Here is a 115343-nt window from a genome sequence, read left to right as displayed (position 1 = left end):
ACGGTGTTTGGCTATGTCGTGACCTTTGACGATGTCACCGAACTTCAGACCGCACAGCGCATGGCGGCCTGGGCTGATGTCGCGCGCCGTATCGCCCATGAAATCAAAAACCCGCTGACACCGATCCAGCTTTCAGCCGAACGACTTAAACGCCGGTATCTTAAGCAAATCACCGATGATCAGGAAGTCTTTACGACCTGTACGGACACCATCATCCGACAGGTGTCCGATATCGGGCGGATGGTCGACGAGTTTTCCAGCTTTGCCCGCATGCCATCCCCAACCATGCGATTGGAAAATATTGGTGAGCTGGTGAAAAGTGCGGTCTTCCTGCAAAAACAGGCACACAGCAATATCACTTATGATTTTGATCGCAGTGGCATTGAAGATCTGCAAATTTCATGTGATGCGCATCAGGTCAATCAATGCCTGACCAATACGCTCAAGAACGCGGCAGAGGCGATTGAAGGCCGTGAAAAACCCGAAGAAGGTGAACTGCCACCTGGCAAGATCGAGATCTCAGTCGCGGTGTCGCCCGACAATCAACGCGTTTTTGTGGCGGTGTCGGATAACGGCAAAGGTCTTCCAGCAGAGCATCGCGAACGCCTGACCGAGCCCTATGTCACCACCCGATCAAAGGGAACCGGGCTTGGATTGGCGATCGTAAAGAAAATCATGGAAGACCATGGTGGAGAGCTTATACTCTCCGACGGCGTTGAAAGCGGAGCTACGATTACGCTATCTTTCCCAAAGGTTGTAGAAGCCGAAATTGATAGTGTGGCTTCGGACGCACATTCCTCAGGCAATTGATTTAGTTGTCAAAATCGAAACAAGAAAAAGATTGATTTGGTCACGACATGGCGCACGACATTCTTATTGTCGATGATGAAGAAGATATCCGGGCTCTGATATCAGGCATCCTCGAGGACGAGGGGTATACAACCCGTCAGGCAGGATCAAGCCAGGGCGCGCTGTCAGAGGTTGCAGCCCGCCGGCCGAGCCTTGTGGTGCTTGATATCTGGATGGATGAAAGCGATCACGATGGCATCGAGACGCTTAAGCTGATCAAGCGCGAGCACAGCGAAGTTCCGGTCGTGATGATTTCCGGTCACGGCAATATTGAAACCGCGCTCGAGGCATCGCGCATTGGTGCCTATGACTTCATCGAAAAACCGTTCAATACTGACCGCCTTTTGATGGTGGTCGAACGCGCCATTGACGATGCACGCCTGCGTCGCGAAAACCGTGAACTGACCTTGCGGGCCGGTGGCGATACCGAACTTGTTGGCAAATCATCAGTTTTGAACAACTTGCGCCAGTCGGCCGAACGGGTTGCGCGTACCGGTAGCCGCATTCTGATCCATGGTCCGGCCGGATCGGGCAAGGAAGTCGTAGCACGCCTGATCCATCAGAAATCCGCCCGCGCCGAGGCGCCGTTTGTTGTGCTGAACTGTGCCAATATTTCCCCCGACACCATGGAAGAATCACTGTTTGGGGCGGTTGCGACGTCGGATCGTGAGGCGCGCACAGGCGTGCTTGAACTTGCCCATGGCGGGACTTTGTTGCTTGATGAAGTGGCCGATATGCCGCTTGAAACCCAGGGCAAGATTGTCAGGGTTTTGCAGGATCAGACGTTTGAACGCGTTGGCGGATCGGTTCCGGTCAATGTTGATGTGCGTGTTATCGCAACGACCGCACGCGACCTTGAACAACGCATCGCCGAGCAGAAATTCCGCCAGGACCTTTATTACCGCCTCAATGTTGTTCCGCTTGAAGTGCCATCCTTGCAGCAGCGCCGGGAAGATATTCCGATGTTGGCGGAAATGTTCCTTGATCGTTATGCCGATGCGACCGGTCTTCCGAAACGGAAACTCTCGCCCGAGGCGATGGCGACCCTGCATGCCTATGATTGGCCGGGCAATGTGCGCCAGTTGCGCAATGTCATCGAAAGATTGATGATCATGGCGCCCGATGATGACGACAAGGTGGATCTGATCAGTGGTAAAATGCTGCCATCAGAGCTGTTTTCTGACGTGCCGACGTCGCTAAGTTTTGACAAGACCAGTGAAATCATGGCATTGCCGCTCCGCGAAGCGCGGGAGATGTTTGAAAAAGAATATCTCCAGACACAGATCGACCGTTTTGGCGGGAATATCTCCAAAACGGCAAGCTTTGTCGGAATGGAACGCTCAGCCTTGCATCGCAAGCTGAAAAGCCTTGGTGTGAACGGGCAATAAGCCCAAACTCATCATGGACTGTTGTGAACGGGAGAATTCAAAATGAAGGTCATCATTTGCGGCGCCGGGCAGGTGGGGTTCCACATTGCCAAATATTTGGCTGCGGAAAACAATGATGTAACCGTGATCGACCAGTCCGAAGAACTGGTGCGCAAGATTTCCGACACGTTAGAGGTCAAGGGCATCATTGGTTTTGGCTCGCACCCGGATGTGTTGCAGCAGGCCGGTGCCGAAGAGGCTGACATGCTGATCGCGGTGACCTTTGCTGATGAAGTCAATATGACAGCCTGTCAGGTGGCGCATTCACTGTTTAACGTGCCAACCAAAATTGCCCGTATCCGCAGCCAGACTTATCTGCAGCCGGAATGGGCCAGCCTGTTTGGCCGTGAAAAGCTTCCGATTGATGTCGTGATTTCGCCCGAGATGGAAGTCGCCCGCGCGGTTGCACGCCGCCTTCAGGCACCCGGTGCGTTCGACATGATCCCGTTTGCCGATGACAAGGTCAAAATCCTTGGCATCCGGTGTAGCGACGATTGCCCGGTGATCAATACACCGTTGCGTCAGCTTCATCAGCTTTTCCCGGATCTTAATATCTCGATTCTTGGCATGATCCGCGGTGACAAGGCGGTCTATCCCAAGGGCGACGACCAGATGCTGGCGGGCGACCTTGTGTATCTTGCCGTATCAAGCGATCAGGTGGATCGCGCAATGTCGGCCTTTGGTCATGAAGACCCCGAAGCACGCCGTATCGTGATTTTTGGCGGCGGGAACATCGCATTGTTCCTGGCCGAGGAAATCAACAAGAACTTCCCGGGCGTTACCACCCGATTGGTCGAAGCCGATCCGGAACGTGCGCGCTATGTCGCGCAGAAACTGCCGAAGAAAAGCGTTGTTCTGCGGGGTGACGTTCTTGATCCTGAACTGCTTGAAGAAGCCAATGTCGGTAATGCCGAGGCAGTTGTTGCACTGACCAATGATGATGAAACCAACATTCTGGCATCACTTTTGGCAAAGCGGTATGGCTGCCCGCGTGCGCTGACGCTGATTAACAAAAGTACCTACAACTCGCTGGTTTCCGAACTTGGCGTGGATGTGGTGATCAGTCCGCGTATGACGACGGTGTCGACCATCCTGCATCATGTCCGCCGCGGTCGTATTCGTGCTGTGCACAGCCTGTCAGAGGGCTTTGGCGAGGTTCTTGAGGCAGAAGCCCTTGAAACTGCACCAATCGTTGGCAAGGCGATCAAGGATATCGCGATGCCGGCAAGCGTGGTGTTTGGGGCCATTTTGCGCGATGGCGAAGTTGTGATGCCACGCGCCGCCACCGTGATCGAAGCCAACGACCGGATTGTCGTATTTGCCGGGTCGGAACAGATCAAGAAGGTCGAAAAGATGTTCGCTGTTCGTCTGGAATACTTCTGATAAATCAGAGCGTTGCTGTAATCCTCATACAATATATTCCCGATCTTGCCACCGGAAGTTCAAATGTCTGATCAATTGCCCAATCCGCCAAAGGCCGTCATTTTTGACTGGGATAACACCCTTGTCGATAGCTGGGGGACGATCCAGGCAGCGCTCAACATGACATTTGATGACTTCGGGCTTGAGACATGGACGCTTGAACAAACCAAGCAGCGTGTCGCGCGCTCGATGCGTGACAGTTTCCCGATCTTGTTTGGTGAAGATCGCTGGGAGCAGGCCAAAGACAGCTTTTATGGTCATTTCCAGTCTATTCACCTTGAAACCCTGATGCCGCTGGCCGGGGCGCATGATCTGTTATGTGCACTGCGTGATAACGGCACCTATATCGGGGTGGTCAGTAACAAGAACGGCGATTTCTTGCGCAAGGAAGCCGATCACCTTGGGTGGACACCATTTTTTGGCAGGATTGTCGGTGCAACCGATGCCGCCAAGGACAAACCGGCACCCGATCCGGTGCATCTGGCAATGGGCGACTCTTCGGCGCCGCAATATGAGAATCTGTGGTTTGTTGGCGACAGCGTGGTCGATATTCAGTGCGCGCGCAACGTCGGGGCGACTGCGATTCTGATTGGCGATGAAATTACCGGTCACAATGACACGCAGAATTCCGCGACTCTTAGCCCTGATTGGCATTTCGCTGATTGCGGGGCGCTTGTAGGGGTTGTAAAAGGCTTCTCGAAAGTCTTATAGTTCATAGAGGTCATTAAAAATGGGGCCGGAATCGTGACAGACCTTTAAGTCGACGGTTCCACATTTTCCTTGACCGCCCGAAACCAAAAAAACGCTCATAAAAGAAGGCTAGGTCTAACCGATGGCGGAAAAATCACAGAATGTTCAGGACGTCTTCCTGAATTATTGCCGTAAAAACAAAACGCCGGTTACCGTGTTTCTGGTCAACGGAGTCAAATTGCAGGGCATTATCACCTGGTTTGACAATTTCTCTGTTTTGCTGCGGCGCGATGCTCATACCCAGCTCGTATACAAACATGCGATTTCGACGGTAATGCCGACGACGCCGATCAAACTGTTTGATCCGAGCCAGCCTGCGACGGAAGAAGAAAATAGCTGAAGAATCTCTGACTTCGGGGGGCGGCGATACGCCAGAAGCTCCCCGGGTCCTAGTTTTCCACCCGGAACTAAAACGCGCAGACCAGACCGGTGCTTGGCGCGACGCATCGTCGCGTCTCGAAGAAGCGGTCAGTCTTACGGGTGCACTTGATTTTGAAGTGGTGGGCGCAGAAATTGTGCCCATCGCGAAATTGCGGCCTTCAACCCTGTTTGGCAAAGGCGTTACCGAACGTCTTGGTCTGCAGATCAAGGCCATTGAGGCCGACATTGTGATGATCAACGGCCAGCTTTCCCCGATTCAGCAACGTAATCTGGAACGCGAGTGGAAATGCAAGGTCATTGACCGGACCGGCCTGATCCTTGAAATCTTTGCTGATCGCGCGCGGACACGTGAAGGTCGTTTGCAGGTTCAACTGGCATTGCTGAGCTATCAGCGGTCGCGCCTTGTCCGGACGTGGACGCACCTTGAACGTCAGCGTGGTGGGCGTGGCTTCCTTGCCGGTCCTGGTGAACGTCAGATCGAGATCGACCGTCGTTTGATCGGTGACAAGCTTGCCAAGCTCCGTCGTGAGCTTGAGGAAGTCAAACGGACGCGTGAACTTCATCGTGAAGCACGCCGTCGTGTGCCATATCCGATTGTGGCCCTTGTCGGGTACACCAACGCCGGTAAATCGACGCTGTTTAACCAACTGACCGTGTCCGAGGTCTTTGCCGAGGACATGCTGTTTGCGACGCTTGATCCGACCATGCGTGGTTTGATCCTGCCAAGTGGTCGGAAGGTTATTCTGTCCGATACCGTGGGCTTTGTGTCCGATCTGCCGCACGATCTTGTCGCGGCGTTCCGTGCAACGCTTGAAGAAGTTCTTGAAGCCGACCTGATTGTTCATGTCCGCGATGCAGCTTCACCGGAAACCGAAGAGCAAAAGCTTGATGTGCTTGAAGTTCTTAAGGAGCTTGGGCTTCAGAAGGCGATTGACGGTGAGGAACTTGTCGAAGCGCTGAACAAGATTGATCAGCTCAAAGGCGAAGAACTGCAAGCCGTTTCAGAATATTCTGCGCGCCATGACAACACGATCGCGATTTCAGCCATCAAAGGCACCAATTGCGACGCATTGCTGGGCCTGATTGAAGACCGGCTGACCGAAGATATGCCGGTATTTGAGCTTTGCGTGCCGTATTCGGACGGTAAATCATTGGCGCGGCTTTATGAGCAGGGCGAGGTTTTGAAACGCAACGAAGGTGCCGACGGCATTTCGGTTCAGGTGCGCGTCGATACGACCCGCGTTGGCCGTTTCGAAGACTGGTGTGCCAAGGCCGGGCTCGATATTCATCTGGTTTGATAGGGAGAGAACGCGTGGCGATTAAAGTCGATATGGACAAAGTGACCGAAATCATTCGGGAAGTATCGGCTGCTGAAATTGCCCCGCGTTTTGGCCAGTTGGACGATGCAGATATCGAAACCAAGACGCATGCAATGGATCTGGTGACGATTGCAGATACCGAAGCCGAACGCGTTCTGACCCGCCGTTTGACCGATCTTTTGCCGGGCAGCCGTGCACTTGGCGAAGAAGCTGCCCATGAAGACCCGACTTTACAGCAACGGATCTTTGCTGGCGATGATCCGTTCTGGATCATTGATCCGGTAGATGGCACCAAGAACTTTGCCCATCACAAGCAGCCGTTTCGCTGCATGGTCGGCCTTTATTCTGGTGGTGAAACCGTTGCCGCCTGGATTGTCGATCCGATTGAAGGGGCGGCAACCGTTGCAGAATTGGGGTCGGGCACGCGTTACAAGGATCAGCCGGTTTCGGTGCGTTCCGACATCACCAAGGCGTCTGATGCCAAAGGTTTTCTGATTTCATACGCCCGTGACCGCATCCGCAAGCATTACGGACATCTCGATTTCTTTGCCGATGTTGCGCATTATTCCTGCTGTGGTGCCGAGTATGAGGAAACGGCGCGTGGCGCGTTTGATTTCTGTGCCTATCGGACACTCAAACCCTGGGATCATGCGCCGGGAACGTTGCTTGTGCGTGAGGCCGGTGGCTATGCGCGCTATATCACCGCCGACAAGAACAATGAATACAACGCCAATGCCACGGCGGCCGGACTTTTGTGCGCCAGTTCCGAGGAGCTGTGGGCAGAAATCAATGAAATTCTGATACCGCTCTTTACCTGAGTGTGATCAGACCTGACCGCGTTCGGTCTTCTTCGCCAAATCCCAGAGACTATCCATTTCAGCCAGATCTGAGTCCGCGGCCGTGCGGCCGTCGCGTGCCAGTTCGTCTTCGATGAAGTGGAAGCGTTTGGTGAACTTGTGGTTTGCGCCGCGGAGCGCCACTTCGGGATCAACACCGATCTTGCGCGCCAGATTGGCCATCACAAACAACATATCGCCAAGTTCATCCTGCAGGCGGGCCGGATCCGGGTTTTCGGTCATTTCGGCTTTGAGTTCGTCGATTTCTTCGTGAAGCTTGTCAAAGACTTCATCGGTGCTGGGCCAGTCGAACCCGACACGCGCGGCGCGTTTGGTCAGTTTTTCCGCACGCATTAACGCGGGCAGGGCGCTTGCGACCCCATCAAGGGCGCTGTGGCGTTCGTGGCCTTTGTCTTCGGCCTTCCGGGCGCGTTCGGCGGCCTTGATCTTTTCCCAAGTCTGATTGACGCCATCGGTCGTCGTGGCATCACCGTCGCCAAATACATGTGGATGGCGGCTAATCATTTTTGAAACGATGCTGTTGGCGACGTCTTCGAACTCGAAATGACCGGCTTCCTTCGCCATCTGGGCATGGAACACCACCTGCAACAGCAAATCTCCCAACTCGTTGCAAAGCTCGGGCATGTCATTGTCTGCAATCGCATCAGCCACTTCGTAGGCTTCTTCGATGGTATAGGGGGCAATGGTGGAGAAATCCTGTTCGAGATCCCACGGGCAGCCACCATCGGGATTGCGCAGCTTTGCCATGACGTCGAGGAGTTCGTTGATGGCTTTGCTGTTATGCGTGGTCATGGTCGATGTCCCGTCTGTTTTGCTGGTGTGCCCCGTTTATCCTTTAAGTCCTATCGCGCTGCATCAAAACTGACAAGCATATGATCAAGGCAAAACAAAACCCGCAAGGCCAATGGGGCGCTTGCGGGTTTTGCTGTGATGTTCGGATGCCCTTTTGGCTTATGCAGCCTTGAGCTTTTCCTGTTTTTCGTTGCTGTCATCCTTGGTTTGCTTGGATGATGCACTTTCTTCTTTTTTGCCTTCGACGAGGCCGCGATGCAGGGCGACGATTGCCTTGTTGAAGTCGCCTTCGGCAACAACAAACTGCAGATCAACGCGGCGGCTCGGATAGTGGGATGCCACCAATTCGACACCGGCATCATCAAGGATCGATACCGCGCGGGCGAACAGACCCGGCTGTTCGATGTTGGCACCAATCACCGAGACAATCGCGACCTTACGGGTCTGAACGGTTGCCTCTGGCTGATTTGCCTCGATCTCGTCAACGCAGCGGCGGATCTGTTTGAGCGGTGCCGAGACGTAATGCGTAATCGTATTGGCGTTCAGGTTCTTGGTGACGGTCGGGACCTTGTAACGTTTCAGAACGTTCAGGATCGCTTCCTCGCCACCTGGAACACCAACCATATCCTGATTGAAGACTTCAATCTCGAACGCGGTCGGAACGCCAGTCACGATTTCAACACGGCTGTTTTCCGGCTCCCAATGATCGTCAATAACCGTGCCCGGATGTTCCGGTTCAAAGGTATTGGCAATCCGCAGCGGAATATCGTTCTGACGAAGGCCTTTGGCCGCACGCGGGTGGATGGCTTCCATGCCCATATTCGACAGCTGGTCAGCCACGTCATAACTGGTGCGGCCAATCGGGCGCACAGCGTCTTCGCCGACGATGCGCGGATCGGCGCTCGACAGGTGGAATTCCTTGTGAATGATCGCTTCGCGCGCCTGGGTCAGGCAGGCAATGCGCGAGAAGGTCACTTCACTATAGCCACGGCCATAGATGCTCATCAGGCCTTCGCTGCACTGGGCATAGCCGGTTGCAATGGCAAGCTGCTTGGAAAGGTCGATGTCATCAAACACCTTTCCAATGCGACCATCAAGGGTAGAGGCCTCTGGCTCACGCCAGCCCGAAAGATCGGCAAAGACCGCATTTACACCCTTGGCACGCAGGAGAAGCATGGTGTTATGCGCGCTATGCGCTTCACCAATGGCTGACAGCATCTCACGAACGGTCAGAAGATGCTTTTCAAGCTTGAAGTGACCGAAGCTGCACAGGCGATGAAGATCCATCAGGCAGCTGCGGGTACCTTCAATGCGTTCCTGTACAAAGGCATTGGCAAGCTTCAGTTCCGGCGCGTCGCCAAAAATTTCTTCGTTAATGGCGCACATCTTTTCGGAGACCTTGGTCAAGGCATCGCCCCAGGCCCAATCGGTTTCCGAACCGGCGTAAAGCTGATAGACGCCCGGTTCACCGGTCTTTTTGTTTTCCAGCAAAAGGTCGGTAAAACCGCCATATGCCGAAACAACAAAGACACGGTTGTAAAGTTCGTCTTCCTTGCGATTGCCGACAAGAATGTTGTCCATGACCGCATCAACCTGGGTCATCGACGTACCGCCGATCTTGTGAACGCTATGCCCTGCGTCCTTGTTTTTCTGGGCTGAAAGCATGTTGCCTCCTTTAGGGGCGTTTCCTTTAAAGAATATGCTTTAAATGGTCGGGCAGTCGTTAGGTGCCGCCCGACCAGAAATTGTTAGCTTGCGAGTGCTTCGCCATCGAGCGGATAAACACCGTTCTCGTCATGCACTTCACGGCCATTCAGCGGCGGGTTGAAGGCGCAGGCAACAACCATGTCCTCGGTGCCGCCGCGCAGATAGTGGCGGTCATGCTTGTCGAGGATGTAAACCGTGCCCGGCTCGATCTTGTATTTCTTGCCGTCAGCAATGGTTTCGACTTCGCCATTGCCCGAGATGCAGTAAACCGTCTCGAAATGGTTGGCGTAGCAAATCTCGGTTTCAGTGCCGGCATAAATGGTGGTGATGTGGAACGAGAAACCCATGCCATCTTCGGCAAGCGACAGACGGGTGCTTTCCCAGTTGTCCGAAACCACGCGGCGACCGGATGCTTCACATTCTTTCAGAGTACGAACAATCATTTTTAACTCTTTGATATAATTAAGTTGTGGGGCCGGGCGACGCAGTTAAGCGTCGCCCAAACTTTGTTACTCAGCGGCTGCTTTGGACGGGGAAACGTCCTTGCCCATGGCTTTGGCAGTTGCCAGTTCAAGGATTTCCAGTCCATGTGCCAGATCCTGCTTGGAGATGATCAGCGGCACAAGGCATTTGACCACTTCATCTTCCGGACCACTGGTTTCGATCACGAGGTTATGCTTGAAGCATTCCTTGGTGACCTTCGATGCCAGTTCGCCACTTTCAAAGCAGATACCTTGCATCAGGCCGCGGCCCTTGCGATAGAGTTTGCCATCGCCATAGCGATCAATGATTTCATCGAGGCGCGTTTCGAGGAACGCAGCCTTGTCGCGTACATCAGCAGCAAACTTGTCATCTGACCAGAAATGGTCAAGCGCAGCAGCGGCAGTCACAAATGCGTGGTTGTTACCACGGAAGGTGCCGTTGTGTTCGCCCGGATGCCAGACATCGAGTTCCGGCTTCATCAGAACCACGGCAAGCGGAAGACCATACGCCGAAAGCGATTTCGACAGCGTGATGATGTCCGGCTTGATGCCAGCAGGTTCGAAGCTAAAGAACGTACCGGTACGGCCACAGCCCGCCTGAATGTCATCGACAATCAGAAGGATGTCATGCTTGCGGCAAACCTTTTCCAGGTTCTTGAGCCAGCCGAAGTCAGCGGCATTCAGGCCACCTTCACCCTGAAGGGTTTCGACGATCACGGCTGCGGGCAGGGCGATACCGCTGGAGTTGTCCGAAAGGACACGGTCCAGATACTCGGTGGTATCAGCACCGTCACCCATGTAACCGTCAAACGGTACGGCAACAGCATTATCAAGCGAGACGCCAGCAGCGCCACGATGATGTTCGTTACCCGTGATGGCAAGCGAACCAAGCGTGCAACCGTGGAAGCCGTTGGTAAACGAAATCACGGTTTCGCGGCCCTTGACGCGACGGGCCAGTTTAAGAGCAGCTTCGACGGCATTGGTGCCGGTCGGGCCAGTAAACTGGACCTTGTATTCCATGTCACGTGGCTTGAAGATTTTCTCTTCGAGCGCTTCAAGAAACGCTGCCTTGGCCTTGGTGTGCATGTCCAGACCATGGGTTACGCCGTTTGATTTGATATAATCAATCAGCTTTTCCTGCAGGACAGGATGGTTATGGCCATAGTTCAGCGTGCCGGCACCGGCAAGGAAATCAAGATAGCGGTTGCCATCGACATCGGTCAGCCAAGCGCCTTCAGCACTTTCAAAGGTTACGGGGAAGGAGCGTGCATAGCTCTGAACTTCCGATTCAAGGCGATCAAATACAGTCATAGTTCCCTCTTTCAGATTGGGAAAATCAAGTCCACCTGTCATACCGAACGTTCCGGCGTGCCGGATGTTCCAGAAATGGTCGATGCCATTTCGCATATGACAAGTGGGGAAATTAGGTCAGCCGGATTAGGCGGCGACGCGTTCAACGTCTTCGCGCTCGAACGGACCGATCTGCCAAAGAATTTCGCTGGCAGCGGCGCCTTCGAAGTGTGTTTCGCGTTCAAACTGGACCTTGCGCTTAACATCAGCACCCAGTTCGCGCGCAACGGAACGGAAGACACCCTGCGACGGTGCGTTCGTCGAGGTGATCGTTGTGTTCAGCTGCGAGACGTTGTGGCAGGACGGACGATCCAGAATATCAAGGATCAGACGCTTCGCTAGACGCAGGCCACGGGCCTTGGGCGAAACTGCCACCTGCCAGATGAAAAGCTGTTCAGGTTGGTCGGGGACGATGTAGCCCGAAACGAAACCGACGGCTTCGCCGTTCAGTTCGGCAATCGCGCACGTGCCTGAGAAGTGCGAGCACTGCAGCAGATTGCAATACATCGAGTTTTCATCCAGCGGCTTGCAGTCGGCAATGAGGTTATTCACCGCAGCGCCGTCTGTGGCCTTGGGTTTACGGATAATCAGGTTGGCTTTCTGGCCGGTATTGCCGTTTGTGTTGGCAATTTTCATCGGTCTGCCTGCTCTGTTATTTCGATACACGATCATTTATGTCGCGAGAGATGTATAGAACAACGATACAAATTGATCAACCCCTTCTCTGTGACTTTCCTGTGAAACTCCGTAAGTTACTGATAATAAGCCAAACATTGATGTATCGCCCTTCGATAAGGATAATATTCTTTCGATGAAATATTGTTTCCTGAATAGAGCGATAATCGATGGAATAAATGATCGAAATTCGATATAAAAGTGTCTTAAAGCGTTGCGCAGCCGCGGGTCCGGGGCTAAAACAGCGCTTGCTATAGAAACGAAAAACGTCCGGAAAATAACTATGGATAAATTGCATGAAGCGTTGATCTCCATCCGCCGCATTTTGCGGGCGAGTGATATCCACGCCAAAAAGCTTGGTAAGGTGACCGGGCTTAAAACATCCCAGCTTCTTGTTTTGCAATCGCTTGAGGAATTCGGTGAGATGACGGTTGGCCAGATCGCGGCCAAGGTTAATCTGGCCCAGGCATCGACCACGGCGCTTGTCGACAAGTTGCAGGCGATGCGGCTTGTGACACGCGAGCGCGGAGACACCGACAAACGCAAGGTGTTCGTCAGGCTTACCGATCAGGGCAGGGCAATTCTGGACCGTGCGCCGATGGCGCTTCATGACCGTTTTTCGGACAAGTTCAACAATCTTGAAGAGTGGGAACAGACGTTTCTCATCGCCGCCCTGCAACGTGTTTCAGGGATGATGGATGCCAGTGACATCGACGTCGCACCCGTTCTGGACCACGACGAGATTGTCGAAAGGGCAGCAGATCGTCACTGAATGCAGTGAGATCAATGTTTCCTTTAGTCCCTTGCAAATAAAGAAAAGTTACACGGCGTTACCTAGGCGTCTTACCCGGGGTTTGGTGCGGCATCCGGGGCTATTGGCGCGTTGAAAACTCCGCTTGGTATGTTTTTAGGTTGACCAAATCAACCATGAGTGCATTCATTCAAAAAAACATATATGTGGAGGATGCAATGTCTGGAAGCAATTCCTGGTCTCGTCGTGATGTTCTGAAATCTTCGTTGGCACTGGCGGGTATGGGGGCAACCGGGTTGTTTCCCGCCGCTGCGTCAGCGCTTGGTTCCCTGAAACTTGGTGTGTCAGACATCACGGTCATATCGGATGGTAATCTGATGTTGCCGTTATCTTTTGCCTTTCCCGACGTTTCACAGGATGAACTGGTAGCGTTGCTTAAGGCCGAAGGGCAGCCAACGGATGCGTTGCTGCCCGATTGCAACATCACCGTTTTGCACCGTGGTGATCGGGTGGTGATGTTTGATGTCGGCGCCGGACCGAATTTCATGCCGTCAGCCGGCAAGCTTATGGACAACCTTGATGCGGCCGGTGTCAGCCCGGATGAAGTGACCGATATTGTTTTTACGCACGCACATCCCGACCATCTGTGGGGGCTGATTGATGATTTCGACGAATTGATCTTTGCCGACGCGCGCTATCACATGAACCGGATCGAGTGGGAATACTGGCAGGCCGAGGATACGCTTGAAAAAACGCCCGACGCGCGCAAAAGCTTTGTGGTCGGGGCGCGCAACCGCATGGCCTTCCTTGAGGATCGTATCGAGTTGTTCGATTATGACGCAGAGGTGGTACCCGGTGTCGAGGCAGTCGATACTGCCGGTCACACACCCGGGCATACATCTTTCATGATCCATGACGGATCAAACGGCGCACTTGTGGTGGGCGATGCCATTACCAATGTTGCCGTCTCCTTGATCCATCCAGAATGGCCAAGCGGATCTGATCAGGATGCCGAAAAGGGCATTGCCACGCGCAAGATGCTGCTCGATCGGCTTGCCGCCGATGGATCGCGGATTATCGGCTTTCACATGCCGCATCCAGGCCTTGGCGTGATCGAGCGGGCAGGTCCGGCATATCGGTTTGTTGTGGCGGGATAATTGCTGCGTGGGTTTTGGTTTAACCGTGCTTGCGCAGCGATATTGCGCGCAGGAACCCAAACGGTGATCCTTCAAGAAGGACGCCAAGGCCGACCCGCGCGCCGATGGCAATCGAGATCATTACAATCGGCGAAGAAATTGCCAGAGTGGAGAACGCGCTGACACCTTGGCCGATGGTGCAGCCAAGGGCAAAAACGCCGCCAGTTCCCATCAAGAATGCACCCAGCAGGTGGCGGCCAAGTTCGCGAGCGTCATCGCAGGCTTCCCAGCGCATGTCGTTGCTTTTCCAGGCCGCCAGTGCAGCACCCAGAAACACACCGATCACCAATCCGACCCCGTAATCGGGCAGGGCCCCGGTAACGGTGATGATCTGCATGATCGTGTCGCCAACCGGGGTGACAAAGGATCCTGCCTCGATCTGGGTTTCAACAAAGCGATATTTTGCGAAGCTTGTTGTCCAGACCCAACCAAGCGATATGCAGGCACCAATTGTAATGGCGCCAAGCGCCTTGGCGCGTTCCGCACGGAAATCAGAACTGCGAAAGACCCACCAAAGCCCGATGGCACTGATCAGCAGGGCGATTGGATAGTGCAGATCAAGTCCACTGGCGTGTGATGCGATCGCGCCAATCGATTGCGATCCGGCTGAGGTGAACTCAATCGACAGCGGATCAAGAAACCAGACACGAAAATGGCCCGTTACGCCGCGAAGGGCAGCAATGGCTGCCAGTCCGACACCGGTCAGGACGACCAGCGCACGCAGATTGCCACCGCCCAAGCGAATGATGGCGCCAAATCCGCATGTGCCGACAAAAGCCATGCCAAAGCCAAACATCAGCCCGCCCAGAATGCTGCCTGCAATCGGCAGGGTCGGGGTGATGTAGAAACTGTTTGAAAGATCGATAACGCCAAGGGCGATAAACGTTTGGGTACAAATCAGTGCGGTGATGGCCGCCAACACCCATGCGCGCAGACCGATGCTGTTGGCGGCAAACCAATAGCGTTCAAGGGCTGCCATCGTGCAGAAATGTTGTCGACGGGCGACAAATCCCACCACAATGCCGGTCAAAACACCGACAAGCGGCAGGGCCCAGGGATTATCCAAACCCAGCATGACGTTTTCCTCCCGCCTTGTTGATTGTAATTTTTTGCCAAGGCGTCGGCGGAATCGTGACGTTTTTTCTGTTCTAATTCAAGGAAGCTTTTTCGATCAGCAGTTGTCGCCTATTCGGCAGCGGCTTTTTCTTCGTCGCGGACCGGGGCACAGAACAGGTCATAAAGCGTGCCAATGATGGTCGCCATTTCCGTATCGACAATGCGGTAATAGATCATGCGGCCTTCGCGGCGGGCCGAGACCAGACCATCAATGCGAAGCCGTGCCAGTTGTTGGGATACAACAGCCTGGGGCATGGACAGAATTTCTTCGAGATCGGATACCGACTTTTCGCCTTCCTGCAGGATGCAAAGGATCAGCAAGCGTGTCTCATGAGACAGCGCCTTGAGCATCTCGCTGGCCTTGCGCGCCTGCTTGAGGAGAGCTTCGGCTTCGGTCGAGTCCATGTTTTGCTTGAAACGTGGTAGGGCCATCGTTTGCTGTGCTCGTCGGTTAAAGGGCCAAAGCCATTAGATGTCCGATTATACCAGACATCCAGGTCAATACACGATTGGATACTGTGCTTCAAACCGAATATACAGTTTTCCTAATCGTTCGGCAATTGCGAGAGCATCTCGTCAAGCATCGGCCAGAAAAAATGATCGCCGGGATAACCACGCAGACGGGCGATTTCCCGGTTGTTGCTGATTAACACGAATGTCGGTGTAACACGTTCACGCGCGATGTGATCAAGGTCGTCGGGCCATTCATGAATATCAACACGGCGAAGAGGGGCCAGTTTACCCTGATCGGTGTTGGGGTAGGCTTCGCCGATTTCCTGATGCCAACGCACACACCATGCGCATCCCTTTTGTTCAAGCATCAGCAACTCGGTCGCCAATGAAGAGCCAATCCACATCTGTGATGCGAAAATCATGGCCAGAATGAACCGAGATGTCCCGGAAATGTGCGGTTTTTCCATATGTCTGAATTCTACATAAAGTTATGATTGAATTATATATATGAAAAATACTATTCTTTGAACAGGCGCTGATAAACAAATTCCAAAATCAGATACCCACAGCGCCGGGAGGAACATGAATTGCTCGATATTGGTTTCGGCGCAGCCTTCCTTGCGGGGGTGTTGTCGTTCTTTACGCCCTGTGTTTTGCCGATTGTGCCACCATACCTTGCCTATCTGGCAGGGGTCAGTGTAGCGGATCTTGATGATCGTGCGGTCGCAAGTGCGAAGTCACGCCAGGTGTTCTTTACGGCATTGGCCTTTGTCGCGGGTTTCAGCACGATTTTCATCGCACTCGGTGCGACGGCAAGCGTCATTGGTCAGTCACTGGCCAGCTATTTTGACATTTTATCGATCATTGCCGGGATCATGATTGCGGTCATGGGCCTCCATTTCATGGGGGTGTTCCGGATATCGCTTTTGTATCGCGATGCGCGGGTCAATGTGGCGAAAAAGCCGGCGGGGCTTGTCGGGGCCTATGTGATGGGGCTTGCCTTCGCCTTTGGCTGGACACCGTGCGTGGGGCCAGCATTGGCCGCAATCCTGTTTGTTGCCGGGGCGGAAAGCACGGCATTGCGCGGGGCAGGGTTGCTTGCGGTTTATTCGCTGGGAATCGGTTTGCCCTTTGCGCTGGCGGGGCTTTTCGCTGGGCAATTCGTTGGCTGGTCCCGAAAATTCAAACGATACATGCACACTGTTGAGCGGGCGATGGGGATCTTGTTGGTGTTGACCGGTATCTTGTTCATGACCGGGCAGATGTCGGCCATCGCCCAATGGTTGCTTGAGACTTTCCCTTCGCTTTCGACCCTCGGATAGGAGTTGCGTCATGAATATGCGTCATCTGTTGCGTGGAGTGCCTTTGGCAAAATATCTGGTCGCCGGTTTGCTGGTAATGAGTTGGTCACAAGGATCGCACGCGGAAACCGTGGGCGAAGATGGTCTGCACAAGCAAGACTGGTTTTCCATCACATTTCGTGACATTGCCGACGATATCGCGGCCGCCCGGGATGAAAACAAGCGTCTGGTGATGATCTTTGAACAGCGCGGTTGCATCTATTGCGCCAAGATGCATACCGAACTGCTGAGCGATCCAGAGGTATCCGACTACATCAAGGAGAACTTCAAGGTCGTCCAGTACAACATGTTTGGCGACGAAGAAGTGATTGATCTTGATGGTGACGTACTGAGCGAGAAAACCGCCGCCCGCAAGTGGGGGTACGTCTTTACACCGACCATCGTTTTTCTGCCTGAAGAAGCACCGGAAGACGGCAAAAATGCCGCCGAGGCCGCGGTTGCGACCATGCCCGGTGCGTTTGGCAAATGGACGTTCCTGAATATGTTTCGCTGGGTAAACGAGAAGGGCTACGAAACCGACGAGCACTTCCAGAAATATCATGCCCGCATCATACAGAAGCTTCAGGAAGAGGGGCGATTGGGGCAGTAACAACCCCTTGGAATGCATGCATAATTAATAGTTCAGCACATGAAACATTAAAAATATCATATTTATGTGTTGAATTAAAAGTTGAGTTTGAATAACTTGAACTAAAGGCGCCGTCAGAGCCGCCAGATGTCAGACCGGGGATGTTCATATGCCACACAGAGGGCAGGGGCATCGTCACAGGAGGAACCACAACGCCATGTCTTGGAAACCAAGAACCTTTCTTGCGTGCCTGATCGTTGGCCTTCCGGCCCTTGCCGCAGCTGATGCACTTGCACCTGCCGATGTCAAATTCGATGACATGTCCGTATCCCAGTCATTGACCAGCCAGCCGGGGGACCCGGAAAACGGGCGTAAGGTCTTTGCCAATCGTAGCCTTGGCAACTGTCTGGCATGTCACGCCGTCAAAGATCAAAGCGACCAGCTGTTCCACGGCGAAGTCGGGCCGCCGCTTGATGGTGCTGCCGACCGCTGGAGCGAGGGCGAACTTCGCGCCATCGTGGCTGATGCCAAAGAAGTTTTTTCCGAAGAGACGGTTATGCCGGGTTTCTATTCGCTGAATGTCGGCATCAATGTCCGCGAAGATCTGGTCGGCAAAACAATCCTGACCGCGCAGGAAGTTGAAGATGTCGTGGCCTATTTGGCGACGCTCAAAGAATAACAACCACCGAGGAACCAAGATGAATCTCACACGACGCCAAATGCTTTGTGCATCGGTCGGTGCAGCTGCAGCCGGAGTGTTCGGCTTCTCGCTGTCCGCCTCTGCCACGCCGGAAGCCACAGCCGAAAGCATCAAAAACTTTGCCGGTGGTAAAGAACCCGCGATGGGTGGTGACCTGACCCTGACGACGCCGGAAATTGCCGAAAACGGCAACACCGTACCGATCGAGGTGTCTGTGGCAAGCCCGATGACGGATGACGATTACGTTGAGTCGGTTGTCATCTATGCCGAAGGCAACCCCAACCCGGATGTCGCTGTATTCCACTTCACGCCGATGAGCGGTGCAGCCGAAGCGAAAACCCGCATGCGTCTTGCGAAAACCCAGAATGTGGTTGCGGTCGCAAAGACCAGCAAGGGGCAGGTTTTCATGGATAAAAAAGAAGTCAAAGTGACCATCGGTGGTTGCGGCGGCTGATCGGATCGGGAGAAAGTCAAATGGACAATATCAAGCCGCGTGTAAAAGTGCCGAAATCCGCATCGGCTGGTGAGATCATCACCATCAAGACCCTGATCAACCATCCGATGGAATCAGGGTTGCGCAAGGGCAAGGATGGCAATCTCATCCCGCGCCAGATCATCAACAAGTTCACCTGTGAATTCAACGGCAAGCCTGTGTTTTCCTGTGAACTCGAGCCGGCAATTTCCGCCAACCCCTATATCGAGTTTTCCGCCAAGGTTAACGAGGCTGGAACATTCAAGTTCAGCTGGTTGGATGATGACGGTTCTGTCTACGAGACTGAAAACAAGATCGCCATAAAATGATTCGGGACGGGTCCTTGATCCAGGTGATCACGGGCCCGCCACTGTATCGGGAGGGAATGTCTTGAGAAACCAAATCATAGCCAAAGCTGCTGCGGTTGCCATGACCGCACTTGTCCCGGGGATTGCGTTTGCCGGTGGGCCGGTTGACGAAGAACTCGTCATTGACGGCGAAATCCAGATGATCACCCGGGCGGCACCGCCAGAGGGGCACCCGCTTGACGAGGTGCTGTCAGGTTGGCTGTACCGAACCGAAGAAACGCGTCTTTTGGAAACCGATACCTTTGAAAACCCCGGAATGCTTGAAGTGCAGGATGGTGCGGATCTTTGGAATACGGTTGACGGAAGTGCTGGTAAATCCTGTGCATCCTGTCACGGGGATGCCGAGGAAAGCATGGCTGGTGTCGGGGCAAGCTTCCCGAAATGGGATGAAGCATCCAACCGCCCGATCAATGTGGAACTTCAGATCAACAAGTGCCGCACTGAAGAGATGGGGGCAGAGGCCTATAAGTTTGACGCCCCTGAACAGAAGGCGTTGACCGCCTATGTCAAACATCAGTCGTTGGGCACGCCGGTTGCCATCGATCTTGCCGAAGGGCACATGCAGAGCTGGTGGGAGAAGGGCAACGAGCTTTATTACACCCGGACCGGGCAGCTCAATCTGTCCTGTGCATCCTGTCATGAACAGAACAATGGCAACTACATTCGCGCCGACCATCTCAGTCAGGGCAATGTCAACGGGTTCCCGACCTATCGCCTGAAGCAGGCCAGCTTGGTGTCACTGCATAACCGTTTCCGCGGTTGCATCCGCGATACCCGTGCGGAATTCCCCGCAGCATTTTCTGACGAACTGATGGCGCTTGAGGTTTATGTGACCTGGCGTGGGACCGGCTTGTCCGTCGAGACACCGGCAGTTCGTCAATAAGACTCAAAAGTTACTACAGGGGTGATTGGATTATCCTCCCGGTTGCCCCGCCTTTCTTCCTTTAAATGCCTCGGCCGCGTTGCCGAACAGGTGAATATTGCCCGGAGGCCACCAATAAATGTTTTCGCGCCGTGAATTTTTACAATGGGCAGCTGTGACCACCGCAGCGACCGGCTATATGGGTAGTTTGACCCGTGTGGCTGCCCAACAGCGTCTGACCCAGGACGACATTTTGAAGTTTGACAGCAAAGGCAGCATTACGCTTTTGCACTTCACCGATGTTCATGCCCAGCTAAAGCCTGTCTATTTCCGCCCGCCATCAGAAAATTACGGTGTCGGGGCGTTTGAAGGCATTCCGCCGCATCTTGTTGGCGAGGAATTCCTGTCCCACTTCGGGATTAAGCGCGGCAGTCCTCTCGCCTATGCGCACACCATGGTCGATTATGTCGATATGGCGCGGACTTATGGACGGCTTGGCGGTCTTGATCGCACCGCGACGCTGGTCAAGGCGATCCGTGCGGAACGCGGGGATAACAACGTTCTGTTCCTTGATGGTGGCGATACCTGGCAGGGGTCCTATACGTCACTCAAGACCAATGGGCAGGACATGGTTGATTGCATGAAGCTGCTCAAGCCTGATGCGATGGTCGGGCACTGGGAATTCACCTTTGGCGAAGACCGGGTCAAGGAGATCGTTGATGATCTCGGTTATCCATTTTTGGCTAGCAACGTTTTTGACACAGAATGGGATGAACCGGTTTTCGAGCATACCGCGTTCTATGAAACCGGCGGACATAAGGTCGCGGTGATCGGGCAGGCCATGCCATATACCCCGATTGCCAATCCGCGCTGGATGATCCCGAACTGGTCGTTTGGTATTCGCCCGGAAGTCATTCAGGCCAATGTCGACGCCGCGCGCGAGGCCGGGGCCGCTGTGGTCGTCCTGTTGTCGCATAACGGATTTGACGTGGACCAGAAGCTGGCAACTGTTGTGAACGGCATTGATGTCATCCTGACAGGCCACACCCATGATGCCGTGCCAGAGGCGATCAAGATCGGCAATACATTGCTTTTGTCATCGGGTTCACACGGCAAATATCTGGGGCGCGTTGATCTGGAAGTTAAAGATGGGCGCGTAACCAATTATAATTCTGCACTTATTCCGGTGTTCTCGGATGTGATTGATCCCGATCCGGAAATGGCCGCCAAGATTGACGAGGTCCGTGCACCTTATGAGGTGGAGTGCAATCGCGTCATCGGTAAGACATCTGGTTTGCTGTACCGCCGCGGTAATTTCAACGGCACCTGGGATGACCTGATTTGTCAGGGGATCATGGAAGAACGAGATGCGGAACTGGCATTCAGCCCGGGCTTCCGTTGGGGCACGACATTGCTTCCGGGTGACGATATCACCATCGATGATCTTTATAACCAGACCAGCATGAATTACCCGTCGGTTTATCGTCTGGAATTCACAGGTACGCAGATCAAAGAAATCCTCGAGGATGTTTGTGACAACCTGTTTAACAAGGATCCGTTCTTCCAACAGGGGGGTGACATGGTCCGTGTCGGTGGCATGGCCTATAGCTGCGCACCCAAGGAAAGCATCGGCAACCGTATCTCGAACATGACCATGATCAAGACTGGCGAGCCGATTGAAGCGGATCGCAGTTATGTCGTCGCCGGTTGGGCATCCGTCAACGAAGGCGTTGAAGGACCCGCGGTCTACGATCTGATGGAAAACTACATCACCCGTCACAAGGTCATTGATATTCCACGCAATGACACCGTGAAAGTGATTGGAATGAACTAGGCGAAATCACCTGGCCGGTTCCAATCACCGGGCAGGGCATTTTTCGCCTCAATATATATAAAATTTCGAATGTGTAGGGAGGGCACCAAGAGCCATGTCCAAACAACCTCAAAAAGATAAGAATTTTGTGCCAAGTCGGCGCAGCTTTCTTCAGGGTGGTTTAACAGCCGCTGGTGGGGCGGCGGTTGCCGCAATTGGTGGCGGTGCTGCGTTGGCGGCCGGAACCCCGGATCCGGCGATCACGGAACTCAAGGACTGGAACCAGTATTCCGGTCCGGGCGTGGATGCCGCACCCTATGGTGTGCCATCACCGTTTGAAGCCCATGTCGTGCGTCGCGATGTGCCATGGCTGACCGCCGATCCGATATCGTCGATCAACTTCACGCCGTTGCATGAACTTGACGGCATCATTACGCCAAATGGTCTTTGCTTTGAGCGTCATCACAGCGGGGTCGCCGAAGTGGACCCGGCTGAGCATCGCCTGATGATCAATGGTCTGGTCGACAAGCCGCTTGTCTTTACCATGCAGGATCTGATGCGCTTCCCGCGTGAAAACCGGGTCTACTTCCTTGAATGTGCGGCGAACTCTGGCATGGAGTGGCGTGGCGCGCAGCTTAACGGCTGCCAGTTTACCCACGGTATGCTGCATAACGTGATGTATACCGGCGTTCGCCTGCGGACACTTTTGGAAGAAGCCGGTGTTAAACCAGCCGGAAAATGGATCTTGGCCGAAGGTGCCGATGCATCGGGTATGGGTCGTTCGATCCCGATTGAAAAGGCGCTTGATGACTGCCTGGTTGCTTTCAAAATGAATGGCGAGGCCTTGCGTCCCGAACAAGGATATCCGGTGCGTCTGTGCGTCCCGGGTTGGGAAGGCAATATGTGGGTGAAATGGCTGCGCCGGATCGAGGTCGGCGATAAGCCATGGCAGCTCCGCGAAGAGACGTCGAAATACACCGATCTTATGCCTGATGGCCGAGCACGGCGCTTTACCTGGGCAATGGATGTCAAATCGGTCATCACCAATCCAAGCCCGCAGGCCCCCATCACCCATGGCCGCGGCCATACCATCATTACCGGTGTTGCATGGTCTGGCCATGGCAAGATCAAGCGCGTTGATGTGTCGATTGACGGTGGCCGCAACTGGCAGCATGCCCGAATTGATGGACCAAGCCTTAGCCGGTCGCTGCATCGTTTCTATTACGAATTCAACTGGGACGGATCGCCGCTTTATCTGCAATCGCGTGCCATTGACGAACAGGGTTACGTCCAGCCGACCAAGGACGCCCTGCGGGCGGCGCGTGGCGATAACTCCATCTATCACAATAATGGCATCCAGACCTGGTATCTGAAGTCGAACGGAGAGGCGGAAAATGTCGAAGTTTCTTAAGTTTACCGCAAGCATCGTTCTGCTTGGCGCAGCATGGGCAACCAGTGCCAACGCGCAAGATGCAGATGCAGGAGAGAAGGTTTTCCGCAAATGTGCTGCCTGTCACGCCGTGGGTGAAGGAGCCAAAAACAAGGTCGGACCAGAGCTCAATGAAATCTTTGGGCGTGTCGCAGGATCGCTTGAGGATTTCAAATATTCCAAGGCGATGACCAAGGCCGGCGAAGAAGGTTTGGTCTGGGACCACGACAGCCTGACTGAATATCTGGCGAAACCGCGCGACTATGTCAAAGGTACGAAGATGGCCTTTGCCGGCCTGAAAAAAGACGACGAGATCGCCAATGTGATCGCCTATCTGGCAACCTTCTCGGAAAGTGCAGAGCAAGCCGCAGCTGAACCTGATTCTGCGCCGGCAGCAGCACCTGTGGAAACCGCATCTACGGCGGAACCTGCTGTGAATGCGGCAGATGCAGTGATCCCTGAGCATGGTGTTTATCATCTTGGCCGCGAAGCACTGCCCGAAGAAGTTGCTGCGTGGGATATTGATGTGCGTCCGGACGGTGTCGGGCTACCTTTTGGCAGCGGTACGGTTGCAGATGGAGGCGTGCTCTATGATGAAAACTGCGCGGTGTGCCACGGTGTGTTTGGTGAAGGCGAGGGACGCTGGCCGGTATTGTCGGGGGGCTTTGATACCCTGACGGCGGATCGCCCGGTTAAGACCATCGGGTCCTATTGGCCGTTCGCTTCGACGATTTTTGACTATGTCCATCGGGCAATGCCGTTTGGCAATGCCCGGTCGCTGAGTGCGGATCAGACTTACGCAATTACAGCTTACCTGTTGTATTTGAACGACATTGTCACAGAAGAAGACTTTGAGTTATCCAATGAAACCTTTAGCGAGATTTCGTTGCCTAACGAAGAGAACTTCTATCCCGATGATCGTTTGGAAGAGGCAAATTTCGCGACCAATGTTGAACCCTGCATGGAAAACTGTGGCGATGGTCCGGCTGAGATCGTGATGCGCGCGCGTGTTCTCGATGTTACGCCGGACGGCGATGAAGAAAACGGTGCCGGGGGGATCGATTAATGCGTGACTGTCACCGGAAACATCATGAAACGGATGGTGGCAGGGCTTTGACGGCGCGCGTGTTTCGGGTGCTGGGCATTGATAAGATCTGGCTGTGTGTTGCGTTCGGGATCTTCTTGATCCCGAACTTTTCGTTTGCGGAGTCCGGTGCGGAGAAAACGACACCGGACATGCCATTGGGTGAGGCCATCGGACAGGTGTTGGCAATGCCAGGTGATGCAGATTATGGCGCTTATCTGGCGACAGAATGTTTGACGTGTCATCAGCGACAAGCTGCCAATCATGCGATCCCGGTGATCGACGGATTGCCGCGCGAGTATTTTGTCGAGGCGATGCTGGAATACAAATACCGCCTGCGCGACAATTCGGTGATGCAGGCAATCATGGCAAGCCTTGGTATGGAAGAATTGGCAGCGCTTGCGACCTATTTTTCGACCAAGGAGTAGAGGTTGGAGTTTATGAAACGTCGTTAATTAACGGATCAGGAACAAGAAAATGAGCATTGTCACAAGGCGAACGTTCAACAAGTTTCTCGGCGCCGGTGCAGGTGCCATGGCAATGCCGGGCATTTTGCGTGCCCAAGGCCGCAAGAATGTCGTGATTGTTGGCGGCGGTGCAGGTGGGGCGACGGTGGCCCGTCATTTGGCGGAAAAGGCCGGTGGGGCAATCAACATCACCCTGATTGAGGATTCCGAGAAATACACGACCTGCTTCTTTTCCAACCTGTATCTGGGTGGCTATCGCGATTTTGCGTCGATCACGCATGGCTATGATCGTCTGATCAATGATTATGGCATTCGCAAAGTGACAGCCCGGGCAGAAGAAATTGATCGCACAGCCCAGCAGGTGCGCACATCAACCGGGGAAACCATCCCCTATGACCGGCTGGTCCTGTCACCGGGTATTGATCTGGTATTTGATAGTGTTCCGGGATATTCGGCGGAGCTGGCGGAAATTGCCCCCCATGCCTGGGAGGCGGGGCCACAGACACAATTACTTAAATCAAAAATCGATGGCCTTAAAAACGGTGATCAGGTGGTGATGGTAGCGCCACCCAATCCGTATCGCTGTCCGCCGGGCCCGTATGAACGTGTTTCCATGATCGCCCATACGCTTAAGGCACGCGGGCTCACTGACTACACGATCGTTGTTCTTGATCCGAAAGAGAAATTCTCCAAACAGGGTCTGTTTGCAGAAGGGTGGGAGAAATACTATCCGGGCATGGTGGAATGGTATGGGCCCAATATCCATGGGGGGATCAAGAGTGTCGATGTCGAAGCCGGAACGGTAGAGACCGATTTTGATACCTTTAGCGGTGCGTTGCTCAACATCATTCCGGCACAGCAGGCCGGGAGCATTGCCATCAGTGCGGGGCTTTCGGATGACAGCGGTTTCTGCCCGGTGGATGCCGAAAGCATGCGGTCCAAACGCGATCAGAAAATCTTTGTCATCGGTGATGCGTCTATTGCAGGCGCCATGCCGAAGTCAGGATCTGCTGCCAACAGTCAGGCGAAAGTGGTGGTGATGCATCTGATGGCGGATCTGATGGATACGCGGGTCTTTCCAGCGCGTTATCTCAATACGTGCTGGAGCCTTGTCGAAACCAATGACGGAATCAAGGTCGGGGCGCAATATGGCAATGTTGACGGCGCGATCGCGAGCACATCATCCTTTATCAGCCAACCCGATGAAGGTGCCGATGTCCGCCGGCATACATTTGAGGAATCTGTTGCCTGGTATGACGGGATCACCAAGGACATGTTTGGCTAATCAGACGAGAGAAGCGTCCGAAACAGATTAATTTTGCCGTGCGGCTTTCTTTTGCATGTGGCGCTGAAACCACTTGGCAAGGAGTGGCGCCAGCAACACGATTTCGAAAATGCGCACGATATGGTGAAAGGCGACAAAACTCGGTTCGACATTGAGGGCCAGCGCAATCAATGACATTTCAGCAACGCCACCCGGCGCAAAGGCCAGCAATACGGCAATGAAATCAAGATCCAGCCATTGCGATACGAACCATGCAACCCCGCCCGTGAAGGCCAGGACAACAAAGGTTGCCAGCACCGAATAGCCCGCAAGACGGACAAGGACAGCGATCTTGACGCCCGAAAACCGACTGCCGATGGCAGAACCAAGGATCAACAGGCTTCCGGCTAGAAGCCAGTCGGGCAGGTTACCCTCGACGATGCCCGATACATGCAACACCATGCTAGCCGCCATCGCACCGGTCATATAGGCCGCCGGGATGCGCAGCTTGCGAAAGACCAGAACTGTGATGATCGCGCAACCGGCGGTCAAAAGACCTTCGTTCAGTGTCATTTGAACCGATTGGCTATCGCCATGGCCGTTTGCTACAACGCCGGTGATCATCAAAACAATCAGGGGTGCCGACATCACCAGCAGCAAAACACGCAAACCCTGCGTCAGGGCGATTTCCTGTTCATTGCCGCCAGCAGCCGCCCCAAGAACGACCATCGGTGTCAGGCCACCCGGTGTTGCGGAAAACAACGCTGTGGCCGGGTCAAGGCGGGCAATGCGGGAATAGAACCACGTGATCACGAATGTGATGATCGGAACATACAACAGAACCGCGATCATGCTGATCGGCCACTTTGCGGCCTGATCAAGGGTATCGGGGGTAAAGGATGCGCCTAGGAAAATACCAATAACGCCAAGGATGCCAGAGCGAAATTGCATCGGGACACCCATCGGCACGCGCAGCAGGCTTGCGACAAACGTGGCCAGCATCGGGCCCATCATCCAGGCCAGAGGCATATTGATGAAATGGGCGATCAAGCCGCCAATCAGGCCGATCCCCAAAGCAATCGACAGTTTTTTGAAAAACTGGGGTGTCAAAACACCGGAAAGTCGGTTGATCCAATGGGCGCCTGAGCGACCATCCGGTGTTTTCCTCATTATGCTTCGGCCTTGTTCTTCTCGATTTGTTCAAGGAAGCCATCGATTGCGTTACGCAGTTTGGTGGCCTCGTCATTCAATGTGCTGGTGGCGCGCGTTACGTTTGCCGAACCGTTATGGACGCGGGCTGTTTCGTTATCCAGCGCACCAACCGCCTCGGCCACGGTCCGCATACCACCATTAGCATCCTGAATGCTGTCAGAAATACCGGCTGTGGAGGCCTGTTGTTCTTCAACGGCAGCAGCGATGGCAGCGGCCGACTGGTCCACCTCGCCGATAACATCGGCAACACCGTGCAAGGCATTGACCACGTTATCGGTAAGGCCACGAATTTCTTCGACCTGACTTGCGATATCTTCGGTTGCGCGTGCAGTCTGGGAGGCAAGGTTTTTGACTTCGCCCGCGACCACGGCAAATCCCTTGCCGGCGTCACCGGCGCGTGCGGCCTCAATGGTGGCGTTCAGGGCAAGCAGGTTGGTCTGGTTGGCGATGTCTTCGATCAGGCTGACGATATCACCGATCCGTTGGGTGGCGTTGGTCAGCTGTTCAAACAGGGCACGTGACTGTTCGCTTTCGGAACGTGCACGTCCGGCAACCTCAGCCGAGTTCTGGGCCTGTTGGCCGATTTCAGCAATGGCTTCGGACAAACTTGCCGTCGTTTGGGAAACAGCTTCGATGTGATGAAGAACCTGCTCGGAATGCTGGTTTGCGTCGGCGGACCGTGCGCTGGCAAGGGTTGCGATCTGTTCCATGTCGCTGGCAGATCCGTTGAGCGAACTGAATTCCTGATCAAAGCCGGAAAGGGCTTCCTGAACGACGCGCTGGAAATGGTTGGTGGCGTCGATAAGGTTTTGCTGGCGCTGTCTTTCAAGGCCACGCACGCGTTCGCGTTCCTGACGCAGGACTTCTGCCTCCTTGGACTGATCCCGCAGTACCATGACAGAGCGCGCGACCTTGCCGATCTCATCAGCGCGTTGTCCGCCGCGAACACTCACATCAAGATCACCATTGGAAATTTGTTCGATCAATTCGGCAAGGTCGGTCATGGGTCGTGAAATGCGCCGGGAGACAAAGACCGACACAACAACCGCAACAACCACAACAATCAGTGCAACGATGACAAAGACACGCTGCAGGGCTTCGGCCTGCGCATAGGCATCGGCAAACGATGTGGTGGCAATTTCATGTGATTGGGCAAGGATATCGTTAAGCGGTGCCTGAAGGGCCTGGAAGGTTTCATCAGCCTGGGCAATGACTTCCAGCGCGCCATAGATGTTCATTTCGCTTTCAACAAGGAACTGGTTCACCTGTTCCATGTATTTCGCATAGTTCTCGGTAAAGGCATCACCACCCACAGCGGCAAGACGCTGGGCAAGGGGGGCTAGTTCTTCTTCGAGTTTGGCGACCTGTTCGCGAAGATCGGGCACAACAGCAGCATTAATGCCGTTGGAGTCCCAGGTCAGAATACGAAACAGCGATCCGTGCGCCTCGTTCAGGGCGTTGCTGAGTGTTAGTGCATCGGATCGCCGTTCATAGGCTTCAACGCGAAGGCTGGTAAGGGTGTCTTTTTCGCTTTCAAGGGTTGCCACAGTGGCAATCCCCATGGCGACAATAACGATCATCAGGAAGACCGGAACCAAAAGGGTTTTGGGACCAATCGACAGATTATCAAGAAACCGCATTACCAATATCCTTCACGTCGCTCAGAGGCAGATCTTAGAGTTCACCATCATTGGGAAGCGCTGATTTGCGGTTTGCCAACCAGCTGCGCAGATTGCCGATCAACGGGGCTGCAAGGAACAGAATGCTGATCAACAGGATCACAAGCGTGATCGGGCGTTCCCAAAGGAACGAAATGGAACCGTCGCTAATGGCTAGTGCACGACGGAGGTTTTCCTCCATCATCTTGCCAAGAATGAAGCCAAGCAGCATCGGCGCCATCGGATAGTTCAAAAGACGCAGGCCGATCGCGATTGCAGCTGCAATCACCATCATGTGGATGTCCATGGTGTTAAAGGTCACCAGATAGACACCAACCAGCGAGAAGAACAGAACGAACGGAACAAGAAGCTGCTGGGGCAGGGCCAAAAGACGCGAGATATACGGGATCAGCGGCAGGTTCAGAACCAGCAGGACAATATTGCCGATATACATCGAAATGATCACGGACCAGAACACGTCAGGCTGTTCAACAAACAGACGCGGACCCGGCTGAACGCCATAGGAAATCAGCGCGCCCATCATCACAGCCGTGGTGCCCGAACCCGGAATACCAAGGGTCAGAAGTGGTACGAAGGAACCAGAACACGCAGCGTTGTTTGCGGTTTCCGGCGCCGCCAGACCACGAATGGAGCCCTTGCCAAAGCCGAGCTTTTCCTTGGCCGAGGCAATATTGCGTTCCATGCCGTATGCAAGGAAGGATGCAATCGTTGCACCGGCACCCGGCAGAACGCCGGTGAAGAAGCCAAGAACCGAGGAACGGCCAATGACCGGGATCATGATCTTGACTTCTTCCTTCGACAGCTTCATCGAGCCCAGGCTTTTAAGGGCCTTTTCTTCCTCGGACCGGGTGTCTTTGGTCGGACGCAGGATCGAGAGCAGGGCCTCGGAAAGGGCAAAGGTCGACATGGCGAGCAAAAGGAAGCTGATGCCGTCGACAAGATCCATGCTGCCAAAGGTAAAGCGGGCAACGCCAGCCGCCGGGTCGGTCCCGATGGTCGAAAGCATGATCCCGAACAGGGTCATGGTAATCGCCTTAAGAACCTGTCCCTTGCCAGCAAAGGCAGACACAGCCGTCAGGCCAAGCACCATCAATGCGAAATAGTCACCCGACTGGAACGACAACGAAACTGATGCCAGTGCCGGTGCGGCGACCAGCAGGAAGATTGCAGCAATCGTACCGCCAGAGAAGGACGAGTAGGCGGCAATGGCCAATGCCTTGCCAGCCTGGCCCTTTTGGGCCATCGGGTAACCGTCAAAGGCGGTCGCAACCGTTCCGGCAACACCCGGCGCGTTGATCAGAATAGAAGATGTCGAGCCACCAAAGATTGCCCCGTAATACACGCCCGCCATCAGAATAAGGCCGGTGGACGGATCAAACCCGTAGGTGATCGGGATCATCAGGGCAATGGCAGTGATTGGGCCAAGACCGGGAAGCATCCCGATAAAGGTGCCTGCGAAACAGCCGACCGCAACCATCAGAAGGTTGATCGGCATGACAGCGGTCGAAAGACCGGAGAAAATTCCCTCAAGCATCGTTTGACATCCAACCGAGATAATAGAAGAAATCGCCCGGGGTCAGGTAGATGCCCATGGCATAGAGCAAGCCCCAGAAAGCAAGCGTGACACCGACAGCCGTCAGGATCAGAACCAGCGGACGGCGTTCGCCAAGCGTATAGAAACCGCCCATAAGGAAGAGCGATGTTGAAATCGGGAAGCCCAGCTGGCGGATGGTCAGGCCATAAAACACCATCAGTGCCGCCAGGATAACAACGCGTTTCCACTTAAGACCGCGGAAAGCGTGTTCGAGACTGCCGGCCTCTCTGTTGGTCGGCAGTATCAGTTGGATGAAGGAAACCACACCAAGCAACCATGCAAGGGCGTTAGGGAGGGTTCTGGCATTGAACGGGGCATCCTCGTCGCCAAACAGCAGCGGGATGTCATCGACATAGAAGCCATATATCAGCGCAAGGCAAAGAAATAGCAGCGCGCCGAATTTGTCGCGATTGATGGACATGGCGTGGTTTCCTTCGGAGGTCTTTTTACTTGTGTATTAACGGCTTATTTCAGGAAGCCAAGGTCGCGCATCAGGTCGCCAACGACCTTTTCCTGATTTTCCATGAAGGCAGAAAACTCAGCACGCGGCTTATAGATTTTTTCCCAGCCATTGCGGGTACGAACGGTTTCCCATTCCGGGGTTGCCTGAACGTCCTTGAGGATCGCAGCATAGGCATCCGCTTTGTCAGCTGACAGAGAAGGCGAACCGAAGTAACCGCGCCAGTTGACGAATTCAGCATCAATGCCGAGTTCACCGAGCGACGGAACGTCCGGAGCAGCTTCAACGCGTTCTTTCGAGGTTACAGCCAGAATGCGAACCTGACCTGCCTTGGCAAGTTCAAGCAGCTCACCCAGACCGGTCGACAGAACTTCGGTTTCACCCGACAGAAGGCCAGCGATTGCTTTGCCGCCTGCGTCATACGGAATGTATTTTACCTGTTTGGCATCGCCGCCGCCCTGCTGAACAGCATAGGCTGCAACGATGTGGTCCATACCGCCACGGACCGAACCGCCACCGAACTTGACCGAAGACGGATCAGCTTTGACCGCGTCAACAACGTCGGTGAAGGACTGATACGGGCTGTCGGCCGGAACAGCGAATGCTGCGTATTCAGCAACAACGGCTGCAATCGGGGTCAGGTCGCGGAACGACTGCGGGAAGACACCGGTCAGCGAACGCACGATGATCGGGGTGGAGTTGACCATCAGGGTGTTGTCAAGACGATCAGCAGCTTCGATCATGTAGGCGATCGCTTTACCGCCGCCGCCGCCAGACATGTTTTCGTAAGATGCGGTGCCAACCAGACCCGATTTGGTCAGGGCTTCACCGGTACCACGTGCCGTGCCATCCCAGCCGCCGCCTGCGCCGCCTGGAATGACGAAGTGAATTTCGTCGATTTCTGCAGCTTTGGCATCCATTGCACCAAATGCAGCAGTCGAAACAGCAACAGCCGTGGCTGCTGCGATAAATCCGCGACGCGAGAACATCGACAGTTTGTTCATCAGGGTCTCCTCCAGACACTAAAGCAATTTCCCAGCCACCCGAATAGTGGCAAGCCGATCAATGGAACAAAACGCCAGCAAGGGGAGTCCGAACACCGCTTTCAGAGGCATGAATGCCCACCTGACCCCGGAAATTGACCTGACCTCCCTTGCCGAATTTTCTTCTTGTTTGTTCCGGGGCCAATTTATGACTCACGGATCGGCAGTGGCGGGACGGTAACAGCCAAACCTGTCACCAACCTGTCATTGGCAAAAAATGGGTGAAAAAAGTTCACATGATTTATGCGTTAACGGCAAAGATAGGCGGCCGTTTGTGATCATGAAGACATGCGTTTACCGCAATCCGCAGCACGTGATTGCAGCGAAGCCAGGCATTTGAGTCGCTTTTCCGGGGTGAACCGACTGATCGGACCGGAAAGGGCGAGAGCACCAAGCAGGTGTTTCTGGCGATCCAGTACTGGTACGGCAATCGCCGAAACATCCGGATCACGTTCACCTTCGCTCAGGGCAAACTTGTCTTCGAGGACCTGTAACGAACGGTCATCGACGCCATCGCCCCAGGCGCGGATGACGTGGCCTGCCGCCCCGAATTCACAAGGAAGAATAGCGCCTTCTTCAAGGTGATGTCGCAGGCTGCTTGGGGAGTTTTCGCGAAACAGGCACAGGCGATTGGCGCCTTCAGGAACGTAAAAGGACGCGGTTTCCCCGCTTTCCGAAACAAGGATCGAAAGGTGTGGGCGCACGATATCGTCCATGCCGTATGATCGCCGGTAAATGGAGCCAAGACGCCAAAGTGCAGGGCCAAGGCGATAGCGACCACGACCGGAAATCATCAAAAAACCACAAGACTCCAACGTTCCCGCCAGCCTTGAGATGGTGCTTTTATACATTCCGGTACGCTCGGACAGGTCCTTGAGCGACAAGTCATGGTCCTGATCGGTGAAGGCATCAAGAATTCCCAAGGCGCGCTCAACCGCTGTAACGTTTTGTTCTGACATGGATTTACCTGCTCCGGTTCGCTGGGTGATGCCTTGGCGGGGCGAACATCATTTTCCCTAAGTACAAAATTCTATATAATAGAACATAATTCTACCAGACAGAATTTAGGAAATATCCATGAGCGGACCAAAATCTCTTTCCGGAATCACGGTTCTTGACCTGACGAATGTGTTGGCCGGACCGTTTTGCTGTCACCAGCTGGCCCATATGGGGGCGGATGTCATCAAGGTTGAAGCGCCGGGGCGTGGTGATCTTGCCCGCCAGCTTGGCGCTGACATGGAGCTCAATGAAAAGCTGATGGGCGTTTCATTCATGGCACAAAACGCCGGTAAACGTTCGATCACGCTGAACCTTAAGGATCCGCGCGGGAAGGAAATCCTCAAAAAGCTCGTGGCCAAGGCCGATGTTCTGGTCGAGAACTTTCGTCCGGGTGTCATGGATCGCCTTGAGCTTGGCTATGATGTGCTTTCAAAGGTTAATCCGGGGCTTGTTTATTGCGCGATTTCCGGCTTTGGTCAGAGCGGCCCGATGAAGAAGCTTCCCGCCTATGATCAGATTGTTCAGGGCCTGTCGGGGATCATGACGATCACCGGCGAGCAGGATAAAGGGACCTATCGCGTCGGGTATCCAATGGCCGATACCATTGGCGGCATGACAGCGGCCTTTGCGATCAGTTCAGCGTTGGCGGGGCGGGCCATGGGCAACAAGGATGCCAAGGGCAGTTTCATTGATATTTCGATGCTGGAATCGGTGATTGCCACGATGGGTTGGGTGGTCTCGAACTATCTGATTGCCGGCAAGGAGCCGACCGCCAATGGCAATGACAACTTCACGTCTTCACCATCTGGTGCCTTTGCCACGGCAGATGGCCAGATCAACATTGCCGCAAACAAGCAGGAACAGTTCGAAGCTCTGTGTGGTGTTCTCGGTCTTGAAACGCTTATCAAGGATCCGCGGTTTGTGTCGCGCACGGAACGGCTCGAAAACAGATCGGCTTTGACCGATCTGCTTGAAGAAGTGCTGGTCACACAAGAAACCGATTACTGGGTTGAAAAGCTTAACGCCGTTGGCGTTCCGGCCGGTGCGGTTCTGACCGTGCCACAGGCGCTTTCGCTGCCACAGATTGCTGATCGCGGGATGTTGGCGTCGTTTGAAAATGTGCCGGGTGCTGATCGGGATATCCGCATCCTTCGAACCGGAATCAAAATGGATGGTGATGCGCCGTCGGTGAGTGCACCGCCGCCTGAACTTGGCCAGAACAATAACGACATTCTGTCGTCGCTGGGCTTTTCCAATGACGAGATCGATAACCTTGCCAAGGAGGGCGTGCTGTGAGTTCGAAGACTGTTGAAGACGTTGAAAACGAAGTGCGCGACTGGTGGCAGACCGGCATCATCGATATGGAGCCGGGCAAAATCCATTATGGCGGTTACGCGATCGAGGATTTGATTGGCAATATCAGCTTTCCGACCATGATCTGGTTGATGACACGCGGCGAATTGCCATCGGCACCGCAGGCCAAGCTGCTTGAAGCAGCCCTTGTTTCCGCCGTCGACCACGGGCCACAAGCCCCCGGCATCGCCATCGCCCGCATGGCGGCAACGTGCGGCGTTGGTCTGAACAATGCCATGGCCAGTGCGGTTAATGTGCTGGGTGATGTGCATGGCGGGGCGGGCGAGCAGGCAGTTGCCCTATATCATGATATTGCGCAACGCATGGATGCCGGACAGCACATGACCGCGGCAGTTTCAGACGGCCTTGATCATCAGATTGCCGAGCATGGCAAACATGTGCCTGGCTTTGGCCATCGCTTCCATCCGGTTGACCCGCGTGCACCACGGCTTTTGGCACTCGTAAGCGATGCAGCACAGGAAGGTCATGTGTCGGGGCGGTATGGCGAAATTGCCAGCGCGATTGAGGCAGAGCTTTTGGCGCGTAAAGGCAAACGGATCCCGATGAATATCGATGGTGCAACGGCAGTTATCTATGCCGAACTGGGATTTGCGCCGGAACTGGCGCGTGGGCTGTTTTGTCTTTCGCGGTCGGTGGGCATTCTTGCCCATGCATGGGAACAAACCCAACAGGGTGGCCGCAACAAGGGACCGATCCCGCGCCGGATGATCTGGAACTATACGGGTCCCGATCGTCGTCCAGTACCTGACAGTGCCAAGTCTTAACAAGACACGTGGTTGGGCAGGGTGCGTTATCTGCGGTTCAGTAGCGCATCCTGCCAGCGGCGCAGGAAGCGCTGACGCTTGGCCTGATCAAGGTAAACCAGCAATCCCGGCCCGACCGGGAAGGAACGCACGCGTTCGCCATACCTGTCAAAGATCAGTGACGAGAATGTGCTGGGCGGGACGTCGGCGCGCACCGGGTTGAAGTTGCCTTCATTTTGCAAAACGCTTTGGCCCTTGATCGACAACATGAAATCAAGGAACCGTCCGCCAAGGTCGGGGTTGCGGGCGCCACGCGGGATGATGGCAATCCTTGAATAAACGACGATAAAGTCGTCGGGCAGGATGACGCCAAGGTTCGGGTTTCGTTGGGTAAAGGTTTCCGCATACGATCCCAGCAGGTTGTAGCCTAGCACCACCTGACCGGATGCGATTTTTTCAAGCATCGGAGAGGTATTGGAATAAAGCTTTACCTTCGCCTGACCCAGAATGCGGACAAAATCCCAGATGCCGGGGAAAAATCGTTCATCGCGCGCCAGAAACAGGAAGCCAACACCGCTGCGTTCAATGTCATAGGTCGTGACTTTTTCACTCAGCAACTCGTCGTGGTTGACAAGCAGCCGGATAAAGTCTTCGCGGGTTCTGGGCGGTTCAAGTTCGTTTTCGCGGAAAAACTCGCGGTTATAGGCGATGACGGCGGGTTCTTGCGTTACGGCAAAGGCTTCGTTGCGCCAGCGTGCCCAATGGGGCAAAGCGTCTGTTTCACTGCTTTGATAGGACGTGGCATATCCATCATTGGCCAGCTTCATCTGCAGATCCATCGAGGAGCTGATGATCAGGTCAGCGGTTGGTTCACCGTTGGCGCGCTGGCTTTGGGTAATGTCATACATCTCAAGTGTTTGCAGCTGATGGTATTCGACGCCAATGAACGGGTTATCTTGCTGAAACGCCTCGATCACCGGGACAAAGGCACCGATATCGGCGGAGCCATAGATAACGGCCATCGGCTGTGTGCTGGTCAGCAGTGACTGTTCTGGATCGGACGCCTGGGACGAACGCAATGCCGGATAGGTGAAAACTTCGGCCATCGCAGAAGAAACTTGCATCGCGAGGGCGATGAAACATAAACCAATACAGATACGGCCCGAAATCATGCTGCAATACTCTGTGTCGCGGATGGTCATTGGCATATGGTGCCGGGGCGAGGATATCGCTTGTTCTTGAATGCCTTTGCCGGGAAAATGGCAGAATAGAAATTACCTCTGTCGAGGTTTATCAGGGAAAAGTCACGCAAACAATGAGAGTCCTTGTTGTCGAAGATCATGCCGCACTGGCAGATGGAATTGCAGGATCCCTGCGACAGTCTGGCTATGCGGTCGATGTGATTGCCGATGGCGAGGAGGCTGACGACGTGCTGCGCACCCAGGAATATGGCCTGGTGGTACTTGATCTGAACCTTCCGAAACTTGACGGACTTGAGATCCTCAAACGTTTGCGTCATCGCGGAGCGGAAAGTGCCGTTCTGATCCTGACCGCGCGCGGTGATATCGAAGACAGGGTCAAGGGACTTGATCTTGGTGCGGATGATTATCTGGCCAAACCGTTCGAGCTGGTCGAGCTCGAAGCCCGGGTGAGGGCGCTTATGCGGCGCAATGCCGGGACGCATAACACCCAGCTTAAATGCGGGAAACTCAGTTTCGATACTGTGGCGCGACGGGTAACGGTTGATGGCACGGATGTCGATATTCCAAAGCGTGAGCTTAATATCCTTGAAATCCTGTTGATGCGGGTTGGCCATGTTCTGAGCAAAGAGCAAATCGTTGATCAGTTGGCCGGGTTTGAAGACGATATCAGTGCCAACGCGGTCGAGCTTTATATCAGTCGATTGCGCAAACGGGTCGAGGCGGCCGATGTAAAAATCCAGACCGTTCGCGGTCTTGGCTATCTGTTGAAAAAAACATGAAATGGCGTAATCGATCGCTTCGGCGCAGGCTTGTCATATCGCTGCTGATCCCGCTTTTGGTGGTCAGTTCCCTGATGCTGCTTGAAGTCCGCAGTAACGCAGTTAATTCGACAAACCAAGCATTTGACCGTGCACTTTTAAGTTCTGCACTAGCCATTGCTGACCGTGTTGTCCTGATCGGTGGCAAGATCGAGGTGGACGTGCCCTATGTCGCGCTTGAGATGTTGACAAGTGCGGCAGAAGACCGGGTTTTCTATCAGGTCAGTACCGCACAGGGCGAATTCATTACGGGCTACGAAGACCTGCCGCCGGTGCCTGAGAAGTTCCTGCCATTGCGTGAAGAACCGGTTTTCTATGATGCGGTTTATAACGGCGAAACGGTGCGGATTGGCGCGCTTTCACGCTATGTGGCCAGTGTTCGCAAAGCGACCCGTTTTCATGTGCTGGTTGCCGAAACCATGGGAACCCGCACAAGGCTTAGCGAGGATATTCTTGCCAGTGCCGCGGCACGCCAGATCTTGCTGATTGTCATTGCCGCCATGATCGTCTGGTTCGGGATCGGTCAGGGCCTCAAACCGCTGGCCCGCCTTGAGGAGGCGCTCAATCGCCGTTCACCAAGTGACCTCAGGCCAATTTTGCACGATGTGCCAATCGAGGTGCGCCATCTGGTGGGCGCCATTAACCAGCTTTTCGGCCGGTTGGAAAACAGCCTGAAGACCATGCAACGCTTTACTGCAGATGCTGCGCATCAGCTCAGAACACCGTTGGCTGCACTTCGAACCCAGGCCGAACTTGGTCAGCGTGAAAAGGATCCCGAGAAAATCCACCAGATCATGGATACCATCGCGGCTTCGACCCGGCAGACATCGCATCTGGCCAATCAGTTGTTGGCATCTGCGCGTGCCGCACCTGAAGGCCTTGCTGGCCGACCATTTGACAAGATTGATCTGTGTGAGATTACCCGTGCGGTAACCGGATCAAAAGTGCCGGTCGCGATCGAGCGCGGCATTGATCTTGGATATGAGGGGATCACCGATCCTGCGTGGATTATGGGTGATGCGACCTTGATTGAAGAGTTGCTGAAAAACCTTGTCCATAACGCACTGACATACTGCCCAAGTGGCAGTGCTGTGACCGTTCGGCTTGAACAGAACACTTCCAAAAACAAGGTGATATTGACCGTCGAAGATAATGGACCGGGTATTCCGGTCGAACATCGCAAGGATGTCTTCAAGCGGTTCTATCGGATCAATGATGCCGGATATGACGAGGGATGCGGACTGGGACTTTCCATCGTCAAGGAAATCGCCGCCCGGCACGAGACCAAGGTAAAACTGACGCAACCCAAAGAGCATAGCGGGTGCATCTTCAGTATCAGTTTCGATATGGCACCTTTGGACGAGCGCAAAGAAAACTGATTGCCCAGTCCTGTTGACTGGTGGTGCCCAACAAGAACCTAGTCCAGCGGTACTGGTTGACCTGCAAGCCAGGCGGACAGTTCCTTGTTGGCACTTATCAATCCCTCGCGATTAATGACCTTTCGGGCAATGGCACTGGAAACAGCGCGTGTGCGTTTGTTAAGCACAATGCCCATTTCGTTCTGGTCTTGTGACTCAACTTCCAGCTTGTCATAAAGCGACAGCAACCTGTTTTGGACAGTGCGGAGCGACAGTTTTCGGCGCATGGCAATTGCCTTGTCAGGAAGTCCCAGCGCCAGATCAAGCAAGATCAGATATTCGAATTCTGTCAACGCACTGCGCGAGCGCATCTGCTGTGCCTGGATCTGGTGGACTTCGCGATCAACAACAATTTGTGCTTCGATAAGGACGGCGCGCAAAGCCAGTCGCATCTTGTCCGGTGTTGCGGTTTTAAGGACATATCCATAGGCCGCTTGATCAGGAACGATCCGGGTAATTCCCCGCAGATATGCCTCATCCGAATAGTTCGACCAGAAAAGTATCCTTGTGTGGGGGCGTTCTGCCCAGATCGTTCGCGCGGCTTCAATGCCGTTATGTTCCTTCATGCGAAGGTCCATTACGACGGCTGAAATCTGATGTAGATTGGCAAGTTTCTCGGCCTCCTTGCCGTTATGGGCAACAAGGATTTCGTCAAATTCCGGCAACGCGTTTTCGACGATTTCCATCAGGAAATCCGCGTGCATGTTGTCATCTTCAACCAGCAATATTTTCATTGATCGTTTCTCCTTCTTGTCTGGTCGCTTGATGCAACTCAATTGTTATTTGTGTGCCGTCCGACGTTGAAAGGTCATATTTTGCACCGATCAGGCGGGCGCGTGTTTTCATATGTTCCAACCCACTGGACGGTTTTCTTGGATGTGGCTGGAATGTTCCGTTGTCCGAAACACGAATGGTCAGACAGTCATCCGGGCTTTTGGTAATCAAGACCGAAACAAGTGACGCATTCGAATGCAGCACGGCATTGTTGATGGCTTCCTGACAGATACGAAAGACTGCGATGCGGGTTGTTTCGGGCAATAGGTCAATCGCGCCGTCTGTCTGATCATCGACCTTGAAGCGCATTGCGCTGTCATAGCTTACAGCCCGTTCCAGATGCGTCTGGACAGCATGGTGGAAGCCAAACAGGTCAAGAATCGATGGGATCGAGGTATCAATGATGTCGCGCAGGCCCTGGATCATGTTTTGGACTTGCTGCTGCAGCCTTAGATACTGTGCCTCGCTCAGCCCCGGACGAAGATCCCGTGCGATGCGTGTCAGATCAGCCAAAGTTTGATCATGCAGGTCCATGCCAATGCGCTGGCGTTCGGCCTCAAGCGCGTCGGTAAGGCTGAGTGCGCCAAGCCGCAGACCTTCTTCGCGTGCAAGGATTTCAGCGCGAATGATCGCCTCCTTGTTGGCCTTTTCGTTGGCCCGCAAGGCATAGAAATACGGGGCCAGCATGTCGGCCAAAATGCGCATCTGCTCAAGGTGGCTCTGGTCGTAGAAATCTTCCTTTTTCGAAGAACAATTCAACGATCCAACGACTTCCCCGAGAACCTTCATGCCGACACTGACGCGGCTGCGAAGTTCGTGGTCAATGATCGGCGCACTTACCGCGCCCGGGAAAAGGAAACGGGGATCCTCAAGGGCATTTCCCGTCAATAGATGGTCTGTCTTACCCAGCAGAATGTCGCGGATCGGCGCCTTACGCACATGGGAGCGCATCTTGCTCCAAGCTGTTTCGACGCCAACCTCATAGGCCGTCGCCCACCTTTTGTCCGTGTCAATCAGGCACACATCAAGGTGGTCAAACTCGATAATCTTCTCGATCTCGGTTTTGACCGAGCTGAGCGCCGAGTGAATATCAAGGTTCCCCGCAAGCAAGTTGGAGATGCGAAGGTAATGAGCAAGATCCGACATGAGTGGTTTCCTCCAGCTCTTCGATAATATTCACAGGCATTTCTCTTGTCTTGCGGGAACCCGCAACTTGGATGCGTAACACCGTATGCGTTCTGCGGAAACTGCTCTTTACGATTTAATCGGAACTGATGAAGATTGCGCCATGGTTTGGTGTCTGGTTTTCAGGCGTTGACCAATCTTTGCCGCACGACGGCAAAGAGCCAAACAAAAACAATAAGTCACATGCTGACATCAGGGGGGAAATCTCGGTTCACGCTAAAACGGCGTGAGAACGAAATTTCTCTGAAAATACCAGAAGAACCGAGCCTTGTGATCTTTGATCAGAAGGCTCGTAGTCGGCATGCGACAAACGAGACGTCAAGAACTTGCACAATGCGGGCAGGGGCGCTGACCTGCTGAGGAAGCGATAAAGAACAGCGCATCCAACGGGAGGACTACCATGAAAAAATTACTGACGATGACGACAGCGACTGTCGCATTGATGATGACTGCACAAGTTGCGTTTGCCGGGCCGAACACTGTTGCTGGTCCGGGTGCCGATCCAGCATGTTTCACACCGGTTTCCGATGATACTGCCTATTTCCAGTGGCCTGCGCGCGAAGGGCCTTACAAGATTGCGCTTGTAAACGGCTTTATCGCCAATGACTGGCGCGTTCAGATGATTGCAGTCGCAAAGGCCTATGCCGCACAGCCGGAAGTCGCAGCCGAGATCGAAGAATTCAAGGTTGTGTCGGTCGGTGAAGACATCGCCGCACAGATTGCCGCGGCCAACAACTTTATCGATCAGGGCTTTGACGCGATTATCATTAACGCCAACAACACGCGCGCATTCGGATCGGTGGTGCGTAAAGCCAACGAAGCCAATGTCGTCGTTCTGTCGTTTGACAACGTGATTGATGATCCCAACCAGATCGCGATCAACGTTGATCAAAAAGGACTTGGAATGTCGGCCGGCAAGTTCCTTTTGGAACAAAGCGGTGATGGCCCGGCCAAGTTCCTGCATGTCCGTGGTCCGGCTGGCCAGCCCGTCGACATCGCACGTAATGAAGGCTTCCATGAGGTAATCAAGGAATCCGGGCGTGATATCGAAGTCGTCGATGTTGTCGGAAACTGGGCGCCAGGTGACGGACAAAAAGTGACGGCAGATGCCATTGCCGCTGGCGGTGTATTTGACGGTATTTACGTTCAGGGCGGCTCACAAGGTGTTGCCACCGCAATGCTCGATGCAGGCGTGTTCAAGGCCCCGATTTCCGGCGAGACCGAGAACGCATTTCGTCAACTTTGCAACAGCGCTGAGCTGAGCTGCCAGTCGGGTGGCACGGGACCGGCACAGTCATCTGTGACCATCAAAACCGCCATCGCGGCCTTGAAGGGTGAAGTCGTTCCGTCAGAAATCGCGCTTCCGACCTCGATTTCCTATTCCCCGTTCAAGGAAGGTGTCGAGATGTTCCCGAAACTGCCGGGCAGCTTCTTTGCGGGTAACAATTTTGAAGCCTGCAACATTGGCTTCACGGCTGAAGAAATCGCGTCTCAGACAGGCGAAAACAACTAACAACAATAAACGTCCGGGTACCGTCGATGCCGTGCGTGGCGTCGACGGTATTCAATAAAGTTAGGAAAACTGCCGTGTCAGAGAGCAAATCTCCTTATCTGTTATCGATGTCGGGCATAACCAAACGTTACGGTGGTGTCCGCGCACTGGAAAATGTCAGCTTCGATACGCACCGCGGATCAATCCATGCATTGCTTGGTGAAAACGGCGCAGGGAAGTCGACGCTGATCAAGATCTTATCGGGCGTTGTGCAGCCTGATAGCGGAACGATCGAACTTGATGGCAACACCGTAAGCTTTACAAATCCGCAACAGGCCAATGATCTGGGCGTATCGTGCATTTTTCAGGAATTGTCGCTTTTGCCGGACCTGACAGTGGCCGACAACATTGGCATTACTCGTCCACCACTTAAATTCGGAATGATCGATTATCGGGCCCAGCGCCGCATCGCCGAAGAGGCCCTTGCGCGTGTGGGCGGCGAAAACATTGATCCGATGGAAACCGTCAGCAATCTTTCACTGTCGCGGCGCCAGATGGTTGAAATCGCCAAGGCACTGGCACGCAACCCGAAAATTCTCATCTTGGATGAAGCGACGTCTGCCCTGACGGCAGCCGATGTCGACAAGGTCTTTAAGATGCTTCATCGGCTTCGCGATGAAGGGATGGCGATCATCTATATTTCGCACCGCATGCCCGAAATTGCTGAACTGGCCGATACCTGTACGGTTTATCGCAATGGCACGAAAGTCGAGACATTCAAAAACGGCACAAAATCGGACAGCGCCGTTGTCGAGATGATGATCGGCCGCGAATACAGCAGTGTCTATCCGGCAAAAAGCACCCGACCCACCGCATCCAAGCCGATCCTGAAGGTCTCAGACTTTTCCTGGAACGATGAACTTAATGGCATCGATCTGGAAATGCGGCCGGGGGAAATTGTCGGGCTCGGTGGTTTGGATGGGCAGGGGCAACGACAGCTGCAGTTGGGGCTGTTTGGGACCCTGATCGGGGCGAGCGGATCGGTGGAAATCAATGGCGCGCCGGTAAAGTTGAACAGCCCGAAGATGGCGAAGTCAGATGACATCGGCATTGCTTTGGTGCCCGAAGACCGCAAATACGAAGGTCTGATGTTGTCGATGACTGTGCGTGAAAACCTGTCTTTTGCCGCGGTCGAAAAAATGAGCCGGATGGGCGTTGTTGATAAGCGCGCAGAAGAGGCCGCTATTGACGAGATGATCGCACTCCTCAAGATCAAGGCAGATGGCATTGACGGTCCTGTCGGGGCGCTATCCGGCGGTAACCAGCAGAAAGTCGTTATCGGCAAGTGGCTGATGACCAAGCCACGCATCATTCTGTTGAACGATCCGACACGTGGAATTGATGTAGGCACCAAGCAGGAAATCTATCAACTGTTGCAGAAACTGGCCTCAGAAGGATGTGCAATCCTTTTGTATTCAACCGATTACGACGAGTTGATTGGCTGCTGTGACCGTGTGCTGGTGATGTATGACGGCAGGATCGTTCGAACCCTTGCCGGGGAAGACCTTAACGAAACAAATCTGGTGTCAGCCGCGCTTAACCTGCCGGAACAGGCAGCGAAGAGACCTGAACCAAAAAAACTACAGGAAGCGTCGCTATGACTGTGAGCTCAGAACCAGCAGATCTGGTTTCTCGCCAAAAATACTTCGGCTGGGTTGGCCGCTTGTCGGCGGCACAGCGCGGTATTCTGATCGCAATGCTTATCTTTGCCGCCATGTTCATCGTCTATGGCTGGAAGCAGGCAGCGGGCCTGACGCCCAACATGATAAATACCGCGGCCAACAAGGGCGCATTGCTGGCACTTGTCGCCATGGCGCAAACCTTGCCGGTTATTACCCGCGGGCTTGACCTGTCGGTCGGGGCGACATTCGTTCTGGCGAACTGCCTTGCTTCGACGATTGTTGTTGATGGGCCGATCGCAACCACGTTCGGCATTTTTGGTGTCCTGCTGCTTGGGCTGGCTTGCGGGGCAGTAAATGGCTTGATTATCGTCTATGGACGGTTGCAGCCGCTGATCGCGACACTGGCCACCAGTGCGGTTTATTTCGGTATTGCACTTGCCGTTCGACCCCAACCGGGTGGATCGGTCAATTTTGAACTTGCCGACTTCATGACGCGATCATCTTTTGCCGTGCCGCATAGCGTTTTGCTGTTGCTGGCCGTCGTTGTGTTCATCTGGATCCCGTATCGCCGATCAGTTCTGGGAAGGGCCGCCTTTGCCATCGGTTCGTCCGAACAGGCGGCGTACATGTCCGGAATTCCGATCAATCGCGCGAAGATGCTGGCCTATACCCTAAGCGGTTTGCTGGCATCGATTGGTGGCATCCTTTTGACAGCATTGACCTATTCGGGCGCGGCAAAGATGTCGATTGCCAATGAGTACACACTCAACTCCATCGGCGCAGTTGTCATTGGTGGCACGTCTTTGTTTGGCGGTGTCGGCAGTGCAGTTGGCTCGATTTTCGGGGCCTTTGTCATGCGGACTGTTGGTGATCTGTTGATCGTGTTTGACATCAACCCAGTCTTGCAGCCGCTTTTCGTCGGCGTCGTACTGCTTGTTGCGGTCAGCCTCGGGTCGCTGCGTGTGCTCCGAATCAAGAACAGACTAGATATTTATCGGTAAGGCGGAAAAATGAGTGTTTCAGGCGTAATCGCAAGGCAATTTGATCGGGCAACCCTTATTGCATTTGCATGTGTGATTGTTCTGCTTCTGATCGGGGCAATGGTTGAACCTGCCTTTCTGTCACCGAAATATTTGATCCAGCAGCTCCATACCGCGTCCTTCCTGGGTGTGGTGGCAAGCGGGGTGATGCTGGTCATTCTGCTCGGGCATATTGATCTATCCATTCCCTGGACAATCGGCGTTGGTGGCATGATGGCAACCGGTGCCACCGGATTCCTGGGGCCGGAGTGGGGCGTTACACTTGCTGTTCCATTTGGCGTTCTATGCGGTGCATTGATCGGGACAGTAAATGGCCTGGGTGTGGCATATTTGCGTGCGCCAGCCATGATCTTCACGCTTGGTATGAATGCTGTGGCCCAAGGCCTTATGGTTTATCACACCGGCGGTTTTGCCCCGCAGGATCGGGCGACCGAATTCATGCGGGAACTGGCGGTCGGGCATTTCATTCCGGGCATTCCCAATCCGCTTCTGATCTGGATCATTCTGGGGGCAGCGATCGTCTTCATGCTGAACCGGTCCGTTCTTGGTCGACGGATCTATGCCGTCGGAAATCAGGAACGTTCAGTTTTTCTGAGTGGCGTTGATACACGCAAGGTCATTTTGGCTTGTTTTATCTTTTCCGGTGCGTCTGCAGCGTTGACGGGCGTTCTACTGGCGGGGTGGGCCAATAGGTCCTATCAGGCGATGGGCGATCCCTATCTTTTGCCGACCATTGCGGCGATTATTCTTGGCGGGACGAATGTTCTGGGTGGTCGCGGCAAGTATGTTGGGACGGTTGCCGGCGTCATTTTGATTACCATCCTGCAATCGATGCTCTCGGTCGTTCAGCCGCAGCGGTATTTTGCCCAACTCGGTGTCGATATTCCTGCCGATACCTTCCGACAGGTGGTGTTCGGAGTTGTGATCATAGGGATGTTGTTGATTTATGGGCGGCAACAGTTGGTGCGTTAAGGGCTTTGCGCTTAGGGGCGTAAACTTTCGGACATTAGATACATTTAGCAAAGGACGTTCAATTGCCTAACTGTGCCGCAGACAAGCACCAAGATGCATTCGGTATGGTGGAACCTTATCAGGTTCTCGACAGTCGGTTCCGCGACCTTGTGTTGCCAAATGTCAGGCTGAGAAAAATCTCTGGCGGGCATTTGTGGACAGAGGGACCTGTTTGGTTTCCAGCGCATCAATGCCTGTTGTTCTCTGACATTCCAAATCAGAAGATTTTCCGTTGGATGTGTGATGGTTCGGTCAACGTGTTCCGGGATAATTCAGACTTTGCCAACGGCAATACGATGGACGTGAACGGTCGTCTGATTACCTGTCAGCACGGCACAAGATCGGTTACACGAACCGAACATAACGGCGCAACCACGACACTTGCCGATGGATTTGAGGGCAGGCGGCTTAATTCGCCAAACGACGTTGTCGTCAAATCCGACGGGTCGATCTGGTTTACGGACCCGACCTACGGAATATTGTCGAACTATGAGGGCTACAAGGCCACACCGGAACAGAAATACAACAATGTATTTCGCCTTGATCCTGAAACGGGCACTTTAGCCAGCGTGACACCCGAGTTTCATAAACCAAACGGTTTGGCATTCTCAAATGATGAGACGCTGCTTTATATCGCGGAATCAGGCAGCAGCCATGACGAGGAAGTTCCCGCCGTCATTCGGGTTTACGATGTTGTTGACGGGAAAAGACTTGAGAACGGTCGTGACTTTGCCAAGATCGATCAAGGTCTGCCGGACGGGATCAGAGTTGATTGCTATGGCAATGTCTGGAGTTCTGCGGCCGACGGCGTGCATTGCTTTGATCCGACAGGTGTTCTGCTTGGCAAGATACTGGTGCCCGAAACAGTATCGAATTTAACGTTCGGCGGTGCACGGGGGAACGAGCTTTTGATTACGGCAACTACAAGCGTCTACGCCATACATGTCAACAGCGAAGCATTGGTTCGATAGACTAAGTCGTTGGCGGACTTTAGACCCGACGCAGTGGCTTAGTAGCCGTCGAACCTGAAAATAAGCGAGGTGTTGATGCCACCGAATGCAAAATTGTTGCTCATCAAATGTTCGGCTTGGATGTGTCTGGCACTGCCTGAAATATAGTCCAGCTCGGCGCAGGCGGGATCGACCTCTGACAGGTTTGCAGTCGCCACGAAATTGCTTTCACGCATCATTTCCAGCCCCAGCCAAGCTTCAATCGCACCGCACGCACCAAGGCTGTGGCCAAAGTGGCCCTTAAGGGTGTGTATCGGGACCGCACGATCGAAAACAGCACGAGTAGCTTCACTTTCTGCGATGTCTCCGTGGTCAGTTGCCGTGCCATGTCCACTGACAATGTCGATGTCGTTGCCACACAGCCCTGCATCATCAAGAGCCCCCTGAAGGGTGCGGGCCATTGTTTTGCTGGCTGGGTGCGTTATGTGTGAGCCATCCGAGTTGGTCGCAAACCCGACAATCTCGCCCAGAATTTTTGCTCCGCGTGCCTTTGCGTGCTCATATTCTTCAAGGATCAGGGTGCCAGCACCTTCGCCAATCACCAAGCCATCGCGTTTGACGTCATAAGGACGGGGTGTTGCTTCTGGCGTATCATTGCTGACGCTGGTTGCAAAAAGTGTGTCAAACACGGCCACCATGGTCGGGCATAGTTCTTCGGCACCACCGGCGATCATGACATCTTGCTTGCCATATTTGATTGCCTCGTACGCATATCCGATCCCCATGCTGCCAGATGTGCAGGCGGTTGATGTGGGAATGATCCGCCCGGTAATCCTGTAAAGGACACCGATATTGACCGCTGCTGTATGGCTCATCATCTGAATGTAGCTGGTGGCGGTGATGGCGTTGCTATCGCCGTGTTCCATCAGGCGGGTAAAGCCAAGGACAGGCGGGGTGCTTCCAAATGACGATCCATATGCGATGCCGAGCCGCCCGCCTTCGAACAATGCGGTATCATTCCGCAAACCCGCCATTTCAAGCGCGTCGTCGGTTGCAGCGACAGCCATCTGCGCGACGCGCCCCATGCTGCGCAACTGTTTCCGGTTAAACCGAGTTTTGAGCGAAAAGTTCGGAACAGGTGCGGCAAGACGGGTACGCAGATCGTATTTGTCATCCCACTCCGACATTCGCGCAATGCCGGTCTCGCCAGCTTGTATGCGGGCTTTGATGGTTGGCCAGTCGTTGCCAAGTGCTGTAATGCCGGACATTCCGGTGACGACAACGCGGCGGGTCATAGCATGCCCCCATTCACACTGATGACCTGACGGGTGACATATGATGCATCGTCGCTGCACAGGAATGAAATGGTCGCGGCGACTTCATCTGCTGTTCCGTAACGGCGCATCGGGATCATGGCCTTGACCTCATCTTCGGGCAGGTCTTTGGTCATCTGTGTTTCGATGATCCCGGGTGCCACAGCATTAACGGTGATTTTACGTTTCGCGAGTTCCAGGGCGAGGGACTTTACCGCCCCGATGATCCCGGCCTTGGACGCCGAATAGTTCACCTGGCCGCGGTTGCCAGCAATTCCTGCAATTGATGTCAGGGCAACGATGCGCCCACCTTTGCGCTGCTGAATAATCGGCATCAATAGCGGCTTGATAACGTTGTAAAATCCGTCGAGGTTGGTGTGAATGACGCTGTCCCAGTCGTCGTCTTCAAGGGCGGGAAATGGACCATCCCGTGTGACACCAGCATTCAGAATGATGCCATATGGTGCGCCATGTTCGGCGATATCATCTTCCAAGGCTTCGCGTGTCGCGTCCCGATCGGAGATATCAAACTGCACCAGCCGGGCCTGAACCCCTGATGCCAGAACATCTTTTGCGACAGATTCAGCGCCATCACGATCAGAGTTATAATGAAGAACGATGTCAAAGCCATCCTGTGCAAGACGTCGTGCTGTTGCGGCACCTATGCCCTTGCTGGCGCCTGTTACCAATATGGTCCTGGTCATTGGCCTGTTGTTTCTTGGTTGTTGTCCGAAGGTGATGTCAAAGAAGTTTCATTGTCTTTGGGCTGATATACATTGATACGTGCTGCGACAAGTATTTCCTCGCCCAATCGGATTTCCCCGTCAAACACGCCCATTTCACCATCTTCAAAGATGTTGTTTATGTGAACTGACAGGGTGCAGCCAACCGGGAACCAGTTGCGTGACAGCGTGACCTTGCGCGATCCGAGAAGGTATCCGATACGTGGTGTCGCGTCAGGATCAGTGTTTTTTGCCCGCCAGCCGCTATAGGCGGCAACAGTCTGTGCAATGTATTCAATGCCCACATAGCTCGGCACACCTTTGTTGGGAATGCAGAACATGCTGTTGGCCGTGATGTCGACTTCAGCGATCATTGAGGTTTCGTCAGCGGACATGGCCCGATCAATCAACAGCATCGGCTTGGCATGCATGACCAGTTCACTGATCGGGGGCAGGGCATGATTAAGGCGCTGTGACATGTTGCTCATGAGGTCGTCCATCCCTTTCCAAGGATGACAGAGACATTGCTGCCTCCAAAGGCAAATGAGTTGCTCATCATTGCCAGGCGATCAGCCGGCGCCAAGGATTGCTGTGCAGAAACAAGGTTCAATTCCGGAATGTCATCATCCCTTTCGCCATCCCAGCGGTGCTGCGGGAGCGGTGCACCAGTCTTGTTTTCGCTCAGCGAAAGCCAAATAATTGCAGCTTCGATTGCGCCAGCTGCCCCCAAGCTATGCCCGGTCAGGGGTTTGGTCGAACTGGCCGGTACGTTTGATCCGAGAACTTCTGTAACGGCCTTGGCCTCCATAACATCATTAAGTGGCGTTGCCGTGCCATGGAGATTGATATAGGCGATCTCGTCTGCTGTCAGGCCTGCATGCGCCAAGGCGGTGCGCATGGCACGTGCCGCACCAACGCCATCCGGGTGCGGGGCGTTGGGGTGATAGGCGTCCGAGCTCTCACCAACACCAAGCAATTCAATATCGCCGGCATCCTTGCGCAGAATGAAGAGGGCGGCACCTTCACCAATATTGATGCCGTCGCGATTCCGGCTCATCGGGTTGCAAATCGACGTGGACAGCGATTGCAACGTATCAAACCCGCCAACGGTCAGCCGACACAAACTGTCAACGCCCCCAACAAGAACGGCATCGCAGATATCCGCCTTTAGCAATCGCATGCCCGATGCAAAAGCCTTTGCACTCGATGAGCAGGCCGTAGAAACGGAGTGGGCAGGGCCCCCAAGCTTAAAGGCATCCTTTAAAAATGCCGATGGGGATCCTATTTCCTGATGTTCATAGCGGAAGGTTTCAGGAAACGCGCCGGTTTCGATGCGATGCTGATAGTAATTGGTGCCTTCTTCAATCCCGGAGGTGCTGGTCCCGATCAGAACGCCAATCCGTTGCCGGCCATAGGTGGCAATCAGTTCTTCAATCTCATCACCGATCTGGCTTGCAGCAGCCCACAGAAGACGATTGTTGCGGGTATCATGGGCTGATAATTGCGGCGGCAGCGCAGGCAGGTCTGCCGTAACAGAGCCAAGAATGGCGTCACGGTTCGGTAAAAAACCGCTGCGTTTTATCATAGCCGCGGTTCTGCGCCCGGCAAGTGTGGCCGCAGTTTCCGCCTTGCCATTTCCCAGCGCGGAAATGATGCCAAGCGATGACAGATAAAATGCATGCCGGGCCATAGTTAATTCCCGGTCCGTAGTGAATTGATCTTGATGCGATAGTTGAATTGCTGGTTTTTCAGAATGGCCTGACCTTGCCAGACGTCTTTGATCGGGTGTTCGATGGTGGCGTATTTGCGGCCTGTATCGTCAAGCCGAATGGTTCGTTCACCAAATCCTTCATGAACCGACATATTATCGGGCAGGGCATCTTCGACAGCATCAAGTGGCCAATAGGTCATCACAATGTCTGCAAGAAGTCTTTTGGTATCAAATTCTTGCGGTAGCCAGTTGGCATTCTGGATTATGATTTCCTCAGCGGTCCAGTCGATTTCAACGGCACGACGGCCAAGATCATCAATCAAGACAATTCGCGCGCGATCGGGCTGAATATTGATGCGTCCCTGAAAGGTTGCGGTTCCGGATTGGGCTTGATTGTTCCAGGTTGCTTCAACCTGTTGGGCGACATCAATTGTCTCGTCTTCATCCCAAGGGGCAGCGGGCAGCGTGAATTCAAGCCCGTCAGCCAAGGCAACCTTATGCCCAGCACTACCTGAAAACACATCCGGCAGGGTTACCTGAGGCAGGTTCATTGTGTCGCACGCCGACAGGCCGATCATGCAGGCTAAGATCATTGCGGATTTCAGGATGCGGGAGTGCATAGGTCGTGCAACATCTCAAGATAACGGTCGGTTTTGGCAACCAATGGATTTTCCATGTTCCATGCATAACCTGCCAGGATGGAAACGACCATACGTTTCAGTTGGGAATCATCGTCTGGTTGTTCAAAAATAATTGTCTGCAAACGGCCGTCATACCATGCATCGACATACGATCTGAAGGTTTCCACGCCTTGGATCAATGGTTTAGCAAAGTCCGTTTCCCAGTCGATGTCCGTGTGTCCCTGATGTCGCGTGATCAACATATCCGCGGCCAATTCCGCAGAATGAAGGGCAATTGTAACACCTGATGAGAATACCGGATCAAGGAAACCGGCAGCATTGCCAAGCAATACATACCCGTCGCCGCACAGCTTTTCTGAGTCCGCACTGTATCCCGCGATTGATTGCAATTGCCGGGTTTGTTTCGCATTGGCCAGCAAATGACCAAGGCGGGTTTCGGATATCAACCGGTCAAAGATGTCCTGTTCACCCATACCGGTAAATTCAGGGTCGCCATCAGGATAAATAACCCCAACGGATGCGGTGCCATCTGAAAATGGGATCAGCCAGTACCAGATATCGTGACGATCAGGATGAATGGTAATCAGGATTTTGTCACGGTCATATCCAGGGTCGTCAATGCGGTCGTTTACATGGGTAAACAATGCACGCCGGGCAATTGATTGTGGTGCACGGGCAAGTCCCAAAAGTTTTGGTAAAACACGGCCATAACCGCTGGCGTCGACAATAAAACCTGCCCGCAATTCGGATGTTGCGCCCGCTTTATCCTGATAGGTGATGAGACAATCACCGTCTGAGGTCTGTACTGCTGTGACCGTATGATCAAATCGAAGGTCAACGCCAGCGCGTGCGGCCTCGTTGGCAAGGATATGATCAAATTCGGCACGCTTTACCTGATAGGTTGTCCCCCATCCAGTGGTCTCGAAATTCTGGCGGAAATCAATAGTGCGATGTTTTTTGCCGCACTCGAAAACAGCGCCGTTTTTGTGCTGGAAACCTGCTTTTTCAAGGGCGGGCAGAAAACCGGCACGTTCAAGCACATTCATGCAATTGGGCAGCAGACTCTCGCCGATGACGAAGCGTGGAAATTCCTGTGCCTCAAGCACTGTGACACGAAGTCCTGCATCGTGAAGCAGTTTGGCCACTGTACTGCCAGCGGGACCGGCGCCAATGACGGCGATATCGCAATCCTGTCTCAATTTGCCCGTCCTGTTGTTGTCGTGAGCTTGGTTGGTGCTGTCATCCAGAAGGCAAGGAACCAGGCGCCAACCAATCCGATTGCTATCACAGTGCCGATATCGCTAACCAACGGGATTGGACTTGTCGCCAAAAGGCCGAATGCAAGAACACTGCTAATTAGCGACAGAAAAACAGCAAGCTGGGTATGTGCTGCTTTTTCCCCCTCATTTCCTTCACTGAGGAAAAGGACATAATCCGCGCCAATCGCAAAGACTAGGAACATCGCCATTGTCGTAAAGAAACTGATCGAAACACCCAACACAGTCCCACCAAGGAGCGCAAACAAGATCGCGCCGGCAGGAGCGGAAAAGATACGGATACCTTTTTGAACGCCATAGCGCAGCGAGGCAAGAAACAGCGCAATCAGCAGAACCGAGCCAAGTGCGACATAGGCCCAATAGCGGTATTCAGCGAATTGAGCGCTGATCGTTTCCGTCGGGCTGATCAGGCGGGCATTGTCAAAAGGCTCAAGAATCTTGGCGACTGCGCCACTATCTGAAACACCACGTAGCCGGATGATATCGGATGCGCCAGCTTGAAGACTTGTCACCTCTGGCAGGGTATTGCCTACCTCGTTCGGAATAAGGTACGACGCTTCCAAATCCGGGGTGTTGATGGAAATTTGCAAAGCTTCGCCCAGTTCTGAGGCGAATGGTTGGTAAAGGTTGTTTCGAACCAGTTCTCTGTTGGCTTTCTGGCGCGCAATGGATGGGACAAAATCTGATAGTGCGATAGCACCCTGAATTTCCCCGTTGGCAATCAGCGGCGAGATGGCTTGGCGAGCCGCCTCGGATGTTTCAAGGCGCTGCTGTGCGCTGTCGCCGTCAATCCGGATAAAGGCCGGACTTCCGCCCAAGCCAAGTGTTTCTGATATGGTCCGGGCGTCTGAAACCAGGGTCGGATTGCTTTGACCAAGGGCGCGTATGTCATCATGGCCGGGAACAAGAAAAGCCGTAACGGGGAGTGCGGCGATCAGGAGGCCTGCTATAAGTAATCGCAGCCGCGTTGAAACAACAAGGTAGGACAAGGCAACCATAAGGTTGTTGTGTATGACCGCTATCGGCGAGTTAGTCCGAACTTCTCGGGCCGGGAAAAGCGGAAGAAGGAATTTTACCGAACAATAGGCCGAAAGCAGTCCGGCAATCGAATAGATGGCGATTTGCAGCAACAAACTGGTGGGGCTCAGTCCCAGCGCGATAAAGCCGATCACCGAGGTTAAAAGCCCCAAGCCAAGACCGCTTCGGATTGCTTTAAAACGATCATCGGACCCCGTTTCACCCCTCGGAACCACGAGAAAATGCAGGGCATAGTCAATTGAGATCCCGATCATTGTCGCGCCGAAGACCAGGGCAATTGCATGAATGGTGCCGAAAAAGGCCGTCTGGGCTGTGGCACCCGCAATCAGTCCACTTCCGACAACCACAATCGCGCCGATAAGTGGTAACGGCGAAAAGAAGGTCAGGCCGATCATGATTACGATCCCAAGTGTCGCAATCAAAGCAATGGTTTGAACGTCACTTTTGGCTGTGGCGGCTTCGTTCACGGCAAAGAATATCTGACCGGTTTTAAAGATCGTAAGTTCGGGGGAATTTTGGTGCGCGTCGCTGATGATCCGGTTGATCTGATCAACCCAGTTTTGAGAATGGCGGCCCGATTGATCACTTTGCAGTGAGACAATCAATGGAAGATAACTGCGATCATTTTTGGTGACGATGTCATTCTCGGGGTCAAGTTTTGCTGCCAAATCAGTCAGAAATTCCGGCATCAGCAGGAACGGATCCTGCTTTAACGTCGTGCTGGTAAAGGATGATGCCGGCGAATAGAGCTGTTGAAGTGTGCGTTGATACATCAGATCTGCTTGCCCGTTGGCAAGTGCAGTCCTGTCACTGTCAGACAACATCCCGCTGGCATAGGGACCATAGAGGCTGCGCACGTCATCAAGGCGCCCGGCGTTTTGTCCGGGCAGCGTGACGTTTTCAGTACCATCAATCTGCGAGATTTCTGTTTTGAGCTGTTCGGCAAGGGCCTCTAGCTGATCGCGGTCAGGATGGGACAACATTAAAATCGCCTGTCGACCATTTTCCCATAGCAGGGCGCGTACCGCGTCAATATCGCTGACACCATCCTGATTGCTTTCCTGTTCCTGACCAATCAATGACAGAAAGTCAGCATCCAATTCGGTCCGGTCTGTCATAAACTGCCAGACAGAGAAGCTGGCCATCACGACGAGACAAATGGTCCAAATGAATGCGCTGCGCATTATTCGGGTATCCCGTCTGTAAAGAGTTTGGCGAATTCAGGGGGAAGAGGAAGCATTCCGACCACCTGATCATCAAACGTAATGACATCCTGATCTGACGATGGTTTTTCAATCATTACCGTTTTCACAAAGATATCGCCTGACGCCGCGATCCGGTTCACCTGGGTCGCGACAACACCGTTAGCTTTCGGCGTTAGGATGGCTTCCCATGTGTTTGATTTTTTGGTGTTTTCGGCAATATTAAACTGGCTTTGCAAGGTTTGCCAGTTACCTGACAAAACCGAAGAGATCATGCGGACGAACTGTCGTGTCTCTGATCCGCTTGCCATGGCATTTCGATCACCATTTGGGGTAATCGTAAAAATTCCATCATCCTCAAGGACGGTTATTCCGGGAAACGGGAAAGTTGTTTTCCAGATCAAACCATTTGGAGGTGAAATAACGAATTCACCACGCGACAGCAGCGGCTTTTCAAATCCGTCCAGATAACGGGCAAGCTCAAACGTGCCGTGAAGGTACTCGTTTTGATCAAGCGGGGCGGGTTTGACTGTCTCAGCATGCAATGCCCGCTGCCCAGTCGACAGACCGACAATGACGATTGCACACAGTTTGATCAGAACAAGAAAACGGCGGATCACAGGAGAGCCTCCATCTTTTCGATGAAGAAATCCGGGCTGCGATACAGCATTTCGCCGCGGGCTTTTTCAACCGCGACCTGAATGGTAAATCCCTTGGTCAGTTTCTGGCCCGTTTTCGCATCCGTAACCAGATAGTCGATCTTCAGGCGGTTTTCATATTCCCGCAGGGTTGCCGTGATCGTGATTTCCTGACCAAAGCGACAGGGAGCGACATATTTGACGCGCATATCGACGATCGGCCAGACAAAGCCGGACTCATCCATCTGCGGGTAATTGTAGTCAATCTTGTCGAGCAGGGCGCAGCGGGCATTCTCGAAAAACTGAACGTAATTGCCATGCCAGACCACATTCATCGGGTCGAGATGATAAAACTGCACGATTTCTGTGACAGATGCGCTGATCATGAAACGCCCTCATTGCCACATATGGCTTGTTCCTGGTGGTTATTCATTTTTATCCTTCTTGTCTGCCCAGAAATCGTAAAAATTGAACCATTGCAGCGGTTGTTTCACAACAAGCTTTTCCAGCCAGCTTGCATATGTTTTTGCATATTTCGTGATTGTGACCGTGCGTGTCTTACGCGGCAAGTCTATGCGCTCAGCCAGCTTTTCCCAAGAAATGTTGAAACGTTTGCCATCGCGCCAGGCCGCGACCATGTAGACCGGGCACTGCAGAAGGTGGGCAAGGATAAATGGTCCCTGCGGAAATGGGGCATTCTGGCCGATAAAGGGCACAGAAACCGTTTTATCCCGGGCGCCAATTGCCACACGGTCAGCAGCAATCACGATCCATTCACCACGTTCCACCTTTTCGCGGAGAAGCATCGCGGTATCCGGGCCGATATCGCTAACCTCGATCAGGTCAACCTGGCTTTCCGGGGCAAGCTGTTGAAGCACGCGGCCAAACCGTGCGGCATTTTTCTGATGAAGCAGCACATTGACCCGAAAGTTACGATCGCGGCTGGCGATAGCGCGAACGAGTTCGATATTGCCAAAGTGCGAGACAAAGAGGATTACCGCCTGATCCCGGGGAATATAGGAAAACAAACTGTCCGCATCTTCGGGGAGGTCAAGATCATCGATGTTCATTTCGCCGCACCAGGCAGCGATTTTATCAAGGGCAGATTCCCCGAACTTCATGAAATGGCCAAAGCTGTCACGCCAGGTCGGCTTGGGTTGGCCTTTATGCTTTGCTACGCGTTCAAGGAAGTCTCGCGATGCCGCCCGTGCCGTGCGCCCAGTCACGAAGAAATAGGCAACAATCGGCGACATCACTGCCAGACAGAGCTTTCGTCCACCAAAACGATAAACCTGTCCCAGAAAACGCATGCCCCAATAAATGCCGCGTTCATCGATTTCAGACCAATGGTTGCCACTGTCTGCGTTTGTGGATGACGCAAACCGTCCGCCCTTGGCAATGAAGCGTGGAAGCCGTGCAAGCATGCCGCACACCAGTCGGGTATGCATCCAGCTGATCAGAACGTTATCGCGCCACATGCGGAAGTTCGACGTGTTTCCAACCGGGTAGGTGACTGTGATGGGTATATGGATTACGGGTACGCCCTGCCAGAAAAGGCGAACCATGATTTCGGTGTCGAAGTCCATCCTGTGGCCGATGCCACGGCGTTTCCAGATATCAAGGCTCGGTCCAATGGGATAAATGCGAAACCCACACATGCTGTCGCGGATCTGAAGCGACAATGTTTCGATCCACACCCAGACATGGGTCACCCAGCGACCGATCTTGCGGCCAGTGGGAATGCTGTCATCATATACTGGAAGTCCGGTAACAAGTGCGTCCGGGGATTGTTGCGCAAGTTTGACCATGTCATCGATGCGATCAAGGTCATGCTGACCATCCGCATCAATCTGAAAGGCATGGGTGAAACCATGACGCTTGGCCGCGGCCATGCCCGTCATCACGGCCACGCCTTTGCCGGCATTTTCATCAAGTCGTTGGCAGCAAACTCCGCTGTCAGGTGCATGTAACCTGATTACGGCGTTCCGGGTTTCAGTATCCGAACCATCATCGACGATAAAGACCGGGATATCGTGCGCACGAATGCGCGTTACGACACTTTCCAGCGTTGCACTGTGGTTATGGGTGGGGACGACGGCACAAAGCTTCATGCGGCGTCACCATCATACTTCAAGATGCCTGAACTCAGATCGCCGTCACTGTCCGAAAAGTAACGGAATTTTACTTTCAGGCGACTTGTATCAAGGCGCATTTCCAGGTTCACAACATGCCCCGGCAGGATCGGTTTTCGGAACTTTAGCTGTGAAACCTCAGAGGTCGTTTCAGGCGTTCCGAACATGGATGACGCATATGACGTCGCCCAATGCAGTTGGGTAACGCCAGGTAAAATCGGCATGTCCGGGAAATGACCGACAAAGTAAATCAGGTCTTCGCGTAGTCTCAGTTTGAGCGCGACCTGATCGTCGGTTTGAACAGTTTCGAGAATATCGGGTTCTGTTGGCCTTTGCTCGAAGACAGCCCGCAACAGATGAAGCGGGCGCTTGCCCTGACTGTCTGTCGGGATCTGGTCAACAAACCGCCAGCGCTGCGGCAGGGCGGCGTCTTCTTCAAACTCGGCGATCTGCCGACGTAACAAACGGCCCATCCGAAAAGTGCCCAATTCTTTGTGCCGGGCAAGGCCTGCATCGCTAAGGACAACAATTGCACCAAGTCGGCGGTCATTTTCGTCGGGAAGTAAAACGACCGCTTCGGATACCAGATCAGAGGCTATCAAATGTTGTTCCACCGAACTCAGTGAAACACGTTTTCCTTCAATCTTTACGATGCGGTCCGCACGCCCCAGTAGGCGAAACTTCCCGGAAGTTGGTTCAATATCGGCTTTGTCTTCGGTTTGATACCAGTCAGCCTTAGCAATATGCGGTGCCTGCACGGCAAGGCATCCCTTAACATTTAGGCGCGGTGTTACGCCGGGCAGGGGCGTCCAGTCTGTTTCAGTGGACGTTTGGCGTCGATAAGCAATGCCGCCGGTTTCCGTGCTGCCATATATTTCGATAGGGCAGGTCCCGAACATGTCCCGCGTCGCTTGTGCATGTTTGTAGTCAAGTGGTCCGCCGGACAAGAAAATCAGAGATGGGGGCGGAATATCGGCCAGACCGGGGTGCAGGTTCTTGAGATGTGCGGGGCTGGTGATCAGGACATCCCCATCTTTAAGGTCACCCTGCATCATTTCCCAGAATGGCGCAGGGTCAGCGGTGAATATCCGGCCAGACATAACCGGCCAGATCACACGAAAGATCAGGCCGTAAATATGCTGGTGTGAAACAAGCCCGACAACCCGTGCGCTTGGAGAAATCATCGGCGACCATAGCGGGTCCTGAATGGTGACTTCTGATTCAATCTGTTCAAGTGTTTTCGTGATGGGCTTCGGAAGGCCTGTGCTGCCGGATGTAAAAAACACGGCAAAACAACGTGCTGGGTCCGGTGTTTGGTCTGGTTGCTGAGGACAGGTTGTTTGACCAGCTTTCACCAGATCTTCGATTGCTGCGTCATCAAGGAAAAGATCAAACTGATCATCGATGGTACCGAGATAGGCGGGTTTGTCGGTCGCAGGCAGGATTATCGTCGAGCCGCGCTGCCATATTGCCATCAGGGCAATCGTGAACAGATGTGCAGATTGACAGTGAACTGCGACGCGTTTTTCACCCGGTAGGTTTGCCGCAAGTGTGATAGCATCCTTCATCAACTCCGCACGCGTGATTAGCCGTTCACCAACAATGCATTGCGGCCTATTTCGGCTTTCTGTTTGGTAAAGGGCTGTCAAAAATCCGGTCATACTCGATGATCATTGATGTGATGTTTGTGGCGGGCTTTGATGATGCGACGAACAGGCCATTCCCCGACGAATAAAGCCGCAATCAAAATATATGAAATCAACCCGTTATATAGGGTCCATATTTCAAGTGTTGCGTAAAGTGCAGTCCACAAGGCAACCAGACCATTCGCAATAAAAAACGCGATCCATACTTTGGTCAATCTGCGGGTGTAAATCACCCCGAACGTATCCAGTTCCGGTGTTTGAAGGCGGGCAAACCGCTCAATAATCGGCATCCCAGAGAACAGCGACAGCGTAAAGACCAGGGCAAGCGTCGCACTGATAATGACCGGGTAGAAACGCAAAGCCAAGATCTCGCTGGCAAAGCCTGCTGCACCCAGGATAACGGCAACAATGCCGGCAATCAGTCCCGCACCAAATTTGTGGGCGATGAAGAACATAACAGCGCGTGCAATGACAAAGATGATGGCCACGATCAGGATAATACGTGGGGAAATCACGCCCAAACCGAAATAGACGATAACCGGATGGGCAATACCCAACAGGGCAATAACGATGGTCAAAATCCTTCTAGGAACTGACCAGGTCATGAATTTTCTCTACCACATCATCAACCGTGCGCACCGACCGGAATTCCATGGCAGGGATTTTCTTGCCGGTAATTTCCTGAAACTTCACAATAAGATCAACCGCATCAATACTGTCGAGATCAAGGTCTTCCATCAAGCGGGCATCGGGCTGGATGTCCTCGGCCGGGACTTCGAACATATCGACAAGGTAATCGTGGAGCTGCTGATAAACGTCTTCACGGCTGTGCATGATCACCCCTCCTTGCCGGACTGTTCAATGAAGCGCGCAAGGTTTCGGACCGAAGCGAAGTGGGTTTTGACATCTTCGTTCTTGGCATCAATACGGACGTCGTATTTCTTCTGAATTGCGACCCCGAGTTCGAGCGCATCAATGGAATCAAGCCCAAGCCCCTCGACAAAAAGCGGTTCTTCGCTGTCAATTTCTTCGACTGTGACGTCTTCAAGGTTAAGCGTCTCGATAATAAAGGCTTTAAGTTCGTTTTCCAGCGCGGTCATTCTTCAGTCTGTCCACAAAATAATCCCTGATGAACCGGGTAACATACCGGGCCTGTTTGGCACGGCTGAGTTCCGGATCATGCAAATCCCCAAATGCAAGCGGCTTATCCACCACGATACGATAGCGTATTTTCGATGGTGCGATCCTATACCACGGTACCCCTTTTTTCAGAGTATCGTGATTACAGTGCACAACCACCGGAATCAAGTCGGCTTGTGTTTCTATCGCAATGTTGGCAACGCCACGTTGGAATTTCCCCAATGTTTGGTTGCTTGGCGTGCGGGTTCCTTCCGGGAAGATCAGGATGCACGCACCATCACTCAGATGATGTTTCGCCTGTTTAATCAGGTGTTCCGGGTTGTCATCATTGCGAATAAAGCCGGCAGCCCGCACGACACCGAACAAAAACGGATTCCGAAACAGCTGGTGCTTTACGACACATTGGCACTTATCAAGCTGTGCCAGGATCATCACAACATCAAGCAGAGTAGGGTGGTTGGCGATGATGATCGCCCCGTTTACTTTGCGAAGCTGCGCAATATTCTCGGTTTCGACTGAGGCGACGCCGATTATATCAAGCATTCCGGCAAAAAGCCGGAAACCGCGACAAATGACCAGTTGCGCATAGCGCCTTCGCTTTTCGCGGTCCTGAAGTACCAGCATCATGGCCGGAAAAATCGTAAGCGCCATAAACAGTCCGCCGAGCCCAAAACTGGCAAAGGCAAAGCCCGTGGCGAAAAGGCGCCAGTACCAGTTAAAGCCTTTTTGGGTGCGTTTGCGCTGAGGTCCTGACCGCGGGGCTATCTTGTCAGTCATTTTTGGTAACGGTCCAACAGCCGTTGGTGCCGGAAAGTGTGTGTTTGGCTAGACCGCTTTCCAAAAACTTGGCAAACCGTTCTGCCTCAAGAGGTGCCGATATCCGGGGCGTTTCCGAAGTCGTGCCGAATTCGGCCGTGTAGCTGTTGGATTGGCTGGCATCCGATAAAGGTTCGAACCGCACCGCCAGCGCGGTTCCAGTTTGGTCACCATGTTCAAGATGTCTGTAAACAGCAGGGAGCGGCAGGTCGATATAGCACAGTATGACGGGCAGGTTGGTGTCATTGATCTGACAAATTGCCTCTGTCATACCAGCGATAAGGCTGTCCGGCCCGGCGGCAACGGCAGTATGGCTTTCAGTTATTGACCAGTTAATCGATGCGATGCCGACAAAGGCATTGTGAACCGACATGCCAAAGTCGGCCGGGGAGAGTGCTTCGTTGGTTATGACCTGGTGCAGAAGCTTTACGGTGCGTTCGATATTTCCATGTCGTGATGCAAACACGATGTATGGATTGTCATCTGTGCGCAAGGTTCTGGTAAGAACCTCTGCTGCGGCACGGCCATACAGATCCAGTCGGCGTTTCCATGCCGGTTTCAAACCGCCAGCCAAGTCAGCCTTGCCGATCCCTGTTTTACTGGATTGAAGCAGCCCGGGCGTTCCGTATTTCAGATTTGCGTGATCGTTAGGCCCGCACCAGAACGCCCAGTTTGTAATGCTGACTTGCACTGCCATAAGTGGCGCTGTCAGTTGGCAAGCGCGGCTTTGGCCGACACTTCACGCAAGATATCCTGACGCAGGTTATTGACCCAACGATTGTAATTGTAATGGATCGAGGCGCCGTCATAGTTCAGGTTCGTGCTATCGGCGTAAACAATCGAGAATTCGGTTTTGTCGAAGCCGATTCTCACTTTTGCCATGTGCGAACGTGGCGAGTAGGTGGCGAGCAGTACGCCGTCCGCCTGACGGGTGATGATCCAGTCACGGTCGGACGCGGCTTTGATGATGCTCTCTTCAATTTGCGCAAGGCTGAGCTTGTCAGTGCCGGCCGGGAATGCATGATGAGTGACATTTTCGACAGGTGCCGTGCGGCAGGCTGCGACAAGAAGTGTCAACAAACCGACAACGGCAAACTTTAAACGGCGCATATCCAACCTACCAATTTTCGATATTATGTTGTGCATCCGATGCGGATGATTGTTGCATGTTACAACAATACTTAATTGTGTAATGAAACCATGATGAACCATTCAACCAAAACTTGGCCTTCAGACGAAAATTTCCCATCAGTTCCCGTTAATGTTGCGGGAAATGGAAGTGTTTTATGGTCCATTTTGCGATTGGAGCATGGGGCGAACGCAAGCCGTCGCGCACAGCGCCTGCGATCGTCAAGTGCCGCGCAATCAATGCTGCGTAACCTCGCGCTGAAGCATTTAGGACCTTCGCAGGCATTTGAGGTGTCCAAGGAGCCGTCGGGCAGGCCGGTAGTCAGGCTTTCAGATAAAACCTTGATGGCAAGTATCAGCCATAGCCGAGATCTGGTCTGCGTCGCACTCGGATGCGATGAACAAATCGCGGTTGGCATCGATGTTGAGTTTCACGAACCCAGCAGAAATATTGAGGGTATGATCCGGTCGCTTGGCTGGGCCGATGTGGGACTGTCGGCAGGAGCATTTTATAATGAGTGGTGTCTCTATGAGGCACGGTTTAAAGCGACCGGCATTACCGCTCGAAACGAGCAGCCTGAGATGTGCGTTTGTGCCTTGGCGGTGACGGCGCAGTATAGCGGAATGTTGGTGTGGGCGTCAGAACCCAGCGATAGTTCAATCAGTTAGGTTGCCTAAATACATAATCAATAATTTGTCATAATATATATTATAGAACGTTAGTCTAATTCTAAGAGTGTTGCCTTCAGTTCCTAAAATTGCCGATGATTTTTGAGCTTTGTCCAAAACATGGCATAATCCGGAATTGTTATTACAGTCCAACATATTCACTCTGCACAATTTCCGACCTACCTTAATGGTATCGTCTTAACAAACAGCCTAGGCGTGCCACGGTACTGGCCTACTGTTTGGGAGGCAATGCATGGTAGCTCTGTTAGTGTGAGCACTCTCCAAGCTAAGTTATCAGCGATTGACAGGTTTTATCGGTTTGTCGCCGATCTAAAAGAAAGTGATTGTCATCGATGATCTTCTTACGTCCGGGGATTTGGCTGAAGTGGAAGCCTGCCTGCAATCCTACTTTATGTTGCTGCGAAACAGTGCAAGCCGTTCTCTCCGAGGCAATTATTCTCGAAATTGGCGGATAGTTTTTCACTTTGTCTATGAAGTGTTAGTCAACATCGAGACGGCTAAACCGTGTCGAGGTTCCTCGTCAATCGCCTATAAGCAGCGGCTGAACAGAATTAAACAACTTGGTTCCAGCTTGAATGTAACAAGGACACCTAGAAGTACCCAGGTGCGTGCCCTGCCCGCTGATGTTGTTGAAGAACTATACGAAATTGCGGATCCAACTTCGAACCGAAATCCATTTCGCGCTGAACGTGAGCGTTGGAGAAATTATACCCTTCTATTGCTTTATCTGCATCAGGGACTTCGGCGATCAGAACCGCTAGCGTTGGCCGTTAACGCTATTAAAAGTGATTGGGATCCTCTGTCTGGCGAGTTGAGATATTGGATCGATATAACGAACAACCGATCAGGGCATATAGATCCTCGTTTTTTGGCTCCTAGCATTAAGACCGACCTCTCCCATAGGCAGCTGCCTATATCTCCCACTCTATCGAGCTTGATTAGGTTCTATGTTGATAACTACCGGGCGAAACAGCCGCATAGTTTCTTGTTTTCGTCTAATAGAAAGCTGCCTCTTTCTGTTCCTAACGTAAACTCAATCTTTGACCGCTTGTCAGATGCTTTGTCCGAAAAATCGAAGAAGCGTCTAGCATCCCGAAATGGGGTTGAAAAAGTCACTCCCCATGATTGTCGTCATACAAGCGCAGTAGTTCGATTGAGAGCGTTTATCAACAATGGATTAGAGATGGATTTGGCGATCCAGAATTTACGGATTTTCTTTGGATGGTCTAAGTCGTCCGTTATGCCCCAACACTATGCAAAGGCGTATTTTGAGGAACGACTGAACACAATTTGGAACAGTGATTTCGACAATCGAGTAACCCTACTTAGGACATTATCTTCGAGCGAGTAGTTACACACTTTCCAAACAGATCCACGGAGCAAAGTATTGGAGATTCGAGATACTGATCCAGAGCACTACTCTGTCGCTAGGTCCGAAATACGAAATCTTCCAACGCTTTTGCCAAGCGTCCGGTACGTTGACCCGTATATTGATGGATGGAGGCAGATACAACGTCCGCTAGCAAATGATCATTGGGTACTAAGGTACGACACAGTCAGTAAAGATTTGGACTTTTCCGTTGTATCGGATGCGGATGTAAAGCTGCTTTGGAAGCATTTCGTAGCATCGTTGCTGCGTGAAAGATCGCCGTTTAGCGTTCACGACACTTATTATGCATTACTTCGAATTAGATCGCTGCATTCAGAGAATTGGTTTTTAGATGCTTTAGTGCAGCCGACGCATAGTTGGATTGACGAGTGGGATGTTAACTGGCGAACTGATCTGAGCAACGCAGTCTATGTCAAATCCTTCCTAAATTTTCTTTGCGACTTCTCACTTGGGCCTTTTGAAGCAGAGTATAAAGACTTCGTGCGCTCCCTACCTTTTAAGTATCAAAAGGGCTACCGTGGGGTTGTGACTGGTTCTTCTGTTCTTCCTGTCTCGGAAGAACAACAAATTATACAGTTCCTTGATAACGCAGTCCAAAACTGCCTTGAATTGAGTGATGAAGAATTACTCAAAGTGTGTTTGTTATCATTAGCTTACCAGCATGGTCTTAGGGCAATTCAGATAACAAGGATGAACCTGAGAGATTTTACCTTGCTCAACGATGCTGAAGGGAATCAATTAGCGTATTTTACAGCGTACCAAGCAAAAAAACGTAACCTCACAGATCAGCGAGAATTTAAACGGAAGATCAAGCGCGAGTGGGTGCCAATCTTTGCTGAGTACCTGAAGCGCCGGACGAAGGCAAAAGTGTGGAAGCAATCAAACAAGGCCGAAGAATCAAAGCTATTCCCCGTTGATCGTTCACTAATCATTGCCTCAATCGCAGATACAACGATGTTTGTTACCGGGAAGCGACGGAGTGCAACCTCACTGAGGCATACAGCTGCCCAACGTATTGTCGATGCTGGGGCAAGTTCTGAAGAAGTAGCAGAGTTTTTGGGCCACTCCCATACCAAAACATCTTTGAGTTATTTTGAGGCATCACTTACGCAGGCTGCAAAACTCAATCAAGCACTCGCTATATCGCCGATCTATAGTGCGTTAGCTGATATCGGTAAAACCAAGAGCATTGATAAAGAACAGCTGATTGAGATGGAGCCAGATTACCAGATTGGCGGTGTGCCTCATGGAATTCCAATCTCTGGCATTGGAGCTTGTGGGATTGGCCAATCATTGTGTGCGAAGCATCCTGCCCTGTCTTGCTATACCTGTCCGAAATTCCTGCCCATTAGTGACTCTTCAGTCCATACAAGCGTACTGGAAGATTTAAGAAAGGTGGTACGGTTCTTCTTCGATCAATCTCAAGGTGACAACAGTCAATCTTCTGCTTTCGTGCAGCTGAGAGCAACTTTGGAAGCAATAAAGCGTACAGTTAACGGGTTGTTGAAGGAAGGTGGTGGAGACTAATGAATAGTTTCTATTCAAAGTTTATAGAGCGTAGCCTGACTATAGCTCAACAAAACGGTGTCAACTGGCTGCCTAGAATATCTGATAGTGGTTTGATTGGAAAAGAAGACGCTTGGAACCTAACTTATATAGCAGGTGGTTCTCCTCCTCCTACTCACTGGCTTCGTGATCTGGGCTATGACACCAAGGTACTGCGCGTCATTTGCAAGGAAGAAGGTCGGGATATCCCAAAGTGTTCCTTAAGCGATGAGTGGCAAAACTTGATTAAAGCCACAGTGGTTCATCACCTTCTGGTCTTAGGAAGTACACCTAGCTATGTTTGCGGGCAAGTAGCGCGTTCATTGCGCGTTTTAGGGACATGTACCCTACTTCGCTCGGGTGTATCTCCGTGGGAATTGTCGCTAGAGGATATAAGGTATGCTTGTTATATCGCAACGGCAGTGCAAAAATCTGGGAAACTACCGGATCTCATTAAAGGCATTACAAGGGTGTTACTGGATGCACGACACCTGTGCGATAATGGACCATTCTACCATTTCTTAATGACCTCGGCGGACAGCCGCCGGTTGGATGACCGGATACAAAGAAAAAGAATAACGGACCGAGACCAGGGATGGAAGCTCCCGGAAAGTAGAGCTTTGTGGGAGCTCGTTCGAATAGTTTTCACTGAGGAACCGCTCACCTTCTCAGATTTCATTAGGTTTTCTCAAATAAAAGTTTTGCTCCTTTGTGGTCTGAGAATTGGCGAGGTTTGCACAATTCCCGCTGACTGGAAGAGGTCCGCCGAATATACCGACTTCGATGGGAGAAATGCTGGTCGGAGTGGAGGGGTTTCTCGGTCATTACTGTTACGGCACTTTGCTGAAAAACAAGCCGACCGATCAGGCGGCGGTTGGACTTCTGAGGCTGTTCAACACGTTCCGGAAATGTTTGAGGAACTATTAGAAGAGACGCTCAATGAGGTCCTTTCTGTTACAGAACCCCTTCGCCAGAGGCTGCGGAAGCAAATCGAAACAAATCGTATCTTTCCAGAATTAGATGCGAGTTCGATGGTCCCAGCATCCGACTTATACACGAGGCTCACCGGCAACCCTCGTATTCGGGTGTCACCAGTACCCGAAAACCTTATTCAAAGTTTTAAAACAACACGAAATTCGAAAATTTTAAAAAAAATTGAATACCAACAAAATCGCTCGAAAGACGCATACAATAATTCTATTTACCTTTATTGGATAAGGAAGGCAAAGGATGGGTGGCCAAAGATAAAACCAAAAGATACTGCTTTGGTTATGCAAGTGGAGAGGCTGGTGAAGCAGAATATTCCGACAAAACTCTCAGATACTGAGCCTTATCGTCTTGCAAACGGGCATTTTATAGAAGCCTACGAATTTTTGTTCTTATGTCCGAAGCGCGCTTTGGTGGAAACACGGAATAACGGCATTTGTGATATAAATCGCTACTTTTCGGTAGGAAGAGTTACGTCGGACGATCTTACTATTCATCTTGCACCCGGTAAAAATGGCATTTTCGCCCGTTACGGTGCAACAGAAAGAGATCGTAAGCTAGGCCTGAAAAGCCATTCCCTTCGTCATCTTCAAAATACTGAGTTGTTCAGGCTTGGAATATCCGACGCAATCATTAGCAAGCGCTTCAATCGCAAAAGTGTTGCCCAAAGCTATGAATATGACCATCGAACGTTAGCTGAAGAGCTTTCTGCGATTGATCTCCCACCAGAGGCACAAGAGCTTCCTGAGCGGTCCAAAACGGTCTTGGCGATGATCCAGTCGGGCAAGGTCTCTGGGCCAATCATAGGAACATTTAGGAAAATCCAGAAAGAACAGGGAGACAAATCAGCTTTCGATTTTCTTAGTGTGGAGGCAGATGGCTTTCATGCAACGCCTTATGGTTATTGTGTTAACAGTTTCACGGTCGACCCCTGCCCTAATCATTTACAGTGTTTCAACGGTTGCAGTCACTTGGTTGCAACAGATAACACTAAACATCGAGAAAACTTGGAGCGGACCAAATTAAATATGCAAGCAGCAATTAAAGAAGTTTCTGACCGACCCAACGGTGTGGGTGTTCAAAACCAATTGAAACATGCGAAGCAAATGATTGAAGGGATTGATAAAATCTTAGCAACAGGCAATGGTGAGAAAGTGTTCGAAGAAGGCTCTGACTTATCGGAACCATTTGACACTGGAAAGTGGGTTTAATAATGGAAACCGTAAAATTTCCAGAGAGACGAACGTGCGTCGCAGAACAGAGGGACCGGGAGTTCCTTAGTGTGCTAGACAGGATGTTTCGGGCAAATGAAACGATAACGGCCCGCTCTGTCACCCGGTCAGTCATTGGTTTCTCTGCAACGACATCAATTACAAGAGATGAATGGCGAAGCGCGCAGCTGGCAGTGTGGATCCAACGACAATCAGATTTGCGTAAAATACAAGAACAAGCCGATAAGCATTCAAAACCCAAGTTACTGGCTAAGCTTGAGCAAAAAGAAAAAAGAATTCGTGAATTAGAACAAACTGTAGACCTCTTGCTCTCATCCCACAGATCTATGATCCACGCTGTAGGAGAAGTGGGGGGAATGAGGGCTTGGCTAAAGTTCTACGAGAAACACCAAGGTATTCAGAAACAATTGTCAGACATTGGTGCTTTCCCCTCCTCGGTCGTGCCCATATCGACCAATCCCGGCAAGCCACAGTGATTTAGAACCAATAACGATAGATCCCAATCCCGCTGCAATGGATCGATATCAATGTACCGCAGGAGTACAACGTCTTTTCAAAAAATCAGCATAGAAGCTAACCATTGTAAGTATGGTCAGGCCTGACGCGTCTCATTTTGAACAATTCCCTCAAGTTGAGCTTTTTCCAGACATACTATGAGTATAGCGCATTGTTTCTCGGAAGGTATCCTTACAGGAATTTGAGCCGCGACCTGCAATACAGCGATCTCTTTTGGCGAGAACAGTTTTTTCGGCGCACCCTCCTTTAAGATTAGTCCCCACGTCTCCGCGCCTATATCGAAGACCCGCTTTTGATCGTTAATGCCGTTGTCGATCTTCTGCGTTCTTCTGGCCGATTTCTGCTCCTCTTTCTGTTCTGATACTTGGACAAGGGCATCAAAAAAGTCTTGAGGTATCTGGTCTTCAAGGTCGGCGAGCTGACCGATAATCCTAGTCCAGCAGTTCTCGCGCTTTGCCCATTCAGAAATATTGGAAATTCCTTGAGGTGGTTGCACCAAGTCATGGTTAACAAAGGAAGATGCTTTTCCTAAGGCATTAAGCAAAACTTCGGGCACGGCCTGTTCATTCCAGACCTGCATAAAATTGATAGCCATCTCATGCTTCTTCACCAGCTCATTGATCGCAGCAATTGAATACGCAACAATATTCGCCCGATAGCCACCATTGTACCAAGACTGATTAGACACCAGCCTTTCCGTGGCCCTGAATATGATGGCTCTAGCAATTGCACGTTTGAAATAGAATTCATTGAACTTGTCGGAACCGGATGTCCATTCTTTGCCTATACGCGATGCGTATTTGGCGAAGTTCTTTTGTGCACCAAGGTTTACCCATCGAGGATGCTCATCCCAGACATTCTCAAATTTTGCCAGGTCCGTTTTAGTGAACATTTGCGCTTTTGGATGCATGGCCTTGAACTGCCGCTGTTCGCCGGGCGTGAGTTTCGATTGCGCATCAGCATACTGTCCTCGCGCACGTTCGTAGAACCAGCGGGTTTCACGCTGCGCCCCCTGCGCTGCAGGAGCCAGAATTCTGCGCGAGAAATCCTGCATACGGATATGGAATGGATGATTTGAGAAGAAGTCAGCCGCATTAACACGGTTTTGGGTGTTGGCATATTCGGATATGCGAGGCACCACCAGTTCAGCCTCTTCTGCATCAATGACGGAGAGCTTCATCTGAACGAATATGTTTTCGAGGCTGGCCTTATCCCTACGACGAGTGTGGAAAAGCGAAGCCGTGGTCTGGCCGCCATTTACAATCTGAAGGTCATTGATCCTTACAATTTCGAGACCATCGTTAGTCTGCTGCGTTTTGATTGTCTGCGCGGTTGCGGTAATTCCGTTGTTGTAGGCAAAGAACATCGAGGGTTCGTTCATGATAGTGGAACGGATTCCTTGGTTTACCTTGCCTCGCGCCTGAAGAAAACTTCTGACATTCTGTTCCAGCAGTCGTGCGCCAAAGCGCCCATAGAGATCGGCAAGCACTTCGCCGGGCATCACTATCAGGTATGAACTGTACGAATCAGAACTAAGATTGGCGGGCAGGCAGGATATTCCGCGCCCAAACATTTCAATTAAGTCAAGATCGAGCGCTTCTTTTGCACCACGCGCATTGCGCTGACGGTTCAGTCTCGACATATCCCAGATGTGGTAGCTGGCGGATATACCGCACACGGTATCATCGTCCAAGCTTTGCACACGGTCACTGAGTGCGCGCTCAGAGAGCAGGACAAAATTTATGCGCCGGATAAACCCAAACCTATCCAAAAGTTGGCGTGCCAGACCATATTCTGGAGCCGTTACCTCCAGCTCCGTGTAGAGTTCTTTCTCGACCGCGTTCTGAAAAAAAGTAAATACTCTGCGGAATGCTGCGTCAATTTCAGTTCTAGTGAGCGAGCCGAGTACGGTGCGACTTTCGAAATCGGCTATAAAAAGGTCTAGACCACCCTCGTCGTCAAACCAGTAGCCATCCACTCGCATACCTCGCTGCGCGCGGTAGTGACAGAACTCAAACCCTTCCACAAAGCCGGTTTCAATCAGCTCGTTGGCTATGGTCTCCATAAAAGAGGCAAGTTGGAAACTGCTGTTGGCTTCCGCACCTGCCAGCATTTCCTGCCTGAATTCGTTGAAGAATGCCTCAGTACTCTGTTCCAACCTATGCCCCCCTGAAAATGCCGGAGCTGTCGCACTCAAAAGGAATAAGCGATTCTATTTCAAGGTCGTAAGATACGCGTGCGATTCCTTGTGGCAGCGCAGAACGAATTAGTTTGGGGAAGTCTTCCTCCACCCCAAAAAACCTTGTCTCCAGTACATTGAACGTTGGTGAGTCGTATTCATTCATCGGTACGTATCCGTAGCTAGCCAGTTTGCCGACGAACCCATCTGCCGCGTCCGGCTCCGAAAATGCATGTTCGATTGACGCCACTAGTTCGTTGAGACTTGTCCCGTTGTCAGGACTGGTCGCCAATCTGACCACCGTTAGGAAAAGCCTGCCCGTCAAGGAGTCCAGCTGATCTTCTGACGATATGCGTACGGAATTGCGCTCCTGTCCACTGATTGCCTTTACTTCGACGGCGGTATCATCGAACACAAAATCCTGCTGCGTTCGATCCGGTCCGCACCAGGAACTAACCCCGTCGATTTCGCCTCGTGCATATATGACGTGGCGCAGAATTGTCAGTTCAGCGTACAGACCTCTGAGTTCTTCCTGGGTAAGAATGCCTGCTACACGTCCTGCAAGAAAGAGCTTCCATCGTTTGATGTGTTGCAAGGCGACCGCAAGAGCTACGGCAGGGTCTTCGACCGGCTCAAGGTTTCCAGTGAGCGTGGAACAAAGTCCGTAAAACAGATCGAGGTCCACTTGACGATCTACGGCCAGCACCAATTGCTGTAATGATGGCTTCGCTTGGCGGAGAGAGATATCGATACCTCTGACCGAAGTTTTGTTTGTTCTAAATTGCTCACTGTGATCGCCATGCAGTTCGACCAGATAGAGGCATCGGCCGGCTGCATCCCTTGCCCAGTAAACAGGCACCTGTCGGCCCGCTGCAATCAACAGTACGTTGAGGTCACTTTTAGGCTTGTCGATCAGGTCCCAAGGTAGAGCCCTATTCGTCATAGTCTTCCTCCTGATCCGGATCATCTGCGAAGCCGCCTTCCATCAGCTCCAACCAAACCTTGTTGACTACAACTGGCACTTCCATCCCGTAGTGACCACCAGGAAAGCTGATGCCAAATGCTGGAACTCGTGTGTCTTGGCTGTCCTTACCCATCGGTCCCAAAACATGAACCATCAGTAGCGGACGATTGCGCACTTCGCGGTAGTGAGAGTCCGAAGGCTGCTTTCCCTCATCTTCTGCCAAGCCGACTGCCAATGCGCGCTGGTCCTCAGATAGACCCAACTTTTCATCACCACGGCTGGCCACACGGTCCTTGCTCAATCGCCAGGCTGAAGGGAAATGCTTGTCGGGCCTTGCGCTCGATCTGTCCTGAGACCCTAATAGGTATTCCGCCTCATCCTCTCCATTTGCACGGATCGAAATGAGGAGAACATCGCCTACCGGATGCACTTCAGAAATGGCACGAAGATAGTTGATTGCCGCTGATTTCCTTTCGGTGAACGCTTCGAAGGTTCTGAATCTGTTCAGAAAGTCTTCAATGGTTCCAACAGGCACGTCACGAATAATCCAACCCTTCCCTGTGGGCTCAGTTGAGCTGCCGAACCCATTTCGCCAGAAACTAGCAATTACCTGTTCGTTGGCCGCATTTATGTCCATGTCGCGGGGCAATACGTAACTCTCGACCAGTTTTCCGCTGAAGCTCTGATTTACAGTTCTTTTTTCACCACTACGCATCTTGTTCATGGCTGTGATAAGGAGGCTATCAGGATGAGCCTTCACATATAGTCCGAACTGGCGGGGGCTGAGGCCGTCTTGACGCATGCGCCTGATCTGCTGGCGAAGTTCATCGGCAGCTTCTGCTATGTACGAATACCAATCGATAGAATCCCGCGAGAGATGGACACGGCACAGATCCTCATAGCCGGGGCGATAGCCGAACCAGCGCCCCATCTGCATCAGTGTGTCGTACATTTTCGTGTTTCGATACATGTAGCTGATGGTGAGGCCTTCGACCGTGAGGCCACGAGAGAGGCTGAGGCCTCCTATCGCAATTGCGGTAAGCCCCTTACCTTCACGCTCGAACTTCTTATAGTCGAGTACATCGTCTGATTTGCTGTTAACGACATATGTTCTGAGATTCTCGAAGACACTCCAGAGAGCCTTCTGCACTTCGCTCCACGTGCAGTCGCAATTGTCGTAATCAGCATCAAAAGCACTCTTCAGTGCACGCATATATTCGTTGCCTAGTGCAGTCTTCTCCGGCATCGCATAGTTAGCTTTGACCGCTTCCCGTAGCTTCTTCTCATAGACACTGATGTGGTCTCTGATACTTTTTTGAATTGGAACGAACCGAGACACATTGATCATCATGGAGCAGTGTTTTCCCACCTGCCCTCTGATGTTTCTGATGGCGCGTGCAACAATGAACTGATGCAGAGCGCGATAGAGACTGGGAGGCAGCTCCGCAATCTGGTCGCCCCGCTTGTGCGAGAACGGGATGTAGTCCTCACAGTCGTCAATGGGCTCCAGAATTCTCTCACTGGAGTGCTCATCGAGAAACACTTTGTCCGGCCCGAAATATGTGTTCGGAGCATCAAGGCTGTAGATAAAGTCGCGCGGGAAAAGTTCTTCACGTGCCTTGTCGTCGTAGGCATCGTGATTGATAAAAATGTTGGCAAATGGGGTAGCTGTGTAGCCGACATAGCAGGACTTATCGAACATCCCCAAAATCTGTCGGATCATCGAGTTGGTTCGCGTCGGATCGAGATCAGGCTTGTTGGTATTGATTGACGCATTGTCCGCTTCATCGTCAATCAGAAGCATCGGCACATCAGCGATTTGCCCGTCGCCCCGCGCATTCAGCTCCTTCAACCATTTGTGGAGCGAATCTAGAGTGGATACATTCTTTTTGATAACGAGGACTATTGGTCTGCTGAAATCATTCAGCTTCCAGCCTCCGCGTGCGCTAGTGGCTTTGCCGAAGTCATCATAGATGGTTGTGAAAGTGACAGGATGAGGGTAACCTGGTGACAGGCCGACGCCCAGTGGCTCTCTTTTCTCCGGGTCACTGGAGCGACCGATGATCGCCTCATCTATCCGCTCCTGAGTTTGTTTGCGGAGGTTGTTGTGAATTCCCGCAATAACAACAATAAATTTGTAACCGGCATCCTGCGCTTTTGCGATTAGTCCCATATAGTTTGCAGTTTTTCCGGACTGGACATGACCGATGACCAGTCCACGGCGTTTCCAAGTGGTTCCTTCGCTTTCCGGGTCCTGAAGGTGGCCAAGTATTTTTGTACCGACATCACTCAGGGATTGAACAACTGTGGGATGCCAACCTTCTGATTTGAGAAAGTCCTCATAGGCATCTGAATATGTTGTCGGCAGGTCGGCTCGTTTGTGGACCCATTCTTGGTCATGTTCTGCCTCGACATCGACCAGAGAAACCCCTTCTCCCATCCGTGTGACGACGGCAATCAGTGCCTCTTCTACCACAGTGGAAAGGTCTCCTTTATAGCCGAAAACTGCGGCAAGTCCTGCTGCTTTCTGCTCGACCTCTTCGCGGTTTGGAATGCCGTCTGCAAGCGACAGCGCAGTAATCAGTGCGCTTTTGAAATTCTTCTCGTCCCTTGCACCCCGATCATTCATAAAAATTCTCCGCAATATAGTTTTCTAATATATCTGCTCTATTCTCAAATATTCTGATTGATTTTGCCACTTCCCTAAAACCTGCGGAATTCCCGCCCTCCGGGCCATAGAGAACCTCTCGAAGTGCCTCCAAGCGGCGAATCAGCTCTTCTTTCTCAACTGCTTCAGAACCAAATTCTTTGGGGTGCTGCGAGTAATCCGAATAGATCATCTCTACGGGTAGAGCGTGACCAATGGATTCAATAAGCATAAGGAGCTGGCGCTCACCGGCACCATCAAGCTTGCTACGAAGTGAGAGAACCAGTGGGTGTTCCCGGTTCACCTCAAAACGAATGCCCCCGCTGTCGGCATACCGCTCCCATAGGGGGGCTTCGACTTCCTGAAATAGCTTCTGCCCCCTAGCTCTATGCACTGTGGTGCTTCGATCAGTGATCTTCGCGATAATCTGACGCAGACGTTCCCGGACCGCGTGAGGGGGGCGCGCGCGGGATTTTTTGATGTCTATAGTCCATGACTCGTCAAGTGTATTGGGAAAGTCAATCCTAACCCTTGCAAGTTTGGTAGCTTCTCCCTTTGGCACCAGACGGAACCAGTCACCCCAAGCCATTAGGCGACCGCCCCTATAGATGTATGCACCCTGATTGGAGATGAAATCGCTTCGATTTTGATAGAACTGGTATTCAGAAGGGGAAAGTCTACTGTGATGCGGCAGAATATAGGGCCGCATCGTCACCACGGCTCCGCCTACGTGAACAATTTCTTCAGGAAGACGTTGGATTGCACTGTTCTTCCGGCAGAACGGATCGAACTCTTCAACAGGGTGGCCATTGACAAAAATGCTGATCTTGCGCCCCTTGATCTCACCGGCAAGAAAGCGGTGAAAGACCAAAGATAGGTGGCGTTCGAGAGCGTCAAGCTTTTCATTGACGATCTCGTCTCGCTTGGTGCCAGTTTCGTCCTCGAACAGGCGGTCAAGCTCCCGCCAAAGTATTATAGTTCCATTTGACGTTAGGTGATCGACATAAGGCAGTGTTGTGATTTCTTCCTGATCTAGGATATTGAGCAGCCAGTCATCACGATTGTCGATAAGATCGAGGTTCCATTCGGCGCCGCAGATCGAACTATCCCGCCTGCTGACGACTGTAAGACTGCGACACTGAGAAAACGATGCCGTCTTCAGGCCCAGTCCGAAACGTCCAAGGTCTGTAGCTTTGCGAGGCAATTTGGGATTTGCAGTGCCATGCCGCATCGCCGCAATCAGGTCGTCCTCGACCATTCCGCAACCATTATCGATGATGCAGAGAATGGGGGTGTCTCCAGAGAGATCGCAGAATATCTTAACTTCGTTGGCATCCGCTGAGATGCTGTTGTCGATGAGATCAGCAACGGCAGTTTCAAGAGAATAACCAAGATCACGCATTGATGCCGATAAAGATGCAGCGCTTGGTGGAAGAGGATGCTCCCGTGCCATCAGTCCTGCCTCCTCAGTTCCTGTTCAATATACTTCAGCACGCTCATGGGATCCCGTTTCAGCTCGCACTCCCAAACCACGAGAGGCTGCCAGCCGGCTGCTTTTAGCGCAAGGATGTTGTGCTCATCACGCTCAACGTTGCGCGCGAATTTCGCTTCCCAGAAACTAGTACGAGTTGAAGGCGTGGTCGTCTTTTTGCAGCCCTTATGCCGATGCCAGTAGCACCCATGTACGAAAATCACGGTTGAGTATTTTGGCAGTACAATATCAGGACTGCCCGGTAGGTCTCGCCGATGAAGCCTGAATCTTAGTCCTGCGCGATGAAGCATGGAGCGCAAGAGCAGTTCTGGTTTGGTGTCGCGACTTCTGATCCGCGACATATTCCAACTGCGATGCTCAGGGCACAGGGAATCTACCATCAAGGCTCCGCTATCTGTTCAAGAAGTTCACAGACAATGGCTGCAATCTGCGAGGCCAGATAAGGAGGGACGGCATTACCGACCTGATGATACTGTGCCGTTCGCGGCCCTTCAAAACTGTAGTTGTCTGGAAACGTCTGAAGGCGTGCTGCTTCTCGAACGGTTAGACTCCTGCATTGGAGCGGATCGTAGTGAATGAAGTAGTGTCCATCCTTGGAGATGTGGGATGTGATCGTTGTCGAGACCAATCCACCGAGCTGAACACGGAACCGGTCGGAGAACATTTTCCCCTCCCTTCCTTCCGTCACATTCCGATGATGAGGGAGCAGGGACTCAGGAAAATCTGAAAGTTTGGGACTCTTTCCTATAACGTCCGCAAAGTTGGCCGCAAAGAAGTAGCGATGCAGATCAGATGCCATATGGCCCCGGGCTTCGTGGCCTGTGAGAACCGTTAGCCTGTCGTCCTGCATGTATTTTAGGGCAGGATGATTGGACTTTGGACTTTTTCTGTAGAGATACGATTTAGGCTGCTCCGGCCAGTCCATCGGTGTGTTCAGAGACCTGCGTATTTGTTTCCAGACATTCCAAACTTCTTTGGAGCCGTGGGGAGGGCTCTCGGACACTTCCATACCTGCGATAACATTGAGCCACCGTTCGGCATCGTCTTTCTCCTTGGAAAGAGTACTTCTGATTTTTGGCAGTTGTCCGATTGTTTGTTTGACGTTTGGCGCTTCATGCCGCTGCAACTGCGTGGGCCTGATCTTACAGTCGTTTCTTACGCCCAGAATGAACATACGGTGCCGCGCCTGCGGAACGCCAAATTCTTCAGCCTTTACGAGGAACTCTCTTGGATCTGCATCTTTGTCAATCGGCTCCTCCGAGACCAATGAATATAGCTTATAGTGAAGATCACCCTTTCCATCATTGAGCGCTGCTTCCGGGTGGGACAAGTCGGAAATAATCATTCGGATCACTTGTTCCGCTCCGACTTTCGCGGAAAGTAGGCCCTTAACATTTTCCATCACAAATACTGGCGGCCGATGGTCGGCGATGATGCGCAGATACTCCCTGTAAAGAAAGTGTCGTTCGTCCATTTTGAATTTTGGATCATTCATCATTCGCGAGCGGCCGACGAGTGAATATGCTTGGCATGGAGGTCCACCGACTAGGACCCACGGGCTGTCATCGCGCAACTTACTGGAAATTAACTTCCTTACATTTTCGTGGTTTTTGGGTCCCAGCTCGATGCAATGAGCAGTCTGTTGGGCCTCATAATGCTTTTCAGGAAACCGAGCATAAAGCTGCTCACGCGTAATTTCGCCTTCGAGATACTGATAATATTCATTGGGCGCTTCCTTCTCGAAGCTCCTAAAGAAATGACGAAGCAAAAGGGTTTGATGCGGTAATCTCTCCCGTTCGATTGATATGGTGTTTCGGAACCTACTTTTGCGCCGCTCATCAATGTAAGAGGCGAATCCTTCTCCGAGGCCACCGGGACCGGCAAAGATATCAATTACTGGAAACATTTTATATTTATTATCATTCATCTTCTCTGCCGGACTTTAATTTTAGCGCGTTCTGCCGGCAGATCAATTTTATATTCACTTACGAGAACCCAAAATGGAGTATTATCCAAGTTGCCCAAAACGGTAATATATTTCAACGAAAATGCTCTCGCCTCCAATATACTTCCGGTTATTTCACCTCATGGAGAGCTGACCGGTTGTGTTATCTTGCTGATCATGGACTGGCAGAACAACAATCCAAGGTGCTCGGATGGCAAGTCAATAAATTCGCAAGAATATTCGGCCGCCATCGCTTCAGGAAGTTAAAGCAGCTGCTGATCGGGATTTTCCAAATAACGAGGTTCAGGGCCTAGTGGGAACTTGCTCCTACATTCGTTGATCATGTCTGTCAGAACTCGAACAATGATATGAGCCCAAACAGCTTATTCTTTCGTGCAGAGCTCTTTTCTCAACACAACATTTTCAGAAAATTTAAAGGGCAACACAAATAGATAAGTTGGTTGCACTTTGATCGTGAAGAAGTGAGCCTATGGCTTGCACTTCTTCACGATCAAAGCGCTCAAATGAATAGCAACAGGTGCCGAAATGATACTATTTGCAACTATTCGACGTGGTGTCGAGTTAGGACATTTCGACCTCACCTCTGAAGTCTTTTGTCCTTAGTTCACCTCAATAACCAAGCCATCATAAGCTGGTTCGACGTGGTCTGGAGTATCGGCCATCGCCTGTGCGTAGTCAAACTGGATGCCCATGTGCGTCATGTAGACTTGCTTGGGTTTGAACTCTTCGACCCAGCCCAGAAGTTTTTCGAGATGTGCGTGCGTGTTGTGCGGACGATGCCGCAAGCAATCCACGACCCAAACATCCAGATCATAGAGATGTTCTTTGGATTCTTCAGGGAACTCAACGACATCCGTTGAATAGGCAAACTTCCCTATCTTGAACCCCAGGGTCTCGCCATAGCCGTGGTCTTGGCTGAAAACCGTGATTGGGACCCCTGCTGGCGTGATTGGCCCCGTGATGACATGCGGGATCAATACCGGCTTGAAATAGAACTCAACGCCTTCTGGCAGCGGCGTGAAGACATAATTGAAGCGATGATCAATGTCCGAGATTGTCTGTGCATTGGCATAGATATCAATCGGACGTTCCATGGCGACATTCAGCCAGCGAACATCATCAATGCCATGCACGTGATCGGCATGCGAATGGGTAAACAGGATCGCATCGACGTGGTCGATCCCGTGCGTCAGCGCCTGCTGGCGAAAATCAGGTGTCACGTCGACAAGGATCTTTTTCCCAGCTTCCTCGATCAGGATCGAGCTGCGTAAACGTTGGTTTTTCGGATTGTTCGGGTCGCACTTTCCCCATCCAAGGCCAACCGATGGCACACCATTTGAGGAGCCGCAGCCAAGGATGGTTACCTTCGTCACTGCTATTCTGCTCCCAGCGCAAGCAGGTTGTTCCGATCGGCTTTTGTGAACAGTTTGAAGAAGTTATCCGTCGTTATTCGCGTGATTTCTTCAACTGTTACACCTTTGATTTCGGCCAGCTTGGCTGCTGTATGGGCAACGTAGCTCGGTTCATTCGGTTTGCCGCGCTTGGGCACTGGTGCCAGATACGGCGCGTCGGTTTCCACCAACAGCCGATCCAGCGGTACGTCTTCAACAGCGGCACGAATTTCTTTGGCCGAATTAAAGGTGATGATACCCGAGCAAGAAATATAAAATCCGATCTTCAACGCACGCTGTGCCAGCGTTGCCGAACTGGAAAAGCAATGAATAACGCCGGTAAACGGCCCCTTTTCATATTCTTCTTCCAGAATATCCATGGTGTCGTCATCGGCATCACGGGTATGGACGATCAAGGGCAAACCCGTTTCGCGGCAAGCCGCGATATGGGCACGAAAGCTTTGCTGCTGCGCATCGCGCGGGGCATTGTCGTAGAAATAATCAAGACCGCTTTCGCCGATACCGATGACTTTCGGGTCGGATGCCTTTTCGATCAGCGCATCGGGGCTTGAAAGCCCCTCCTCGCCGGCTTCGTGTGGATGAACGCCAATCGTGCAATAGATATGATCAGATTGTTCGGCAACCGCGCGGACCTTGTCAAAGGTCGTCAGTTTAACGCCGATGCTGACCATCATGCCAACGCCGGCGTTTTTGGCCCGCGCAAGGGTTCCGCTCAGATCGTCGGAAAACTGCGGGTAGTCCAGATGGCAGTGGCTGTCGACAAGGGCGACATTCATGCCTTCTCTCCTTCATCCTCGGTCTCGACATAGCGCGGGAAAACGCCAGCCGGTTTCGGAATGCCCGACCCCGGTTTCAGGGCATTGTTCGGACCAAGCGCATCAAACCCGCGCTGATCATCGGCCAGCACCAGCTGATCAAGGATTTTGGCCGCTGAGTCCGGCATGATTGGTTGAACAAGGATACCGACGTGGCGAATGACCTCGGCCAGCACATACAAAACCGTCTCCATACGTGCAGGATCGGTCTTTTTCAGGCCCCAAGGCGCCATTTCATCGACATAGCGGTTGGCATCACCCACAAGGCTCCAGATCGCTTCCAGCCCCTTGTTGAACGCCTGTTCGTCAAAGAGCGGACGCACGGTATCAAGCATGCCGTGCGCCTTGGCGAGGATTTCCTTGTCCGCGTCAGTAAACTCGCCCGGTGTCGGGATCGCGGCGTTGCAGTTCTTGTGGATCATCGACAGAACACGCTGGCACATATTGCCAAGATCATTGGCCAGTTCGCTGTTCATGCGGTTGACCATGGAACGATGGGAAAAGTCACCATCATTGCCAAACGGCACTTCACGCATCAGGAAATAACGCGTCTGATCCAGGCCGTATTTATCGGTCAGGTCATACGGATCAATCACATTACCGATCGATTTGGAGATCTTCTGGCCTTCGTTGGTCCACCAGCCGTGGGCAAAGACGCGCTTGGGTGGTGTGATACCCGCAGCCAGAAGGAAGGCTGGCCAGTAAACAGCATGGAAACGCAGGATATCCTTGCCGACCATATGCAGGTCAGCAGGCCAGTATTTTTCAAGTTTGGCCGGATCTGCATCCGGGTAACCGATCGCGGTCAGATAGTTGGTTAGGGCATCGAGCCAGACATACATGACGTGGTCTTCGTCACCTGGCACCGGAACGCCCCATTTGAAGCTGGTACGCGATACGGAAAGATCATGCATGCCACCCTTCACAAAGCTTATCACTTCGTTGCGGCGTGACTGGGGTGCGATGAAGTCCGGGTTCTGTTCGTAGAATTCCAGCAGGCGGTCGCCCCAAGCAGACAACTTGAAGAAATAACTTGGTTCAGACACCCACTCCACCGGTGCACCGGTTGGTGCGAGTTTTTCGCCGTCTTTTTCGATCAGTTCCTTCTCGCCGTAGAACGCCTCGTCACGGACCGAATACCAGCCATCATAGGAGCCCAGATAAATCTCGCCCTTTTCAAGCAACGTATTCCAAAGCGCCTGACAGGCCTTTTTATGACGTTCTTCCGTTGTGCGTATGAAGTCATCGTTGGAATAGTTCATATGAACGGCAAGATCGCGGAAGTTTTGCGAAACCTGGTCTGTAAACGCCTGTGGGGCAATGCCCTTGGCCGCGGCCGATTTATCGACCTTTTGACCGTGTTCATCGGTTCCGGTCAGGAACATCACGTCATAACCGTCCAGGCGCTTGAAGCGGGCCAGAACGTCACAGGCAAGCGTGGTATAGGCATGGCCGATATGGGGCTTGTCGTTGACGTAATAGATCGGTGTCGTGATGTAATAGGGCTGTTTGTGCCCGGTCATGGTCGCAAATCCTTCGCGCAAGTCGTGAAACAAAACGGCCCGAAATGGGCCGTGATGGTCAAAATTTCGTTATGTGGGCAGTGATGTCAGGTTCGCATGGTTTCTTCAAGCATGAAGAATGCATTCAGCAAGGCTTGCTTGCGATCAAGATGCAAACCGCGGGTCGCGCCCATCAATTCGTTGATCTTTTCCCATACCTCCAGCCATTGATCAAGCGGTTGCGCGGCTGCCATGCGCTGCATGGCGGGCAATTCACCGTCTACGACTTTGCGGGGAGCCTGCCCTGTGGCGGCAAACCGGATCATTCGCGCAAGCCACCAATGCATCAGTTCGGTGATTGTTGCAAAGGCTGCGTCCTTGTCTGCCGGTGAAAAACGCTCTGCAAACTTGTGCTGGGCTGCGACGTCGGCATTGGGTAGTGCGGCGATGATATCGACAAGTTCGGTATAAAGCTCAAGCCCGCCCACTTCATGGAGTTGAAGTGCACGGCCGATGCTGCCCTCTGCCAGCCCCGAAAGTGCGTCACGTGCGCCAAGATCCATATCCGGGCAATAACGCCCAAGAAGATCGACAACCTGATGATCTTGCAGTGGGCCAAGATTAAGGCGCCGACAGCGTGACCGAATTGTCGGCAGCAACCGCCCCGGATGATGGGCAACAAGGATCATCATGGCGTTGACTGGCGGTTCTTCAAGAACCTTCAAGATCGCGTTGGCAGCATTGCGGTTCAGTTCATCGGCGGCATCAACAATAACGATCCGCCATCCGCCCTCTGCCGAGGTCTTCGACATGAAATTGCCAACCGTGCGCACGCTGGCAACGGTGATTTCGCCCTGAAGGCGCTTCTTCTTGTCGTCGTACTGACGCTCGATAACCTTAAGATCACCATGACCGCCGCCAGCAATCCGTCGTGCTACCGGGTCTTCCGGATCGACGTAAAGACCGTCATTCTGGTCGCCAAACAGCCCTGCACCGGCATTGTTTCCGCCGCCAGAAAGGATAAAACGTGCCATACGATAGGCAAGCGTTGCCTTGCCGACGCCCTTGGGGCCACAGAGCAGCCAAGCGTGATGCATGCGTTTGCTGTTCCAGGCATCAAGAATGACTTTCTCGGCCTCTTCGTGGCCAAGAAGAGCATCATTGCGTCGCGGCTCAAAGGGGTTTTCTTCTTCGGGAAGGTCGTCCTTGGCCATGATCAGGTCCCCTGCCCGGCAATGCGCCCCTGAACAGCGGCGATGACACGTTCACCTACGCTTTCGATGTCTCCACTGGCGTCAATGACGACACAACGGTCTTTTTCAGTTGCTGCAATTTCGCGGTAACCGTCACGTATGCGCTCGTGAAATGCAAGTCCCATGCGTTCATAGCGGTCCTCGGCGGCACTGACATTGGCAAAGCGTGCCCCAGCTCGGTCAAGACCAACTTCAAGCGGCAGATCGAAAATTACGGTCAGATCAGGTTTGAAATCGCCGATCGCCAGTTTCCAGAGATTGCGGATATAGTCTGCACCAAGGCCATGGCCATAGCCCTGATAGACAACCGATGAGTCCGCGAACCGGTCACAAAGAACGACTTTTCCCTCGGCAAGGGCCGGACGAATGGTGCGTTCAACATGATCGCGACGCGACGCAAACATCAGAAGCGCCTCGGTTACGGCGTCCCAGCGACCGGGATCGCCCGTCAGAATAAGGTTGCGGATTTCCTCGGCACCCGGCGAGCCGCCAGGTTCACGTGTAACTACAACTTCCCGGCCCTGCTCGCGGAACCAGGTTGCCAAATGGTGGATCTGGGTGGACTTTCCGCTGCCTTCACCGCCTTCGAAACTGATGAACAAACCGGGCTTCGACTTCACCCGTTTGCCCCCCACAGAAGATATTTGAAGGCTGCGCCAATACGGCCAACAAATCCAAGGCGTCCGACATCATGGGCGGCATAAAGCGGGAACTCGATGGTGTCCCGGTCCGGGACTTCGACCTTGAGTGTTGCGATCTGATCGCCCTGGCTGATCGGGGCCGGCACCGGGCCATCATAGACGACGGTGACCTTCATATCGCGGCTCGCACTGCGCGGCAGTGTCAAAAGGATCTCCTTGTCAGCGACAAGATCAACCTTGGTTTCCGAACCCAGCCAAACATTGGCGGAACTCACGGTTTCGCCCTCGGCAAACAGATCGTAGTTGTCAAATTCACGGAAACCCCAATCCAGAAGCTTTTGGGACTCCGTGCGACGTTCACGTACAGAATCCAGACCGTTGACCACCAGGACCAACCGACGTCCGTCACGCTCGGCTGACGCCGTAAGACCGTATCCCGCCGCTTCGGTGTGACCGGTTTTGAGGCCGTCAACACCGGCACTCGTGCCCAATAGCGGGTTACGGTTGGGCTGACGGATACCGTTATAGGTGAATTCCTTGACGGAATAGAGCTCGTAAAGGTCAGGGAAATTGCGAATGGTGTCGCGCGCAAGGATGGCAAGATCATGAACCGTGACAAGGTGGCCGTCCGCCGGCCAGCCTGTGGCGTTCTTAAAGACAGACTTTGTCATGCCGATGGCGCGGGCTTCTTCGGTCATCGCCTCGGCAAAGGCTTCTTCGGATCCACCAATTCCCTCTGCGACGACGATTGCGGCATCATTTCCCGACTGAACGATAATACCGTGCAGCAGATCAGAGACCGAAACGTTCGAGTTCACCTCGACAAACATTTTCGATCCGCCCTTACGCCAGGCTTTCTCGCTGACGTGGAAGGTGTCGTCCATCGAAACGCGACCGTCCTTGATATACTTGAACAGCATGTGAACGGTCATCATCTTGGTCATCGATGCCGGCTCGGTCAGGGTGTCCCCTTCTTTATCAAGCAGCACAGCGCCGGTATCGAAGTCCATAATGAAAGCTTCACGTGCGCTGGTCTCTATTGCCTGCGCGCTTGCAAAGCTCATCGACATTGCCATGACTGAGCCAACAATGAAGGCTCCGGCCACTACCCGGTTCAGAGTGTTTTTGAACGGAACTGGCGGCATCAAAGTCATGGCATTCTAACCCTGTAAAATAATTTCTCTATGCACCGGGGAACGGTGTATCCGCTGATTTGCTTATGTCGCAAATTCGGCAGAATTGTGCAACACCAACAAGCCCGGCATTTTAAAGCGGTAGCATAACCTGCTTTTTTCAATCAACAGACCGATGTCGCCGAGCCGCCATCAGCACACTCAACGACAACTTTTGCCCCGTTTTGGCCGGTTGCAATCACCCGTTCAAGCAGGATGTCCGCTTCCGGGACAGTTTCCAACGGACCAAGCCGCACGCGGTAAAAGGTCGTTCCCTTGACATCTATCGACTCAATCTTGCTGGGCGCAAGATCATAAAGGCGATTGCGCAGGTTTAAGGCATTGTCATAAATGGAAAAGGCACCTGCCTGGACATAGATCGAAGACGATGCGACAGGCGCAACTTCAACTACGGCGGCCTCTTCGACCACGCCATCAAGTGGTGCGGACTGGACACTGGCGCTGGAAGACGGCGGTGTCAGTTTGATACTCGAAGTGGTCGGTTCGCCTGCATCGGTAATCGGTCCGTCATCAAGACGGACTGTTTCGACAACATCACGCGGTGCCGCTGTAACGGTGCTTTGTTCGGCCGAGGTAACTTGCGGGGCGGCTTTACCTTGCGCGATTGCTGCGATCTGACGGCTTTCGGCTTCAACCACTTCAACGAGGACCTTGGCTGTCCCTTTTCGCTCGAACCCAAGAAGCTGGGCAGCGCGGCGCGACATATCGATGATCCGCCCATGCGCGAATGGTCCACGGTCATTGACCCGAACCTTGATCGACTTGCCGTTTTCAAGGTTTGTCACCCGAACGATGCTCGGCAGTGGCAAAGTCCGATGGGCGGCCGAAACTTCATATTGATCAAAAATCTCGCCGTTGGCGGTCTTCTTGCCATGGAATTTGGGGCCATACCAGGATGCAATACCGGTTTCGGTGTATTCGTAATCTACGGCCGGATAATACCACTGGCCGGCAATCTCATATGGATTACCGATCTTGTAGTTTCCGATTTGGGCAGGTTGTTGTGACTGACCGCCAAGCCGTTTAACGCCATGGACAGCCAGTTGCGTTTCAGCACAGCCCGCCAGCAATATGCCAAATGCTGCAACCGCAAGGGTGATGCGGCATTTGGCTCGCAGGTGTGCGAAGGCACTTTTTCGTGGTTTGGGCATCAAGGTGTCCCCGCTTGTAGATGCTCTGTCCATGCTCGTTCAGACAAGATGTCCGTTTTCCGGACGTTGTTTTTAACGACCGGCAATCGCATCGGCCAATGTACCAACCGCAATCGCAAAGTAAGTCGAACGGTTCCAATGCATGATGGTATGGAAGTTGTTATAAACCATATATGCGGGACCTTCACCGTCATTTACGATGACAATTGATGCTTCCATATCTGCCGCAGGCAAATCTGCACCGTTTGGCATGCGAACACCCAGTTCTTGCCACTCAGAAATTGGTTTGCGGATATCGCGACCTTCAAACTCGGTATTGAAGTTTTCCGGCAGCGAAATCTTGCGGCCCCAGCGCTCGTCTGCATGCCATCCGACAGAGGAAAGATAGTTTGCCGCAGAGGCAAAGACGTCTTCTTTTGCCCCCCAAAGATCAATCTTACCGTCACCGTTTCCGTCGCGTGCGTAATTCAGGAAGGTCGATGGCATAAACTGCGCCTGTCCCATGGCGCCGGCCCAAGAGCCCGACATCTTTTCCGGCGCGATATGGCCAGCATCGATGATGGTCAGCGCATTCATCAATTCCTTGCGGAAATACTCGGCGCGACGTCCCTCAAATGCCAGGGTGGCAAGTGAATCAACAACCGAGTATCCGCCGGTGAAACGACCAAATCCGGTTTCAATGCCCCAGAAGGCTGTCAGGTAATGACCCGGAACACCGTATTTCTTGGCCGCAGCGTCAATGATTTCGCGGTTTTCGGCGTATTTCTTACGACCTTCATTGATGCGGGATTGCGGCACAACCCGATCAAGATATTGTTCAAAGGTCAGTTTGAATTCCGGCTGGCTACGATCATATTCGATCACTTTGGGGATCGGTTTGGTATTGGCAAAGGCAACGTCGAGTGTGGCATCGGAAATGCCTTTGCTTGCGGCTTCCTTTTTGAATTCAACGAGCCATTCGTCAAATCCCTCGGTAGTGAATTCTGGAAGTTTCTCATCGGTCTGTGCAAAGGCCGGTGCATTTGCCGCCATCACAGCAACGACGGAGGCGGCAGTCAGTAGTTTCCAGAATTTCATCTAAGCCTCATCCAATCATATAATCAGTTTTCCGCCCCAGGATTTTGCGGCCCAGGGAACCATGCATCTGTCCGGCCGGTCCAGTAATAGGCGGTCAAACCAACCCATTCCCGTAAAGCACGGCCCAACGATTTGATACCGTCAGAGACGTTAAGACTTGCTAAATGGATGTCATCTGAGGTGAATCTGTCGACCGGATACGGGATCACATTCCAGCCGGCCTGACGGAATACACCTACCGCCCTTGGCATATGTTGCGCCGAAGTGATTAGTACCCAAGGCTTTTTGGCAAGTTCAGGCCAGTCGCGATAGACCATCTCCAGAGATTTCGTCGCGTTCTCGTGCGTGTTCCGCGATTTTTCTTCAAAATACATGTTCGACGTCTTCAGGCCCGATTCGTCCAACCAGTTTTCAAGGACGACTGCTTCGCTAAATCCACGCTCTGTCAGATTGCCATCCCCACCGGTAAACAAGACAGGTTTGTCGGGATACAAGCTGGCGAAGCGCAGCATGGTAAAGAGACGATCTGCCGAAGCACCGACATGCACTTCACCGCGTTTAAGGTAACTGGAAGGGTCAAGACTACCTGCCAGAGTTATCGCTCCGGCAAACTCCTGCTCTGTAAGAACAGGTTTATCAAAGCGGGTTTCAAGTGCGCGTGACAAGATTGTGCCAACAGGAATAACCGTAATTAGCAAAGAGAATCCAGTCACGAAAACCAGCCCTCTTATCGCAAATCGGCGCGTTCGCTTGATGGTCAACAGGCAAAACAGAATGGCCAGCAAAAGGCCATGCATGAACGCTGTATTGATCAGAACACTCAGCGTTTTGGACAGGAAGTAGAACACGTTAGAGAATTCCAAAAAGAATTGGTTTATCGAATGTCATTACCATACTGAAATCAGGATAAATCACCAGCATTCGCTGCAATATTGGATTGCCCTATTGACAGGTCATTCTCCCCAATTTATTGAAAGCGCCCAGAGCGAAACGCTCCAACCAGTTTTGCGGAGAGGTGGCAGAGCGGTTGAATGCAGCGGTCTTGAAAACCGCCGTGCCTTTACGGGTACCGTGGGTTCGAATCCCACCCTCTCCGCCATTTTCCAGATAAAACACTGAAAAACAAAGATTTTAGGCTAGCGCTGTAAGCGATTGGTTTAAAAATTCTGTGTATCACGATTGTGTCACAGTCGCCAAGGCTCGGCTACCAGCTTTCGCAGTTTAATGCTTTCAACAAAACACCTCCCATTGCTATGCTCTCGCCATAAAGTTGAAATGGTAGACTGCATCAATCGAGGGGATCCAAATGTTTTCTTACATAGCAGTCGCCTTGCTCTCTGTGTGGATCGCTTTCATGATCCTCATATGGACGAAAGGCGGACTACGCAAAGGGCGCAAGTTCGGAAACAAGATTGCCAAGCACCTTGGCTTTACAAATAACTTTTTTCACTCCGTTTTGGACAACGGCACATCGGGTCCCTCCCTTCAAGTTTTAGCTATTCTTGAAACGGGCAACCTTTCCGTTCACCAAGCAAGCGTTGAACTTGGTCCTTCGTTGAGGCGTGGACTAACCCAATTAGAAAGCAAATTTGGCCCCCAAGAAATGATTGAGAACGCTAAGCCTGTCGTTATGGATCTAGTAAGGGAATGGGAAGAACTTCAGAAAAACAGCTAAGCTAGGCCCTTCCCGCTCTCAAAGACGAGGCGCCTTTCAATTAAAAAGACGGATGGACGGTTTTGTATAGAAAACCGTCCATCCGTCTTCTTGTTGAAAAAAAATGAAGCAGTCTGTTGACTGAATTTTTTTTGAACGAATATCCGAAAAGCCATCAATTCCGTTGGCATTTTTTATTAAGGATATTCCTACTATGTCTCATATTTCCATTAGAAAAATCGATAAATCTTCCGCTTTTGAAGCTGATTTCGAGCCACGCTTCAAACTCCTCAGTGAAAAAGAACTCATAAACCTTCCTGGCCCGCAATGGCTTGTTAAGCATCTTATTCCCACAGGCTCTCTCATTCTGATGTATGGCGCCCCCGGCGCGGGGAAGAGTCACATTGCCCTTGCCCTGACACAGAGCATTGCAAACGGGTATGAAATACTTGGACGCAGAACAAACAAAGCTAAGATTGTATATGTTGCCGCCGAGGGTGTAGCAGGAGCTAGTAACCGCGTTACTGCTCATCGGATATATCGGAATGTCCCAGAAGATTCAGAGGGGGATGTTCTTTATCTGGATTGCCCAGTTTCTCTCCTTGACGACAGCGACCTTGAAAGCTTTGTCCTCGCTATTGTTCATAAGCTCGCAGGTCAGAAAATCGGTATTGTGTTCATAGACACACTTTCCAGATGCTTTGCCGGGGACGAAAACCGAGCCGACGAAATGGCACAACTCGTTTCAGCGTGCCAAATCATTCAACGAGCATTGGGATGCTCAGTCTGCCTTGTTCATCATGAAGCAAAGCAAGGCTCAGCAAGAGGAAGCACTGTTTTACCCGGTGCGGTTGATACAATCATTCATGTCACTGCGACCGATGGAAAAGGCTTTGAAGCTGTTGTCGAAAAGCAAAAAGACGCCCCTGATGGAATTGTGATCTCAGGCCATTATGAACTAGTAGAGCTTGGGTTCGATGAGGATGGGGAGCTAATTGAGGTGCCCGTTGCTCTATTTGATAAGATTTCTCAACAAGCAAAAGGCAGAAGCAACGGACCAACAGGACGCAATCAGTTGATCGCCCTTGAGGCCTTAAACCAAGCACCTGTATCCGGCCTAACAGAGGAGGAATGGCAAACTGCATTTAATGAGTGCACCGGAGTAGATAACCGTCGCGCTTTCCGGGATGCAAAATTTTCCCTGATCAAGAAAAAGCTGGTTTCAGAGGTTGACGGAAAATTTATTGCGAACTGACGTAAACCAACCGAAAACCCAAAAGCCCGCCAAAATGGCGGGCTTTGGTTTTCCATCGGAGAAATCACGCGCACAATTGCAGACTAATTCAAAGCCAGCTATCCGGCGGTGAGAAACGCTATTTTCTTCACAGTTTTCATATAGACTCAATTGTGAGAAAAACAAATTATCTCACTTGTGGTCCATCTTTTCCTACTACGCCAATCATTGCATTCACCCCCTTGATCACGCCCATTCCAAAGTGCCTACCAGTCTGATGTGAAACAGCATTGACCGCCCTAGCCCAAGCATTTTGCTTTGCCTTCGCCGTGATTCTTCCCTTTCTGCTCAGGCGCGTTTCCGAAGGCCCCAAATGCTTCTGTGGCTCCAGCGGAACTAAACCAAACGGTTCTGCCTGTCGCACATATGAACGATGATCCAAAGCCACATTAACCCCACCGAAATCCAAGGCCCGGTTACATAGACTTGCCCAGTGGCTACGCCACATCTCAATGTGCTTACGTGAATGTTGTTTCTGGTCGAGCTCTCTCGTTTTCGCCCCCATACAGCCACCCACAATTTTCCTTGTTGTTAGCATCAAATGAGCGTGGTGATTTCTGTTATCTCCATCCTTGTCCGGGGAGTGAATTGCGTAATCAACTGCAACACCATGACGTGAGTGAAGCCATAGAGCGAAACCCTCGACAAGCTCCGCACGACAAACGTCATCCAGCTCACAGGGCAAAGCAATTACAATTTCACGAGCAACAACAGAATTTTTCCTTTTCTCAGAAGCTTCTGCACCATTCCATAAACTAGCCCTGTCTCCCTGCCAGCCGATCAGCCCAGAGGCAACAACGCCATTCCTCCGCGCGTAATTGAAAGTCTCCCCGGTTCGCTCATCATAGAGTTTTTCCCCAGCTCTATATGCTGAGGATGCTACAGCACTGCGCCCGTCTCCTCGCCTTACTGACTGCACCGCCAAATAGAAAATTGCCATTTCTCCTCCTCGCAATCGGCAGATTGCTAAGTTGCGCCCTTATGTGGAAAGAAATGGGACTGAAGCGGAGAATTTTCCAATGGAAACAATTCGATAACACCACCATATCCTATGAAAGCAATCAAGGAGGTGAAAATGTCATCGTCGATATCAGACAGAGAAAAGCGACAAGCGAGAGCAAAAGAACAGCGGAAAAAAGCTCAAGCACGACTAGCACAGGAACGAATGCACGCAAAGCGCCGGGCTATGCTAGCAAATGTGATGGAATGGGCGCTGATGGGGTCGGGCACAAACAGGAAGATCGCGCGCAAGCTTTTGAGCGATGCTCTCAACCTCCCAGCAGACCGGAGAATGTTCGGATTAGACTAACCAGATCGGCTACGCTTCGGCGCTCGTTCTTGGTAGGGGTTCCATCCCCAAAGGCAAAGGCGCCAAATTACGCCCGGAGTCAGAAAAGAAGGTGTATCCATCGCAGGCCATAGTGCTGTTTCATCAGGAAGCTTTAAAAATTGAGCTAGAGCCTGCCGGTTAGATTTAGTCTGCCCCCTCACAAAAGCTTTCGCACTAAACAAATATTGCTCGGGGCGAGCCTCATGCACCAGAGAGTGGTAGATTGCTTCCCGTCTTTGTCGTTCTTGCTTCCAATCGATCACTTTAACCATGCAGACACCCGCCAAAAATATTAATATATGAGAATATATGTCTAAAATTCACAATAGCCAGTAGCCCCGCAACTATCACGCCTCGACGAAACAATCCTCCCTGTCCAACCAGGTAACCTTCATCTCTACTAGCAATACGAGAACAGCCGGGTTAGAAAAACCATCATAGAGGACAATCAGGAGTTCGAAACCAGATGTTAACGCGACAAGAAGTCAATCTTGATGCACTACGAAAAGACGCAGATCTTCCATATTCTCTGCGTCTAGTAGATTTCCAGATGGCAATGCAGGACGTTTATGACTTCTTCTACGATGTGAATAAATTATTGCTCGCCAAAGGGCTTCACAGGATGGATGACATGCTACGCCCTGCGGCCATGTCCGGAATGATTTCGGACATGCTAACGGCCAGCATGGCGAAACACGCGCGAACACTTGCAGAGAACAAGCATTTCAACGGCCACCCCGACCTAATTGTCCAAGGGAAATATCCGAATAACAGCATTGCGTCGGGAGAGCATGGTATAGAAATCAAGAGCACGCGAAAGCCCGGTGGCGGTGTGGATACGCACGGAGCAAGAGAGCAGTGGATGTGCGTGTTTGTATATCAAACCGATCATGCGACGGAGCCCGCAATTCATCGGGCCCCCATGAAATTCACCGAAGTGTATTTAGGGCATGTAACTCTCACAGATTTCCGGAAAAATGCTCGAGGCGAACTTGGGACAAGAACGGCAACATTGGACAGAAACGGCCTGAAGAAACTGCGATCAAATTGGGTCTATCTTGATAGATGATAACTCAGGCATTGCATTTCTAGCAATATCGACATATCGCTGATCAAGCTCGACTCCAATGCTTTCGTATCCGAGAGCATTGGCCGCCGCAAGCGTAGACCCCGACCCTGCAAACGGGTCAAGAACAACCCCTTCGCCTAGCGGAAGGACACCACGAACAAGTTGGCGAAGAAAAGCCTGAGGTTTGAGCGAGGGGTGTTCTGCGATTTTCTTCTCCCTTTTTGGTGTCGGACTTGATTTGATGACATCACCGAAGGGGCGTTCGTCAGAAGGGCGCCGAAACCCTCCGGTTTTCCATTTTCTCAAGTTATCCTGCACCCGTCCCTCAAGAGGTTTGCGAAATACCACCCAAGGCTCCCACATTGACCGAGGCAAAACACTAACCTCAGAAAACTCTTCGTGTGCATTTTTCGGCCGGTCTCCCCCTCTCATTGTTTGAACCAACCTCACTATACTCCCACGACGTTCCAAACCTGCCTCACACATTGCCGAGGCAACCAAGTGCGATAACAAAGGATTACTGGCAACAACGATGTTCCCGCCAGGAACAACCACTCGATTAACCAATGCGCCTAGTTTTTTAAAGAACCTATATAGCGCTTTCCGATCCTCATCTCCAAGCACCGTAAATCTTGGCAATGGCGCGCGCTGGTGACCATCAAACGCTGGTGGAATACGCCAAATCCCACCTTTGCCACTTTGGAGTTTTGTCTGTTCTTTCTTCGTATATTCTATCAAGCCATACGGTGGGTCCGTAACCACAGCGTGGATAGAACAATCTCTCTGCTGAGCAAGCCATTCAAAACAGTCGGAATGATAAAGCTTGGATTTACCGATCTCTATAACCGGCTGGCCAGTAATTTGACGTCCATCTCTTTCGCTATCCCCATCTCGCAAGCGATAGCGCCCGCGAGAAACTCGCACAAAAATTTCCGGAGTGTTTAGATTGAGATAAGACCGAACGGACGATGGAGAAACCCCACCTATAGACAGCCGAACGGCCTCTTGAATATCTTTTACGCTAGCATCTGTCTTTATCATCGACAGATAACTAACAATAGAATCTCGAACACTACCGGGAGCAAGTGACATATTTAAAAACTCACATCAAAAGACGTCTGGACGTCTTTTGATGCAACATGCTGAGGCGAAAGTCAACCTCCTTGAATTGGCGTTAAGTTCTTTTTTTCCCCATCCCAAAGGTATCCCTCAACGTAACAGCACAACATATACTGGATATATTGCGACTACCGCTTCCTCGCTGTTTTGTATTTAGGTTTCTGTAGCCGTGAAAAATCCACGTGCTCGTAAGTCAGAGCTTCGATAGCCGGCTTCAATCTCTGCATTGAATAAGAAAGCCCATCTTCATCACGGCCATAACGCTCTGAAACATTTCCATTCGAATGCCCCAATATAGCGTCAACAATAGATTCCCGGACTTCCTTGTCCAGAAGTTCGCGCCTTACGGTGTGCCTAAAGGAATGAAAATTTACCCTTGGGTCAAGAATGCCAATCTTTTTGCGGAGATATCTGCTCCACCACGCAGACCACGCAGAACTGATACTTGGCCCTTCTGCATTAACTTTTTCAAAAACACGGTCTTGCCCCGCTTTTCGTTGGGTCTCTAGATAATCCTTGAACCCCCATGCAAGCAATTTTGAATGAATTGGAATTTTTCGGATCGTTGAATCTGACTTCAAATCACGTGTCTTGTTATGGCGTATGAAGAAGTAATCAACCCCCTTCTCACAACCAACATCCGCGATCTCTAGACCGCAGACCTCAGTCAACCGTGCACCGGTAAACATACATATCATAGGCACCCAAAAAGCCGTCTCCCCGGCCCCTCCAAGTGGACGAAAGCCTTCAGAAAAAACCGGAGAATTTAAAATCATCTGCAATCGATCCGAGGAGAAGAACAGGCCTTTAACTTCTTTTTCGTGCTCTTTTGGTTTTCTCACGCCAATGCGTTGAGCAACATTCTCATTCAATATCCTTTCCTTGACCGCGAAGCCCAGAACAGCGCTGATTGCGGCTAGTGACTTGTTTTTGACTGTCTGGGGCTTGAGACGGGGGATCTCCTCTCTGCCTTCCAATGAAGAAATTAGCTCTTTTGTGCCCATTTTTCGCTGTTTATGCGTCATTCTTACAGGCAGTTTTTCAACTTCATCTCTAAAATATATGATGTCATCGGAAGTAATTTCATCAACGGGCCGATCGCCGACAAGATCGCAAAAACGCTTTATCTGAGTTTCAAAGTCTGTTGCCGTCTTGATCGCAACAGACTGGAAGCGACACCATTTTTCAAACAACTCTGTTACAGTCGGTTTTATGCCTGATCTCTGCCCATTTCTCTGCTCTGGCGCCTGCTTTGATGACGTCGCTTGTGATGCAGGGGCATTTTCGCAGTAATCTTCATTCGGAATTATGCCTGTGCTGAGCCGGAAAAGACGGACAATCTCTTCAATTGAACGATCTGGATCAAATAAGGGGTCTTGGAAGTTTGCATTGAAGTCTAATTTATCTTCCATTGAAGCCCGTCGGTTTGCTTCGCGCCTTGCCCTCAGAAATCCATAGCAAAGCTTTCGATAGATGATGCTTTCTTCATCAACGAGATCAAGCCGATCCCTCATCAGAAGCTCTTGCCAAACATCTCCTTCTACGGCACTGAAATCACCATTTTGAAGGTTTTCGACGATCTCGGCGTCCACAGCGTCACGGCTTTTTATTCGTTCTTCCGAAATCTCTTTGAACTCTTCGCGGTGCATCTCCGGAATGACTGCCATCTGACGTAAATGAAAATCCTCACTGCTCTCGTTATGAAAGAACGTGAGAATCATATCGACAATTTCCTTGTCGTTCATTCTCGGACAACTCCTTATGCGATGAAACAAAGTATAGGCGCGTGTATGCAACCCAAGCACAGCAACTTTGGCAAGAGCAAAGTTCCGGGTTTTAAGGCTAAAACGAAGTTCTGACTGGTGAATCCGGTTTTTGAGGTCTGCGGGGACGCGCATTCGAAAATAATACACTGCCCCACGACGAAAAAGATGGCTTTGCTTTGACAATGTGTCACACTCCTGTGTCACACCGCTTGACAAGCTAACCTAATGTTTTTATTTATCTTTAATGGTTTGAGGATTAGGATCGGAATGGTTGCCGAGTCCCACCCTCTCCGCCACTTACTCCAAGACAGTGCAAAAGCCAGTTCAGTAGTCGCACGGTGATGTTCTCTGCGTGCTGCCAAGCCGTATCTGTCAGGACGTCATAATCGTCGAAAGGTCACTGATATGAGCGAACTGCCACCCTGCCCCAAATGTGAATCCCCATACACCTACGAAGACGGCGACTTGTTGATCTGTCCTGAATGCGCCCACGAATGGTCGCTTGCAACGGGTCAGTCGGATGCAAATGTTGTTCGCGATTCCAATGGCACCCCACTTGCCGATGGCGATACGGTTTCAGTAATCAAGGACCTTAAGGTCAAAGGATCCTCAACTGTCGTCAAAGTCGGCACCAAGGTTAAGGGCATTCGCCTTGTTGACGGTGATCACGATATCGATTGCAAGATCCCGGGCATCGGTCAGATGGGGCTGAAATCGGAGTTCGTAAAGAAGGTTGCTGAATAGGCAACTCAATACAAGTTCGACCAAAAGCAAAAAAGCGCACCGAATGTGGTGCGCTTTTTCTTTTTATGGGTATTTGTCTCTCAGAGCTTAGTCAGCCCCGCCTGTCCGGAATGTCGTTCCTGGTTTCGGCTTTAAAATACGCTGGATAAAGAGCGTGCCGATTGCCATCCCCACCCCGATCAGATCCGTGATCAATCCGCCGGAGATCATGAACAAAGCTGCGATAACAAGCAGAATGCGCAGGAACCAAACCGCTGAACGGCCAAGGAACCAGCCCTGAACGCCAGACGACAGAAGGAATACGCCCACAACGGCGGTAATCAGCGCCTGACCTATCTGAAGATAGGTGCCGTCCATGAGGATGGCAGAGTTATAGAAGAACATGAACGGGACGATGAAAGCGGCAATACCGATCTTGAATGACGCAACCGATGTTTCCATCGGGTTGGCCCCGGATATCCCGGCCGCAGCATAGGATGCCAGCGCCACTGGTGGTGTGATCGCCGAAACCACAGCAAAGTAGAACACGAAGAAGTGTGCCGTAAGTGGTTCAATTCCGAGCTCAATCAGGCCAGGTGCTACCACAGACGCCGCAACCGCATAGGCCGCCGTTGTCGGCATTCCCATACCAAGCAAAATGGCAATCAGCATGGCAAAGACCAGTGCCAGAAGCTGGGAGGCTTCGGCCAAACCAAGCAGAAGGTTGGAGAAGCGTGCACCAACCCCGGTGAGCGCAATTACACCGACAATGATACCTGCACAGGCACAGACCGCGATGATCTGGATCGACATGCCGCCTGCCAGCTCAAAGGCCTTGGCAACCGACCGGGCCCCCACGCGATTTGGAGTTAACCAACTGACAACGACAGCCGCAACGGTGGCAAGGGTCCCTGCCCTGATCACAGAATAGCCGAGGAACAGTGCAATGATCAGAATGATGATCGGAAGGAACAGGAATACCTTTTTGATCATTACATCAAAGCGCGGCAATTCATCTTCGCGCATGCCGCGCATGCCAAGTTTCGCGGCCTCAAAATCGACCATGAAATAGATCGACACGAAGTAAAGGATGGCCGGAATGACAGCTGCAATCGCGATCTCGGTATATGGAATGCCCGTGATCTCGGCCATGATGAAGGCACCTGCCCCCATGATCGGCGGCATGATCTGACCACCGGTTGAGGCCGCAGCCTCAATCGCACCAGCGGTCTTCTTGTGATAGCCGACCTTTTTCATCAGCGGAATGGTGAGCGAACCAGTCGCCACCACGTTCCCGGCAGATGTACCATTAATCATGCCCATCAAACCGGATGCAAAGATCGCAACCTTTGCCGGGCCACCACGGGCACGACCAGCGACAGAGAAGGCAAAGTTCACGAAATAGTCGCCAACTTTGGAAGCTTGCAGGAAGGCTGCGAAAATGATGAAGAGAATGATATAGGTCGAGGAAACGGCCGTCGTCGGGCCGAGGATCCCTGCGTCAGTGTAAACCTGGCTAAAGAAACGCTGCCATGTAACGGATGGTGACTGCAGGAACCCTGGCAGGAATTCACCAACGAAAACGTAGATCAGGAAGATGGTCGCAATGACCACCAGTGCCAGACCGGCAACCCTTCGGGTCAGCTCCATGATCAGCAATGTGCCAGCAACGGCGGCGATCGAAATCCCGATTGGCGCAAAAGGTGTACCCGTCGAGTTGCGCATCAATGTGCCATAGATCGTGATCAGATAAACAGCGACCGCGAAGGCACAGACGCACAGCACGAAGTCGGGGGCAGAATATTTGTCGCGCGATGTTTTGTGGAACCAGGACAAAACAATACCGCCGACCGTGGCCACCAGAAGCGGTGTTCCGAAAAGCCAGGTTTCATTAAACTTGATTGTCGCATCAATGCCGTTCCACATCACGCCGTTCTGGATGTCGAGCGCGAAGCTAAATGCCATGCCGGTCGCCATAAATGCCGGCACGAGAAGAACATATGACAGATACCCCAAAAGCGGTGTACCTGTGCCAGGGCTGTCATTGAAACTGTTGGCTGAGTACCACAGAAAACCAAGCGCAAGCGCGCCCGCAACGTGAACGATACGGAAGTTCCATGTCTCAAGCGGAAAGTCGGGAAGAAATGGCAGATTAACAATCCCGCCGGTCATACCCGAGAGCGAAACACCATTCAGTGCAAGCATGTGGAAGGCTGCATAGATTGCAGCGGAAATCGTGATAAAGGTCAGGCCACTGCCTTCGAAAAGACGTCGATTATGTTCGACCGGCTCTTCGTCAACACCATCGGCAATAAGGTGTTCGTCTTCCACCTGGCTTTTGTTTGTCATCTGTTCCCCCGCTCTCACGCAAGTTTGTTTTTGGCCACAGGCAAGCTGATAATTGAAAGATGGCGGACCGTCCGCCCGGACAGTCCGCCTTCAAGATGTTTAACAGACAAAAATTAGTGGATCATGTCTGCCGGAATGGATGCGCCATTTTCGTTGAACCACTTGGCAGCACCCGGGTGCCACTTCATGACCTTGTTCTTGTCCCAGTTTGCCGGAACAGTCGAACGGGCAGCACGGTGGATTGATACCATCCGCTCGTTGTCAGACATCACAACGTCGGTGGCGGCGTAAACAAAGCTTTCCGGGAGCTCGCAGTTGGCGATCGCGAAGTTCCACATCGAAACCGAACGGGCCGGTTCGGTCAGCGTGGTGTAGGTGTCGGCTGCGATGTCGAACTCGGATACCGGGAAGGCATCCATGATCTGTTTCTGTTCAGCTTCGGTGAATTCGATGATGTTCACGTCAGTCTGTACTTCAAGCTGGCTGACAGCCGGAACCGGAACACCTGCGGCGAACGCAATCACGTCAAGCAGACCATCCTGCAGCTGGCCGCCAAGGTCGGCCCAGCCGCCATTACGACGTTCGAAGTCAACACCGAGTTCCTCAAGCATACGCGGGAAATATGTATCCGAGGTTGAACCTGCCGGACCAAAGCCGATTTTGGCACCCGCCGGAATGTCAGCAACCGAGGTAATTCCCGAGGAAGAGAGAGCTGTGATCGAGAACGGTGTCTGGTACATCGGGAACATTGCACAGGCGTTGGTCATCTGAAGACCCGGTGCAATCGGGTTCGTACCTGCGAGTGATTCCGCAGCCGGCCCCATCGTTGTCATACCAAAGGCGGCTTCACCGGTATGGACAAGGGCCATGTTCTGCATCGGGCCACCAGTGACTTCACCGCCACCCGAGATGCCGAGTTCTTCCGCCACAAGGTTCGCCCAGCCAGAACCATACGCGAAATAGGTACCGCCCTGTGAAGCTGTACCAACGGTAAAGCTCTCCGGCCAGTCAGACCGATCCTGAGCTACGGCAGCAGTGCTCCCGAACGCGAACGCGACCGCCATCCCTGCAAATAATGCGCGTTTCATTAATTTCCTCCGTTTATCGGTATTTTGTGAGAGTTCGCCACAAGTCATTTCCTCATATGGGGAAACTCAAAGTTGATAGCAATGTGGTTCTTAATCAATACCGAAAACAAAGAGATTTCATAGTGATGTCGATCTCTTGTCGGGTGCTACTTTAGTTGCATCCCGCAATGAGAAGACATTCTGATGGATCAGTTTTTCGAAAGCCTGAATGTTCGCGGCACCAAGTGCTTGTAATCGCGTTACGCAACCACATTTGTTTAATGTAATGTACTTCTTCCGGAGGATTGGTGCATGTCGCTCAATATTGGTAGCCGGATATTGCTTGCTGCGGCAATGATCGTTGTTGCGACGTTCACGGCATTCATCCTCTATTTCGACTATCAGCAACGAACATACATCCAGAATGCGCTTGTGGCTAAATTGACCGAGAGTGGTTCGTTGGCCACTGCCGGCATTTCAAACTGGCTTGATGGCCGGCGCCTGTTGGTTGAGAGCCTCGCCAACAATATTGCCCGTGACAGTTCCCCCGCCAATGTCTCTGAAGTCGCAAGCGGTGAGGCATTTGCCGAGTCATTTATCTTTTCATATTTCGGCAGTGCTGACGGTGTGATGACAATGTATCCGCCCGATGATCTGCCGCCCGACTACGACCCGCGCCAACGCCCATGGTATGCAGATGCAGGTTCTGTCGGTGACAGTACGCTTACCGAACCCTACACCGATGCATCCACCGGTCAGCTTATTGTTACGGCGACCACACCTGTTTTTGATGGATCAAACCTTCTCGGCGTTGTTGGCGGCGATATCGATATTGGTATCCTTGGTGATCTGGTTCGCAGCATCGATCTGGGCGGGATCGGATATGGCTTTCTGGTTAATGATGAGGGCACGGTGCTGATCCACCCGAGTGCGGAATTCACCCTTAAACCCCTGCCTGAAGTGTTTCCTGACGACACACCAACGGTAAAGGAAGGCATGGAGAACATCATTGATGGCACAGGCGATCAGTTGTTCACCTTTTTCCGCGTCAATGGCTTGCCTTCTGTAAACTGGTATCTCGGCTTTGCACTTGATCGCGATGCCGCATATGCGTCGCTTACCGAGTTTCGCTACACAGCGATTATTACCGCGATCATTGCCATTTTGGCCATAATGGGCCTGATGGGGCTGCTGGTACGTATTTGGGTTTCGCGGCCGGTTATGAGTATGACGTCAGCCATGACCCGCCTCGCCAATGGTCAGAGGGATGTCGATGTTCCGGGAACGGAACTCAAGGACGAAATTGGCGCGATGGCCGCAGCTGTTCTGGTGTTTAAAAACAACGCTGCAGAAGTAGATCGTCTGGCGAGCGAGAATGAAGCCGCAACCAGACACGCGGCTGAGGCGCGTAGACGCGCCATGGAACAAATGGCAGACAATTTCGAGAAGAGTGTTCTTTCCATTGTGGAGACAGTGGCTGACGCGGCCGAAAAAACGCAGTCGGTCGCAACTCAGTTATCTGCCAATGCAGAGGAATCGACGGCCCGTGCAGCCGCAGTTTCGAGCGCTGCGAACATAACAACGGAAAACGTGCAGGCGGTGGCGTCCGCAACAGAGGAGCTTTCTGCTGCAATTCGCGAAATTGGGGCACAGGTTACGCAATCAATCGAAGTTGCGACCGAGGCAGTTTCGGGCGTCAACAGTACTTCTGCAACGGTCACGGAGCTTGCCGAGGCTGCTGAACGGATCGGCAAAGTCGTTGGTCTCATTCAAGATATTGCCGGGCAAACAAACCTTCTGGCGCTAAACGCAACCATCGAAGCAGCACGTGCAGGTGATGCTGGTAAGGGCTTTGCCGTTGTTGCTGGCGAGGTAAAATCGCTTGCCAATCAGACGGACAAGGCTACTGGCGATATTCAGGTTCAGGTAGATGGTATTCAGGGGTCGTCGAACCGTTCGGTTTCCGAAATCAGGTCTATTTCCGGAACCATCGAGCGGATCAATGAATTCTGCAATGCCATTGCAGCCGCGGTTGAGCAACAAGGGGCTGCGACACAAGAGATTGCAGACAGCGTTCAACGTGCAGCATCGGGCACACAGGAAGTCTCGCAAAATGTGTCGGCCGTCTCTGATACCGCCAACATGGTAAGTGAGGAAGCCAACTCGCTCCTTTCGTCTTCCCAGGAATTGCGAAAACTTGCCCAGCGTCTCAGGGAAGAAGTTATCGGCTTCCTGAAATCTGTGCGCGACAACGACTAGGTTATAAACGGTCATTGGTTTGCATGGTTTGAGACCGTGGTCTTTGTCAACCATTGGTCGGATTCCGTCGTGGACGCATCTTCTCCCTAAAATCCATGTAGTTTTTTATTGCGTAAAATCCCTTACTGCTGCACGATTTGTGCAATGCGGTCGTTAATGGTGATGTGTAACCGTCTGAAACCGCAGTTTTCTTCATAAAACTGCAAAATATCAGTGGAAATGCTCTCGTTGGACAGGCAATTATTGACGGAATGAGAGGCGCTTTGGCGTGTCTTGTGGGGGAGCATCCGGTTTGGGATGCTAAGACGAACGAAGAATGAAGACTCTCAACAGGGATAATTTAAACTCGTTATGAGCAAAGACATACCCGCCCTACAGGTCGAAGGGATGTTCAAAAGCTTTGGGGACCATGAAGTTCTTAAAGGAATTGATCTTACGGCCAATACCGGGGACGTGATTTCGATTATTGGCTCGTCCGGTTCGGGCAAAAGTACGTTTCTGAGATGTATCAACCTGCTTGAAACGCCCAATGCTGGCGCTGTTCACGTCAAAGGTGAACTGATCCGCATGAAGAGGCTCAAGGATGGCTCACAGGAAGCCGCCGATAAGAAGCAGCTTCAGCGTATTCGCACCAAGCTTGCGATGGTGTTTCAAAGCTTCAATCTTTGGAGCCACCTGACCATTCTTGAGAATGTCATCGAAGCACCGATCCACGTGCTTGGTGTTCCGAGAAAAGAAGCAATCGAAAACGCAGACGCGTTGCTGCAAAAGGTCGGTATGTATGAACGTCGGGATTATTATCCCGGTCATGTCTCTGGCGGCCAGCAACAGCGCGCAGCCATTGCGCGCGCGCTTGCGATTTCACCTGACGTCTTGCTGTTTGACGAGCCGACATCGGCACTTGATCCGGAACTGGTCGGTGAGGTTCTCAGGGTTATGACCGATCTTGCCGAAGAAGGCCGCACGATGCTTGTCGTGACCCACGAGATGGGCTTTGCGCGCGGTGTATCAAGTCATGTGATGTATTTGCATCAGGGACGGGTTGAGGAATTCGGCAATCCGACCGATGTATTCGAGAATCCAAAATCGGAACGCATGAAGCAGTTTCTTCAGCGCGATTTCTGATTTGGGCAGACCAGGGCCTGGTTGGCTCTGGCCGCAAGAATGGGAGCACGTCGTTGCGCGCCATTCCAATCAACAAGGGAGACTATGAATGAAAAACTGGATCAAGGTTGCATCTGCCGCAGCAATTGGCATTGCACTGAGTGCTTCGGCAGCAAGTGCTGCCTGGGAAAAAGTCGTTATCGCGACCGAGGGTGCCTACCCTCCGTTCAACATGATGGACGACAATGGCAACCTCATCGGTTTCGACGTTGATTTCGCCAACAAGCTTTGCGAAACCGCAAAGATCGAATGCGAAATCGTTGCTCAGGACTGGGACGGCATGATCCCGGGTCTTTTGGCCAAGAAATATGACGCGATCATCGCTCAGATGTCGATCACCGAAGAGCGCAAGCGCTCCATCGATTTCTCCGACTATTACAGCAACACTCCGGCAGTGTTCGTTGGTAAGGACGGCATGAGCATCACCGCGTACAAAGACGGCGAAGTCATTGAAGACGCGCTTGATGGCATGGTGATCGGTGTTCAGCGTTCAACAACGCACGCAAACTTCCTTGAAGACAACTTCCCGGGTATCGAAATCCGCATGTACGGCACCCAGGACGAAGCCCTGCTTGACCTGACCGCTGGCCGTGTCGACGCGACCCTTGCTGACTCCGGTACCCTCGAAGCATGGGTAAACTCCGAAGAAGGCAACGGTTACGGCTTCGTTTCAAACCAGTTCGCACCGAGCGAATGGTTTGGCGAAGGTGCCGGTATCGGTATTCGCAAGGAAGACCAGGACCTGAAGGAAATCTTCAACAAAGCCCTGGCTGAAATGCTTGAAAACGGTTCTTACGAAGAACTGAACAAGAAATACTTCCCGGCGATCGATCTGCATCCGAATTGATCTGCCTTATCTATCCGGGGCGGCGAATTGTTCGCCGCCCCTCCCTTATTGTTGGGTGTTGCTTTTAATCAGGGGTGAAAAGCACGTTCGGCATCAAGGAAAGCTGGAGATACCATGCTTGATTTATACGGCCGCGGCTGGCAGATGCTTGAAGGGGGACTGGTCACAGTTCAGCTTTGCCTAACCGTTTTGCCATTCATGATTGTTATTGGTTTATTGGGCGCCTCAGCAAAGCTGTCGCGCTATCGCACACTGCGTGTGATCGGGGAAAGCTACACCGTTCTTATTCGCGGCATTCCCGAGCTGCTTGTTATTTTGTTGATTTATTTCGGCGGCACCATTGCTGTCCAAAGCCTTGCCGAAGCGATTTCCGGCAAGGAAACCCGCGTGGATATCCCTGCATTCTGGTCAGGTGTTGCTGCCTTGGCCCTGGTTCAGGGCGCATTCGCATCCGAAGTTTTCCGGGCTGCCATGCAATCGATCCCCATTGGTCAGATCGAGGCGGCGACAGCGTGCGGCATGACACCGATGCAGATTTTCATGCGCATCAAGCTACCGCAACTTTGGCGTTTCGCCCTGCCCGGGCTTAACAACCTGTTTCAGGTCCTGATCAAGGACACCGCGCTTATTTCGGTTGTTGGTGTCGAGGAAATCATGCGAAAGGCCGCCATTGGCGCCGGTACAGAGAAGGCACCGTTCACTTTCTATCTGGTGGCGATGCTTATGTTCCTTTCATTTACAACGGTTTCGCTGCTAGTCTTCAACTATCTTGAAAAGCGGGCTGCCCGCGGTGTGGCGAGGGCGTAGCAAATGTTTGAAGATTTCATATACGTTCTTGGCAAGTACGACACCTGGCTATGGCGCGGCTTTTTGCTGACCATCGAGCTGCTGGTGATTTCGGTGACGCTTGGTACGCTTTTGGCCATTCCGTTGGCTGTGGCGCGTGTTTCGAAGAAGGTCTGGATACAGGCCCTGCCCTTTGCCTTCATCTATGTCTTCCGTGGAACGCCGCTGATCGGGCAGTTGTTCATGATGTATTATGGCGTCGGGCAACTGATTGCCAACATCGACGGCATTCAGGATCATTGGACCTGGACCTATCTGCGCGACCCGTATTGGTACTGTCTGCTGACCTTCGTTCTGAACACGGCGGCCTATGTTGCCGAAATCATGCGCGGTGGCATCCAGAACGTGCCCAATGGTGAACTCGAAGCCGCCCGTGCATGCGGCATGTCGCCGTGGATTACCTATCGGCGCATTATCTTTCCCCGCATGTGGCAGATGATCTGGCCTGCCTACACCAACGATGTGATCTTTACCCTCAAGGCGACGTCGCTGGCATCGACCGTGACCATGATGGAACTAACCGGTGCTGCGCGTAAAATCGTTGCCCGTACCGCCCTTCCCTATGAGGCGTTCATATCGGCCGGTGTGATCTATTTGATTATCGTTTACTCGCTGACTTTTGGCTTCAAGGGGATCGAACGCTATCTGCGTCGCAGTGAGCAGCGCAACGAACCCAAAACAGGCAGAGCAAAAGCAGCAACCTCGGCCTAAAAAATACCCGATCAAACCCGGTATTCGGAGATAGGTACCTGTCGGCATGGTGTCGAAGGTGCTTTGATCCGGCCGGGTTGATTTGCCCCACGCCACCACCTTTCAGGATATCGAAATGCAAGAAGAACGCATTGAACTCGTCCGCCCGCAAATGGGCACCTCACGCGCTTTGACCGTGCGGCGCTTTGGCAAACCGGGCCAAGGTCCAAAGGCCTATTTCCAGGCTGCCCTGCATGCAGATGAATTGCCCGGCGTCATTACGCTGCACCATCTTGAGGCACTTCTGAAGGACGCAGACGCCAAGGGCGACATTACCGGTGAAATCGTTATTGTTCCCTTCGCCAATCCGATCGGTTTTACCCAGTATGTCGATATGAAGCCGCTTGGCCGCTTCGAAATGCGCAGTGGTCAGAACTTTAACCGTCACTACCCGGATCTGAGTGCAGCACTTATTGATGCCGTTGACGGCAAACTGGGTCAGGATGCCGAGGCCAACGTTGCATTAATCCGGACCGAGTTGCGCCGCCTGATCAAGGAACACCGCAAGGATGTCAGCCCGCTGACCGATCTGCAGGATTTGCGTCTGACACTGGCTGAGCTTGCGATTGATGCCGACTACGTCATGGATCTGCATTGCGACTGGGAAGCGCCGATGCATCTTTACATCAGCGACCATAACTGGCCGGATGCGGCGGATCTTTCGGCACAGATCGGATCAGAATGCAGCCTGATTGCAGAAATCAGTGGCGACAACCCGTTTGACGAGGCATTCAGCCGCCCCTGGGTCGAACTTCGCCGTGCTTATGGCGACAAATTCCCGATCCTGATGGCGACACTGGCAACCACGATCGAGCTGCGTGGTGATCGCGATGTCTATGATGATTACGCAATCGCTGATGCCGCCAATCTGTTCAAGTTCCTGCAACGCCGTGGTCTGATTGCAGGTGATCCGGGCGCACTGCCGGACGCCAAATGTGATGCCTCCCCGCTTGCCGGTGTGGATCGCGTGATGGCGTCACATGGTGGCATGGTTGTTTTCGCGGTTGAGGCTGGTGCAAAAGTCAAAGCCGGTCAGCAGCTTGGCTATGTCCTTGATTGTGAAACCGGCGAAAAAACCCCGTTCTCCAGCCGAACCGACGGGGTGCTGTATTCCCGTATTGGTATTCGGCTTGTCGTTCCGGGCGGATATCTGTGTTCGGTCGCGGGTGAAAAACCGCTTGAAGGACGTGAAGGTCAGCTTCTTCTGTCGAAATAGCGCGCCTTTGACGTTTCCGCGTTCTGATTGACACTGTATTTTGAGACGGATCGATTGATTGCCGAATGAAGGTTGGATACCCTTCAGGCCCTCGTTGATCCGTCTTTCTCATTCGGGCCAGATGGTCACCGATTTTGCCGATATTGACGAACCGCGCATGGCGCGTTGCAAGGAATGTTTGATGTTCGATCCGAGAACTGTTTCAGAAGTCATTTCAGTTGCCAAGAACAAGGCCGTGGCAGATGCCGAGACGGCGCGCCGCGCGATTTCTGTTCTGGATTTGACCAGTCTGAATGATGATGACAATGAACAGGTCATCGAAGCCCTGTGCAAACGCGCGCAAACGCCTGAAGGAAACACAGCAGCTGTTTGCGTCTATGCCCCGTTTATCGAAACCTCTTGGCGGGCACTCGGCCAGTCAGGTGTGAAAACCGCAACTGTGGTGAACTTCCCAGAAGGCGGCACCAATGCCCAGCGTGTTGCCGACGAGACCGCAAATTGCGTTTCCAAGGGCGCAGACGAGATCGATCTTGTCTTCCCCTACAAGGCATTTCTTGAAGGCGATGTCGCGACCGCAACGGATGTTGTCGATGCCACACGCACGGCATGCGGAACCATGACCACCATGAAGGTGATCCTTGAAAGCGGCGAGTTTGATGATCTTGGCAAGCTTTACGATGCCGCCCGGCTGGCCATCAAGCACGGGGCGAATTTCGTGAAGACATCGACCGGCAAGGTATCTGTCGGCGCAACGCCCGAAGCCGCGGTTGCAATGCTAACGGCCATTCGTGATGCCCGCGACGAGGATGGTATTAATGCCGGCTTCAAGGCATCCGGCGGAGTTAAATCAACCGAGGACGCCGCCCTTTATCTTGCGATTGCCGATCACATCATGGGCGAAGGCTGGGCAAAGCCGGAAACCTTCCGTTTCGGGGCAAGTGGCGTTTTGACCGCGTTGCTTGAAACCTGTGGTTCGAAACCGGGTGATGCACCGGCTGTGACTGGCAACTACTAGAATTTATGACTATCTGCTGGGCATCGCATTGCCCGGATAAGGTTTGAAGGAAGACATCAATGGCACGTGCCATCATTATCGTGGCGGACAGCTTCGGGATCGGTTCGGCACCGGACGCGGCAAAATTCGGTGATCAGGGTTCTGATACCCTTGGCCATATCGCAGAACAATGCGCCAAAGGCCTTGCCGATAGCGACAAGCGCAGTGGTCCACTGAATGTGCCGAACATGGTCGCACTTGGTCTTGGCGAGGCTGCCAAGGATGCCACAGGTCGTGTCCCGCCCGGGCTTGATCATGGCGGTGCAATGATCGGTGCATTTGGCCACGCCAAGGAACTATCGCGCGGTAAGGATACGCCAAGCGGTCATTGGGAAATTGCCGGTGTGCCGGTGGATTTCGATTGGGGTTATTTTCCCCTGACCGTCCCGACATTCCCGGCGGAACTGACCGATGCCCTGATCGAGCAGGCAAAATTGCCGGGCATTCTTGGTAACTGCCATGCATCGGGCACGACCATCATCGCAGAGCTTGGCGAAGAGCATATCAAAACCGGAAAACCGATTTGTTATACCTCGGCCGACAGTGTGTTTCAGATCGCCGCCCACGAGGAGCATTTTGGTCTGGAACGCCTTTATGAAGTCTGTGAAATCGCCTTCAAACTGGTTGAACCCTATAATATTGGCCGTGTGATTGCCCGCCCGTTTGTTGGTGAAACGCCTGCTGATTTCAAGCGGACCTCGAACCGTCGTGATCTTGCCGTTCCGCCCCATAAACCAACGCTGCTTGATCTGTTCAGCAAATCCGGTGGCATGGTGATTTCGGTTGGCAAAATCGCCGATATCTATGCCCATCGCGGTATTGCCAAAAAGGTCAAGGCGTCGGGGAATATGGCGCTGTTTGATGCCATGATGAAAGAAATCGACGAAGCCCCGGATAACAGCATTGTGTTCACCAACCTGGTGGACTTCGACATGGAATTCGGTCACCGTCGTGATGTCGCCGGGTATGCAAACGCGCTTGAGGAATTTGATCAACGAATTCCGGAACTGCGCGCCGCGTTAAAACCTAGTGATCTGGTGATCATTACGGCCGATCACGGGTGTGACCCGACCTGGCGCGGCAATGACCATACACGCGAATTTGTGCCGATCCTTGCCTTTGGACCGGCGATTGCGCCAGGACCATTCGGGATGCGCGAAACCTTTGCCGATATCGGCCAAACGGTTGCCGATCATCTCGGGATTGCGCCGCTGGCGACCGGAACGTCTTTCTTGAATGGATAAAGTGGAATGAACTGGCAGTTCAGACAAAGTGAAGCTTCAAACTCGCCGATCAGGATCGAGGCGATTGTCGATACGATTTGTCCGTGGTGCTATATCGGCAAGAAGCGCCTTGAAAAAGCGTTGTCACGCGAAAAGCTTGATAACCTGATCATTCATTGGCGCCCCTTCCTGCTTAACCCGGATATGCCGAGCGGCGGCATTGATCGCAAACTTTATTTATCCGCAAAGTTCGGCGGAAGCGAAAGTGCCGAACGGGTTTACAAGGCGATCGAGGATGCCGGGGCTGCGGTCGGTATCCCGTTCAGGTTTGATCTGATCAACGTAACGCCGGATTCAACGGACTCTCATCGCCTGATCTACAAGGTGTGTGCAGAACGGCCAGCGGTTGGCAATGATTTGGTCGAAGATCTGTTTGTAGCCTATTTCCTTGAAGGTCAGGATATCGGCAATCATGAACTTCTGGCCGATATCGCAGTTCGCCATGGCGAAGACAGAAACGAAATTCTGGAATATCTTGCCGGTGACATGGATCGGGAATTTGTCAGTCAGGAAAACCGGGTCGCGCATCAGATGGGCGTGACCGGTGTACCGTGCTTCCTGTTTAACAGCCGCCATGCCCTGTCCGGCGCACAGGAACCCGATATCCTTCAACGTATGATCCGACTGGCGCGGCAGGAAGAAATTCCGGTCTAAACAAGAACCCATTGAGAATTGAAAAAGGCGGAATAACAATTTGTTACCCGCCTTTTCTTTATGCGTTTCCTGCGATATCCGAAAGCCGTTTCATCAATCGTTTGAGGCCTTCAAGCCGGTCGGTCGGGCCATCCCAGCCTGCGGAATAGACGATCTTGTGATCCGGGCGCAGTCGGGCCACGCCGACCTGTTGCTGGATAAAGCCGATCAAACCGGCCGGGTTCGGGAACTCGTTATTCCGAAGCGTGATGAGTGCCCCTTTCGGGCCCGCATCAAGCTTCTCGATATTGGCAACGCGACACCATTGTTTGATGGTGACTACATCCAGAAGGTTTTCGACCTCCTTGGGCAATTTGCCAAACCGGTCAATCATTTCGGCGGCAAACTGGTCGACCTCTTCACGCGATCGCAGTTCGGAAATACGACGATAAAGACCAAGCCGCACACCAAGATCCGGCACGTAGCGATCCGGGATCAGAACCGGCATACCGATATTGATCTGCGGAACGAAGCTTGCCTCTTCGGATGCATCGATCTCGCCCTTGGCTTCTGCCACGGCTTCTTCGATCATCTGCTGATAAAGCTCGATCCCGACTTCCTTGATATGGCCAGATTGCTCTTCACCAAGCAGGTTACCTGCCCCGCGAATATCAAGATCGTGGCTCGCCAGATTGAACCCGGCACCCAAACTATCAAGGGTCTGCATGACTTCCAGTCGTTTAAGCGCGGTCGCCGTCAGTTTCTTGCCATTGGGCAAGGTCAGGTAAGCATAGGCACGCTGCTTGGAGCGTCCAATACGGCCACGCAACTGATAAAGCTGCGCCAAGCCGAACATGTCTGACCGGTGAATGATCATCGTGTTCGCGTTTGGAACATCAATACCGGACTCAATAATGTTGGTCGCAAGCAGCAGATCAAACTTACGGTCGGTGAAATCGGTCATGACCTGTTCAAGGTCACGCGCGCCCATCTGGCCGTGCGCCACATCAAACTTGATTTCCGGCACAAGGTTTTGAAGTTCCTTGGCAACCCGGTCAAGTTCATTGACCCGTGGGCAAACATAGAAAATCTGGCCGCCACGGTGGCGTTCGCGCAAGATGGCCTCGCGCACGACAACCGGGTCATAAGGAGTGATATAGGTGCGCACCGCCAAACGGTCGACGGGTGGAGTGGCAATGATCGACAGTTCCTTCACCCCGGTCAGGGCCAGTTGCAAGGTGCGCGGGATCGGTGTGGCGGTCAGGGTCAGGACATGCACATCGGATTTCAGTTCCTTCAGGCGTTCCTTGTGCTTGACGCCGAAATGCTGTTCCTCGTCAACGATCAGAAGGCCAAGGTCCTTGAAATGCACACCCGTACCCAAAAGCGCATGGGTGCCACAGACGATATCTACATGGCCGCTTTCTAGGTTCTCCTTGACCAGTTTGGCGTTCTTGCCAGTGACAAGGCGCGATAGCTGTTCAACCCTAACCGGCAGGCCTTCAAAGCGTTCCTTGAAATTCAGGTAATGCTGGCGACACAAAAGGGTCGTCGGTGCCACCACAGCTACCTGTTTGCCCGACATCACGGCGGCAAAGGCCGCGCGCATGGCGACCTCTGTCTTGCCAAAGCCAACATCGCCGCAGACAAGACGATCCATCGGCTTTCCGGCCGACAGGTCATCAAGGGTATCGCGGATCGCGCGTGCCTGATCCTCGGTTTCGGCAAACGGGAAGCCGGCGCAGAACTCGTCATAGGCGCCTTCGGGTGCCTGAAGCATGGCGCCCTTGCGCAGGTGCCGTTCGGCGGCAACCTTGATCAACTTGCCCGCCATGTCACGGATGCGTTCGCGCAGCTTGGCCTTACGGGCCTGCCAGGCAACACCGCCCAGCTTATCAAGGATCGAGATGCCTTCGTCCGATCCATAACGCGACAGGACCTCGATATTTTCGACCGGCACAAACAGTTTGTCGCCGCCATCATATTCAAGTTCAAGACAGTCATGCGGGGCGCCGCCAGCCGTCACGGTTCTCAGGCCCAAATAGCGCCCGATACCGTGTTCAAGGTGGACAACAAGGTCGCCTTCGGAAATCTCGGACGCTTCACGCAGGAAATTGTCTGCCTTGCGACGGCGTCCACCCGGGCGGCTCATGCGGTCGCCAAGGATATCCTGTTCGGTAACAAGCCAAAGGCCTTTACGCCGGAAACCACGTTCGATATCGAGGATCACGACGCCGACATGCTCAAAGGTCAGATCGTCGGTCACGTCTTCCCAGCATTCGCAGGTAACGACTTTGCCCACGCCATGTTCACGCAGTAATGACACGATGCGATCACGCGATCCATCGGAATAGGCCGCAATAACAACCTGATTTTCCTTGCCGCGCTGTGTGGTGATGAAATCACGCAGTTCGTCATACAGATTGACGTCCGCACGCGCACGCACATCGCCAAAATCACGCCCTGCCCGCGCACCAAGATCGTAAATACCGCGTTCCGGATTTTCATCATCGTAATAGGGCGAGAATTCGAGGACCGGGCGGTCTGACAACATGCGGTTAAACTCTGCCTGGTCAAGATACAGCCGTTCTGGCGGCACCGGTTTATAGACGTTGTCGCCCGATAGCCCGCCGCCCTTGATATTAAGGCGTGCCTGATAATAATCATCGATCATCTCAAGGCGGTTTTCGATGACCTCGCCGTACTGATAATCAAGGCTGATGATGGTTTCGGGTACATAGGCGAATATCGTATCCAAGCCGTCATGAAACAGCGGCAGCCAATGTTCCATCCCGCCATATTTCAGGCCGTTGGAAATTGATTCATAAAGTGGATCGGTCTGCGACACCGCGCCAAACAGCTCTCGATAGCTGCTTCGGAACCGCGAAATACTATCCGGGTCTAGATAGACTTCGCCCACGGGCAAAAGGGAAATATCCTTAACCTTGCCGACTGTCCGCTGGGTTTCGACATCAAAGCGACGGATGTTTTCGATCTCATCGCCAAAGAAATCAAGCCGTACCGGTTCCTTCATGCCCGGGGCAAAGATATCGACAATATCACCACGGACGGCGTAGTCGCCGGGTTCCATCACCTGTTCCGCGCGGTTATAACCCATGCGCTCGAAATAGGCGGTCAGCTCGGCGCGGTCGTATTCACTGCCAGCCTTAAACGCCAGCTTGCCTTTGCGCATGACCTCAACGGTCGGAACACGCTGCATTGCCGCGGCGGCGGTTGTCAGAACGATACGGCCATTTACGGCAGCGGATTCCTTGCTGTCGGCAAGGGTGGTCAGCGTTTCGACGCGCCGTGCAGTGACTTCCGAAATCGGTGAAACACGGTCATAAGGCAGGCAATCCCATGCCGGCAGCGTCAGGACTTCGATTTCACCGGCGAAGAATTGCAATGCTTCGGCCAGTTGAGCCATGCGCTTGTCATCGCGCGCCACGTGAAGAACGGTCTTGTTCTTGCCCGCACTATCAAGCAGTTCACGCAGGATCAGGGCGTCTGCGCCTTCCGGCACACCGCCTACCCGTTTGCGACCATTGGTCGATATGATTTCTTTGAGTTTGTTCAATGTCTTGTCAGGCGTTGCTCAGGTCCCGGATCATGCGCAGGACATCCGTGTCATACTGTGCAGGTGCCGCTTCCTTGCCGGTTGCCCATTTGAAGAAATCGGCATCCGGTACTTCGTTGATCAGGATTTCAAATCTATCAAGTTGTTCTGCCGTCAGGGTCGCCAGATGCTTGTCCATGAAACGGCCCATCAGGATATCGTTCTCCTTGGTGCCACGATGGCTTCCACGGAACAGCAGCTTTTTACGGCGCATTTCAAGGTCCGATACGGTGTCGGTCATTCTTCGATCTCCTGACTTCCTGTGCAGCGCCTTGCGGGCGGCCACTGCAGCCTGTTCTGTGGCATGGTTTGTACGGCAAAATCTCCTACGGGTCCATGCCGTGATCGGGTCATTTTGTATCAAATGATGACTTGATGGTTGTGGCGGGATAGTTTTGTTGTATACCCGTGCCATAAACACAATTGTTCTATTAACGTTCTCATCGAAAGTTTCAACGAAAACCGACATGCGCCCGGAAATTCTGTTCCCGCTTTTTGCTGAAATTGACACGCTGGCCGGTATCGGTCCGCGCTTAAAGCCGCTGGTAGCGCGCCTAATTGGCGGGGAACATGTCGCCGATCTGCTTTGGCATTTGCCATCGGGCATTATTGATCGCCGGTTTTCGCCCGACCTTTCGGACACCATCGACGGCTCGGTCGTCACCATGGATGTCTGGGTCGAACGCCATGAGCCCGCACCCAATCGTCGTCGCCCCTATCGCGTGATCTGCAAAACGCAAAGCGGTACGCTTGTTTTGGCGTTTTTTAACGCGCGGGCCAAATACCTCAATGAGGTTTTGCCGGTTGGTGAAAAACGGATTGTTTCGGGTAAGATCGATCATTATCGCGGGGAGTATCAGATCACCCATCCCGACCGGATTGGTACAGAGGCAGAACGTGCTGAAATCCAGACGGTTGAGCCGATCTATCCGATGTCGGCCGGGGTCACAGGCAAGACGCTGACCAAGGCGGTACGCGGTGCGCTTGAAACGCTTCCCGATTTGCCAGAATGGCATGACCCGGCACTGGTCGCGCGCCATAAATGGCCCGATTTGAAAACGGCACTCTACACCATCCATAATCCACAGGATGAAACAGACCTGTCACCCGATCATCCAGCCCGCAAGCGGCTTGCCTATGACGAGTTGTTGGCCAATCAACTGGCCCTGACATTGATCCGGGCAAAGATGCGCAAGCTTGGCGGGCGTGTGACCAAGGGGGACGGACGCCTGCGTGCGGCACTCGGTGACCACCTGCCCTTTGCCATGACTGGTGCGCAGCAACGCGCACTTGGCGATATCTATGACGATATGGCAAGCGAAGGCCGCATGCTCCGCCTATTGCAGGGCGACGTTGGATCGGGCAAGACCGTGGTCGCCTTGATGGCGATGTTAAATGCCGTTGAATGTGGACGTCAGGCCGCCCTCATGGCACCAACCGAGATTCTGGCGCGCCAGCATTTTGAAACGATTTCGCCGCTTTTGGAGAAAATCGGCATCAAATGCGCCATCCTGACCGGGCGCGATAAAGGCAAGTCGCGCAAGGCTGCGCTTGAAGGCTTTGCCAACGGCGAAGTCCAGATTGCGGTCGGAACGCACGCCCTGTTTCAGGATGACGTGATGTTCCACGATCTTGCCTTCGCGGTTGTCGATGAGCAGCATCGCTTTGGCGTGCACCAGCGCCTTATGCTGGCTGGCAAAGGTCAGGCGGTTGATGTGTTGGTTATGACCGCGACGCCTATTCCACGCACGCTGACCCTGACCGCCTTTGGCGATATGGAAGTTTCCAGGCTGGATGAAAAACCACCGGGGCGCAAGCCGGTTGATACCCGCGTACTGCCGATCGACAAGGTAGATGATGTCATTTCCGGCATCGGGCGTGCGATGCGCAGCGGCACCAAGATTTATTGGGTCTGTCCACTGGTCGAGGATTCCGAGATTCTTGACCTGCAAGCCGCCGATGAACGGTACCGGGTGCTGGCAGAACTGTTTGGTCAGGATCGCGTCGGCCTTGTCCATGGCAAGATGAAGGGCAAGGAAAAGGACGAGGTGATGGAAAAGTTCGCCCATGGCGACACATCCATCCTCGTTGCAACCACTGTGATCGAGGTCGGTGTTAACGTGCCTGAAGCAACGATCATGGTAATTGAACATGCTGAACGCTTTGGCCTTGCCCAGCTTCATCAGCTTCGCGGGCGGATTGGCCGTGGAGATGCGGCATCGACCTGTTTGCTGCTGTATGGCAACCCGCTTGGACAGGTTTCCAAGGCGCGCCTCAAAATCATGCGCGAAACCGAGGACGGGTTCATCATCGCCGAAGAAGACCTGAAACTTCGCGGCGCGGGCGAGGTTCTTGGCACCCGTCAAAGCGGCCTTCAGGAATACCGGCTGGCCAATCTTGAGCTGCATGGTGATTTGCTTGCGATTGCCCGCGATGATGCGCGCCTGATCGTCGATCGCGACCCCGACCTGCAGAAGGCGCGCGGCGATGCGTTGCGTTTGTTGTTGTACCTGTTTGAACGCGACGAAGCGGTTCGATATTTCCGATCAGGATAACAAAGAACAAAGGGCGCACCGGTTGGATGCGCCCTTTTAAATTTCAAGCCATGAGAGGCAATGTTATCACGCGTCTTCGGGCGTTTTACCGTCTTTGGATTT

General features: G+C 52.6%; 105 protein-coding genes, 1 tRNA gene and 1 pseudogene (2 of these 107 cut by a window edge). 49 read left to right on the top strand and 58 right to left on the bottom strand.

Features of this window, described 5'->3' with window-relative positions; all coding sequences use genetic code 11:
• The 7 genes from TH4_RS12895 to TH4_RS12865 form a co-directional block, all read left to right on the top strand.
• On the top strand, nucleotides 1–810 hold the end of the coding sequence (locus TH4_RS12895) for a sensor histidine kinase NtrY-like (RefSeq protein WP_064781422.1). It extends 1467 nt beyond the left edge of the window; 810 of the gene's 2277 nt are visible here — the last part of the coding sequence; its start codon lies off the left edge, out of view; the stop codon is at nucleotides 808–810.
• Nucleotides 811–857: 47 nt separating this feature from the next.
• Nucleotides 858–2237, top strand: coding sequence for a nitrogen assimilation response regulator NtrX (ntrX, locus tag TH4_RS12890; protein ID WP_008891085.1), 1380 nt, complete (start codon nucleotides 858–860; stop codon nucleotides 2235–2237).
• A 42-nt stretch (nucleotides 2238–2279) separates the two neighbouring features.
• Nucleotides 2280–3659, top strand: a complete 1380-nt coding sequence (gene trkA, locus TH4_RS12885) for a Trk system potassium transporter TrkA (protein WP_008891084.1) — start codon at nucleotides 2280–2282, stop codon at nucleotides 3657–3659.
• A 63-nt stretch (nucleotides 3660–3722) separates the two neighbouring features.
• On the top strand, nucleotides 3723–4409 hold the full coding sequence (locus TH4_RS12880) for an HAD family hydrolase (protein WP_064781421.1): 687 nt from the start codon (nucleotides 3723–3725) through the stop codon (nucleotides 4407–4409).
• Nucleotides 4410–4530: 121 nt separating this feature from the next.
• On the top strand, nucleotides 4531–4788 hold the full coding sequence (hfq, locus tag TH4_RS12875; RefSeq protein ID WP_008891082.1) for an RNA chaperone Hfq: 258 nt from the start codon (nucleotides 4531–4533) through the stop codon (nucleotides 4786–4788).
• Between the two features lie 7 nt (nucleotides 4789–4795).
• Entirely contained in the window at nucleotides 4796–6127 is a 1332-nt protein-coding gene (gene hflX / locus TH4_RS12870; protein ID WP_064781525.1) for a GTPase HflX, read from the top strand.
• A gap of 14 nt (nucleotides 6128–6141) precedes the next feature.
• Complete coding sequence (locus TH4_RS12865; RefSeq protein WP_083997100.1) at nucleotides 6142–6966, top strand: inositol monophosphatase family protein; 825 nt, start codon at nucleotides 6142–6144, stop codon at nucleotides 6964–6966.
• 6 nt (nucleotides 6967–6972) lie between these two features.
• On the opposite strand, the gene mazG is transcribed toward TH4_RS12865, so the two are convergent.
• From mazG to ectA, 5 genes are all read right to left on the bottom strand, one after another.
• Nucleotides 6973–7797, bottom strand: coding sequence for a nucleoside triphosphate pyrophosphohydrolase (mazG, locus tag TH4_RS12860; protein WP_064781419.1), 825 nt, complete (start codon nucleotides 7795–7797; stop codon nucleotides 6973–6975).
• A 159-nt stretch (nucleotides 7798–7956) separates the two neighbouring features.
• The gene (locus TH4_RS12855) at nucleotides 7957–9462 is read right to left on the bottom strand and encodes an aspartate kinase (protein ID WP_064781418.1); all 1506 of its coding nucleotides are present in this window, start codon (nucleotides 9460–9462) and stop codon (nucleotides 7957–7959) included.
• 83 nt (nucleotides 9463–9545) lie between these two features.
• Complete coding sequence (locus TH4_RS12850) at nucleotides 9546–9947, bottom strand: ectoine synthase (RefSeq protein WP_008891076.1); 402 nt, start codon at nucleotides 9945–9947, stop codon at nucleotides 9546–9548.
• Between the two features lie 66 nt (nucleotides 9948–10013).
• Nucleotides 10014–11297, bottom strand: a complete 1284-nt coding sequence (ectB, locus tag TH4_RS12845) for a diaminobutyrate--2-oxoglutarate transaminase (protein WP_063089488.1) — start codon at nucleotides 11295–11297, stop codon at nucleotides 10014–10016.
• A 126-nt stretch (nucleotides 11298–11423) separates the two neighbouring features.
• The gene (ectA, locus tag TH4_RS12840) at nucleotides 11424–11972 is read right to left on the bottom strand and encodes a diaminobutyrate acetyltransferase (RefSeq protein ID WP_008891074.1); all 549 of its coding nucleotides are present in this window, start codon (nucleotides 11970–11972) and stop codon (nucleotides 11424–11426) included.
• A 322-nt stretch (nucleotides 11973–12294) separates the two neighbouring features.
• Here ectA and TH4_RS12835 point away from each other — a divergent pair, with 322 nt between their 5' ends.
• Complete coding sequence (locus TH4_RS12835) at nucleotides 12295–12783, top strand: MarR family winged helix-turn-helix transcriptional regulator (RefSeq protein ID WP_064781417.1); 489 nt, start codon at nucleotides 12295–12297, stop codon at nucleotides 12781–12783.
• Between the two features lie 197 nt (nucleotides 12784–12980).
• Nucleotides 12981–13919 carry an MBL fold metallo-hydrolase gene (locus TH4_RS12830; RefSeq protein ID WP_064781523.1) on the top strand — a complete coding sequence of 313 codons (939 nt, stop codon included), beginning with the start codon at nucleotides 12981–12983 and terminating at the stop codon, nucleotides 13917–13919.
• A 19-nt stretch (nucleotides 13920–13938) separates the two neighbouring features.
• Here TH4_RS12830 and TH4_RS12825 read toward each other — a convergent pair whose 3' ends face one another.
• The 3 genes from TH4_RS12825 to TH4_RS12815 all read right to left on the bottom strand — a co-directional run bounded on the left by TH4_RS12825 (nucleotide 13939) and on the right by TH4_RS12815 (nucleotide 15994).
• Nucleotides 13939–15033 carry a YeeE/YedE family protein gene (locus TH4_RS12825; RefSeq protein ID WP_064781416.1) on the bottom strand — a complete coding sequence of 365 codons (1095 nt, stop codon included), beginning with the start codon at nucleotides 15031–15033 and terminating at the stop codon, nucleotides 13939–13941.
• Between the two features lie 110 nt (nucleotides 15034–15143).
• The gene (locus TH4_RS12820) at nucleotides 15144–15506 is read right to left on the bottom strand and encodes an ArsR/SmtB family transcription factor (RefSeq protein WP_040823953.1); all 363 of its coding nucleotides are present in this window, start codon (nucleotides 15504–15506) and stop codon (nucleotides 15144–15146) included.
• Between the two features lie 113 nt (nucleotides 15507–15619).
• Nucleotides 15620–15994 carry a hypothetical protein gene (locus tag TH4_RS12815; RefSeq protein ID WP_064781415.1) on the bottom strand — a complete coding sequence of 125 codons (375 nt, stop codon included), beginning with the start codon at nucleotides 15992–15994 and terminating at the stop codon, nucleotides 15620–15622.
• A gap of 120 nt (nucleotides 15995–16114) precedes the next feature.
• Here TH4_RS12815 and TH4_RS12810 point away from each other — a divergent pair, with 120 nt between their 5' ends.
• The 11 genes from TH4_RS12810 (at nucleotide 16115) to TH4_RS12760 (ending at nucleotide 25936) form a co-directional block, all read left to right on the top strand.
• Nucleotides 16115–16849 carry a cytochrome c biogenesis CcdA family protein gene (locus TH4_RS12810; RefSeq protein WP_064781414.1) on the top strand — a complete coding sequence of 245 codons (735 nt, stop codon included), beginning with the start codon at nucleotides 16115–16117 and terminating at the stop codon, nucleotides 16847–16849.
• A 10-nt stretch (nucleotides 16850–16859) separates the two neighbouring features.
• Nucleotides 16860–17477: a SoxW family protein gene (locus TH4_RS12805; protein ID WP_064781413.1), complete on the top strand. Its 618-nt coding sequence runs from the start codon at nucleotides 16860–16862 to the stop codon at nucleotides 17475–17477.
• A gap of 196 nt (nucleotides 17478–17673) precedes the next feature.
• The gene (soxX, locus tag TH4_RS12800; RefSeq protein WP_064781412.1) at nucleotides 17674–18135 is read left to right on the top strand and encodes a sulfur oxidation c-type cytochrome SoxX; all 462 of its coding nucleotides are present in this window, start codon (nucleotides 17674–17676) and stop codon (nucleotides 18133–18135) included.
• 19 nt (nucleotides 18136–18154) lie between these two features.
• Nucleotides 18155–18610, top strand: a complete 456-nt coding sequence (gene soxY, locus TH4_RS12795) for a thiosulfate oxidation carrier protein SoxY (protein ID WP_008891065.1) — start codon at nucleotides 18155–18157, stop codon at nucleotides 18608–18610.
• Nucleotides 18611–18630: 20 nt separating this feature from the next.
• Nucleotides 18631–18957 carry a thiosulfate oxidation carrier complex protein SoxZ gene (gene soxZ / locus TH4_RS12790; protein WP_063089497.1) on the top strand — a complete coding sequence of 109 codons (327 nt, stop codon included), beginning with the start codon at nucleotides 18631–18633 and terminating at the stop codon, nucleotides 18955–18957.
• A 61-nt stretch (nucleotides 18958–19018) separates the two neighbouring features.
• On the top strand, nucleotides 19019–19879 hold the full coding sequence (soxA, locus tag TH4_RS12785; RefSeq protein ID WP_143588717.1) for a sulfur oxidation c-type cytochrome SoxA: 861 nt from the start codon (nucleotides 19019–19021) through the stop codon (nucleotides 19877–19879).
• Between the two features lie 118 nt (nucleotides 19880–19997).
• On the top strand, nucleotides 19998–21692 hold the full coding sequence (gene soxB, locus TH4_RS12780) for a thiosulfohydrolase SoxB (RefSeq protein WP_064781411.1): 1695 nt from the start codon (nucleotides 19998–20000) through the stop codon (nucleotides 21690–21692).
• A 127-nt stretch (nucleotides 21693–21819) separates the two neighbouring features.
• Nucleotides 21820–23082, top strand: a complete 1263-nt coding sequence (gene soxC, locus TH4_RS12775) for a sulfite dehydrogenase (RefSeq protein ID WP_040824043.1) — start codon at nucleotides 21820–21822, stop codon at nucleotides 23080–23082.
• Nucleotides 23066–24166: a c-type cytochrome gene (locus TH4_RS12770; RefSeq protein WP_064781410.1), complete on the top strand. Its 1101-nt coding sequence runs from the start codon at nucleotides 23066–23068 to the stop codon at nucleotides 24164–24166. The genes soxC and TH4_RS12770 overlap by 17 nt, the downstream gene beginning before the upstream one ends.
• On the top strand, nucleotides 24166–24612 hold the full coding sequence (locus TH4_RS12765) for a c-type cytochrome (RefSeq protein WP_064781409.1): 447 nt from the start codon (nucleotides 24166–24168) through the stop codon (nucleotides 24610–24612). The genes TH4_RS12770 and TH4_RS12765 overlap by 1 nt, the downstream gene beginning before the upstream one ends.
• A gap of 49 nt (nucleotides 24613–24661) precedes the next feature.
• The gene (locus TH4_RS12760) at nucleotides 24662–25936 is read left to right on the top strand and encodes an NAD(P)/FAD-dependent oxidoreductase (RefSeq protein WP_064781408.1); all 1275 of its coding nucleotides are present in this window, start codon (nucleotides 24662–24664) and stop codon (nucleotides 25934–25936) included.
• Nucleotides 25937–25963: 27 nt separating this feature from the next.
• Here TH4_RS12760 and TH4_RS12755 read toward each other — a convergent pair whose 3' ends face one another.
• From TH4_RS12755 to TH4_RS12730, 6 genes are all read right to left on the bottom strand, one after another.
• Nucleotides 25964–27085, bottom strand: coding sequence for an AbrB family transcriptional regulator (locus TH4_RS12755; RefSeq protein ID WP_064781407.1), 1122 nt, complete (start codon nucleotides 27083–27085; stop codon nucleotides 25964–25966).
• Nucleotides 27085–28767 carry a methyl-accepting chemotaxis protein gene (locus TH4_RS12750; protein WP_008891056.1) on the bottom strand — a complete coding sequence of 561 codons (1683 nt, stop codon included), beginning with the start codon at nucleotides 28765–28767 and terminating at the stop codon, nucleotides 27085–27087. Before TH4_RS12750 ends, TH4_RS12755 begins: the two co-directional genes overlap by 1 nt.
• Before the next feature lie 34 nt (nucleotides 28768–28801).
• Nucleotides 28802–30340 (bottom strand): tripartite tricarboxylate transporter permease, encoded by a 1539-nt coding sequence (locus TH4_RS12745; protein WP_008891055.1) that lies wholly within the window; start codon nucleotides 30338–30340, stop codon nucleotides 28802–28804.
• Complete coding sequence (locus TH4_RS12740) at nucleotides 30333–30821, bottom strand: tripartite tricarboxylate transporter TctB family protein (protein WP_064781406.1); 489 nt, start codon at nucleotides 30819–30821, stop codon at nucleotides 30333–30335. Before TH4_RS12740 ends, TH4_RS12745 begins: the two co-directional genes overlap by 8 nt.
• A gap of 44 nt (nucleotides 30822–30865) precedes the next feature.
• The gene (locus TH4_RS12735) at nucleotides 30866–31864 is read right to left on the bottom strand and encodes a tripartite tricarboxylate transporter substrate binding protein (protein WP_197147460.1); all 999 of its coding nucleotides are present in this window, start codon (nucleotides 31862–31864) and stop codon (nucleotides 30866–30868) included.
• A 317-nt stretch (nucleotides 31865–32181) separates the two neighbouring features.
• The gene (locus tag TH4_RS12730) at nucleotides 32182–32862 is read right to left on the bottom strand and encodes an IclR family transcriptional regulator (RefSeq protein WP_064781404.1); all 681 of its coding nucleotides are present in this window, start codon (nucleotides 32860–32862) and stop codon (nucleotides 32182–32184) included.
• A 118-nt stretch (nucleotides 32863–32980) separates the two neighbouring features.
• On the opposite strand from TH4_RS12730, the gene TH4_RS12725 reads away from it, so the two are divergent.
• A complete protein-coding gene (locus TH4_RS12725) occupies nucleotides 32981–34198 on the top strand; it encodes a CaiB/BaiF CoA transferase family protein (protein WP_064781403.1) in 1218 nt (405 codons plus the stop codon).
• A complete protein-coding gene (locus TH4_RS12720; protein ID WP_064781402.1) occupies nucleotides 34195–35040 on the top strand; it encodes a citryl-CoA lyase in 846 nt (281 codons plus the stop codon). Before TH4_RS12725 ends, TH4_RS12720 begins: the two co-directional genes overlap by 4 nt.
• A 26-nt stretch (nucleotides 35041–35066) precedes the next feature.
• On the opposite strand, the gene TH4_RS12715 is transcribed toward TH4_RS12720, so the two are convergent.
• On the bottom strand, nucleotides 35067–36125 hold the full coding sequence (locus tag TH4_RS12715) for an ABC transporter substrate-binding protein (RefSeq protein ID WP_245227857.1): 1059 nt from the start codon (nucleotides 36123–36125) through the stop codon (nucleotides 35067–35069).
• 209 nt (nucleotides 36126–36334) lie between these two features.
• Between TH4_RS12715 and TH4_RS12710 the strand changes: the two genes are divergently transcribed.
• Complete coding sequence (locus TH4_RS12710) at nucleotides 36335–37000, top strand: response regulator transcription factor (protein ID WP_008891048.1); 666 nt, start codon at nucleotides 36335–36337, stop codon at nucleotides 36998–37000.
• Nucleotides 36997–38418 (top strand): sensor histidine kinase, encoded by a 1422-nt coding sequence (locus TH4_RS12705; RefSeq protein ID WP_064781400.1) that lies wholly within the window; start codon nucleotides 36997–36999, stop codon nucleotides 38416–38418. Before TH4_RS12710 ends, TH4_RS12705 begins: the two co-directional genes overlap by 4 nt.
• Nucleotides 38419–38456: 38 nt before the next feature.
• Here the strand turns inward: TH4_RS12705 and TH4_RS12700 are convergent, their stop codons facing one another.
• Nucleotides 38457–39191, bottom strand: coding sequence for a response regulator (locus TH4_RS12700; protein ID WP_064781399.1), 735 nt, complete (start codon nucleotides 39189–39191; stop codon nucleotides 38457–38459).
• Entirely contained in the window at nucleotides 39172–40377 is a 1206-nt protein-coding gene (locus TH4_RS12695; protein ID WP_064781398.1) for a sensor histidine kinase, read from the bottom strand. The genes TH4_RS12700 and TH4_RS12695 overlap by 20 nt, the downstream gene beginning before the upstream one ends.
• Nucleotides 40378–40816: 439 nt before the next feature.
• Here TH4_RS12695 and TH4_RS12690 point away from each other — a divergent pair, with 439 nt between their 5' ends.
• From TH4_RS12690 to TH4_RS12670, 5 genes are all read left to right on the top strand, one after another.
• Entirely contained in the window at nucleotides 40817–41929 is a 1113-nt protein-coding gene (locus TH4_RS12690) for a substrate-binding domain-containing protein (protein ID WP_063089524.1), read from the top strand.
• A gap of 74 nt (nucleotides 41930–42003) precedes the next feature.
• A complete protein-coding gene (locus TH4_RS12685; RefSeq protein WP_209272182.1) occupies nucleotides 42004–43569 on the top strand; it encodes a sugar ABC transporter ATP-binding protein in 1566 nt (521 codons plus the stop codon).
• A complete protein-coding gene (locus tag TH4_RS12680; RefSeq protein WP_083997096.1) occupies nucleotides 43566–44591 on the top strand; it encodes an ABC transporter permease in 1026 nt (341 codons plus the stop codon). Before TH4_RS12685 ends, TH4_RS12680 begins: the two co-directional genes overlap by 4 nt.
• A gap of 9 nt (nucleotides 44592–44600) precedes the next feature.
• Entirely contained in the window at nucleotides 44601–45602 is a 1002-nt protein-coding gene (locus TH4_RS12675) for an ABC transporter permease (protein ID WP_064781396.1), read from the top strand.
• A gap of 104 nt (nucleotides 45603–45706) precedes the next feature.
• On the top strand, nucleotides 45707–46612 hold the full coding sequence (locus tag TH4_RS12670) for an SMP-30/gluconolactonase/LRE family protein (RefSeq protein WP_064781395.1): 906 nt from the start codon (nucleotides 45707–45709) through the stop codon (nucleotides 46610–46612).
• Nucleotides 46613–46650: 38 nt separating this feature from the next.
• Here TH4_RS12670 and TH4_RS12665 read toward each other — a convergent pair whose 3' ends face one another.
• The 17 genes from TH4_RS12665 to TH4_RS12585 all read right to left on the bottom strand — a co-directional run bounded on the left by TH4_RS12665 (nucleotide 46651) and on the right by TH4_RS12585 (nucleotide 61977).
• Entirely contained in the window at nucleotides 46651–47886 is a 1236-nt protein-coding gene (locus tag TH4_RS12665) for a beta-ketoacyl-ACP synthase (RefSeq protein ID WP_064781394.1), read from the bottom strand.
• On the bottom strand, nucleotides 47883–48608 hold the full coding sequence (fabG, locus tag TH4_RS12660) for a 3-oxoacyl-ACP reductase FabG (protein WP_064781393.1): 726 nt from the start codon (nucleotides 48606–48608) through the stop codon (nucleotides 47883–47885). The genes TH4_RS12665 and fabG overlap by 4 nt, the downstream gene beginning before the upstream one ends.
• A complete protein-coding gene (locus TH4_RS12655; RefSeq protein WP_167351220.1) occupies nucleotides 48605–49114 on the bottom strand; it encodes a hotdog family protein in 510 nt (169 codons plus the stop codon). The genes fabG and TH4_RS12655 overlap by 4 nt, the downstream gene beginning before the upstream one ends.
• On the bottom strand, nucleotides 49111–50316 hold the full coding sequence (locus TH4_RS12650; protein ID WP_064781392.1) for a beta-ketoacyl-[acyl-carrier-protein] synthase family protein: 1206 nt from the start codon (nucleotides 50314–50316) through the stop codon (nucleotides 49111–49113). Before TH4_RS12650 ends, TH4_RS12655 begins: the two co-directional genes overlap by 4 nt.
• A 2-nt stretch (nucleotides 50317–50318) precedes the next feature.
• On the bottom strand, nucleotides 50319–50888 hold the full coding sequence (locus TH4_RS12645) for a DUF3261 domain-containing protein (RefSeq protein ID WP_167727157.1): 570 nt from the start codon (nucleotides 50886–50888) through the stop codon (nucleotides 50319–50321).
• 50 nt (nucleotides 50889–50938) lie between these two features.
• Nucleotides 50939–52177: an NAD(P)/FAD-dependent oxidoreductase gene (locus TH4_RS12640; protein ID WP_064781390.1), complete on the bottom strand. Its 1239-nt coding sequence runs from the start codon at nucleotides 52175–52177 to the stop codon at nucleotides 50939–50941.
• The gene (locus TH4_RS12635) at nucleotides 52174–53982 is read right to left on the bottom strand and encodes an MMPL family transporter (RefSeq protein WP_167351218.1); all 1809 of its coding nucleotides are present in this window, start codon (nucleotides 53980–53982) and stop codon (nucleotides 52174–52176) included. Before TH4_RS12635 ends, TH4_RS12640 begins: the two co-directional genes overlap by 4 nt.
• Before the next feature lie 494 nt (nucleotides 53983–54476).
• A complete protein-coding gene (locus TH4_RS12630) occupies nucleotides 54477–55115 on the bottom strand; it encodes a LolA family protein (protein ID WP_064781388.1) in 639 nt (212 codons plus the stop codon).
• A complete protein-coding gene (locus TH4_RS12625) occupies nucleotides 55112–55519 on the bottom strand; it encodes an acyl-CoA thioesterase (RefSeq protein ID WP_064781387.1) in 408 nt (135 codons plus the stop codon). Before TH4_RS12625 ends, TH4_RS12630 begins: the two co-directional genes overlap by 4 nt.
• A 39-nt stretch (nucleotides 55520–55558) precedes the next feature.
• Nucleotides 55559–57244, bottom strand: coding sequence for a glycosyltransferase family 2 protein (locus tag TH4_RS12620; RefSeq protein ID WP_064781386.1), 1686 nt, complete (start codon nucleotides 57242–57244; stop codon nucleotides 55559–55561).
• On the bottom strand, nucleotides 57241–58620 hold the full coding sequence (locus TH4_RS12615) for an ApeI family dehydratase (protein ID WP_209437392.1): 1380 nt from the start codon (nucleotides 58618–58620) through the stop codon (nucleotides 57241–57243). Before TH4_RS12615 ends, TH4_RS12620 begins: the two co-directional genes overlap by 4 nt.
• A 302-nt stretch (nucleotides 58621–58922) precedes the next feature.
• Entirely contained in the window at nucleotides 58923–59516 is a 594-nt protein-coding gene (locus tag TH4_RS12610; protein ID WP_064781384.1) for a COG4648 family protein, read from the bottom strand.
• A complete protein-coding gene (locus TH4_RS12605) occupies nucleotides 59497–59745 on the bottom strand; it encodes an acyl carrier protein (protein WP_064781383.1) in 249 nt (82 codons plus the stop codon). The genes TH4_RS12610 and TH4_RS12605 overlap by 20 nt, the downstream gene beginning before the upstream one ends.
• Before the next feature lie 2 nt (nucleotides 59746–59747).
• On the bottom strand, nucleotides 59748–60011 hold the full coding sequence (locus TH4_RS12600; RefSeq protein ID WP_064781382.1) for a phosphopantetheine-binding protein: 264 nt from the start codon (nucleotides 60009–60011) through the stop codon (nucleotides 59748–59750).
• Entirely contained in the window at nucleotides 59986–60828 is an 843-nt protein-coding gene (locus tag TH4_RS12595) for a lysophospholipid acyltransferase family protein (protein ID WP_064781381.1), read from the bottom strand. The genes TH4_RS12600 and TH4_RS12595 overlap by 26 nt, the downstream gene beginning before the upstream one ends.
• On the bottom strand, nucleotides 60821–61564 hold the full coding sequence (locus TH4_RS12590) for a beta-ketoacyl synthase chain length factor (protein WP_064781380.1): 744 nt from the start codon (nucleotides 61562–61564) through the stop codon (nucleotides 60821–60823). The genes TH4_RS12595 and TH4_RS12590 overlap by 8 nt, the downstream gene beginning before the upstream one ends.
• Nucleotides 61565–61575: 11 nt before the next feature.
• Nucleotides 61576–61977 carry a hypothetical protein gene (locus tag TH4_RS12585; protein WP_064781379.1) on the bottom strand — a complete coding sequence of 134 codons (402 nt, stop codon included), beginning with the start codon at nucleotides 61975–61977 and terminating at the stop codon, nucleotides 61576–61578.
• Nucleotides 61978–62070: 93 nt separating this feature from the next.
• On the opposite strand from TH4_RS12585, the gene TH4_RS12580 reads away from it, so the two are divergent.
• The 5 genes from TH4_RS12580 (at nucleotide 62071) to TH4_RS12565 (ending at nucleotide 68315) form a co-directional block, all read left to right on the top strand.
• Entirely contained in the window at nucleotides 62071–62664 is a 594-nt protein-coding gene (locus tag TH4_RS12580; RefSeq protein ID WP_157097754.1) for a 4'-phosphopantetheinyl transferase family protein, read from the top strand.
• A 412-nt stretch (nucleotides 62665–63076) separates the two neighbouring features.
• Entirely contained in the window at nucleotides 63077–64036 is a 960-nt protein-coding gene (locus TH4_RS21040; RefSeq protein WP_425337457.1) for a tyrosine-type recombinase/integrase, read from the top strand.
• A gap of 216 nt (nucleotides 64037–64252) precedes the next feature.
• On the top strand, nucleotides 64253–65602 hold the full coding sequence (locus tag TH4_RS12575) for a site-specific integrase (RefSeq protein ID WP_064781377.1): 1350 nt from the start codon (nucleotides 64253–64255) through the stop codon (nucleotides 65600–65602).
• Entirely contained in the window at nucleotides 65602–67818 is a 2217-nt protein-coding gene (locus TH4_RS12570) for a hypothetical protein (protein ID WP_064781376.1), read from the top strand. Before TH4_RS12575 ends, TH4_RS12570 begins: the two co-directional genes overlap by 1 nt.
• Before the next feature lie 71 nt (nucleotides 67819–67889).
• Entirely contained in the window at nucleotides 67890–68315 is a 426-nt protein-coding gene (locus TH4_RS12565) for a hypothetical protein (protein WP_064781519.1), read from the top strand.
• Nucleotides 68316–68431: 116 nt separating this feature from the next.
• Here the strand turns inward: TH4_RS12565 and TH4_RS12560 are convergent, their stop codons facing one another.
• The 15 genes from TH4_RS12560 to TH4_RS12490 all read right to left on the bottom strand — a co-directional run bounded on the left by TH4_RS12560 (nucleotide 68432) and on the right by TH4_RS12490 (nucleotide 87495).
• Nucleotides 68432–70513: an AIPR family protein gene (locus tag TH4_RS12560; protein ID WP_064781375.1), complete on the bottom strand. Its 2082-nt coding sequence runs from the start codon at nucleotides 70511–70513 to the stop codon at nucleotides 68432–68434.
• A 1-nt stretch (nucleotide 70514) separates the two neighbouring features.
• A complete protein-coding gene (locus TH4_RS12555; RefSeq protein WP_064781518.1) occupies nucleotides 70515–71477 on the bottom strand; it encodes a PD-(D/E)XK motif protein in 963 nt (320 codons plus the stop codon).
• Entirely contained in the window at nucleotides 71467–74127 is a 2661-nt protein-coding gene (locus TH4_RS12550; protein ID WP_064781374.1) for a Z1 domain-containing protein, read from the bottom strand. Before TH4_RS12550 ends, TH4_RS12555 begins: the two co-directional genes overlap by 11 nt.
• Nucleotides 74120–75598 (bottom strand): ATP-binding protein, encoded by a 1479-nt coding sequence (locus TH4_RS12545; protein WP_064781373.1) that lies wholly within the window; start codon nucleotides 75596–75598, stop codon nucleotides 74120–74122. The genes TH4_RS12550 and TH4_RS12545 overlap by 8 nt, the downstream gene beginning before the upstream one ends.
• Nucleotides 75598–76017: a very short patch repair endonuclease gene (locus tag TH4_RS12540; RefSeq protein WP_064781372.1), complete on the bottom strand. Its 420-nt coding sequence runs from the start codon at nucleotides 76015–76017 to the stop codon at nucleotides 75598–75600. The genes TH4_RS12545 and TH4_RS12540 overlap by 1 nt, the downstream gene beginning before the upstream one ends.
• On the bottom strand, nucleotides 76017–77564 hold the full coding sequence (locus TH4_RS12535; protein WP_064781371.1) for a DNA cytosine methyltransferase: 1548 nt from the start codon (nucleotides 77562–77564) through the stop codon (nucleotides 76017–76019). The genes TH4_RS12540 and TH4_RS12535 overlap by 1 nt, the downstream gene beginning before the upstream one ends.
• Nucleotides 77565–78202: 638 nt before the next feature.
• The gene (locus TH4_RS12530; RefSeq protein WP_064781370.1) at nucleotides 78203–78976 is read right to left on the bottom strand and encodes an MBL fold metallo-hydrolase; all 774 of its coding nucleotides are present in this window, start codon (nucleotides 78974–78976) and stop codon (nucleotides 78203–78205) included.
• 2 nt (nucleotides 78977–78978) lie between these two features.
• Nucleotides 78979–79791 (bottom strand): TatD family hydrolase, encoded by an 813-nt coding sequence (locus TH4_RS12525; protein ID WP_064781369.1) that lies wholly within the window; start codon nucleotides 79789–79791, stop codon nucleotides 78979–78981.
• Nucleotides 79788–81353 (bottom strand): methionine--tRNA ligase, encoded by a 1566-nt coding sequence (gene metG, locus TH4_RS12520; protein WP_064781517.1) that lies wholly within the window; start codon nucleotides 81351–81353, stop codon nucleotides 79788–79790. Before metG ends, TH4_RS12525 begins: the two co-directional genes overlap by 4 nt.
• Before the next feature lie 86 nt (nucleotides 81354–81439).
• Nucleotides 81440–82546, bottom strand: a complete 1107-nt coding sequence (locus TH4_RS12515) for a DNA polymerase III subunit delta' (protein ID WP_064781368.1) — start codon at nucleotides 82544–82546, stop codon at nucleotides 81440–81442.
• Between the two features lie 2 nt (nucleotides 82547–82548).
• A complete protein-coding gene (gene tmk, locus TH4_RS12510; RefSeq protein ID WP_064781516.1) occupies nucleotides 82549–83205 on the bottom strand; it encodes a dTMP kinase in 657 nt (218 codons plus the stop codon).
• A complete protein-coding gene (locus TH4_RS12505) occupies nucleotides 83202–84380 on the bottom strand; it encodes a D-alanyl-D-alanine carboxypeptidase family protein (RefSeq protein WP_064781367.1) in 1179 nt (392 codons plus the stop codon). Before TH4_RS12505 ends, tmk begins: the two co-directional genes overlap by 4 nt.
• A gap of 143 nt (nucleotides 84381–84523) precedes the next feature.
• Nucleotides 84524–85570, bottom strand: a complete 1047-nt coding sequence (locus TH4_RS20965) for a septal ring lytic transglycosylase RlpA family protein (protein ID WP_064781366.1) — start codon at nucleotides 85568–85570, stop codon at nucleotides 84524–84526.
• Between the two features lie 72 nt (nucleotides 85571–85642).
• Nucleotides 85643–86647, bottom strand: coding sequence for a lytic murein transglycosylase (locus TH4_RS12495; RefSeq protein WP_064781365.1), 1005 nt, complete (start codon nucleotides 86645–86647; stop codon nucleotides 85643–85645).
• A gap of 23 nt (nucleotides 86648–86670) precedes the next feature.
• Nucleotides 86671–87495 (bottom strand): YdcF family protein, encoded by an 825-nt coding sequence (locus TH4_RS12490; RefSeq protein WP_064781515.1) that lies wholly within the window; start codon nucleotides 87493–87495, stop codon nucleotides 86671–86673.
• Nucleotides 87496–87656: 161 nt separating this feature from the next.
• Between TH4_RS12490 and TH4_RS12485 the strand changes: the two genes are divergently transcribed.
• From TH4_RS12485 to TH4_RS12475, 3 genes are all read left to right on the top strand, one after another.
• Nucleotides 87657–87746: transfer RNA gene (locus TH4_RS12485), tRNA-Ser, on the top strand.
• A 207-nt stretch (nucleotides 87747–87953) separates the two neighbouring features.
• The gene (locus TH4_RS12480; RefSeq protein WP_064781364.1) at nucleotides 87954–88322 is read left to right on the top strand and encodes a hypothetical protein; all 369 of its coding nucleotides are present in this window, start codon (nucleotides 87954–87956) and stop codon (nucleotides 88320–88322) included.
• A 193-nt stretch (nucleotides 88323–88515) separates the two neighbouring features.
• On the top strand, nucleotides 88516–89556 hold the full coding sequence (locus TH4_RS12475; RefSeq protein WP_064781363.1) for an AAA family ATPase: 1041 nt from the start codon (nucleotides 88516–88518) through the stop codon (nucleotides 89554–89556).
• Nucleotides 89557–89722: 166 nt separating this feature from the next.
• Here the strand turns inward: TH4_RS12475 and mobQ are convergent, their stop codons facing one another.
• Nucleotides 89723–90535 (bottom strand): MobQ family relaxase, encoded by an 813-nt coding sequence (gene mobQ, locus TH4_RS12470; RefSeq protein WP_064781362.1) that lies wholly within the window; start codon nucleotides 90533–90535, stop codon nucleotides 89723–89725.
• A gap of 856 nt (nucleotides 90536–91391) precedes the next feature.
• Here mobQ and TH4_RS12460 point away from each other — a divergent pair.
• Nucleotides 91392–91994 (top strand): hypothetical protein, encoded by a 603-nt coding sequence (locus TH4_RS12460; RefSeq protein ID WP_064781360.1) that lies wholly within the window; start codon nucleotides 91392–91394, stop codon nucleotides 91992–91994.
• Here TH4_RS12460 and TH4_RS12455 read toward each other — a convergent pair.
• From TH4_RS12455 to TH4_RS21035, 3 genes and pseudogenes are all read right to left on the bottom strand, one after another.
• Complete coding sequence (locus tag TH4_RS12455; RefSeq protein ID WP_083997086.1) at nucleotides 91968–93086, bottom strand: DNA-methyltransferase; 1119 nt, start codon at nucleotides 93084–93086, stop codon at nucleotides 91968–91970. The two genes, TH4_RS12460 and TH4_RS12455, sit on opposite strands and share 27 nt — an antisense overlap.
• A gap of 155 nt (nucleotides 93087–93241) precedes the next feature.
• Nucleotides 93242–94858 (bottom strand): tyrosine-type recombinase/integrase, encoded by a 1617-nt coding sequence (locus tag TH4_RS12450; protein WP_167351216.1) that lies wholly within the window; start codon nucleotides 94856–94858, stop codon nucleotides 93242–93244.
• 24 nt (nucleotides 94859–94882) lie between these two features.
• A pseudogene (locus TH4_RS21035) lies at nucleotides 94883–95083 on the bottom strand (DUF6538 domain-containing protein); the annotation flags it as partial.
• Nucleotides 95084–95284: 201 nt separating this feature from the next.
• Between TH4_RS21035 and TH4_RS12445 the strand changes: the two are divergent.
• Nucleotides 95285–95623, top strand: a complete 339-nt coding sequence (locus TH4_RS12445) for a zinc ribbon domain-containing protein YjdM (protein ID WP_064781358.1) — start codon at nucleotides 95285–95287, stop codon at nucleotides 95621–95623.
• Nucleotides 95624–95710: 87 nt separating this feature from the next.
• Here TH4_RS12445 and TH4_RS12440 read toward each other — a convergent pair whose 3' ends face one another.
• Entirely contained in the window at nucleotides 95711–97951 is a 2241-nt protein-coding gene (locus tag TH4_RS12440; protein ID WP_064781357.1) for a TRAP transporter permease, read from the bottom strand.
• Between the two features lie 113 nt (nucleotides 97952–98064).
• Entirely contained in the window at nucleotides 98065–99039 is a 975-nt protein-coding gene (locus tag TH4_RS12435; protein ID WP_064781356.1) for a TAXI family TRAP transporter solute-binding subunit, read from the bottom strand.
• Between the two features lie 291 nt (nucleotides 99040–99330).
• Between TH4_RS12435 and TH4_RS12430 the strand changes: the two genes are divergently transcribed.
• From TH4_RS12430 to TH4_RS12390, 9 genes are all read left to right on the top strand, one after another.
• On the top strand, nucleotides 99331–101277 hold the full coding sequence (locus tag TH4_RS12430) for a methyl-accepting chemotaxis protein (RefSeq protein WP_064781355.1): 1947 nt from the start codon (nucleotides 99331–99333) through the stop codon (nucleotides 101275–101277).
• A 351-nt stretch (nucleotides 101278–101628) separates the two neighbouring features.
• Nucleotides 101629–102402: an ABC transporter ATP-binding protein gene (locus tag TH4_RS12425; protein WP_063089583.1), complete on the top strand. Its 774-nt coding sequence runs from the start codon at nucleotides 101629–101631 to the stop codon at nucleotides 102400–102402.
• An 88-nt stretch (nucleotides 102403–102490) separates the two neighbouring features.
• A complete protein-coding gene (locus TH4_RS12420) occupies nucleotides 102491–103288 on the top strand; it encodes a transporter substrate-binding domain-containing protein (protein ID WP_063089584.1) in 798 nt (265 codons plus the stop codon).
• A 114-nt stretch (nucleotides 103289–103402) separates the two neighbouring features.
• Nucleotides 103403–104095, top strand: a complete 693-nt coding sequence (locus TH4_RS12415; RefSeq protein ID WP_064781354.1) for an ABC transporter permease — start codon at nucleotides 103403–103405, stop codon at nucleotides 104093–104095.
• A 3-nt stretch (nucleotides 104096–104098) separates the two neighbouring features.
• Nucleotides 104099–104845 carry an ABC transporter permease gene (locus TH4_RS12410; RefSeq protein ID WP_008891029.1) on the top strand — a complete coding sequence of 249 codons (747 nt, stop codon included), beginning with the start codon at nucleotides 104099–104101 and terminating at the stop codon, nucleotides 104843–104845.
• 115 nt (nucleotides 104846–104960) lie between these two features.
• A complete protein-coding gene (locus TH4_RS12405; RefSeq protein WP_064781353.1) occupies nucleotides 104961–106100 on the top strand; it encodes a succinylglutamate desuccinylase/aspartoacylase family protein in 1140 nt (379 codons plus the stop codon).
• 181 nt (nucleotides 106101–106281) lie between these two features.
• Complete coding sequence (gene deoC / locus TH4_RS12400; protein ID WP_245227856.1) at nucleotides 106282–107115, top strand: deoxyribose-phosphate aldolase; 834 nt, start codon at nucleotides 106282–106284, stop codon at nucleotides 107113–107115.
• 59 nt (nucleotides 107116–107174) lie between these two features.
• Entirely contained in the window at nucleotides 107175–108398 is a 1224-nt protein-coding gene (locus TH4_RS12395) for a phosphopentomutase (RefSeq protein ID WP_064781352.1), read from the top strand.
• 6 nt (nucleotides 108399–108404) lie between these two features.
• Entirely contained in the window at nucleotides 108405–109091 is a 687-nt protein-coding gene (locus TH4_RS12390; RefSeq protein ID WP_083997084.1) for a DsbA family oxidoreductase, read from the top strand.
• A gap of 58 nt (nucleotides 109092–109149) precedes the next feature.
• Here the strand turns inward: TH4_RS12390 and mfd are convergent, their stop codons facing one another.
• Nucleotides 109150–112647 carry a transcription-repair coupling factor gene (gene mfd, locus TH4_RS12385; RefSeq protein WP_064781351.1) on the bottom strand — a complete coding sequence of 1166 codons (3498 nt, stop codon included), beginning with the start codon at nucleotides 112645–112647 and terminating at the stop codon, nucleotides 109150–109152.
• A 7-nt stretch (nucleotides 112648–112654) separates the two neighbouring features.
• The gene (locus TH4_RS12380; RefSeq protein WP_063089593.1) at nucleotides 112655–112927 is read right to left on the bottom strand and encodes an FAD assembly factor SdhE; all 273 of its coding nucleotides are present in this window, start codon (nucleotides 112925–112927) and stop codon (nucleotides 112655–112657) included.
• A gap of 226 nt (nucleotides 112928–113153) precedes the next feature.
• Between TH4_RS12380 and recG the strand changes: the two genes are divergently transcribed.
• A complete protein-coding gene (gene recG, locus TH4_RS12375; protein WP_064781350.1) occupies nucleotides 113154–115241 on the top strand; it encodes an ATP-dependent DNA helicase RecG in 2088 nt (695 codons plus the stop codon).
• Nucleotides 115242–115307: 66 nt separating this feature from the next.
• Here the strand turns inward: recG and TH4_RS12370 are convergent, their stop codons facing one another.
• Nucleotides 115308–115343 carry the 3' portion of a DUF502 domain-containing protein gene (locus TH4_RS12370; RefSeq protein ID WP_064781349.1) on the bottom strand. It continues 837 nt past the right edge of the window, so the window shows 36 of its 873 coding nt (coding positions 838–873); its start codon lies off the right edge, out of view — the gene reads right to left on this strand; its stop codon occupies nucleotides 115308–115310.

It is taken from the genome of Thalassospira tepidiphila MCCC 1A03514, from assembly GCF_001662875.1.
In the GTDB taxonomy this organism is placed as follows: domain Bacteria; phylum Pseudomonadota; class Alphaproteobacteria; order Rhodospirillales; family Thalassospiraceae; genus Thalassospira; species Thalassospira tepidiphila.
This window is presented reverse-complemented; position numbering and strand designations above follow the sequence as displayed.

What these genes read in the sequence shown, in the direction of transcription:
- TH4_RS12675 (WP_064781396.1), top strand. Translation starts at nt 44,601, where the DNA reads ATGAGTGTTTCAGGCGTAATCGCAAGGCAATTTGATCGGGCAACCCTT.
- TH4_RS12580 (WP_157097754.1), top strand. Translation starts at nt 62,071, where the DNA reads ATGAACCATTCAACCAAAACTTGGCCTTCAGACGAAAATTTCCCATCA.
- TH4_RS12740 (WP_064781406.1), bottom strand. Translation starts at nt 30,821, where the DNA reads ATGTCCATCAATCGCGACAAATTCGGCGCGCTGCTATTTCTTTGCCTT.
- TH4_RS12555 (WP_064781518.1), bottom strand. Translation starts at nt 71,477, where the DNA reads ATGACGAATAGGGCTCTACCTTGGGACCTGATCGACAAGCCTAAAAGT.
- TH4_RS12700 (WP_064781399.1), bottom strand. Translation starts at nt 39,191, where the DNA reads ATGAAAATATTGCTGGTTGAAGATGACAACATGCACGCGGATTTCCTG.
- TH4_RS12665 (WP_064781394.1), bottom strand. Translation starts at nt 47,886, where the DNA reads ATGACCCGCCGCGTTGTCGTCACCGGAATGTCCGGCATTACAGCACTT.
- TH4_RS12480 (WP_064781364.1), top strand. Translation starts at nt 87,954, where the DNA reads ATGTTTTCTTACATAGCAGTCGCCTTGCTCTCTGTGTGGATCGCTTTC.
- TH4_RS12610 (WP_064781384.1), bottom strand. Translation starts at nt 59,516, where the DNA reads ATGACCTGGTCAGTTCCTAGAAGGATTTTGACCATCGTTATTGCCCTG.
- TH4_RS12880 (WP_064781421.1), top strand. Translation starts at nt 3,723, where the DNA reads ATGTCTGATCAATTGCCCAATCCGCCAAAGGCCGTCATTTTTGACTGG.
- TH4_RS12710 (WP_008891048.1), top strand. Translation starts at nt 36,335, where the DNA reads ATGAGAGTCCTTGTTGTCGAAGATCATGCCGCACTGGCAGATGGAATT.
- recG (WP_064781350.1), top strand. Translation starts at nt 113,154, where the DNA reads ATGCGCCCGGAAATTCTGTTCCCGCTTTTTGCTGAAATTGACACGCTG.
- fabG (WP_064781393.1), bottom strand. Translation starts at nt 48,608, where the DNA reads ATGACCAGGACCATATTGGTAACAGGCGCCAGCAAGGGCATAGGTGCC.
- TH4_RS12440 (WP_064781357.1), bottom strand. Translation starts at nt 97,951, where the DNA reads ATGACAAACAAAAGCCAGGTGGAAGACGAACACCTTATTGCCGATGGT.
- TH4_RS12690 (WP_063089524.1), top strand. Translation starts at nt 40,817, where the DNA reads ATGAAAAAATTACTGACGATGACGACAGCGACTGTCGCATTGATGATG.
- TH4_RS12455 (WP_083997086.1), bottom strand. Translation starts at nt 93,086, where the DNA reads ATGTCACTTGCTCCCGGTAGTGTTCGAGATTCTATTGTTAGTTATCTG.
- TH4_RS12475 (WP_064781363.1), top strand. Translation starts at nt 88,516, where the DNA reads ATGTCTCATATTTCCATTAGAAAAATCGATAAATCTTCCGCTTTTGAA.
- mazG (WP_064781419.1), bottom strand. Translation starts at nt 7,797, where the DNA reads ATGACCACGCATAACAGCAAAGCCATCAACGAACTCCTCGACGTCATG.
- TH4_RS12380 (WP_063089593.1), bottom strand. Translation starts at nt 112,927, where the DNA reads ATGACCGACACCGTATCGGACCTTGAAATGCGCCGTAAAAAGCTGCTG.
- TH4_RS12695 (WP_064781398.1), bottom strand. Translation starts at nt 40,377, where the DNA reads ATGTCGGATCTTGCTCATTACCTTCGCATCTCCAACTTGCTTGCGGGG.
- hfq (WP_008891082.1), top strand. Translation starts at nt 4,531, where the DNA reads ATGGCGGAAAAATCACAGAATGTTCAGGACGTCTTCCTGAATTATTGC.
- TH4_RS12570 (WP_064781376.1), top strand. Translation starts at nt 65,602, where the DNA reads ATGAATAGTTTCTATTCAAAGTTTATAGAGCGTAGCCTGACTATAGCT.
- TH4_RS12820 (WP_040823953.1), bottom strand. Translation starts at nt 15,506, where the DNA reads ATGGCCCTACCACGTTTCAAGCAAAACATGGACTCGACCGAAGCCGAA.
- soxZ (WP_063089497.1), top strand. Translation starts at nt 18,631, where the DNA reads ATGGACAATATCAAGCCGCGTGTAAAAGTGCCGAAATCCGCATCGGCT.
- TH4_RS12745 (WP_008891055.1), bottom strand. Translation starts at nt 30,340, where the DNA reads ATGCTTGAGGGAATTTTCTCCGGTCTTTCGACCGCTGTCATGCCGATC.
- ntrX (WP_008891085.1), top strand. Translation starts at nt 858, where the DNA reads ATGGCGCACGACATTCTTATTGTCGATGATGAAGAAGATATCCGGGCT.
- mobQ (WP_064781362.1), bottom strand. Translation starts at nt 90,535, where the DNA reads ATGGCAATTTTCTATTTGGCGGTGCAGTCAGTAAGGCGAGGAGACGGG.
- TH4_RS12435 (WP_064781356.1), bottom strand. Translation starts at nt 99,039, where the DNA reads ATGAAACGCGCATTATTTGCAGGGATGGCGGTCGCGTTCGCGTTCGGG.
- TH4_RS12460 (WP_064781360.1), top strand. Translation starts at nt 91,392, where the DNA reads ATGTTAACGCGACAAGAAGTCAATCTTGATGCACTACGAAAAGACGCA.
- TH4_RS20965 (WP_064781366.1), bottom strand. Translation starts at nt 85,570, where the DNA reads ATGCCCAAACCACGAAAAAGTGCCTTCGCACACCTGCGAGCCAAATGC.
- TH4_RS12650 (WP_064781392.1), bottom strand. Translation starts at nt 50,316, where the DNA reads ATGGCCCGGCATGCATTTTATCTGTCATCGCTTGGCATCATTTCCGCG.
- TH4_RS12680 (WP_083997096.1), top strand. Translation starts at nt 43,566, where the DNA reads ATGACTGTGAGCTCAGAACCAGCAGATCTGGTTTCTCGCCAAAAATAC.
- TH4_RS12805 (WP_064781413.1), top strand. Translation starts at nt 16,860, where the DNA reads ATGAATATGCGTCATCTGTTGCGTGGAGTGCCTTTGGCAAAATATCTG.
- TH4_RS12705 (WP_064781400.1), top strand. Translation starts at nt 36,997, where the DNA reads ATGAAATGGCGTAATCGATCGCTTCGGCGCAGGCTTGTCATATCGCTG.
- TH4_RS12550 (WP_064781374.1), bottom strand. Translation starts at nt 74,127, where the DNA reads ATGAATGATCGGGGTGCAAGGGACGAGAAGAATTTCAAAAGCGCACTG.
- ectA (WP_008891074.1), bottom strand. Translation starts at nt 11,972, where the DNA reads ATGAAAATTGCCAACACAAACGGCAATACCGGCCAGAAAGCCAACCTG.
- TH4_RS12585 (WP_064781379.1), bottom strand. Translation starts at nt 61,977, where the DNA reads ATGCGCCGTTTAAAGTTTGCCGTTGTCGGTTTGTTGACACTTCTTGTC.
- TH4_RS12600 (WP_064781382.1), bottom strand. Translation starts at nt 60,011, where the DNA reads ATGACCGCGCTGGAAAACGAACTTAAAGCCTTTATTATCGAGACGCTT.
- TH4_RS12850 (WP_008891076.1), bottom strand. Translation starts at nt 9,947, where the DNA reads ATGATTGTTCGTACTCTGAAAGAATGTGAAGCATCCGGTCGCCGCGTG.
- TH4_RS12735 (WP_197147460.1), bottom strand. Translation starts at nt 31,864, where the DNA reads ATGAACAAACTGTCGATGTTCTCGCGTCGCGGATTTATCGCAGCAGCC.
- TH4_RS12525 (WP_064781369.1), bottom strand. Translation starts at nt 79,791, where the DNA reads ATGAATGTCGCCCTTGTCGACAGCCACTGCCATCTGGACTACCCGCAG.
- TH4_RS12625 (WP_064781387.1), bottom strand. Translation starts at nt 55,519, where the DNA reads ATGATCAGCGCATCTGTCACAGAAATCGTGCAGTTTTATCATCTCGAC.
- TH4_RS12725 (WP_064781403.1), top strand. Translation starts at nt 32,981, where the DNA reads ATGAGCGGACCAAAATCTCTTTCCGGAATCACGGTTCTTGACCTGACG.
- TH4_RS12835 (WP_064781417.1), top strand. Translation starts at nt 12,295, where the DNA reads ATGGATAAATTGCATGAAGCGTTGATCTCCATCCGCCGCATTTTGCGG.
- TH4_RS12830 (WP_064781523.1), top strand. Translation starts at nt 12,981, where the DNA reads ATGTCTGGAAGCAATTCCTGGTCTCGTCGTGATGTTCTGAAATCTTCG.
- TH4_RS12540 (WP_064781372.1), bottom strand. Translation starts at nt 76,017, where the DNA reads ATGGTAGATTCCCTGTGCCCTGAGCATCGCAGTTGGAATATGTCGCGG.
- TH4_RS12755 (WP_064781407.1), bottom strand. Translation starts at nt 27,085, where the DNA reads ATGAGGAAAACACCGGATGGTCGCTCAGGCGCCCATTGGATCAACCGA.
- TH4_RS12410 (WP_008891029.1), top strand. Translation starts at nt 104,099, where the DNA reads ATGTTTGAAGATTTCATATACGTTCTTGGCAAGTACGACACCTGGCTA.
- TH4_RS12535 (WP_064781371.1), bottom strand. Translation starts at nt 77,564, where the DNA reads ATGAATGATAATAAATATAAAATGTTTCCAGTAATTGATATCTTTGCC.
- TH4_RS12590 (WP_064781380.1), bottom strand. Translation starts at nt 61,564, where the DNA reads ATGGCAGTGCAAGTCAGCATTACAAACTGGGCGTTCTGGTGCGGGCCT.
- TH4_RS12595 (WP_064781381.1), bottom strand. Translation starts at nt 60,828, where the DNA reads ATGACTGACAAGATAGCCCCGCGGTCAGGACCTCAGCGCAAACGCACC.
- TH4_RS12760 (WP_064781408.1), top strand. Translation starts at nt 24,662, where the DNA reads ATGAGCATTGTCACAAGGCGAACGTTCAACAAGTTTCTCGGCGCCGGT.
- TH4_RS12645 (WP_167727157.1), bottom strand. Translation starts at nt 50,888, where the DNA reads ATGAACCTGCCTCAGGTAACCCTGCCGGATGTGTTTTCAGGTAGTGCT.
- TH4_RS12495 (WP_064781365.1), bottom strand. Translation starts at nt 86,647, where the DNA reads ATGAAATTCTGGAAACTACTGACTGCCGCCTCCGTCGTTGCTGTGATG.
- TH4_RS12545 (WP_064781373.1), bottom strand. Translation starts at nt 75,598, where the DNA reads ATGGCACGGGAGCATCCTCTTCCACCAAGCGCTGCATCTTTATCGGCA.
- soxX (WP_064781412.1), top strand. Translation starts at nt 17,674, where the DNA reads ATGTCTTGGAAACCAAGAACCTTTCTTGCGTGCCTGATCGTTGGCCTT.
- TH4_RS12450 (WP_167351216.1), bottom strand. Translation starts at nt 94,858, where the DNA reads ATGAACGACAAGGAAATTGTCGATATGATTCTCACGTTCTTTCATAAC.
- trkA (WP_008891084.1), top strand. Translation starts at nt 2,280, where the DNA reads ATGAAGGTCATCATTTGCGGCGCCGGGCAGGTGGGGTTCCACATTGCC.
- TH4_RS12390 (WP_083997084.1), top strand. Translation starts at nt 108,405, where the DNA reads ATGAACTGGCAGTTCAGACAAAGTGAAGCTTCAAACTCGCCGATCAGG.
- TH4_RS12620 (WP_064781386.1), bottom strand. Translation starts at nt 57,244, where the DNA reads ATGAAGCTTTGTGCCGTCGTCCCCACCCATAACCACAGTGCAACGCTG.
- TH4_RS12420 (WP_063089584.1), top strand. Translation starts at nt 102,491, where the DNA reads ATGAAAAACTGGATCAAGGTTGCATCTGCCGCAGCAATTGGCATTGCA.
- metG (WP_064781517.1), bottom strand. Translation starts at nt 81,353, where the DNA reads ATGACCGGGCACAAACAGCCCTATTACATCACGACACCGATCTATTAC.
- TH4_RS12515 (WP_064781368.1), bottom strand. Translation starts at nt 82,546, where the DNA reads ATGGCCAAGGACGACCTTCCCGAAGAAGAAAACCCCTTTGAGCCGCGA.
- TH4_RS12605 (WP_064781383.1), bottom strand. Translation starts at nt 59,745, where the DNA reads ATGCACAGCCGTGAAGACGTTTATCAGCAGCTCCACGATTACCTTGTC.
- TH4_RS12655 (WP_167351220.1), bottom strand. Translation starts at nt 49,114, where the DNA reads ATGAGCAACATGTCACAGCGCCTTAATCATGCCCTGCCCCCGATCAGT.
- TH4_RS12855 (WP_064781418.1), bottom strand. Translation starts at nt 9,462, where the DNA reads ATGCTTTCAGCCCAGAAAAACAAGGACGCAGGGCATAGCGTTCACAAG.
- TH4_RS12395 (WP_064781352.1), top strand. Translation starts at nt 107,175, where the DNA reads ATGGCACGTGCCATCATTATCGTGGCGGACAGCTTCGGGATCGGTTCG.
- TH4_RS12425 (WP_063089583.1), top strand. Translation starts at nt 101,629, where the DNA reads ATGAGCAAAGACATACCCGCCCTACAGGTCGAAGGGATGTTCAAAAGC.
- TH4_RS12715 (WP_245227857.1), bottom strand. Translation starts at nt 36,125, where the DNA reads ATGGCCGAAGTTTTCACCTATCCGGCATTGCGTTCGTCCCAGGCGTCC.
- TH4_RS12815 (WP_064781415.1), bottom strand. Translation starts at nt 15,994, where the DNA reads ATGGAAAAACCGCACATTTCCGGGACATCTCGGTTCATTCTGGCCATG.
- TH4_RS12430 (WP_064781355.1), top strand. Translation starts at nt 99,331, where the DNA reads ATGTCGCTCAATATTGGTAGCCGGATATTGCTTGCTGCGGCAATGATC.
- TH4_RS12405 (WP_064781353.1), top strand. Translation starts at nt 104,961, where the DNA reads ATGCAAGAAGAACGCATTGAACTCGTCCGCCCGCAAATGGGCACCTCA.
- deoC (WP_245227856.1), top strand. Translation starts at nt 106,282, where the DNA reads ATGTTCGATCCGAGAACTGTTTCAGAAGTCATTTCAGTTGCCAAGAAC.
- TH4_RS12670 (WP_064781395.1), top strand. Translation starts at nt 45,707, where the DNA reads ATGGTGGAACCTTATCAGGTTCTCGACAGTCGGTTCCGCGACCTTGTG.
- TH4_RS21040 (WP_425337457.1), top strand. Translation starts at nt 63,077, where the DNA reads ATGTTGCTGCGAAACAGTGCAAGCCGTTCTCTCCGAGGCAATTATTCT.
- soxY (WP_008891065.1), top strand. Translation starts at nt 18,155, where the DNA reads ATGAATCTCACACGACGCCAAATGCTTTGTGCATCGGTCGGTGCAGCT.
- TH4_RS12750 (WP_008891056.1), bottom strand. Translation starts at nt 28,767, where the DNA reads ATGCGGTTTCTTGATAATCTGTCGATTGGTCCCAAAACCCTTTTGGTT.
- TH4_RS12415 (WP_064781354.1), top strand. Translation starts at nt 103,403, where the DNA reads ATGCTTGATTTATACGGCCGCGGCTGGCAGATGCTTGAAGGGGGACTG.
- TH4_RS12635 (WP_167351218.1), bottom strand. Translation starts at nt 53,982, where the DNA reads ATGCCGGAATTTCTGACTGATTTGGCAGCAAAACTTGACCCCGAGAAT.
- soxB (WP_064781411.1), top strand. Translation starts at nt 19,998, where the DNA reads ATGTTTTCGCGCCGTGAATTTTTACAATGGGCAGCTGTGACCACCGCA.
- TH4_RS12770 (WP_064781410.1), top strand. Translation starts at nt 23,066, where the DNA reads ATGTCGAAGTTTCTTAAGTTTACCGCAAGCATCGTTCTGCTTGGCGCA.
- TH4_RS12765 (WP_064781409.1), top strand. Translation starts at nt 24,166, where the DNA reads ATGCGTGACTGTCACCGGAAACATCATGAAACGGATGGTGGCAGGGCT.
- TH4_RS12730 (WP_064781404.1), bottom strand. Translation starts at nt 32,862, where the DNA reads ATGTCAGAACAAAACGTTACAGCGGTTGAGCGCGCCTTGGGAATTCTT.
- TH4_RS12825 (WP_064781416.1), bottom strand. Translation starts at nt 15,033, where the DNA reads ATGCTGGGTTTGGATAATCCCTGGGCCCTGCCGCTTGTCGGTGTTTTG.
- ectB (WP_063089488.1), bottom strand. Translation starts at nt 11,297, where the DNA reads ATGACTGTATTTGATCGCCTTGAATCGGAAGTTCAGAGCTATGCACGC.
- TH4_RS12505 (WP_064781367.1), bottom strand. Translation starts at nt 84,380, where the DNA reads ATGACTTTGATGCCGCCAGTTCCGTTCAAAAACACTCTGAACCGGGTA.
- TH4_RS12445 (WP_064781358.1), top strand. Translation starts at nt 95,285, where the DNA reads ATGAGCGAACTGCCACCCTGCCCCAAATGTGAATCCCCATACACCTAC.